This is a genomic window from Vibrio sp. 1457 (genome assembly GCF_033340195.1).
In the GTDB taxonomy this organism is placed as follows: Bacteria; Pseudomonadota; Gammaproteobacteria; order Enterobacterales; family Vibrionaceae; genus Vibrio; species Vibrio alginolyticus.
In genome coordinates, this window is sequence record NZ_JAWOWA010000005.1 from 1 (window position 1) to 115,343 (window position 115,343).

106 protein-coding genes, 2 pseudogenes and 2 riboswitches (1 of these 110 running past the window's edge) are annotated in these 115,343 nt (G+C 43.6%); of the genes and pseudogenes, 51 read left to right on the forward strand and 57 right to left on the reverse strand.

The window, feature by feature from the left end:
- Positions 1-121 precede the first annotated feature (121 nt).
- Positions 122-1,726, reverse strand: coding sequence for a S8 family peptidase (locus tag R7Z41_RS06770; protein WP_318136340.1), 1,605 nt, complete (start codon positions 1,724-1,726; stop codon positions 122-124).
- Between the two features lie 394 nt (positions 1,727-2,120).
- On the opposite strand from R7Z41_RS06770, the pseudogene R7Z41_RS06775 reads away from it, so the two are divergent.
- The 5 genes and pseudogenes from R7Z41_RS06775 to R7Z41_RS06795 form a co-directional block, all read left to right on the forward strand.
- Positions 2,121-2,444, forward strand: a pseudogene (locus R7Z41_RS06775) (IS1-like element transposase); the annotation flags it as partial.
- A gap of 196 nt (positions 2,445-2,640) precedes the next feature.
- Entirely contained in the window at positions 2,641-3,594 is a 954-nt protein-coding gene (locus tag R7Z41_RS06780; RefSeq protein ID WP_318136341.1) for a LysR family transcriptional regulator, read from the forward strand.
- 151 nt (positions 3,595-3,745) lie between these two features.
- Positions 3,746-5,689 carry a TonB-dependent receptor domain-containing protein gene (locus tag R7Z41_RS06785; protein WP_033906196.1) on the forward strand — a complete coding sequence of 648 codons (1,944 nt, stop codon included), beginning with the start codon at positions 3,746-3,748 and terminating at the stop codon, positions 5,687-5,689.
- A 32-nt stretch (positions 5,690-5,721) separates the two neighbouring features.
- Positions 5,722-6,600, forward strand: coding sequence for an alpha/beta hydrolase (locus tag R7Z41_RS06790; RefSeq protein WP_017819845.1), 879 nt, complete (start codon positions 5,722-5,724; stop codon positions 6,598-6,600).
- Between the two features lie 742 nt (positions 6,601-7,342).
- Positions 7,343-8,716 carry a carbohydrate porin gene (locus tag R7Z41_RS06795; RefSeq protein ID WP_054574597.1) on the forward strand — a complete coding sequence of 458 codons (1,374 nt, stop codon included), beginning with the start codon at positions 7,343-7,345 and terminating at the stop codon, positions 8,714-8,716.
- 63 nt (positions 8,717-8,779) lie between these two features.
- On the opposite strand, the gene R7Z41_RS06800 is transcribed toward R7Z41_RS06795, so the two are convergent.
- The gene (locus tag R7Z41_RS06800) at positions 8,780-9,766 is read right to left on the reverse strand and encodes a LacI family DNA-binding transcriptional regulator (RefSeq protein ID WP_053349295.1); all 987 of its coding nucleotides are present in this window, start codon (positions 9,764-9,766) and stop codon (positions 8,780-8,782) included.
- Positions 9,767-10,001: 235 nt separating this feature from the next.
- Here R7Z41_RS06800 and R7Z41_RS06805 point away from each other — a divergent pair, with 235 nt between their 5' ends.
- The 3 genes from R7Z41_RS06805 to R7Z41_RS06815 all read left to right on the forward strand — a co-directional run bounded on the left by R7Z41_RS06805 (position 10,002) and on the right by R7Z41_RS06815 (position 14,016).
- Positions 10,002-11,441 carry a sucrose-specific PTS transporter subunit IIBC gene (locus R7Z41_RS06805; protein ID WP_062731055.1) on the forward strand — a complete coding sequence of 480 codons (1,440 nt, stop codon included), beginning with the start codon at positions 10,002-10,004 and terminating at the stop codon, positions 11,439-11,441.
- Between the two features lie 165 nt (positions 11,442-11,606).
- Positions 11,607-12,530, forward strand: a complete 924-nt coding sequence (locus tag R7Z41_RS06810) for an aminoimidazole riboside kinase (RefSeq protein ID WP_053349293.1) — start codon at positions 11,607-11,609, stop codon at positions 12,528-12,530.
- Positions 12,531-12,561: 31 nt separating this feature from the next.
- The gene (locus R7Z41_RS06815; protein WP_225477483.1) at positions 12,562-14,016 is read left to right on the forward strand and encodes a sucrose-6-phosphate hydrolase; all 1,455 of its coding nucleotides are present in this window, start codon (positions 12,562-12,564) and stop codon (positions 14,014-14,016) included.
- Between the two features lie 64 nt (positions 14,017-14,080).
- On the opposite strand, the pseudogene R7Z41_RS06820 reads toward R7Z41_RS06815, so the two are convergent.
- A pseudogene (locus tag R7Z41_RS06820) lies at positions 14,081-14,200 on the reverse strand (dihydrofolate reductase); the annotation flags it as partial.
- 253 nt (positions 14,201-14,453) lie between these two features.
- Here R7Z41_RS06820 and yghU point away from each other — a divergent pair.
- The 3 genes from yghU (at position 14,454) to R7Z41_RS06835 (ending at position 18,284) form a co-directional block, all read left to right on the forward strand.
- The gene (gene yghU, locus R7Z41_RS06825) at positions 14,454-15,311 is read left to right on the forward strand and encodes a glutathione-dependent disulfide-bond oxidoreductase (protein WP_053349291.1); all 858 of its coding nucleotides are present in this window, start codon (positions 14,454-14,456) and stop codon (positions 15,309-15,311) included.
- Between the two features lie 1,183 nt (positions 15,312-16,494).
- A complete protein-coding gene (locus R7Z41_RS06830) occupies positions 16,495-17,664 on the forward strand; it encodes a D-alanyl-D-alanine carboxypeptidase family protein (RefSeq protein WP_017819852.1) in 1,170 nt (389 codons plus the stop codon).
- Between the two features lie 212 nt (positions 17,665-17,876).
- Positions 17,877-18,284, forward strand: a complete 408-nt coding sequence (locus tag R7Z41_RS06835) for an SPOR domain-containing protein (protein WP_005373701.1) — start codon at positions 17,877-17,879, stop codon at positions 18,282-18,284.
- A gap of 50 nt (positions 18,285-18,334) precedes the next feature.
- On the opposite strand, the gene R7Z41_RS06840 is transcribed toward R7Z41_RS06835, so the two are convergent.
- The 5 genes from R7Z41_RS06840 to R7Z41_RS06860 form a co-directional block, all read right to left on the reverse strand.
- A complete protein-coding gene (locus R7Z41_RS06840) occupies positions 18,335-18,808 on the reverse strand; it encodes a peroxiredoxin (RefSeq protein ID WP_005373699.1) in 474 nt (157 codons plus the stop codon).
- Positions 18,809-18,933: 125 nt separating this feature from the next.
- Positions 18,934-19,950, reverse strand: a complete 1,017-nt coding sequence (locus R7Z41_RS06845; RefSeq protein WP_005373696.1) for an adenosine deaminase — start codon at positions 19,948-19,950, stop codon at positions 18,934-18,936.
- A gap of 89 nt (positions 19,951-20,039) precedes the next feature.
- Positions 20,040-20,139: riboswitch (purine riboswitch) on the reverse strand.
- 237 nt (positions 20,140-20,376) lie between these two features.
- Positions 20,377-20,517 (reverse strand): PA3496 family putative envelope integrity protein, encoded by a 141-nt coding sequence (locus tag R7Z41_RS06850; protein ID WP_017633782.1) that lies wholly within the window; start codon positions 20,515-20,517, stop codon positions 20,377-20,379.
- Positions 20,518-20,567: 50 nt separating this feature from the next.
- Positions 20,568-20,777 carry a hypothetical protein gene (locus R7Z41_RS06855; protein ID WP_005373692.1) on the reverse strand — a complete coding sequence of 70 codons (210 nt, stop codon included), beginning with the start codon at positions 20,775-20,777 and terminating at the stop codon, positions 20,568-20,570.
- Positions 20,778-21,017: 240 nt separating this feature from the next.
- Positions 21,018-21,227 carry a cold-shock protein gene (locus R7Z41_RS06860; protein ID WP_005373691.1) on the reverse strand — a complete coding sequence of 70 codons (210 nt, stop codon included), beginning with the start codon at positions 21,225-21,227 and terminating at the stop codon, positions 21,018-21,020.
- A 401-nt stretch (positions 21,228-21,628) separates the two neighbouring features.
- Between R7Z41_RS06860 and R7Z41_RS06865 the strand changes: the two genes are divergently transcribed.
- Positions 21,629-22,477 carry a pirin family protein gene (locus R7Z41_RS06865; RefSeq protein ID WP_054574573.1) on the forward strand — a complete coding sequence of 283 codons (849 nt, stop codon included), beginning with the start codon at positions 21,629-21,631 and terminating at the stop codon, positions 22,475-22,477.
- A 142-nt stretch (positions 22,478-22,619) separates the two neighbouring features.
- Here R7Z41_RS06865 and R7Z41_RS06870 read toward each other — a convergent pair whose 3' ends face one another.
- The 10 genes from R7Z41_RS06870 to R7Z41_RS06915 all read right to left on the reverse strand — a co-directional run bounded on the left by R7Z41_RS06870 (position 22,620) and on the right by R7Z41_RS06915 (position 31,652).
- Positions 22,620-23,468 (reverse strand): patatin family protein, encoded by an 849-nt coding sequence (locus R7Z41_RS06870; RefSeq protein WP_025767954.1) that lies wholly within the window; start codon positions 23,466-23,468, stop codon positions 22,620-22,622.
- Positions 23,469-23,721: 253 nt separating this feature from the next.
- On the reverse strand, positions 23,722-24,060 hold the full coding sequence (locus tag R7Z41_RS06875) for a hypothetical protein (RefSeq protein WP_054577746.1): 339 nt from the start codon (positions 24,058-24,060) through the stop codon (positions 23,722-23,724).
- A 691-nt stretch (positions 24,061-24,751) separates the two neighbouring features.
- A complete protein-coding gene (locus R7Z41_RS06880; RefSeq protein WP_005373685.1) occupies positions 24,752-25,183 on the reverse strand; it encodes a YccF domain-containing protein in 432 nt (143 codons plus the stop codon).
- Positions 25,184-25,401: 218 nt separating this feature from the next.
- Complete coding sequence (locus R7Z41_RS06885) at positions 25,402-26,334, reverse strand: Gfo/Idh/MocA family protein (RefSeq protein WP_017819856.1); 933 nt, start codon at positions 26,332-26,334, stop codon at positions 25,402-25,404.
- A gap of 123 nt (positions 26,335-26,457) precedes the next feature.
- Positions 26,458-28,113 carry a phosphoethanolamine transferase gene (locus R7Z41_RS06890; RefSeq protein WP_054577747.1) on the reverse strand — a complete coding sequence of 552 codons (1,656 nt, stop codon included), beginning with the start codon at positions 28,111-28,113 and terminating at the stop codon, positions 26,458-26,460.
- 21 nt (positions 28,114-28,134) lie between these two features.
- On the reverse strand, positions 28,135-28,491 hold the full coding sequence (locus tag R7Z41_RS06895; RefSeq protein WP_017635149.1) for a diacylglycerol kinase: 357 nt from the start codon (positions 28,489-28,491) through the stop codon (positions 28,135-28,137).
- Between the two features lie 127 nt (positions 28,492-28,618).
- Positions 28,619-29,011, reverse strand: coding sequence for a hypothetical protein (locus R7Z41_RS06900; RefSeq protein ID WP_005385575.1), 393 nt, complete (start codon positions 29,009-29,011; stop codon positions 28,619-28,621).
- A gap of 119 nt (positions 29,012-29,130) precedes the next feature.
- Positions 29,131-30,429 carry an ATP-binding protein gene (locus R7Z41_RS06905; protein ID WP_005373675.1) on the reverse strand — a complete coding sequence of 433 codons (1,299 nt, stop codon included), beginning with the start codon at positions 30,427-30,429 and terminating at the stop codon, positions 29,131-29,133.
- Positions 30,429-31,142 (reverse strand): response regulator, encoded by a 714-nt coding sequence (locus tag R7Z41_RS06910; protein ID WP_005373673.1) that lies wholly within the window; start codon positions 31,140-31,142, stop codon positions 30,429-30,431. The genes R7Z41_RS06905 and R7Z41_RS06910 overlap by 1 nt, the downstream gene beginning before the upstream one ends.
- A 213-nt stretch (positions 31,143-31,355) precedes the next feature.
- Positions 31,356-31,652, reverse strand: coding sequence for an isoamylase early set domain-containing protein (locus R7Z41_RS06915; protein ID WP_005373671.1), 297 nt, complete (start codon positions 31,650-31,652; stop codon positions 31,356-31,358).
- Between the two features lie 278 nt (positions 31,653-31,930).
- On the opposite strand from R7Z41_RS06915, the gene R7Z41_RS06920 reads away from it, so the two are divergent.
- The gene (locus tag R7Z41_RS06920; protein ID WP_054577748.1) at positions 31,931-32,311 is read left to right on the forward strand and encodes a hypothetical protein; all 381 of its coding nucleotides are present in this window, start codon (positions 31,931-31,933) and stop codon (positions 32,309-32,311) included.
- Positions 32,312-32,394: 83 nt separating this feature from the next.
- A complete protein-coding gene (locus R7Z41_RS06925; protein WP_005373667.1) occupies positions 32,395-32,994 on the forward strand; it encodes a thiol:disulfide interchange protein DsbA/DsbL in 600 nt (199 codons plus the stop codon).
- 71 nt (positions 32,995-33,065) lie between these two features.
- On the opposite strand, the gene R7Z41_RS06930 is transcribed toward R7Z41_RS06925, so the two are convergent.
- From R7Z41_RS06930 to R7Z41_RS06995, 14 genes are all read right to left on the reverse strand, one after another.
- Complete coding sequence (locus R7Z41_RS06930; RefSeq protein ID WP_206970348.1) at positions 33,066-33,311, reverse strand: hypothetical protein; 246 nt, start codon at positions 33,309-33,311, stop codon at positions 33,066-33,068.
- A gap of 152 nt (positions 33,312-33,463) precedes the next feature.
- On the reverse strand, positions 33,464-33,907 hold the full coding sequence (locus tag R7Z41_RS06935) for a DUF3429 domain-containing protein (protein WP_042522685.1): 444 nt from the start codon (positions 33,905-33,907) through the stop codon (positions 33,464-33,466).
- A 10-nt stretch (positions 33,908-33,917) separates the two neighbouring features.
- Entirely contained in the window at positions 33,918-34,463 is a 546-nt protein-coding gene (locus R7Z41_RS06940; RefSeq protein ID WP_054577749.1) for a glutathione peroxidase, read from the reverse strand.
- A gap of 105 nt (positions 34,464-34,568) precedes the next feature.
- The gene (ribB, locus tag R7Z41_RS06945) at positions 34,569-35,225 is read right to left on the reverse strand and encodes a 3,4-dihydroxy-2-butanone-4-phosphate synthase (RefSeq protein WP_005373655.1); all 657 of its coding nucleotides are present in this window, start codon (positions 35,223-35,225) and stop codon (positions 34,569-34,571) included.
- 113 nt (positions 35,226-35,338) lie between these two features.
- A riboswitch (FMN riboswitch) is annotated at positions 35,339-35,479 on the reverse strand.
- A gap of 104 nt (positions 35,480-35,583) precedes the next feature.
- Positions 35,584-36,201 carry a hypothetical protein gene (locus R7Z41_RS06950; RefSeq protein WP_005373653.1) on the reverse strand — a complete coding sequence of 206 codons (618 nt, stop codon included), beginning with the start codon at positions 36,199-36,201 and terminating at the stop codon, positions 35,584-35,586.
- 117 nt (positions 36,202-36,318) lie between these two features.
- Positions 36,319-38,172, reverse strand: a complete 1,854-nt coding sequence (locus tag R7Z41_RS06955; RefSeq protein WP_104980487.1) for an MFS transporter — start codon at positions 38,170-38,172, stop codon at positions 36,319-36,321.
- Positions 38,173-38,318: 146 nt separating this feature from the next.
- On the reverse strand, positions 38,319-39,077 hold the full coding sequence (locus R7Z41_RS06960) for a helix-turn-helix domain-containing protein (protein ID WP_104980491.1): 759 nt from the start codon (positions 39,075-39,077) through the stop codon (positions 38,319-38,321).
- Positions 39,078-39,716, reverse strand: a complete 639-nt coding sequence (locus tag R7Z41_RS06965; protein ID WP_017819864.1) for an HD domain-containing protein — start codon at positions 39,714-39,716, stop codon at positions 39,078-39,080.
- A 248-nt stretch (positions 39,717-39,964) separates the two neighbouring features.
- Positions 39,965-41,242, reverse strand: a complete 1,278-nt coding sequence (locus R7Z41_RS06970) for a cytosine deaminase (RefSeq protein WP_206970347.1) — start codon at positions 41,240-41,242, stop codon at positions 39,965-39,967.
- Positions 41,243-41,251: 9 nt separating this feature from the next.
- The gene (codB, locus tag R7Z41_RS06975; RefSeq protein ID WP_158173402.1) at positions 41,252-42,490 is read right to left on the reverse strand and encodes a cytosine permease; all 1,239 of its coding nucleotides are present in this window, start codon (positions 42,488-42,490) and stop codon (positions 41,252-41,254) included.
- Positions 42,491-43,295: 805 nt separating this feature from the next.
- Positions 43,296-44,642 (reverse strand): magnesium transporter, encoded by a 1,347-nt coding sequence (locus R7Z41_RS06980; protein WP_132937197.1) that lies wholly within the window; start codon positions 44,640-44,642, stop codon positions 43,296-43,298.
- 112 nt (positions 44,643-44,754) lie between these two features.
- A complete protein-coding gene (locus R7Z41_RS06985) occupies positions 44,755-46,077 on the reverse strand; it encodes an ABC1 kinase family protein (protein WP_064369370.1) in 1,323 nt (440 codons plus the stop codon).
- 101 nt (positions 46,078-46,178) lie between these two features.
- Entirely contained in the window at positions 46,179-47,402 is a 1,224-nt protein-coding gene (locus tag R7Z41_RS06990) for an HlyD family secretion protein (protein ID WP_206970346.1), read from the reverse strand.
- Positions 47,402-47,728, reverse strand: coding sequence for an MFS transporter (locus R7Z41_RS06995; protein WP_017635162.1), 327 nt, complete (start codon positions 47,726-47,728; stop codon positions 47,402-47,404). Before R7Z41_RS06995 ends, R7Z41_RS06990 begins: the two co-directional genes overlap by 1 nt.
- A 107-nt stretch (positions 47,729-47,835) precedes the next feature.
- On the opposite strand from R7Z41_RS06995, the gene R7Z41_RS07000 reads away from it, so the two are divergent.
- Complete coding sequence (locus tag R7Z41_RS07000; RefSeq protein ID WP_054574582.1) at positions 47,836-48,837, forward strand: AraC family transcriptional regulator; 1,002 nt, start codon at positions 47,836-47,838, stop codon at positions 48,835-48,837.
- 86 nt (positions 48,838-48,923) lie between these two features.
- On the opposite strand, the gene R7Z41_RS07005 is transcribed toward R7Z41_RS07000, so the two are convergent.
- Together R7Z41_RS07005 and R7Z41_RS07010 are read right to left on the reverse strand one after the other, a co-directional pair.
- Positions 48,924-49,613: a hypothetical protein gene (locus R7Z41_RS07005; RefSeq protein WP_031778833.1), complete on the reverse strand. Its 690-nt coding sequence runs from the start codon at positions 49,611-49,613 to the stop codon at positions 48,924-48,926.
- A gap of 12 nt (positions 49,614-49,625) precedes the next feature.
- The gene (locus R7Z41_RS07010) at positions 49,626-51,167 is read right to left on the reverse strand and encodes a hypothetical protein (protein ID WP_206970345.1); all 1,542 of its coding nucleotides are present in this window, start codon (positions 51,165-51,167) and stop codon (positions 49,626-49,628) included.
- A 366-nt stretch (positions 51,168-51,533) separates the two neighbouring features.
- Between R7Z41_RS07010 and R7Z41_RS07015 the strand changes: the two genes are divergently transcribed.
- Both R7Z41_RS07015 and R7Z41_RS07020 read left to right on the forward strand, forming a co-directional pair.
- Complete coding sequence (locus R7Z41_RS07015) at positions 51,534-52,226, forward strand: response regulator transcription factor (RefSeq protein ID WP_005373624.1); 693 nt, start codon at positions 51,534-51,536, stop codon at positions 52,224-52,226.
- 3 nt (positions 52,227-52,229) lie between these two features.
- Entirely contained in the window at positions 52,230-53,552 is a 1,323-nt protein-coding gene (locus R7Z41_RS07020; protein ID WP_206970344.1) for an ATP-binding protein, read from the forward strand.
- Here the strand turns inward: R7Z41_RS07020 and R7Z41_RS07025 are convergent.
- Positions 53,533-54,189: a pyridoxamine 5'-phosphate oxidase family protein gene (locus R7Z41_RS07025; protein ID WP_206970339.1), complete on the reverse strand. Its 657-nt coding sequence runs from the start codon at positions 54,187-54,189 to the stop codon at positions 53,533-53,535. The two genes, R7Z41_RS07020 and R7Z41_RS07025, sit on opposite strands and share 20 nt — an antisense overlap.
- Before the next feature lie 100 nt (positions 54,190-54,289).
- Here R7Z41_RS07025 and R7Z41_RS07030 point away from each other — a divergent pair, with 100 nt between their 5' ends.
- Positions 54,290-55,735: a PLP-dependent aminotransferase family protein gene (locus R7Z41_RS07030; protein ID WP_206970338.1), complete on the forward strand. Its 1,446-nt coding sequence runs from the start codon at positions 54,290-54,292 to the stop codon at positions 55,733-55,735.
- On the opposite strand, the gene yjeH is transcribed toward R7Z41_RS07030, so the two are convergent.
- Positions 55,736-56,998, reverse strand: a complete 1,263-nt coding sequence (yjeH, locus tag R7Z41_RS07035; RefSeq protein WP_225477481.1) for an L-methionine/branched-chain amino acid transporter — start codon at positions 56,996-56,998, stop codon at positions 55,736-55,738. It lies immediately after the preceding gene.
- A 327-nt stretch (positions 56,999-57,325) separates the two neighbouring features.
- Here yjeH and R7Z41_RS07040 point away from each other — a divergent pair, with 327 nt between their 5' ends.
- From R7Z41_RS07040 to R7Z41_RS07055, 4 genes are all read left to right on the forward strand, one after another.
- Entirely contained in the window at positions 57,326-57,781 is a 456-nt protein-coding gene (locus R7Z41_RS07040; RefSeq protein WP_005373615.1) for an Lrp/AsnC family transcriptional regulator, read from the forward strand.
- A gap of 40 nt (positions 57,782-57,821) precedes the next feature.
- Positions 57,822-58,736, forward strand: coding sequence for a LysR family transcriptional regulator (locus R7Z41_RS07045; protein ID WP_005385616.1), 915 nt, complete (start codon positions 57,822-57,824; stop codon positions 58,734-58,736).
- A gap of 109 nt (positions 58,737-58,845) precedes the next feature.
- Positions 58,846-59,460 (forward strand): LysE family translocator, encoded by a 615-nt coding sequence (locus R7Z41_RS07050; protein ID WP_005373611.1) that lies wholly within the window; start codon positions 58,846-58,848, stop codon positions 59,458-59,460.
- A gap of 329 nt (positions 59,461-59,789) precedes the next feature.
- The gene (locus R7Z41_RS07055) at positions 59,790-60,119 is read left to right on the forward strand and encodes a hypothetical protein (protein ID WP_005373609.1); all 330 of its coding nucleotides are present in this window, start codon (positions 59,790-59,792) and stop codon (positions 60,117-60,119) included.
- A gap of 125 nt (positions 60,120-60,244) precedes the next feature.
- Here R7Z41_RS07055 and R7Z41_RS07060 read toward each other — a convergent pair whose 3' ends face one another.
- Both R7Z41_RS07060 and R7Z41_RS07065 read right to left on the reverse strand, forming a co-directional pair.
- The gene (locus R7Z41_RS07060; protein WP_005373607.1) at positions 60,245-60,466 is read right to left on the reverse strand and encodes a hypothetical protein; all 222 of its coding nucleotides are present in this window, start codon (positions 60,464-60,466) and stop codon (positions 60,245-60,247) included.
- A gap of 240 nt (positions 60,467-60,706) precedes the next feature.
- Positions 60,707-62,140, reverse strand: a complete 1,434-nt coding sequence (locus R7Z41_RS07065; RefSeq protein ID WP_025767937.1) for a glyceraldehyde-3-phosphate dehydrogenase — start codon at positions 62,138-62,140, stop codon at positions 60,707-60,709.
- A gap of 615 nt (positions 62,141-62,755) precedes the next feature.
- Here R7Z41_RS07065 and R7Z41_RS07070 point away from each other — a divergent pair.
- Positions 62,756-65,392, forward strand: a complete 2,637-nt coding sequence (locus R7Z41_RS07070) for an ATP-binding protein (RefSeq protein WP_318136342.1) — start codon at positions 62,756-62,758, stop codon at positions 65,390-65,392.
- A gap of 74 nt (positions 65,393-65,466) precedes the next feature.
- Here R7Z41_RS07070 and R7Z41_RS07075 read toward each other — a convergent pair whose 3' ends face one another.
- Positions 65,467-66,804 (reverse strand): MATE family efflux transporter, encoded by a 1,338-nt coding sequence (locus R7Z41_RS07075; protein ID WP_054574588.1) that lies wholly within the window; start codon positions 66,802-66,804, stop codon positions 65,467-65,469.
- A gap of 121 nt (positions 66,805-66,925) precedes the next feature.
- Entirely contained in the window at positions 66,926-67,240 is a 315-nt protein-coding gene (locus R7Z41_RS07080; RefSeq protein ID WP_005373603.1) for a DUF496 family protein, read from the reverse strand.
- 241 nt (positions 67,241-67,481) lie between these two features.
- On the opposite strand from R7Z41_RS07080, the gene R7Z41_RS07085 reads away from it, so the two are divergent.
- The 8 genes from R7Z41_RS07085 (at position 67,482) to R7Z41_RS07120 (ending at position 75,714) form a co-directional block, all read left to right on the forward strand.
- On the forward strand, positions 67,482-67,685 hold the full coding sequence (locus R7Z41_RS07085) for a hypothetical protein (RefSeq protein ID WP_031777159.1): 204 nt from the start codon (positions 67,482-67,484) through the stop codon (positions 67,683-67,685).
- A 165-nt stretch (positions 67,686-67,850) separates the two neighbouring features.
- Positions 67,851-68,501 (forward strand): YceH family protein, encoded by a 651-nt coding sequence (locus R7Z41_RS07090; RefSeq protein ID WP_005373594.1) that lies wholly within the window; start codon positions 67,851-67,853, stop codon positions 68,499-68,501.
- Positions 68,498-68,815 carry a GIY-YIG nuclease family protein gene (locus R7Z41_RS07095; RefSeq protein ID WP_053304534.1) on the forward strand — a complete coding sequence of 106 codons (318 nt, stop codon included), beginning with the start codon at positions 68,498-68,500 and terminating at the stop codon, positions 68,813-68,815. Before R7Z41_RS07090 ends, R7Z41_RS07095 begins: the two co-directional genes overlap by 4 nt.
- 330 nt (positions 68,816-69,145) lie before the next feature.
- A complete protein-coding gene (locus R7Z41_RS07100; protein ID WP_005385634.1) occupies positions 69,146-70,243 on the forward strand; it encodes an autoinducer 2-binding periplasmic protein LuxP in 1,098 nt (365 codons plus the stop codon).
- The gene (gene luxQ, locus R7Z41_RS07105) at positions 70,243-72,819 is read left to right on the forward strand and encodes a quorum-sensing autoinducer 2 sensor kinase/phosphatase LuxQ (RefSeq protein ID WP_158155831.1); all 2,577 of its coding nucleotides are present in this window, start codon (positions 70,243-70,245) and stop codon (positions 72,817-72,819) included. Before R7Z41_RS07100 ends, luxQ begins: the two co-directional genes overlap by 1 nt.
- A 295-nt stretch (positions 72,820-73,114) precedes the next feature.
- Entirely contained in the window at positions 73,115-73,570 is a 456-nt protein-coding gene (slyA, locus tag R7Z41_RS07110) for a transcriptional regulator SlyA (RefSeq protein WP_017635177.1), read from the forward strand.
- A gap of 35 nt (positions 73,571-73,605) precedes the next feature.
- Positions 73,606-74,664: an HlyD family secretion protein gene (locus R7Z41_RS07115; RefSeq protein ID WP_318136343.1), complete on the forward strand. Its 1,059-nt coding sequence runs from the start codon at positions 73,606-73,608 to the stop codon at positions 74,662-74,664.
- 12 nt (positions 74,665-74,676) lie between these two features.
- Entirely contained in the window at positions 74,677-75,714 is a 1,038-nt protein-coding gene (locus tag R7Z41_RS07120) for a DUF2955 domain-containing protein (RefSeq protein WP_017635179.1), read from the forward strand.
- Between the two features lie 2 nt (positions 75,715-75,716).
- Here the strand turns inward: R7Z41_RS07120 and R7Z41_RS07125 are convergent, their stop codons facing one another.
- The gene (locus R7Z41_RS07125; RefSeq protein ID WP_225477476.1) at positions 75,717-76,379 is read right to left on the reverse strand and encodes a flagellar brake protein; all 663 of its coding nucleotides are present in this window, start codon (positions 76,377-76,379) and stop codon (positions 75,717-75,719) included.
- Positions 76,380-76,474: 95 nt separating this feature from the next.
- Positions 76,475-77,401 carry a DMT family transporter gene (locus R7Z41_RS07130; protein WP_025767932.1) on the reverse strand — a complete coding sequence of 309 codons (927 nt, stop codon included), beginning with the start codon at positions 77,399-77,401 and terminating at the stop codon, positions 76,475-76,477.
- Between the two features lie 148 nt (positions 77,402-77,549).
- Between R7Z41_RS07130 and R7Z41_RS07135 the strand changes: the two genes are divergently transcribed.
- Entirely contained in the window at positions 77,550-78,005 is a 456-nt protein-coding gene (locus R7Z41_RS07135; protein WP_005373581.1) for an Lrp/AsnC family transcriptional regulator, read from the forward strand.
- A gap of 5 nt (positions 78,006-78,010) precedes the next feature.
- Positions 78,011-78,634 carry a class I SAM-dependent methyltransferase gene (locus tag R7Z41_RS07140; protein ID WP_170893131.1) on the forward strand — a complete coding sequence of 208 codons (624 nt, stop codon included), beginning with the start codon at positions 78,011-78,013 and terminating at the stop codon, positions 78,632-78,634.
- A 526-nt stretch (positions 78,635-79,160) separates the two neighbouring features.
- Here R7Z41_RS07140 and R7Z41_RS07150 read toward each other — a convergent pair.
- Entirely contained in the window at positions 79,161-79,709 is a 549-nt protein-coding gene (locus R7Z41_RS07150; RefSeq protein WP_169644408.1) for an ATPase, read from the reverse strand.
- 103 nt (positions 79,710-79,812) lie between these two features.
- Between R7Z41_RS07150 and R7Z41_RS07155 the strand changes: the two genes are divergently transcribed.
- The 4 genes from R7Z41_RS07155 to secF all read left to right on the forward strand — a co-directional run bounded on the left by R7Z41_RS07155 (position 79,813) and on the right by secF (position 84,037).
- Positions 79,813-80,481: an SH3 domain-containing protein gene (locus tag R7Z41_RS07155; RefSeq protein ID WP_005373574.1), complete on the forward strand. Its 669-nt coding sequence runs from the start codon at positions 79,813-79,815 to the stop codon at positions 80,479-80,481.
- 168 nt (positions 80,482-80,649) lie between these two features.
- Complete coding sequence (locus R7Z41_RS07160) at positions 80,650-81,129, forward strand: hypothetical protein (protein WP_005373572.1); 480 nt, start codon at positions 80,650-80,652, stop codon at positions 81,127-81,129.
- Between the two features lie 164 nt (positions 81,130-81,293).
- Positions 81,294-83,132, forward strand: coding sequence for a protein translocase subunit SecD (secD, locus tag R7Z41_RS07165; RefSeq protein WP_005373570.1), 1,839 nt, complete (start codon positions 81,294-81,296; stop codon positions 83,130-83,132).
- A 2-nt stretch (positions 83,133-83,134) separates the two neighbouring features.
- Positions 83,135-84,037, forward strand: a complete 903-nt coding sequence (gene secF / locus R7Z41_RS07170) for a protein translocase subunit SecF (protein WP_054577769.1) — start codon at positions 83,135-83,137, stop codon at positions 84,035-84,037.
- 58 nt (positions 84,038-84,095) lie between these two features.
- Here secF and R7Z41_RS07175 read toward each other — a convergent pair whose 3' ends face one another.
- Entirely contained in the window at positions 84,096-84,362 is a 267-nt protein-coding gene (locus R7Z41_RS07175) for a hypothetical protein (protein ID WP_005373566.1), read from the reverse strand.
- Positions 84,363-84,377: 15 nt separating this feature from the next.
- Entirely contained in the window at positions 84,378-84,998 is a 621-nt protein-coding gene (locus R7Z41_RS07180) for a LysE family translocator (RefSeq protein WP_021035942.1), read from the reverse strand.
- A gap of 739 nt (positions 84,999-85,737) precedes the next feature.
- On the opposite strand from R7Z41_RS07180, the gene R7Z41_RS07185 reads away from it, so the two are divergent.
- From R7Z41_RS07185 to phaC, 4 genes are all read left to right on the forward strand, one after another.
- Positions 85,738-86,478 (forward strand): SDR family oxidoreductase, encoded by a 741-nt coding sequence (locus R7Z41_RS07185; protein WP_005373555.1) that lies wholly within the window; start codon positions 85,738-85,740, stop codon positions 86,476-86,478.
- A 12-nt stretch (positions 86,479-86,490) separates the two neighbouring features.
- Entirely contained in the window at positions 86,491-87,699 is a 1,209-nt protein-coding gene (locus tag R7Z41_RS07190; RefSeq protein WP_053349411.1) for an acetyl-CoA C-acetyltransferase, read from the forward strand.
- Between the two features lie 44 nt (positions 87,700-87,743).
- Positions 87,744-88,091, forward strand: coding sequence for a phasin family protein (locus tag R7Z41_RS07195; protein ID WP_005373550.1), 348 nt, complete (start codon positions 87,744-87,746; stop codon positions 88,089-88,091).
- Positions 88,092-88,157: 66 nt separating this feature from the next.
- Complete coding sequence (gene phaC / locus R7Z41_RS07200; RefSeq protein WP_017819891.1) at positions 88,158-89,933, forward strand: class I poly(R)-hydroxyalkanoic acid synthase; 1,776 nt, start codon at positions 88,158-88,160, stop codon at positions 89,931-89,933.
- A gap of 169 nt (positions 89,934-90,102) precedes the next feature.
- Here the strand turns inward: phaC and R7Z41_RS07205 are convergent, their stop codons facing one another.
- The 6 genes from R7Z41_RS07205 to napF all read right to left on the reverse strand — a co-directional run bounded on the left by R7Z41_RS07205 (position 90,103) and on the right by napF (position 94,717).
- Entirely contained in the window at positions 90,103-90,237 is a 135-nt protein-coding gene (locus R7Z41_RS07205; RefSeq protein WP_005373546.1) for a TIGR02808 family protein, read from the reverse strand.
- 11 nt (positions 90,238-90,248) lie between these two features.
- Entirely contained in the window at positions 90,249-90,827 is a 579-nt protein-coding gene (locus tag R7Z41_RS07210) for a NapC/NirT family cytochrome c (protein WP_005373542.1), read from the reverse strand.
- A 28-nt stretch (positions 90,828-90,855) separates the two neighbouring features.
- Complete coding sequence (locus tag R7Z41_RS07215) at positions 90,856-91,311, reverse strand: nitrate reductase cytochrome c-type subunit (protein ID WP_005389061.1); 456 nt, start codon at positions 91,309-91,311, stop codon at positions 90,856-90,858.
- A gap of 78 nt (positions 91,312-91,389) precedes the next feature.
- A complete protein-coding gene (napA, locus tag R7Z41_RS07220) occupies positions 91,390-93,879 on the reverse strand; it encodes a periplasmic nitrate reductase subunit alpha (protein ID WP_158173411.1) in 2,490 nt (829 codons plus the stop codon).
- Complete coding sequence (locus R7Z41_RS07225; RefSeq protein WP_206970327.1) at positions 93,876-94,184, reverse strand: chaperone NapD; 309 nt, start codon at positions 94,182-94,184, stop codon at positions 93,876-93,878. The genes napA and R7Z41_RS07225 overlap by 4 nt, the downstream gene beginning before the upstream one ends.
- A gap of 47 nt (positions 94,185-94,231) precedes the next feature.
- Positions 94,232-94,717 (reverse strand): ferredoxin-type protein NapF, encoded by a 486-nt coding sequence (gene napF, locus R7Z41_RS07230; protein ID WP_005373529.1) that lies wholly within the window; start codon positions 94,715-94,717, stop codon positions 94,232-94,234.
- A 247-nt stretch (positions 94,718-94,964) separates the two neighbouring features.
- On the opposite strand from napF, the gene narQ reads away from it, so the two are divergent.
- The gene (gene narQ / locus R7Z41_RS07235) at positions 94,965-96,701 is read left to right on the forward strand and encodes a nitrate/nitrite two-component system sensor histidine kinase NarQ (protein ID WP_025767926.1); all 1,737 of its coding nucleotides are present in this window, start codon (positions 94,965-94,967) and stop codon (positions 96,699-96,701) included.
- 4 nt (positions 96,702-96,705) lie between these two features.
- Positions 96,706-97,320, forward strand: coding sequence for a response regulator (locus R7Z41_RS07240; protein ID WP_031777156.1), 615 nt, complete (start codon positions 96,706-96,708; stop codon positions 97,318-97,320).
- Positions 97,321-97,411: 91 nt separating this feature from the next.
- Here R7Z41_RS07240 and R7Z41_RS07245 read toward each other — a convergent pair whose 3' ends face one another.
- The gene (locus R7Z41_RS07245) at positions 97,412-97,585 is read right to left on the reverse strand and encodes a hypothetical protein (protein ID WP_005373524.1); all 174 of its coding nucleotides are present in this window, start codon (positions 97,583-97,585) and stop codon (positions 97,412-97,414) included.
- 261 nt (positions 97,586-97,846) lie between these two features.
- On the opposite strand from R7Z41_RS07245, the gene R7Z41_RS07250 reads away from it, so the two are divergent.
- Positions 97,847-98,710, forward strand: coding sequence for a DUF6279 family lipoprotein (locus R7Z41_RS07250; protein WP_054574706.1), 864 nt, complete (start codon positions 97,847-97,849; stop codon positions 98,708-98,710).
- A 170-nt stretch (positions 98,711-98,880) separates the two neighbouring features.
- A complete protein-coding gene (pepT, locus tag R7Z41_RS07255) occupies positions 98,881-100,110 on the forward strand; it encodes a peptidase T (RefSeq protein WP_206970325.1) in 1,230 nt (409 codons plus the stop codon).
- 82 nt (positions 100,111-100,192) lie between these two features.
- Here pepT and R7Z41_RS07260 read toward each other — a convergent pair whose 3' ends face one another.
- Complete coding sequence (locus R7Z41_RS07260; protein WP_005373515.1) at positions 100,193-100,657, reverse strand: dCMP deaminase family protein; 465 nt, start codon at positions 100,655-100,657, stop codon at positions 100,193-100,195.
- 419 nt (positions 100,658-101,076) lie between these two features.
- On the opposite strand from R7Z41_RS07260, the gene vmeY reads away from it, so the two are divergent.
- Both vmeY and vmeZ read left to right on the forward strand, forming a co-directional pair.
- Positions 101,077-102,204 (forward strand): efflux RND transporter periplasmic adaptor subunit, encoded by a 1,128-nt coding sequence (vmeY, locus tag R7Z41_RS07265; protein ID WP_206970315.1) that lies wholly within the window; start codon positions 101,077-101,079, stop codon positions 102,202-102,204.
- Between the two features lie 8 nt (positions 102,205-102,212).
- Complete coding sequence (vmeZ, locus tag R7Z41_RS07270) at positions 102,213-105,365, forward strand: multidrug efflux RND transporter permease subunit VmeZ (RefSeq protein ID WP_017819894.1); 3,153 nt, start codon at positions 102,213-102,215, stop codon at positions 105,363-105,365.
- 89 nt (positions 105,366-105,454) lie between these two features.
- Here the strand turns inward: vmeZ and R7Z41_RS07275 are convergent, their stop codons facing one another.
- Both R7Z41_RS07275 and arfB read right to left on the reverse strand, forming a co-directional pair.
- Positions 105,455-107,224: a methyl-accepting chemotaxis protein gene (locus R7Z41_RS07275; protein WP_017819895.1), complete on the reverse strand. Its 1,770-nt coding sequence runs from the start codon at positions 107,222-107,224 to the stop codon at positions 105,455-105,457.
- A gap of 100 nt (positions 107,225-107,324) precedes the next feature.
- Entirely contained in the window at positions 107,325-107,738 is a 414-nt protein-coding gene (gene arfB, locus R7Z41_RS07280) for an alternative ribosome rescue aminoacyl-tRNA hydrolase ArfB (protein WP_005389036.1), read from the reverse strand.
- Positions 107,739-107,814: 76 nt separating this feature from the next.
- On the opposite strand from arfB, the gene R7Z41_RS07285 reads away from it, so the two are divergent.
- The gene (locus R7Z41_RS07285) at positions 107,815-108,417 is read left to right on the forward strand and encodes a beta-phosphoglucomutase family hydrolase (protein WP_017819896.1); all 603 of its coding nucleotides are present in this window, start codon (positions 107,815-107,817) and stop codon (positions 108,415-108,417) included.
- 88 nt (positions 108,418-108,505) lie between these two features.
- On the opposite strand, the gene R7Z41_RS07290 is transcribed toward R7Z41_RS07285, so the two are convergent.
- Positions 108,506-109,498, reverse strand: coding sequence for an OmpA family protein (locus tag R7Z41_RS07290; protein ID WP_017819897.1), 993 nt, complete (start codon positions 109,496-109,498; stop codon positions 108,506-108,508).
- A gap of 458 nt (positions 109,499-109,956) precedes the next feature.
- On the opposite strand from R7Z41_RS07290, the gene aroG reads away from it, so the two are divergent.
- The 3 genes from aroG (at position 109,957) to R7Z41_RS07305 (ending at position 114,107) form a co-directional block, all read left to right on the forward strand.
- Entirely contained in the window at positions 109,957-111,009 is a 1,053-nt protein-coding gene (aroG, locus tag R7Z41_RS07295; RefSeq protein ID WP_017635200.1) for a 3-deoxy-7-phosphoheptulonate synthase AroG, read from the forward strand.
- 153 nt (positions 111,010-111,162) lie between these two features.
- On the forward strand, positions 111,163-112,335 hold the full coding sequence (locus R7Z41_RS07300) for an MFS transporter (protein ID WP_025767923.1): 1,173 nt from the start codon (positions 111,163-111,165) through the stop codon (positions 112,333-112,335).
- A gap of 209 nt (positions 112,336-112,544) precedes the next feature.
- Positions 112,545-114,107 carry a methyl-accepting chemotaxis protein gene (locus tag R7Z41_RS07305; protein ID WP_065275191.1) on the forward strand — a complete coding sequence of 521 codons (1,563 nt, stop codon included), beginning with the start codon at positions 112,545-112,547 and terminating at the stop codon, positions 114,105-114,107.
- 141 nt (positions 114,108-114,248) lie between these two features.
- Here the strand turns inward: R7Z41_RS07305 and tkt are convergent, their stop codons facing one another.
- Positions 114,249-115,343: the 3' portion of a transketolase gene (gene tkt / locus R7Z41_RS07310; protein WP_042522667.1), read on the reverse strand. The gene runs 897 nt beyond the window's last position; only the last 1,095 of its 1,992 coding nucleotides appear in the window; its start codon lies off the right edge, out of view; the stop codon is at positions 114,249-114,251.

Here is a 115,343-nt window from a genome sequence, read left to right on the forward strand (position 1 = left end):
GCCTAGGGCGGTAAAAATATCAAAGACCCGATACCCTGTTAATCGCTACGCGGCTCCTCTTAAGTGAACTACATTGCACCGAAAAGCGGGCTTTGTTCTCTTTTAGTAAAGAGAAGAATAACTAGTAGCTCGCTTGAATGCTGACACCGCTATAGTTTGAGTAACCTTGAATCATGACGTGATAACGTCCACTTTGCGTCGCACTGACCGTACATGTTTCATTGTTACCGTATTTGAAAGGTCGGCAGTCCCATGCATTCAGTGCTGGTTTTGCTCCAAAACGGAGATACAAATCCGCATCGCCACTGCCACCATACATTTGTACGGTTAAGCGCTGCCCAGTTTCTACATCAACATAGTAATACGCTACTTGACCAGTTGAACCACTTAAACCACTTACTGGCACGCCCGAGGTTAATTTGCCTTCTGGGTCCGGTGTTGGATCTGGGCCACCGCAGTCTTGGCCACAATCTGCATCCGTTAAGCTATAAAGTAGCTTGTTCACGCTGCCTCTTGTGTCCGTCACTTTTCCGCTAGTTGCGCGGCTAACGATCAAGGCCTCTACTTGGCTTGGAGACAGTGAACTGTTTTCTTGAAGATACAATGCTGCTACACCCGCCACATGTGGCGTCGCCATCGAAGTGCCACTAATGGTTTTGTAGTCACCGTCATACCATGCAGATTTGATTTGTGAACCTGGCGCAAATACATCCACACAACTGCCCCAGTTTGAAAAACTCGAACGTGCATCCGTGCTAGTGGTCGATCCGACAGTTACTCCGGAAGCAACGCGTGCTGGAGAATAGTTACACGCATCGGCGTTGGAGTTACCTGCTGCTAGCATAAAGCTGACACCTGACTGAACCGCACTTTGCACCGCACTATCCAGAGCGACGGATTGACCGCCGCCTAAACTCATGTTGGCGACTGAAGGTCCGGAAGCGTTCGCAGCCACCCAGTCCACACCGGCAATAACACCAGAAGTAGAACCCGATCCAGTACAGCTCAATACTCTCACGCCGACAAGGTTGACGTTTTTCGCAACACCATACAAGCTGCCGCCAATGGTGCCAGCTACGTGTGTGCCGTGTCCATTACAGTCACTTGCATCTGCATCGTTATCGACAAAGTCATACCCTGAAACTGAGCGACCACCGAACTCAACATGCGCGTTATTCACACCAGTATCGATAACATAAGCCGTTACCCCAGTCCCATCAAAGTTGGCACTGTAGTTGTTATCGAGTGGCAAGTTTCGTTGGTCGATTCGGTCTAGTCCCCAAATGGCATTGGTTTGATTTGCGTCTGCCGAGACTATTGGGTCAAGCGATAGGATTCTGTCTTGCTCAATGTAGTCCACACGAGGATCAGAACGCAGATCTTTTAGTTGCTCAGGACTCAAGTTAGCGACAAATCCACTTATCGAGTGGTCAAAAACCGACTCCACTTGTATCGAATACAAACCAGACATGCGGTCTACGGATTGTTGCGTGAATTGCTCGAATTCCGTTGAATTGCTCACCATCATTTGCGGCTGTTGAAATACCACAATATAGCGATCTGCAATGGCGATGTCGTCCGGTGCAAGCATCAAAGTGGCAGGCAATGTGTCGGGAGCTTGTTGTAACTCTGTACTGTCCGCAATCTCATTGGGTTGCGAAAAAGCGAGAGAAGAATGAAAACAGAGCGCGGAGGTGATACAACAACTTAGTAGTTTCTTTAACATAAAATGTTCCTTGAAATCATAGTCTTGTTGATTTTTACCTAGTACCAAACTGTCAACACGAAAACACAGACAATCAGCGTAGTGCGTGCTGAAGTGACGTTACACAAGTCAAACTAGACAATGAGCAATCATATGCATAACTGGTAATAATTCGCATACTCAGAAACATGATCAATAACCAAGCTTTATTGAAATTGAAATGCAAAGATTCATTTATACTTAGAGCAAAATCCCTAAAATAGAATAATTCTACACACCTGACATATTGCCTGTTATATGACTTCATCTTACCGATAATTTACGCAATAAAAACCTAACTATCCTTTTATTGGTCATAACTCAAATCGGTTGATAGATGTTAATATAGCCACCTGATTTCTGATGTTTTTAACTCATGGTTACTATCCAAGTTCAATATCGTTTCTGTAATAAAACAGAGCCCGTTCGTGAACATGGAAAAGGGCATTCTGGCTCTCCTCGCTCCAGATGTATCGAGTGTCGAAAGAGCTTTAACTCGATTACGTTTACGAAGCCCGCAAGCCAGATGTAAAAGAAAAAACTGTTGATATGTCAATGAATAGCTCTGGCGTTAGGGAAACAGTACAAGTGTTGAATGTCGTATACAACACAGTATTGAGTACTTTAAAAAATCTCGCCAAGGTAAGTAACCTCAATGCCTTTCGATAAAGCAAATATAAGACTAATTTGTAAACTTGAAAGGCTAGCTGTATTGGTTGAGGTATATGAGGAAAACACTTCCCCATTTAAGAACTGAAACACACTTTTGCCCCTTTTCGTGTTAGCACGGAAACTGTCCTGCTACCAGACTTGTGTTTCAATAGTGCCTTGTAGTATCGAAAACACTTACCACAAACTCTAGAGATTTATGTACTATACCACCTACTGGAAGCTTGATGGGTGGTATTGACGTGAACTTATCTCAAATTGATCTGAATTTGCTCTTTGTTTTAAAGCACTTGCTCGAAGAGAAGCATGTACCTAACACCGCTATGGCTTTAAATATGAGCCAGTCTGCGGTAAGTCGAGCACTGCAAAAAATGAGAGTTTTCTTTAATGACGAATTACTGGTGCGCAAGAAATACGGCTATGAACTGACTCCAAAAGCAGAGTCAGTAAGGCAAGACATCAATAATGTGATTACCAGTTTAGAAAAACTTGCCCATAGAGACTCGTTTGATCCGAGCACTGTATCAAGCACCGTTAAGGTTTACGGCCTTCTTCCTCAGATTAATACCTTAATGCCTAAGGTTATCGCTAAGATTCGGCAAGAGGCTCCAAACCTTAAGGTCAGTTTGGACTCAGCACCAAAACGTCATTTTGATGCGTTGGTGGCTGGAGATGTTCATTTCGCACTTTCCTCTCATCAACCGCCAAGCTCTGAGCAAAATATCTATCGAATGGTTGTTGCTAAGCGTACTTTCCGTTTGCTTATGAGCCGCTATCATCCACTGGCCGATTTAGAGCTAACTCCAGAGCGTTTGGCCGAATTTGACTTTGGACAAGTCTCTTTGCAGGGTGAGAAGCGATTGTCGTTTGAGCATAAATACCAAGAGCTAGGGTTAGCGAACAAAAAAAAGCGTTTATCAGCGCCAGTGCAACTGAATAACTTTAGTTCTGCTCCAAGTATCGCTGCGGAGACTGAGATTATATTTCATCTACCGACACCTTTTGCAGAGGCAGCTTGTCAAGACCCTCGCTTGATCGTTCGAGAAGTACCTGCCGAGCTACAGTTGGACTTTCAAGAAGTCTTCCTATATTGGCACAAACGCTTTAACGATGATCCTATGTGTGAATGGGTACGAGAGATCTTTAAACAGCTCTATGTTGGAACCGATACTTTAGCTTAAATGCTTATATCGGGTAATTCGTGGTTAACTATTCGTATATTGGATAGTGATATTCTCTTTTCTCGATAGTGATTAACTTGTCAGTGATTATGATAATCAGGTTTAATTGATAATAATTATTAAATGCAATTACATTTTAAGCCTATTCAATATGAAGCCTCTTTTCACATACTCTCTATTTTCTACATCAGTTGTTTCTGCTTGTATTACTGTACCTATGGTCGTTGTTGCAAATGACCAGTTACCTGAGACTGGTATCAATACAACAGCAATGGAAACCGTAGTGGTTACAGCCTCTGGTTACGAACAGAATGTCACAGAAGCGCCAGCAACAATAAGTGTTCTCACCCGAGAGCAACTTGAAAATCGCTCATATAAAGATTTGACTGATGCTTTAAGTGATATACCTGGGGTAACCGTTACAGGAGGTGGTGATGGCCAAGATATCTCAATTCGAGGTATGCCTGCTCAATATACGGCCATTCTTGTTGATGGCAGGAAGCAGTCTGGTCGAGAAACTCAAACTAATGGTAGTACGTTTACTGAACAAGACTGGCTTCCCCCGTTGAGTGCAATTGAACGTATTGAAGTTGTACGTGGCCCTATGTCAACCCTTTATGGGTCTGATGCTTTGGGGGGTGTGATTAATATTATTACGCGTAAAAATTATCAAGAGTGGCACGGAAGCTTGCGTGCAGAAACGACGCTTCAAGAAAATTCAAAATCTGGAAATAGCTATCAAGGGCAGCTTTACCTTGCTGGCCCTGTCATTGATGGTCTGTTGAGTACTTCTTTGACTGGACTGTATCAGGAAAGAAAAGAAGATGAAATTGAAGGTGGTTATGCAGGTAAGACACTCGACAACTATCGAGCTTCTTTGTACCTCACACCTACCTCGGATGACACTTTTACTCTGGAGTTCACCAATCATAACCAAGAGCGAGAGACCACTCTAGGTAAATCAGTGGAGCGAGAGTCTCAAGTTGCAGTACGAGAATATGAACGCCAATCTATTGGTTTTAGCCACGACGGAAACTACTCTTGGGGTACAAGTTCTTCATTTATCAGTAATGAAACAGTAAAAAATATCGGTGCAGATAAAGAAGTCGAGAATAGTCAAATTAATACGCAATGGGGTCTGCCTCTTAATGCTCACTACTTAACACTGGGCGCATCTTTCGAGCAAAAGGATCTGACTGATAATAAACTGTCATTGACCTCTAAAAACAAGCAATGGGCAGTATTTGCTGAGGACGAGTGGTATCTCACGGATACATTCGCTCTCACCCTTGGTTTACGTTACGACGACAATGAGATCTTTGACGGGCAATTTAGCCCAAGAGCTTACGGGGTCTGGTCTATTGACCCTAGTTGGACGCTAAAAGGTGGTGTGTCTACGGGTTATCGAGCACCTAGTTTGACACAAATGGACGAAGAGTGGGTTCAAGAGAGCTGTAGAGGGCGTTGTTCTATTTACGGTAATCCAGACTTAACAGCAGAAACCTCCATCAATACAGAGATGGGACTGTATTACGTTAATGAGCGAGACCTTTCTGCAAACATTACTTTGTTTTACAGCGACTTCAAAGACAAGATCGAAAGTGAGTTTGTCGATCCGACGTGTACTGATAGCAGAAGTTGCGACCGCACTTACGTCAACATTGATGATGCGAACAGCTATGGTGCAGAAAGTTCCGTATCTAAGGGTATTACAGAGTCAATTACACTAAGTGCAACCTACTCGTATACTCGTAGTGAAAAGAACACTAATGACGATGATGATGGCTTGCCTCTTGTACAAGCACCTGAACATATCTTCTCACTTAATGGTGATTGGGCAGTGCGTGATGATGTTGCTTCATGGGCCCGCATGAACTATCAAGGCAAAGAGAAAAACAACATCACTAGTGATAGCACAAGAACGTTGGCACCTTCTATTACTTACGTGGATCTCGGTGTGAACTGGCGTGTAACTAAGAATGTGAAGTTAATGGCAGCGGTTTATAACTTGTTCGATGAGCAAATCACAGAGGAAGAGTTTGGCTACATTGAAGATGGCCGACGCTACTGGTTAGCTGCTGAAGCGACTTTCTAATCTACTTACTTTTTTAAGCGAATAACAAAACAATGAATACGAAAATTAAGTCTGCGATGACCTCTCTGCTACTTATGCCCTTTGTCTGTTTGGCTGGGGAGTTCAATGTAGAGAAGGATATCTTGTTCAAAACTGTAGGTGAAAGAGAGATTAAACTCGATCTTTATACTCCTTCGGTTGAATCAAATACTCAGTACCCGTTATTAGTCTGGGTACATGGTGGTGCATGGAAACGTGGGAGCAAAGACGCCATCCCAGAAAAGAACCCATTATTACTTCAGTCTGTGTTGAATGAAGGTTATGCGCTAGCTTCAGTTGATTATCGTTTAAGTGGAGAAGCGATCTTTCCTCAACCAGTACAAGACATTAATGATGCACTGAACTATTTGTACGACAATGCTGAAAAGCTCGGTATTAAAGCGGACAATGTTGTGATAATGGGACGCTCTGCTGGCGGGCACCTCGCTGGCTTTATTGGTGCGACTAACTCGGCATACAACCAAGTAGATTTCTATGAGCCACCAAAGTACAAGGTCTCAGCCGTAGTAAGCTTTTTTGGCCCTACCGATTTACTTGAGTTAAGTAATAAAGGTGGCAAGAAAACCAGCAAAAAATCGTCTGTATCTCGTTTCTTAGGAGATATTCCAAACAATATTCCAAAGCTTGCCAAGAAAGCATCAACGACGAGTTATGTGAATGAAAATACTCCACCATATATACAGTTACACGGCACCTTGGATAAGCGAGTGCCTCTATCTCAAAGTGAGATACTTAAGGCTAAGCTTGATGAGCATGGAGTTACCAACCAACTTTTCATTGAAGAAGGTGTAGGACACAGTGCACCTGTCTTTGATACCGAGAAGTACGTTACTCATGTTTTGGACTTCTTAAATAAACACTTTCCGAACTAACGCTCTAGTCAATATAAGGCTTAAAAGTTCAAGGGGAAATACTGAGCCAACTGTGATTACAGTTGGCTTTTTCATGTATCTCTATTGGGCATTTTATCATTCTGATTAATGGGAGCGGCTGGCCCATTTTCAGGCAGTGGTTGAATAAATCTATGACTACTTTAGGGTATGTATTCTAACGTACTTCTGTCCAAAAAAGTGTTTCGTTAGCTTGAATTAGAACAACAAAGCGCTCTTCACAGAAAATGAAGGTCGTTTATCTCGTCTTAACAGCCTTTCAAGTTGTTTGAAATGAGGTATCGAGATCCGCTTCGCTCTTAGTTACGTTCAACCTTAGCTGCTACTTTTCATCAACAAATAGAGATGAGTTACCATCAAGTAGCATAGGGAAGCGAGTGAGCACTATTCTCTCAAATGAACACTAAACCCCTTCTTTGTAGCCTGTCACCTTCAAACTACTTCCTCTAGCGCTAACAATTAATTCAAATGTGCGCTGGTTAATGATTTTTCTGTAAGTAACACAATTGAACGTGATAGAAGTAACAAAATGGCCTCTTAACGGTAACGTTCCCGAAAAGTTTATATATTATCGCCCTCATTGATACAAGTGGTAGATACGCTCTGAGTACGAGCGCTCTGAAATTCAGACTTTAGATGGGTATTTAAAGTCACCATAAGTTTGCAATTTTACTTGGGAACGTTTGCAAATAACCTAAGTATAAATTTACGTGAGACTATGGAAATGAAACTACACACTTTGACGATGGCAGTAGCGCTTGGGCTGGTTACAGCACCTGCATTCGCAACAACAGATGTTGACGCTCTTGAAAAGCGAATTAATGAATTAGAACAGAGACTTGAACAGACAGAAAAAGTATCCACAGAAGCAAATGAGAAAGCCTCAAGCTTTGAGTTTCATGGCTACGCTCGTTCCGGGCTGCTCATTAATGACGATCTGAATGGTGCAGTGGGCACTGGTCCTTACATGACGGCAGCTGGTGCTATTGGCGCTCCAGTTGGGCGATTAGGGGTAGAGGATGATCATTATGTGGAAGCAAACCTTATTCACAAACGTTTTGCAGATGATGGTTCCAGCGCATTGTTCCGAATCATGTTGGCAGATAGTACGGAAACCAATAACGAATGGACGGCGAGCGAGAGTCAATTAAACGTTCGTCAGGTATATGCTGAGCTAAACAAGTTGAGCATGTTCTCTGAATCAAGTGCGTTTGCTGACGCGACGTTTTGGGCTGGTAAACGATTTGACCGTGATAACTTTGACATTCACTTCTTTGACTCGGATATTGTTTTCTTATCTGGCACTGGTGCTGGTGTGTATGACGTCCAAATGAGCGAATCATGGAAAGCAAACTTCTCGATCTATGGTCGTGATTTTGGTGAGATTGATAGCTCGTCAACGGATGTTGAAAACTATATCGCGACAATGAACAACCGCTTCGGTAATTGGCAATTGATGCTGAGCGGCATGACGTCAGCTGATAACAATGATCGCGTAGAAGGAGCAGCGGACAAAGGTTTACATGCGATGTTTGCCTACCATGGCGATAACTTCTTTGGCATGAGTGAAGGCTTCTCTAAAACCGGTATTTTGATGGGTGATGGATTGGGTGCGGAACTTAAAGGCATCGGTTCAAACGGAGATTTGTTAGAAGACGCAAAAGCCGTACGCTTGTTCAGCTATGGTGTAACACGCATCGGCGACAACTGGCGTGTAGCACCTGCGTTGCTAGCAGAACACAGCCAAGATCGCTTTGCTAAAAATGATGAATTTACGTGGGCATCGTTCAACATCCGCTTAGCGCAAGAGTTTACGCAGAACTTTGAGATGGTTTATGAAGGCTCATACCAATACATGGACCTAGACAATGCGATTGATAAAGCAAGTGGCAGTTTTTACAAAGCGACAATTGCACCAACGCTTAAGATGTCTACCGCTGCAGGTTTCTTTGACCGTCCGGAGCTACGTTTTGCAGTTAGCTACGTTGATTGGAGCGAAGACTTGAATGGCTACTCGATTAGCCAGGATGCGGGTGCTGCAACGATGGGTGATGGTGGTGAAGTTCTGTTTGCACTGCAAATGGAAACTTGGTTCTAAAGGGACCTAACCTACAAAGAGTAATAAGAAAAGCGCCAACTGATTTCAGTTGGCGCTTTTTCATTAACAGGACTGACGCTCAATAGTTTTGAAGGTTAGTACCATCTTACTCATTTCAAAACTTCTGTTGGCAATTCTATCTAGTAACAGTTTCGCACCATTTTCCCCTGCTTTATCAAATGCATAGTTAAATGTTGATAAGGTTGGGGTGCACACTGATGCGAGCTCATCATCACCAACGCCTAGCACTAAAACGTCTTTACCCGGTGTTAACCCGAGCTCTTGAATCGCTCTCATCGCACCGATAGCAATACGGTCTGTCGCACAGAACAAGCCATCTAGCTTAGGGTTCTTTGTTAAGTGTTGTTTTGCCAATGAATAGCCAGAATCGATGGTAAAGTCACCACGAGCATGGAAGGCGAGCTCAAAACCATGATGCTGTAGCGCTTGAACAAATCCTTCAGAGCGTTGCTTATCTACCGCGATATCGTCACCTTGCACACCAATAAAACCCATGGTTTGGCAACCTTTTTCAACCAGTCTATTTCCCGCTTCAAACCCTACTCGTGCGTCATCATGAATGATGCTTGGAATATTAAACATGGAACCATCTTGACCGACGAGCACAACTGGGACGGCTGAGTTTTGAATTGCTTTTACCAGCTTGGAATCGAGGTGGGTGGCGTAAAGAATGATCCCTTCAACCCGTTTTTGGTTAAAGATCTGAATGTATTCCAGTTCTTTTTCGTGGGCTTGGTGAGTGCTAGCAAGTAAGACATGTTTCCCGGCTTTTTCAAGGACATCGGTTAATCCATCGACACCTTGGGATGTGGCATGAGAGGAAACCCGAGGAACAATGACACCAACCAGATTGGTCTTTTGAGATTTTAGATCTTTAGCGACTTGGTTCGGCACATAGCCACATTCCGCTACTGCTTGGCGGACCTTCAGTTTTGTCGCTTCTTTTACGCCATATTCATCGTTTATAACCCGTGACACTGTTGATTTTGATACGCCAGCCAGACGGGCGACATCATGCAGACTCGCCATTGTTCCTATCCATTCTGTTTTTCGTTTTTGGGATTGTTTGCAAAGAGAAGATGAAAAGCTCTTTGATAAGTAGCGATTCTAACCTCCTATACTGCTCTTAGGGAGAGAATTTGACGATCATTCTCACATTCTCTCTGCTTTATCTTTGATCATTTGGTTTTATTGAGCAAAAATCTGTTTTGCAAACGTTCCCGAAAATTTCGCAAGCTCAGATAATAATCCAATGGGGTATGAAATGAATTATCCGGCAGTAGCAAAAGAGTTGTTAACTCTATTAGGTGGTAAAAGCAACATCACCGCACTTGCGCATTGTGCGACACGCTTACGCCTTGCCGTTGCAGATGAGCAAAAAATAGATGAACAAGCGATTGATAGCCTTGAAGGAGTAAAAGGGCAGTTCAAAGTTGCGGGTCAGTACCAAATCATTTTTGGATCTGGCATCGTAAACCAAGTTTATGCAGAAATGGCGAAGTTGACGGGGATGAGTGAAATGTCCACCAACGACGTTGCGTCTGCTGGCGCAGAGAAACAAAACATTGTTCAGCGCGCGGTGAAAGGGCTGTCTGATATTTTCGTTCCAATCATTCCAGCAATCGTCGCTGGTGGTTTGTTGATGGGTATCTATAACCTATTGACTGCTCAAGGCTTGTTCATTGATGGCAAATCTTTGATTGATGCCAACCCAGGACTGACAGACTTGGCGAACATGATCAACACGTTTGCGAACGCGCCGTTTGTTTACCTGCCTATTCTGCTGGCATTTTCAGCCAGTAAGAAGTTTGGCGGTAACCCATATTTAGGGGCGGCGCTAGGTATGTTGATGGTTCACCCTGACTTGCTGAATGGTTGGGGATTCGGCGGCGCATCTGTGTCTGGCAACATTCCGGTTTGGAATATTCTTGGCTTTGAAATCCAAAAAGTGGGTTACCAAGGTTCGGTGTTACCGGTTTTGGTATCGGCATTCATTCTTGCGAAGGTTGAGCTAGGCTTACGTAAAGTCATCCCTTCTGTTTTAGACAACCTTTTAACGCCATTACTGGCGATTTTCATAGCGGGTTTGCTGACGTTTACTGTCGTCGGTCCGTTCACGCGTGATATCGGTTTCCTATTGGGTGATGGTCTGAACTGGCTATACAACACAGCTGGCTTTGTTGGTGGTGCGGTATTTGGTCTTATTTATGCTCCGTTTGTTATTACTGGTATGCATCACAGCTTCATTGCGATTGAAACTCAACTTCTTGCGGATATTGCGACGACGGGCGGCACCTTTATCTTTCCTATTGCGGCGATGTCTAACGTTTCTCAAGGAGCGGCAGCGTTGGCGGTGGGCGTGATGAGCAAAGATAAGAAGATGAAAGGTATTGCGATTCCATCGGGTGTTACGGGTTTGCTGGGTATTACAGAACCGGCTATGTTTGGTGTTAACTTAAAACTACGTTACCCATTTATTGCGGCAGTTTGCGCTGCGGCGTTATCAAGTGCGTTCATCACAATGTTTAATGTGAAAGCTCAGGCATTGGGCGCAGCTGGTCTTCCAGGCATCATTTCCATTACGCCAGAGAAGATTGGGTACTACATCGCGGGTATGGTGATCGCGTTCTTGACCGCATTTGTTCTCACCATTGTTCTTGGTATGCGTGACCGCGCTAAAGTCGGTAAAAAAGCAGCGGCTTAATCTGAACTCCTTAAGGGTGGAGTCCCCCAAAATCCACTTCTTTTCCTAAATGTTTGGGGTGCTAGCCAAGCACTAATGGCTTGGCTAGCCTTTTTCAATTTTTACTTGGTAGTGAAGGTGTTCAACACGTTGGACTATCAGGGCTTTAATTTTAAGGTAAGCAAGATGAATCAAGTATGGGTAACTGGTGATGCAGTTGTCGATCTAATACCGGAATCTGAGACTTCTTTACTCAAATGTCCCGGTGGTGCACCAGCGAATGTCGCCGTAGCAATTGCTCGTCTATCTGGTAAGAGTGCGTTTTTTGGACGTGTAGGTGATGACCCATTTGGTCGCTTCATGCAATCAACGCTCGATCAAGAGGGCGTGAGCACGGAGTTTCTCGTTAAAGACCCTGAGCAAAGAACATCAACAGTGGTGGTAGATTTAGACGATCAAGGGGAACGCAGCTTTACATTTATGGTAAAACCGAGCGCTGATCAGTTTATGTCTGTTGAAGACATCCCAAACTTTAAGCAAGGTGACTGGCTACACGTTTGCTCAATTTCACTGGCAAATGAGCCAAGTAGAAGCAGCACATTTGAGGCGATCAAAAGAGCAAAAGCCGCTGGTGGTTTCATTAGCTTTGACCCTAACTTGCGTGATGAAGTGTGGCAAGATCAATCAGAAATCCAAGCTGTCGTGATGAAGGCTGTAGCGATGGCCGATGTGGTTAAGTTCTCTGAAGAAGAGCTTTTGTTCTTAACTGACTCAACGTCGATGGCGCAAGGTTTACAACAAATAGCCTCTTTGAATATTGCTTTGGTCTTGGTGACACAAGGTGCGAAAGGTGTTTGGCGCGTCTTTGAAAGTCAGAGTGAACTGATCACAGGTCAAGTCGTTAGTCCGATTGACACCACAGGTGCGGGTGATGCTTTTGTCGGAGGGCTACTGGCATGCCTGTCTCGGCATGACGATTGGAAAAATCATCCTGTTGTTAGCTCTGCGATTCAATGGGCAAATGGCTGTGGTGCATTAGCGACGACGCAAAAAGGCGCAATGACCGCGCTTCCGACCCAGACAGAGTTGCTGCAATTTATTGGGCAATGATCTTCAGATCCAATTTCAGTTGAGAAAAATTATGAGCTTAAACAACCGTTGGACTGTAGAGCAAAGATATCGCCGACTTGAGCAAATCCCTCAGTGTGATATCGAAGAAATGACACTTTCACGTCAGCAAGATAAAGGCTTTCCTAGTTTTCATATCGCCCCTAGATTTGGGCTGTTAAATGACCCAAATGGGTTGTGCTATTTCAATGGTGAGCACCACATCTTTTACCAGTGGACGCCTGTGGGACCAGTCCATGGAATGAAGTATTGGTATCACCTTTCTACTAAAGACTTCATCCATTTTACTGATCATGGCGTGGGTCTTCATCCCGACCAAGACTACGATTCACATGGTGTCTATTCGGGCGGCGCTTTGGTGGAAAACAACAAGGCTTTGCTGTTTTTTACTGGCAACAAGCGTGACCAAAACTGGAATCGAATCCCAACACAGTGTTTTGCCACCATGGATTCAGACGGCAGCATTGAAAAGCACGGTGTAGTCATTGAGAACGAACATTACACGGAGCACTTTCGTGACCCAAAAGTTTGGAAGAAAGGCGACGACTATTTGATGGTGGTGGGTGCTCAAACCAAAAACGAGCATGGTTCTATGGCGCTCTATCAAAGCAAAGATTTGAAAACGTGGCAGCATAAAGGTCCTATCAAGACCAAGTTCTCTGACCTTGGGTACATGTGGGAGTGTCCTGATTTATTTGAGATTAATGGTCAATCGGTGATGCTGTTTTCTCCACAGGGCGTGAGCAGTAGTAATCCTTATGATTTCAAAAACATCTATTCTGTCGCGTATATCGTGGGTGATCAGTTGAACCTAGAGTCGATGACTTTAGAAAACCACCAAGATATTTTACAGCCAGATTATGGGTTTGATTTCTACGCCCCACAAACCTATTTAGATGAGAATGGGCGTCGCATTCTTATTGCATGGATAGGGTTGCCAGAAATCGACACGCCATCGGTCACACACCAGTGGGCAGGAATGTTGTCTCTTCCTAGAGAACTAACGTTGAAAGATGGTTTTCTTGTTCAAACTCCACTCCCTGAATTGGAGAGTTTAAGAAAAGAAGAGGTAGTCTTTGCACAGTCCCATACACTGGAAAGCACAAGTTGTTTGATCCAATTAGACCTTGAGGGCGATGGCTTTGAACTTGAGCTGAGTAACCTCAAAGGTGACAACATCGTCTTTAGTGCGACAAAGCACGAGTTTATGCTGGACCGTCGTCACATGTCTCATTTGTACGCAGAAGAATTTGGTAGCATTCGAAAAGCACCAAGATTGGACGCTAAGCAGACGATTGATATATATATCGACAATTCTGTCATCGAGATTTTCATTAATGGTGGCAAACACACGATGACCAGTCGTTTCTTTATTGATGACCTGAATACGGTAACGTTGAGAGGGTTGGAGCAAGCAAGGCTTTTCCCTTTGAAAGGTATTTCTGGTTTGTTTGAATCAGCTAAGTAACGGTTTCGAATACATTAAAACGCCCTTCATTGATTTAGTGAAGGGCGTTTTTCTTTCTAACTATCTAACTTAACTGCCTATCACGCACGTAAGTTGTTTGAACTAAGGTATCCAGAACAACTTCATTCTTGGTGACTTTGAAGTTTAGCGGTTGTTCTAAATCCCCAAATAGAGGTGCGCCGCCGAGTGTAGCTTACTCATCGTTGGCATCTCGAACCTAGTTCACATTATCGCGACGTTTTTACTTATAGCGTGAAAGAAAATCCCATAACCAAAGGTTCTAACTAAAAGAGATTGCAGGACTTTTATTTAGCGAATTCGACCTAATATCTTGAGTATGCCTAATCGCAGTTGGCGAAGAGGTGATGTTAATAATGCTTGCTGGCGCGTAAGACCCGTCAGTTTGAAGATGCATTCAAACACAATAAGGGAAAACAATGGCTAACGAATACATTCCACCAAAAGTTTGGACAAACGATAATGAAAACGGCGGTCAGTGGGCGAGCATCAACCGTCCGGATTCTGGCGCACGTCATGAGCAAGAGCTTCCAATTGGTGAGCACCCATTCCAACTTTACTCAATGGGTACCCCAAATGGTCAGAAAGTGACGATCATGTTTGAAGAGCTTTTGGCGGCTGGCGTAACGGCAGCAGAATACGATGCATACCTGATTAAGATTGGCGATGGTGACCAGTTTGGCTCTGGCTTTGTAGCTGTTAACCCAAACTCAAAAATTCCGGCATTGGTTGACCGTTCGGGTTCTGAGCCAGTGAACGTGTTTGAATCTGGCAACATCTTGTTTTATCTAGCAGAGAAATTTGATCATTTCTTACCAAAAGAAGGCGCTAAGCGTGCTGAGGTAATGAACTGGTTATTCTGGCTGCAAGGTTCTGCGCCATACCTAGGCGGTGGTTTTGGTCACTTCTACGCGTACGCACCAGAGAAGTTCGAGTACCCAATCAACCGCTTTACAATGGAAGCAAAACGTCAGTTAGATGTATTAGACAAGCGTCTTGCGAACAATGAATTCCTAGGTGGCGATGAGTACAGCATCGCTGATATCGCAACATGGCCATGGTACGGCAACCTTGTGTTGGGTCGTGCTTACGATGCGGCTGAATTCTTAGACGTAGAAAGCTACAAAAACGTTGTGCGTTGGGCAAAAGTAATTGATGAGCGTGAAGCGGTAAAACGTGGTCGAATTGTGAACCGTTCATGGGGTGAAGAATGGGAGCAGTTACCTGAGCGCCACAGCGCAGAAGATATTGATAAAGTATTGAAACTTAAACCATAAGCAATCTTGGCCTAGCTACGTCAAATGAGTTTAGTTTTATCTATGCTTATACAGTGACCTTAATCAAATCTATAGCGCACCATATACGGTGCGCTATTTTTATTCTCATTTAGTCTCGAAATTCTAATTTATATCACCTATTGAAGAGCATTTAGTTCGTAGATGAATCTTTAATGTATTTATATGTTATGATGCAAAACAAAGCTCATATTTCCATGTTAAATATGGACTGGTTATACTTCTTTCTAATAATTAAATTATTTAAAAATTATAAACCGATTTTATATCCATTATAAATGAAATTAATGATAATTAATATTTGACATAACCACTAAATTTATGTGGAATATGCGGGTTGATTTGTTTTGAAGAAATAAAATTAATTTCTAGTACTTTTATTTAAGACAAGCTTAGCTTTTAGCGATGTTTAATTATTAATGCTTATATCATGAAAGAGGATATGTATGATGTCGTCGTTTGAGTCGTATTGGGTTGGGGTACGTCAAAGAATAGCTACACAAACCCAAGGTAACCGCAGTTTAAAGTCTCTAGTCATTAAAAAGCAGCGTGTGAACTTAAATAACAGTGGGTTATCCTTTCGCGCTAAGTCCGGATGCCTTATCCCTCACTGTTATACCAAGTTCTCTGATGAGATAAACCTAAAAACATCGAAAAAATCGTCTCTTAGTTTTAAGAAAGGAAAGCTGTATTTTTCTCCGATTTAATAATAAATGAAATTTACATAAATTATAATATTAGGTTTTTAAATTTATCGATAATTAATTACGATTTTATGATGCGTTTTCAATATGTTTTCTTGGTAAGTAATTAACTGGACTTATTGTTGGTTGTTTTTGTTGTTTCCTATTTAGATATGGATAAAAGCTCAACTACTTTTCCTATACCAACTTACTCCCTGAATTGACTTGCGCGCTTTTTCTCCCCTCTCAAAAAACATAGCGTTACGGAATTATTTTCGCTCCTGTTTCATTCTTCAAGACGAAAGCTCTACCTACCTCTCATTATTTTCGACAAACATTGAGTAAAAGTAACCAATCGTAACAAGGTGGCTGTAACTGAGCGCCGTTTCAATATACTCGTTTTTTAACTAGGTAATCCCGCGCTTTGAATTCATTCGGGTACCGTTTGTAAGCCTTAAATGCTACTAAGATAAGATGTCATGATGAGAAAAAGTACTATATTACACACAGTGTTAATTACAGGGTTCGCTGCTGTATCCTCGTTGGCTTATGCTGCGCCTTCAGTTGTGCCAAATGCGCCAGAACTCAGTTCTCGTGGTTATGTTTTGATGGACTTCCATACGGGGAAAGTACTGGTTGAACGTGATGCCCACAAACGTTTAAACCCCGCGAGTTTAACGAAGTTGATGACTGCTTATGTAGCTGGTCAAGAAATTAATACAGGCAATATTACGTTGAATGATGAGGTTGTCATCAGCCGAAATGCTTGGGCAAAAAATTTCCCAGATTCTTCAAAAATGTTTATTGAAGTCAATACTTCCGTTTCTTTGTCTGACTTATACCGTGGTCTGATTGTTCAATCTGGTAACGATGCCAGTGTCGCTATTGCTGAGCATGTTGCGGGAAGTGAATCAGGGTTTGTGAGTTTGATGAATAGTTGGGCCGCCAAGCTTGAATTGTCTAACACGGCATTCACCAACCCTCACGGCCTAGACAGTGACGGTTTATATTCGACACCTTATGATATTGCCAAGTTGGGCCAAGCGATTATTCGTGACTTACCTGATATCTATCCGCTGTATAGCGAAACCTCGTTTACTTACAATGGCATCACTCAATACAACCGTAATGGCTTGCTTCGTGATCGTAGTATGAATGTCGATGGCATGAAAACTGGTTATACAAGCGGCGCGGGTTATAGTCTAGCGACTTCTGCAACACAAGGTGATATGCGTTTGATTGCCGTAGTGATGGGAGCGAAGAGTGAGAATGTTCGTGAATCAGAAAGCAAGCAGCTGTTGAGTTATGGCTTCCGCTTTTACGATACGGTAATGCCGACTGAGGCGGGTGCGGAACTTGCGAAAGCTCGAGTTTGGATGGGCGAAAAAGACGAGCTTACTGTCGGCGTAGCTAACGATGTTTATCTCACTTTGCCAAAAGGAGATGTAAAAAATCTGCAAGCGGAAGTTGAATACAACGGTGATTTAGTTGCGCCAATTTCTGAGCAACAAGTGGTTGGTAAAGTGCTTTACAAAGTCGACGGTAAGGTCGTAAATGAAGCCGAGCTCGTTGCATTGGAGTCCGTGGAGGAAGGCAGTTTATTCAAGCGAATTTTAGACTGGTTTAAGCAATTGGTCGCTAGCTGGTTCTAAACAGTAGCGAACTTCTGTCTATATCACTCTATCTTGTTAATTTTCTATTAAATCAGTTTACTAAGGCGACCAACGTGGTCGCCTTACGTTTTTGGAATACTCGTTGCGTTAAAACACAGGCCCTCTTGTAAGGGTGTGTTTTTACCTGACCAAGAGCGTTTTGTGTTTTTGGGTGCGAGAGAAAAGAAACTAGAACAAGAATGGAGTGACACGTGCACAAGATTTTATCTTTGACATTGATTTTATCGCTCATGGGCTGCGCTATGCCTTACCAGCAGGAGGTCGATAGCGGCCAATGTGTTGGAGTCATGACCTCTCAGGATGCATATGGTTATTTAAACCCAAACCATTACACGATGCAGGTACTCGCGCTAAAGCAAGAAAAAGATGTGAAAGATTATATTCGCTATATCGATCCTAAGCATCCGGTTTGGGTTAACTGGAAAAACAGCCGAGGCACGCGTTGGTATACGGTAACTGTTGGTGATTTTAAAACGAAGCAGGATGCCTACAATGCGCTTTCTTCATTACCAAGCCGTGTAAAGCAGTCATCCCCGTTTGTGCTGACTTTTGCGGAAATGCAGCGTAAGCAACAAACGAGTGTTGTGAGAATGCGTTAACCAACAAAAAACGGAAGCGATGGCTTCCGTTTTTGTATTTAGGAGTAAGCTTAAAGCGCCGCTAAAATCGTTTCTGCTTTGCTTGCTTCAAACTCTTTTGGCTCTTCAACGTTTAGCTTAGTCACTGTGCCGTTTTCAATGATCATTGCGTAACGTTGTGAGCGAATACCACCAAAGCCGCCTGTATCCATTTCAAGACCTAATGCTTTAGTAAAGCTAGCGTCGCCATCACCCAACATCAAAATCTCAGAAGCGTTTTGAGCTTCGCCCCACGCTTGCATCACAAATGCATCGTTTACAGAAACGCACGCAATTAAATCAACACCTTTTGCCTTTAGCTCATCAGCTAATACCACATAGCCTGGTAGATGGGCTTCTGAACAGGTAGGGGTGAATGCGCCAGGTACAGCAAAGAGTACGACTTTCTTGTTCGCAAACAGTTCTGTAACGTCGTGGTTCACCATACCATCGGCAGTCAACTCACTTAGAGTTGCAACTGGTAGAGCTTGGCCTTGTTGAATCATGATTCTATTCCTTTTTGTGTGCTAGTTTAGCTTTCTCAGTCTAGCGTTTATAAATGCGGTTAACCACAGAGTTTTTGTAGGGTTTTAATACCTACGCGTTTGACCTAAGGCGTGGCACTATGCCTTTATTGCAACGCTTCGTGCTGGTTTACGTATTGGCTAACAAGGTGACGATATTTCGCCTTTAACTCGTTATCGATAAAGCTGGCATCAATCGCGTTCATTGTAAATTGGGCAAGTTCACTCTTACTCATTGGATGTGCGTTGTTGACGGCCAGAAAGTTATCCGTCATGTAGCCACCAAAGTACACAGGATCGTCTGAGTTAATCGTTACGGCGACACCTTTTCGTAGCAAATCCACAATATTGTGATCTTTCATATCGTCGAATACACATAGCTTAAGATTCGATAACGGACACACTGTCAGTGGCATTTGGCTTTCGATTAAGGATTCAACTAATGCTTCATCATCAACACAGCGAACACCGTGATCCACGCGGCTCACGTAAAGCATTTCAATTGCATCGCTAATATTTTGTGCGGGGCCTTCTTCACCTGCGTGAGCAACGGTAAGTAAGCCTTCTTCTACTGCTTGTTTAAATACGCGCTTGAATTTAGCTGGCGGATGACCTTGTTCTGAAGAATCTAGTCCAACACCAATGATCTTATCACGGTGTTTCAGAATAGCCTGTAGGGTCTCTATGGCGCTCTCTTCTGAAAGGTGACGGAGAAAACACGCAATAATTTGCGAGGTAATGCCAAGTTTTTCGTGACCATCTTTTAGCGCACGAGCGATTCCATTGATAACAGTGTCAAAGTCTATGCCGCGTTCTGTGTGTGTTTGAGGGTCAAAAAAGATTTCGGTATGAACAACGTTGTCTTCTTTACAGTGCAGTAAGTATTCCCAAGTGAGATCGTAAAAATCTTGCTCCGTACGCAGAACTCCCGCTCCTTGGTAATAGAGGTCGAGAAATGATTGTAAGTCTGTGAACTGATATGCGCTGCGTAGTTCACTCGGAGAAGAGTAAGGGATCTCGATGCCGTTTCGTTTTGCTAATTTGAATAAGAGTTCCGGCTCAAGTGAACCTTCGATATGTAAGTGCAGCTCTACTTTTGGAAGACCTTGAATAAATGCGTTCATATTCCACCTTATGTGTATTGTGGATGCAGTTACTCTAAGAATAGGTATAGATAGAAATAAATCGAACGCTATCACAAAGAGTAAGACCCACGATGATCTCAACTCTTCGTAATCAGCACTTTGCGGGAACTGGTAGAGACCCCCAAACCATATCATTGGGGTTATACGAAGCAAACGAGAGGGATTATACGCAAAAATATCGCTTTGGCTATACGCAAATAACCTAACTGTCATTAGTCACGGGTTTTCCTGTGAGCGAAACGACTATTTGCAAGTCACTTGAGTATAGAGGAGCCAGTTGTTTTTGCGTGTGTGAGAGGCACGTGTAATTAGAAGAGTAGTCTAAAAGAGTGGAGATTCGTTTGAGCAAAGGTAGGTGGCGGTACCTTGCACAACGATAAAGGCAGAGAAAGCACTAGAGAGCATTTATAGATCGAATAACTTATCAAATTCTCTTTGTTCCATAATGTCTTCTATGCGGCGTCGAGTTTTCTGCTTTACCGCCGCCGCGTTTTGTTCAGACTCTTTTTTGTCTTTTTCTGACTGCTTCTTACTTTTTCTAGCCATTGGATACCTTCCAAATTAGTTGCATTATCCATTAATGCATGAAAACTGAATCAGTTAACAGTAAAACTTCCTAACTTTGAACCTGAATCACAGAGAATAGTTCCAGATTGCGTTTTCTCACAATATTCAAAATCGATCATGAAGCTATGAGAAAGAAGTTTCGGTAATACGTGCCTTCGTAAAATATCACCATTTAATTGATGTATTTTAGCGTTCCAAGAGGTTTGAGGTTGTTCTAAATTAAATTCAATTTCTAACATTTATTCTCCTGTTTTTTAGTGATTTTCTCTTTGTTAAGTAATTGATACCAATGCCTTTGACGGCCAGTTCTTTTTGAGGACATGATTTTTCCTATAAATAATAAATTAAGCAGTACTATTCAGTTTATTTTAGATAGCACAAAGCAATGCCTAAAATTAGGCTGAGTGATTGATGAAAGAATATTTTTGAAGGAGAGAGGTTTGGTGCAGCATGGGCATGCTACACCAAGAAAAGCAGTCTTATAGAGGAGTTACTTCAGTCGCTTGAGGACCTTTTTTACCTTGCTCTACATTGAAGCTTACTTTCTGACCTTCAGTCAGTGTTTTGAAACCGTCAGAAACGATAGCGTTAAAGTGTACGAATACATCTTGGCCGCCGTTGTCTTGAGATAGAAAACCGAAGCCTTTAGTTTCGTTAAACCATTTTACTGAACCAGTTACTTTAGACATAAAAATACCTTTGAATTAAACATTAAAATTATGATTTGTTTTGTGGATCTTTTCTAAGCTATTGAATGTTCAATCAAGAGGAAGTTGTACGCAGGTGTCTGAATTGGGGATTCAAGATTTTACTGAGAGGAAACTTAAACTAAATGTTGCATTAACAGCTCTCTTCTAAGAGCCAAAGCACACTATACACCTTGTTTAGAAAATAGCTACATTTATTTTAGATAAATTAAATGTGCTCATTATTAACTCGATAAATTGTATTGTTCGAAAAAGTTGAATAAGTAGAACGAATAGTATGGCTCATAATTTTAGCTCATCAACCTAAAATAGAACCTTATAGATAGCCATAGATTAAACATGCGATTTGCAAGCGGTCACAAAGATAAACTAGGAGAACTAGTATGAGTACATTCAGAGAAATTCGTCAGCTTATTCCTGCGCAACCTACTGCTGATGGTGATGGAGTGAAAATTCGCCGAGTAGCGGGTTTCAATCATGCTAGTTTTTCTCCATTTTTGATGATGGATGAACTCAAATCAGAAGACCGCGCTGACTATATCGGCGGTTTCCCTCCGCATCCGCACCGAGGTATTGAGACGCTTACTTATATGTTGAAAGGTCATTTCCAGCATCGTGATCATATGGATAATGTTGGTGAGCTTCGTTCCGGTGGTGCACAGTGGATGGCGGCAGGAAGAGGCGTCATCCATAGCGAAATGCCTATTATGAAGGAAGGCGAATTGCATGGTTTCCAAATTTGGATTAACCAGCCTGCGAAAAATAAGATGCAGCCAGCTCAATATCATGACTTTCAACCTGAAACGATCACTGAGTTTGATACTCCGAATACGGGGGTTGTACGTTTGATTGCGGGTCATATGACTATAAACAACGAACGAATTCAGGGGCCGCTAACAGAGACAGGTGTTGCTGCCACGGTAGCCGATTGGAGAGCGATGGGGGGGCAAGCTTTGAATTTGAACACGGATCAAGACAACAACATGATGCTCTATGTCTATAAAGGTCGTATTCAATTAAAAGGTCGTGAGATCAATCAAGGCGAAATGGCCATTTTCTCGAAAGGTGAATGGGTTGAATTGCAGGCCGAAAAAGAGAGTGGTGCACTGATCTTTATTGGTGAGCCAATTAATGAACCCGTGGTGCATTATGGCCCTTTTGTCATGAATAGCATGGAAGAGATAGAACAAGCCATCCAAGATTACAACTCTGGGTTGTTTGAAACTTACTAGTTTGGACTGCCTACTCGCTTTTTCAGTTAGCGAGCAAATTAAAACAGTTTTGAGCCTGAATATTGGGCTCGACCAGAAGCAAATACGATAATCCACTGCCATCGAATTTGCGTTAGCCACGTTTAATCCACGTGGCTTTTTTCTACTTCTGACTCCATCGTATGATGGCTTCCTTTCCTGCTTCAATTCCTAACTCATAAGCATGACGCAGTGGTGCTGGCGATCGACTCAGCCGTTTCAACTTGAATGTTTCAGGAGGACACACTTGAATGATTTCGATACCAGGTGGTGGGTTGTTGATCAGCGCTAAGGTCTGATTGTAGCGAACTTCACGTGTCAACATAGGTTCAATTAATCCGGGCGTTTCTTTCAACATCCTCCTAGTTAGGGCGCTGAATTTTCCTCTTGGCTTTTGATAGCTTGCGGGCTGACTGCGTAAAACCATAATCTTTTTGGCTCCTCGCTTTATTGCTTCTGCAACAGGAAGTGCGTCTGAGACGCCACCATCAACGTATTGAATTCCGTTCAGTGATACGCCATTTCGGTAAAGTACAGGCAGTGCGCTGCTGGCTTTCATTGTTTCTGCCAAGTCGTCGATATCAGGAAGGTGGTACTCCGCTTGCCCATTGTCTTGACGCGTCACGCCTAAAAAGAAAGGTCGTGAATCAGCTTTGAGCGCAGATTTATCGATGCCAAGTTCTTCGAGGGTGACATTCCACATCCAGTCTAAGTTCATCATATCACCACCACGTAGAAGTTGAGATGGAGAGATAAATTCTTTTCTTAAGCTGTAATCGAGGTAGATTTTTAAGTTACGTCCGGGCATTTTAGCTAAGTAGGCAGCCAAGTTGCTAGCACCCGCAGACACTCCCCAAAAGCTATCAAATGGAGAGAACTCGCTAGCAAGAAAATGATCGAGTATGCCGCATGAAAATACGCCTCGCATGGCTCCACCTTCGACAATCAATGCTCGAGAGCCTACTTTTTCCATCACTTCGCTCCACTCTTTATCAATCGGATAATAGCGTGCAGCTTAACGCATAATGGTTTTATACCCAAGTGGGCCAAAGGTCTAGGTTGCGTTCCTTTGAATAAAAAGGGCATCGATGGATGCCCTTGTCACTTTTAGCCTATGGAATTGCGGGTAATTGAGTCGCTAATTTAGTTCAGGAGAGCCGACTAGCCCCCTTACATAGAGCCATACCTGTAGTCCCATACTGATCGTTGTTGGAATAGTTTGATGATCACTTGTTAAATAGGCATACAAACACTATCCAGAGCGTTGTAAGCAAAAGTAATGGGGTGAATACTTTCTGGATAGAAGCGCCATCCGTTAAATTGTAAATTTTGATGGATTCATTATAAAACGCTCGTTTGAATTCTTTGAAGCTAATGTCGCTCTTCGCATGCGACTGTTCATAGTGCTGGTGCGCTGCGTCCGATAGTCGGTATTCCAAGTCTTGGAGCTCGTACTCCTTGTTAAAAAACGCATCCCAAGCCGAAAGGCGGGCTATCGTTTTAGGAGATGGATCCCCATTTAGTTTCTCTAGACGCTTAGCATAAGCTGCTTGATATTTATCCACGGTATATTCCTGTCTGAATAGACGTTGAGTTAGAACATATGTAAAAAGAAAAATAAGTAATAAAAGGTTTTTTACGTTCTATACCTGTGATAAATGCTAAAAAGTTCAATGCTCTAGCACTCCGATGTCGCAAATGATATTGATGGAATTGCTCTGCGACAAATAAAATAATTACTCTAGATAACAACGAATTTTTGTTGTTTTTTAAAAAAACTGATCATGAGATTGAGTGGGGAGTTTTACCGAGAAGAATTTCGCTACTGTAACTGTCTATATTTACTCAAAAAGAGAAAATCTTAGAAGCTTTCTTTGATTGATGTGAGATATTTTAGGTCGAAAAGCATTAATTTTGGCTATGCTTATAGTTCGTCTTTTTTGTTGTTGAACTCTACTTCGAGGGGGAAAGAACCCATATTTCGAGCATAGGATAGCTCGCTTTTTCGTTACGTCGTTCTTGGAGTTTGAATCAGTGACGACGCTATGAGTCTAGCATCTTGAACTCACTTGGGTGTATTGATTAATTATAAAAGTAAAGCAGTGCTGAGCTAGGATAAACTTCAACGTAAAGGTGACGGTATGAATATACAATCAGCCATTATTGAATATGCGATAGCGATTATAGGCTTACTTTTGACGGGCGTTACCCTCTGAGCATGACTGCCCAGAGGATAGAAAGCGCATTAGCTTTTTGCTAACGATTGATGTTGTATCGAGCCATTGCAGCCTCTTCTGACGATACAACCGTTTTACCAATTGGTGCGAGTGAAATAACCGCTAGCTTGAGGTGTTGGAGCGCAAACGGAATGCCGATTATGGTGACAAAGCATGCTGCGGCAGAAAGTACGTGACCGATAGCTAACCAAAGGCCTGCAAATACAAACCAAAGGACGTTACCAATAACGCCGAGCGGACTCGTGCCAATGTCCATTTCATTGGTCAATTCATCGCGTGAGATGGCCTCTTTACCGAATGGGAAAAAGGAAAAATTACCCATAACGATACACGCACGCCCCCAAGGTATTCCGATGATGCTAATAAAGGCCAAAATACCAAAAAACCACCATAGCAACCCCATAAATACGCCACCAAATACAAACCAAATGATGTTACCAAGTGTTCTCATTCTATTTCCTTTATTCTTGAATGTGATGATTCAGATACCTGAGAGCACCGTAAAACAAATCTAAACCGTCTGTTTTGTCAATGTGTGCTTTTGTGCCCTCATTCACCTGATTGATAGAATAATCGCCGTAGTCTTAACAGAGAATGAATGCCTTCCTTAATGCAAGTCTTTTTAGTATAGAGCGTAATACTCAATCAAGCATATAGCCAAGAATCGCATTATCTAGAGACAACTTTCTCGAGATATTGACAAATTTGCTCTGCCAATCGATGGCTGGCAATGTTGCGTGTTACTACTTCATCAGCAATATTTCCAGACTCAACGACGCCAAACCAATCGAGCAACATCGAATGGAAACCTTTACTCGTCAGCATTGGCGTCCAGTCTTTCAAATTGATTTTTTGCTCTTGGTTAGCTTGCCATAGTTTGCCTTCAACGAAGGAGTCGAACTCAACTGCCTTGTTTGCATAACAAGCTTGAACGCGCTCTGTAGTGATACCGAAGTGGCGATTCATCGAGGCGTGGAGCAAAGTATTTCCATGTTGCCACTGAATATCTAAACGCGCCAACTGACCACCTTCAAGTTGATGAGTTACATAAGCATCTTTTAGATCGGCTTTGGCTGTGACGTTAACGCTGTCTAATGGGTGAATAAAATCATCAAATATAAAGGTACGAACATCCCCCGGTAGTTGGTGACGGTTCTTTTCCCAGCGTAGCGACTTTAAGTCAGATATGTTGCCTTGCTGCACTTGTGGCATATGTTGGTTGTAAAGTGGAATGTGACGACGGTTAAAGCCCACATAGAGTGGCTGTCTCTCTTTTTCGGCAATGTCGTACAGCTTTTCCACGTCATCAGCACTATTCGCTAATGGTTTGTCGACAAAGGTTGGAATTCCATGCTGCAGAAAAAATGCCGCTATTTGAGGGTGTACGCTTGTTGCCGCATGAATCATGACGGCATCGACGCCAAAGTGCAGAAGTTGCTGGTAGTCTTGGCAGATCTCTGAGATTCGATACTGCCTAGCTAGGCTCTCAAGTGTGTTTGGGTTGCGGGTACAAAATACAAGTTCGATATTTGGAAGCTGAGTGATAACAGGAAGATATGCTTTCTGAGCGATATCCCCTAGACCAATAATACCAATTTTCATCCTAGTCCTTATCTCGATGTATGGATCGCGGACTGTCAGTATAACGCTTGGCTCGGCGATGAGTTTAAATACCTTGTTAGAAAAAGCCTGATTCACACTTTGAGCCAGGCTTTATTGAATGATTTAGGAAACGGCTCGGCAGGCTTTGAATATATCTAACTTGCTATCGTAGGCTTGAGTTTGTACATCCATAATGCCTAATAAAGAGTGGAACACGTTATCATGTGAGTATTGGCCTGCATTCTGTGCTTGTTTATACAAACAGTCAGTATTGATCTGCTTCGCTTGTTTAAAGCCTGAAGACAGCCACATAATCAAAGGAACGCGTTTTTGGAAATCTGGTGCAAGGCCATAAGGCATACCATGTAAGAACAATCCGTTTTCGCCTAGTGACTCACCGTGATCCGATATGTAAATTAGCGCGGTATTATACTCAGACTCTAACGCTTTAAGTTTTTTGATGGTTTCTGCCAATACAAGATCGGTGTAGCGTATTGTATTGTCATATGTGTTCACTATTTGTTCGATGCTACAGTTTTCGATATCTGCACGTGGACAGTCTGGTTTAAAGAAGGCGTTGTCTCTTGGGTAACGCTGAAAATAGGTCGGACCGTGGCTTCCTATAAGGTGCATGGCGACCACTCGGTTACCGTGCATATCCGCGACTTCCTGATCAAAATGATCTAATAGCGCCATGTCGTAACAAGTTTGGCCATTACACATAGGGCTTACTTGCTTTCGATCCACTTCAATTTTCTTGATCTTGTGGGCTACTTCTTTATCCCCACCGTCATTTTCTTTCCAAATGAGGTCAACCCCAGCGCGCAGCATTATATCGAGAGCATTGTCCTGGTTATCCGCTTTGGTGCGTTCAAACTCGTTTCGCGTGAGCTGTGAAAACATACAAGGCACAGATACAGCAGTCGCGGTGCCACAAGATGCGACGTCTTGAAATGAGATAACATCCAATTTACTAGTATAAGGGTTTGTCTCTCGTGTATAGCCATTGAGTTGGTAGTTCTGCGTTCGAGCGGTTTCTCCTACGACAAAAACCAGTAGTGTTGGTTTGCTCTGTGCTTGCTGTACGGCGCTATCTGACTGCTTTGCATCTGTGCCGATTTCTCGATATGGCTTTGGCGTGGTGAAATATTTCTCCTTCACATACCCGGTCGCGCTATAAACGAACTGGGTGGGTATGATGATTTTTTTCAGGTGGCTATTGTTGCGCCCTACAGATGCGTAGTCTTGATAGTACACGCTGGCAATGACGGCGATGACAGCTAGCGACGACAGCATCGATACTAATTTGGTAACAGAGAAGTACAGTAATTGGTGACGTTGAGATTGCAGCTTGACCTTAAAGACAATTATCGCTGGGATAACTCCCATAATCAGCGTCCAAATTACAGAGTGAGCACTCAGGTAAGAACTCGCCTCGCTCGAATCGGTTTCAACAATATTGGCAATCATTCCAGAATCGAAAAGTGTGCCATAGTTATAGCTTGCGTAGCTCACCATACTTGAAACAATGATTAAAATTATAAAGAACGGCTTGCCGATCCAAGGCCAACTAAATAAATTAAAAAGGAAATTGAGCGCGGCAAGAAAGAAAATTGGTATTGTGATAATAAATCCAATCTTGACATTATCTAAGTGTGTAAAGATGCCGATCAGTTCTTTATAAATAGGGATATTTACGACGAGAGCGAAATACAGCGCCAACAGGAAAGTAAAGGTAACGTAAGAGATACCTCTCTGTTGTAAATCATGTGTCTTCATAATGAGTGTCTTGAATAAAAATTAGAGCAAGAACGAAGCCCAAATAAAAAGGGCAAGAGTTAACGCAACAAATACTGCTGCTGAGCCAATATCTTTGGCTCTACCACTGAGCTCGTGCCAGTCATCGCTAACACGGTCGACAACCGCTTCTACGGCGGAATTAATGAGTTCGACGATCAATACCAAGAACAGGCTACTGATCATCAGCACTCTTTCGTATGTGGTGACAGGAAGGAAAAAAGCACAGACGGAAAGCACCAAGGCGAGAATCAATTCTTGTCTAAAAGCGGCTTCGTGTGTCCATGCGGCTTTCAATCCTTGAAATGAATAGCCGGTCGCATCCATGACACGGCGTATACCTGTTTTACCTGGCTTCAAAATATGACCTTACTATTTAAGCATTGGGATGGAACACATATCCCAGAGAGGTAACGAGATTAATCGTTACAGCGTGAAACATTTGTGAATAGAATCCATCGCGTGATAATTTAAGAAAAGTGCTTATTTAATCAAGATCGTAGACGGTATATCCTTTGTGCTGGAGGCATTTACGCAATACGAGAGATTGAGTTTTGGTTGAATCATTTGTTCCACTCAAAGCACCAGCTCCAGCTCCTACAGCACCGCCGGCAGCAGCACCGACAGCCGCTCCACCTAATCCGTCTTCTAGCGCACCAGCAGCTGCGCCGATCAATGCGCCTGTAACTGCCCCATTAGTGGCTTCAGATTTCGCTGCCTCTGATTTGTCGACATTTTCTGCATAGCCTTGGCAGTAAAGAAAGTCTTGTTCATATGTACTAGGGTCGACATTGGTCATGTCGACGACAGGTTTTTGGTTGTAGGCGCAAGCTGTAAGCGTAGAAGTAAGCGCCATAATCAGGATAAAAGATTTATACATGAGTACTATCCATTTAGTGTGTGAATCTTATGGATTAAATGTACACTGTTTTATTGTTGGGCTCTGTCGCTTGAGTGTATTGAAGTGTCGTCTTCTGTAAACGGGGTAGGAAGGTTAAGTTAACTGTCTGATTTTTTGAGGCTAAGTGTGAAGCAAGCTCCTCCAAGTGGGCTATGGCAAATCGAAACTTCTCCACGTTGAAGCTCCATTATCTGTCTGACAATCGCCAACCCGAGCCCAAACCCGCTCGTCTTTTTGTTGCGAGATTCATCCGCGCTGTAAAATGGTTCGAATAGATGAGGCCAATGCTTTTCTTCAATACCTATGCCATCATCATGAACATTGATGAAGCAGCGGTGCTGATCGTGTTTTATCTCTACTAAAATCTGCTTATCTGCGTATCGCATTGCATTGCGCAGCAAGTTATCTAAGGCTCGCTTTAACAATTTTGGGTCAGCAAACGCAAGAACGTTTTCTGAGTTTACTTCTTGAAGCGAGATAGCGAGCGTAGTCTCTTTTTGCCATCTCTGTCGTAACTCTTTGACTAAGTTGAATAGGACGACTTCTTCTTGAGTTTGTAATGCTGTGTCAGGACGCTCCATCTTTGCGTAGTAAAGCAATTCTTCAACCATTTCTTCCATCTCGTCAATGTCTTCGACGATACTGTAAACATACTTTTTCTGTTGTTCAGTTAAGGTTGAATCCGATAACAAATCTGCTTGCCATTGTAAGCGGAAGATTGGGGTACGCAATTCATGTGCAACGGCGTTAGTTAGCATTTTATTGCTAGTGATCAAGCGAGATACTTTATCGGCCATCGTGTTAAAGCTTTTGTTCAACGTCCCAACAGACTTAGCGCTTGAGGTACTAGCTCGAGCCTTGAAGTTACCTGAGGCAAACTCAACGGTCACTCTCTCTAGCTCTCGAATCCGACGGCTTAAGAACCAGATCAACAATATGCAATACAGAGCAAATCCAGCTAAAAAGAACAACCAAACGATATTGTCATCAAAGTTGGCAGCTTTAACCACAGGACTATTCGGATTATCGCTCATTTTAAAGATAGGCGTGCTCGCATCTAGGCGGAACCAGATATCCCTTTCTTCATCGTAAGCGACGTTAACGGAGGTATCACTTTCAAACGCCTTTTTGATGTCTGTTGGAAGCTCTTCAAGCGTATGAGGCACCAACAAACGATGGCTTGATGTGGCAAATTGTTCCAACTGTTGTTGAGTATATTCTAATCCGTGTTCTTTATAGATAGGGTAGATCAGATCGTGAAAAGCTTGACCCTCATGCTCTTGTAACAGGTAGTCATAATCTGTGTTGATCTCATAAACTAAGAACTCGTATCCCCACAAGCTAGCCATAAACAGAATGATAAGGCCAACAAAGCTTTCCAGATAAATCCGTCTCATTATTCATTCCATGCATCAGGCATAAATAGGTAGCCTTTGCCGCGAACGGTAATGATTTTTTGTGGTGAGCAAGAAGCATCGCCTAGCTTCTTTCTCAGTGTCACTATGCGATTATCAATGGTGCGGTCTGTTCCATCGTATTCAATACCACGCAGTGTTTTGGTCAGCCACTCGCGTGATAGTGTTTTTTCAGCATGCGTTGCAAGAACCCACAACAAATCGAACTCGCCGTCTGTCAGCGCAATTTCTTCTTGGTTCATTACGCACGATTTACGCAATCGGTTTAAACACAGAACACCAATTTGTAGGCCGTTTTCGGACTCGGTAGGCGCCGCCTCTTTTCTTCTTAATAGCATGCGAATACGAGCCAGCAATACGCGAGGTTTGATGGGTTTAGTAACAAAGTCATCTGCGCCTATTTCTAATGCGGCGACATGATCGAAGTCATCATCACTTGCTGTCAGCATCAACACTTTGCCTTTGTAGCATTCTCGGATTTGACGACATACACTCAGACCATCTTGCCCGGGTAGCATCAAATCTAACAGCACCACGTCTGGTTGTGTGTCAATAATCGCATTGGGTGCGTCCGTCCCATTGTCGATACATTTGACCTGAAAACCTTGTTCAACAAAATACTCACCCAACATAGTTTGTAATTTGGGATCGTCTTCCACAATGATTAGAGATGGTTTGATTTGTTGTGCGTTCATTTAAGTGATGTATACAATATTTAATATCAATGGAACTTAAACAAATTTACGAATTATTTCAAATAAAGCTTTCTCAGAATAAGGTTATCGGATGAGTTAATTGGATAAAATTGCCAATTAATGATTTAAATCTAATCACCAATCACATTTCGAGAGATGTAAAAAGGCGCAACGTTTGCGCCTAGGTATGGAATCTTAAAGCGAAATTACCGCTTATTCGGTGGTACATACGACGCTGTTGTCGCTGCCAAATGCATTTGGAACGTAAGCATCAGCTTGTGGGTCATTTTCCCACTTCGCGTCATCGAGCAAGTAACGGAACTGAACATTCTGCGCTTTAGGTAAGCGGGTTTTAAATTTAAACTGACGACTTTTCTTCACTAATTTCATCGGTTCTGGCTGCCAGTTGTTGAAGTCTCCAGCAATTTGGACAGAGTCCCACTGATCTTTATCTAGCTCGAACGTGACTTCGACTTCATCTTTTGTCTTAAAGAATCTTTTTTTAAGCATTGATCTTTCCTTGTTCGTACAAAAACCGTTCTAACTATTACTCGTGTTTCATAATGATTTCAAGTTTTATCGAATTGTTGCTGGTATCTGATGAGGGGAGTATCCGAACGGTGAATAGCTCGTTGTGCTGGTTTCGTGTACTGAGGGAGCGTTAGAGAGAAAATTCACTAGCCTAAAATGGTCAAAGAACAGAGTTTGTTAGCGAGCCGAGAGTCCGTATCTTGAAGTCAAATCGTTATCATGTATTATCTTAAATCACCATTTTCCTTGATGTAGCTATGTTGAAGTTTAACCGTACATTGTTGACTGCGATAGTTTGCTTAGTTGCTATGCTTTTGAGTAGTGTCGCTCCTGTGGCGGAGGCTTCCGCTCCGATGAAAACAATTGAAGTACGCGATCTTATTGTTCAACAGGCTGCTCTGCACAAACAACTTGGCGTCAATGACGACTGCGTAGAATCACATCACGATGAGTCAGCCATCAATAAGGCACAACAATCTCACACGAGTTGTAGCTCTTCCTGCATGGTCAAAATTCCCGCCAACTTATCTCAAAACGACTTACTGCTTCTTCCTTATAGCCTTGCTTTGATTGATAGGCCTCTAGTCGAAAAAGTAGTGACAGTGATCACCAAGCTTTATCGTCCTCCGATTGTTTAATTCCTCATCTCAAATTACTTGGGGTTTACCCCTTTTTACCAAATGAAATGATTTGGCATTTGAATGCCACAAGGAAATAAACAATGAAAAAACTACTTGCCTTATGTAGTGCACTTTTACTGACTTTTACCGCTCATGCAGCGCAATTTGAAGAAGGGAAGCACTACAAAGTTCTGGATGTTAAGAAAGCATCGAAACCTGTTGTGACGGAATTCTTTTCTTTTTATTGCCCACATTGCTACAAGTTTGAGTCGCTTATTGAGCGTTTAAAACCTGCTCTGCCAAAAGAGGCAAAGTTTGAAAAGGTACATGTGGGGTTCATGGGCGGAGATATGGCGATTCCGATGGCCAAGTCCTACGCGACGATGGTGTCGCTAGGAGTTGAAGATACAATGATTCCTGCTATGTTTGCCCAAATTCATCAAAAGCGACAAGCGCCAAAAGACGAAGCTGAGCTGAAACAGCTGTTCGTTGATAATGGCGTCGAAGGTAAGAAGTTTGATGCGGCGTACAATAGTTTCGCCGTAAACTCAATGCAGAAAGGTTTTGATAAGCAATTCTCTGCCAGCACGTTGAGAGGGGTTCCGGGTGTGGTTGTGAACAATAAATACATTGTTTTGGCCAACGAAATTCGTACTTACGACGAGTACAATCAATTAGTTAATTACTTATTGACGCTGTAACTGTAAATAGCATTGAAGCTTAAAAATGGCGACGGTAGAGTCGCCATTTTTTTATGCTTATCACTTTCGTATTATCTAAGAACGCTTGTACATGCTTGATTCGGAACACTAGTCATAAATATGGCATGCGGATAAAACAAGCTAGCAGCAGTGATTGCAACATTACATGGCTGAGCAATCGTGGTTTTAATCACATTGGTAAGCACGGCTCCTGTATTATTTACTGTTTGAGCGGCGGCTTGTTGTGCTTGGTAAGACACGCAACCTGTCGTTGCATTGATCATCGCAGTGCTAAACAAAAGTTTGCGAAAAAACATATTCATATCCTTTGTGAATGCTTTGAATTACTTATATGTGGATTGGTTCATAAATGAAACAAAACAGTGTTCAAAATATGTGTGCATTCACGAAATGAACATTGTTTTATAAAAAGACGTTTTTTTGTGATCTTAGAACTGGACAGACCAGGTTATGAAACTAAAGCCAATCCGTGCATTACGATTACGCCGAAGGTCAGTTTGCTCCTCATTCCTTGATATCCCTTGGGCTCGGCGTCTTGTTCGACTTTCCTCACGAGCTTTTCTGCATACCAAACAGCAAGGTACCCAATTGCTAAGAGTAGGGTTGCGACTGCGTAATGTTTGTGGCCCTGCAGTAATGCGCCCCAAGCCAGTAAGACAAAAAGGTTGCTGAGAATTAATATATTTCGGCTAAGGCGATGGTAGTAATGCTCAATGCCATTACCCCAAAGGATGCCGGATAAAAAACTTAATATAACGGCGCTATATGCGATGAAAAATTGCTGACCACTTAAATTGAAGAATGAGATGTCAGTGAAAATCAGCCCTAAACTAAACACAAATGGAACCAGGCCTAAGTAACCGAGTTGTAGCATGGTTGAGCGTGTTGTCATGGTCGTCACCTTATAATTGTTGCTCTATCATATTGGTAAGCGTAGTACTTGTCGGTGATGTGGAGCTTGGAAAAGTAGCAATAACTTTACCTTCAGAGCTAATTAGAAACTTGTAGAAGTTCCATTTTGGTTTTATGCCTGCTTGGTTAGTAATCTGGTTGAAGACTGGGTTCGCATCTACACCTAATACTGAAGAGCGAGCCATCATTGGAAAGGTTACCCCGTAATCGAGATAACAGACTTTCGCAGTGTTCGTTTCGCTTCCTCTATCTTGTCGAAAGTCATTGCTCGGGAAACCGATAACGGTGAAGTTTTGGTCTTTGTAAGTTTGATAGAGGGTTTCTAACTGTTCGAACTGAGGAGTGAAGCCGCACTGGCTTGCTGTATTGACGATTAGTAGTGTCTTTCCCTTAAAGCTTTCGCATAGATCGACTTCTTCCGTTGAGTTTAACAACCTTTGCTTACCTTGAAGAATATCAGGGCACTCAGATGCAAGAGCAAGCGAATTCATGGAGAGAAAGCTAACGAGAGCGGCGAGTTTCAGTAATCCTTTCATGGTGTTGTTCCCCTTGTTTTCAATAAGTATAACTACTCAAGTGCAAAGAGGATCGATCAAAAAAGCCGCACAAATGCGCGGCTTTTTTCAAGAGCTGAGATCTGACTATGCCAGTTTCAACTCGAACTGGTTCAGGTACATTACCATGTCTTCAATCGTCAGTACCGGCATGTTGTGGAGGCGACCGAATGCTACGATCTCCGGTGCCTTTGCCATCGTGCCATCTGGATTGGTCACTTCACACAGTACGCCAGCGGGTTGAAGCCCTGCCATTTGCATCAGATCAATCGTACCTTCTGTGTGACCACGGCGAGTCATTACACCACCTGGACGTGCGCGCAGAGGGAATACGTGACCCGGGCGAGCAAGATCTTCCGGTTTTGCGTGCGGGTTTGCCGCCGTTTTAATGGTCGTTACGCGGTCTGCTGCTGAAACACCCGTTGTTACACCAACTTTCGCTTCAATAGAAACCGTAAATGCGGTTTGGTTTGCGCTGTTGTTGTTTACCACCATTGGAGGCAGTTCCAGTTTGTCTGCTTGAGCATCTGTTAAGCACAAACAAACGATGCCGCTACATTCGCGGATCATCAATGCCATTTGCTCGTTAGTGAGGTGCTCGACTGAATAAATGATATCGCCTTCGTTTTCGCGATCTTCATCATCAAGAAGCAGTACGCCACGGCCTTCTTTTAAAGCGATAAGTGCGTTTTCAACGCGAGTAATTGGGTCGCCGAATTCGGCAAGTAGTGATGACTGATTCATGGTTAACTCCTAAATTTCACCAGAATCAGGGCGGTATGAGAGATCGCCGTAAAATACGATCAAAAAGAAGTGCACCAGCATTCTTAGCGATCTGACTCGCTATGCTGGTGTATTCTTATTCTCTTTCATCCGGACTATAACCGTCGGCTCTGGCATCTCACCAGATCTGCTGACCTCGACGAATCGAGCGCTCGCGGGCTCACTTGAAAAAGTATACCGCCGGTGGGGAATTTCGCCCCGCCCTGAGAACAATTAAAAATGTACCACTTCATCCAAGTTGTGAAGAAGTGGAGCTAGGATAGTACTGCGAACTGAATAGCTTGGAAAGTCGATTCCATCTGTATGATGGAAAAGTGTGCTATCGACGGAAATAATCTGTGCGAATAAAGTGATCAATCTGCTGCGGCACGAAGGTGTTGTAAATCAGGCTCGTATGCGTTTGCTTCACTTCGATATGATCTTGCATACCGTCCAGTCTTGTCTCTTCTACGGTAACGGTACCGTCCGACATGGTGTTGTCATTACGGATCAACAATGGGCGAGCGCCAATCGGCATCGTTCCTGCGATACTGCCGAGTTTTTGAGGGAAATCCCAGGCGTCATCATGTTTGTTTAATCCGTGGTGTGGCGAATTGCCTAAAATTGCACCCAATCCGAGATCTTGAATTCGACCTACAATGGACGCGCCTTTAAGAGGCGAACCGATAGCGACAACATGAGAGATTAAGTTAGTGCTCGGTTTTCTGTTGGCGAGATAGCGCTTAATCATCAAGCCCCCCAAGCTGTGTCCCACGAGCACGTTTGTGGTCAGTGGATTAAGCGAATGATCAATAGAATCAAACAGTGAAGACTCATCGATAGCAACAGTGTTATAGCTGAGTACTTGCGTTTCGTATCCGAGTTTTCTCAGCTTTTGGCTAAGAGGCTGCATGACCAGCCCATGCATATAAAGACCATGTAAGATGATGATTTTCATAATACCTCCTAGATTTATGACGTCGTAGATATCCTACTCTAATTGACAAGAAACTACTTGTGCTTTGTGGTGCATATTTACGTTTTGCTGCAAAGTTTGACTGCTGTAGCAAGCGACTCAGCCCAGTAAATCCTGTACTTGTTGTTGCAATTGATGACGATTTAAAGACGCAGGACTTAACACTTCACCGATAACAACATCCACTTTTGACCAAAAACGAGTCGGTCGTTTTGTGAGAGCATGTCCGCCTTTGTGGCTGAAAAAAGAACCCCAAAGCCCTTTTAACGCCATAGGGATGACAGGAACAGGGTTACGTTCAAGGATTTTCTCTACACCAGGGCGAAACTCACCCAATTGACCGTTAGACGTTAAACGACCCTCAGGGAAGATACAGACAACCTCACCGTCGTTAAGTGCTTGTTCAATCTGTTCAAATGCTCGTCGGTAAGTGTCGGCACACTTACGTGGAGAACAGATCGGGATAACACCGGCATGACGGAATACATATTTAAGAACAGGTAGCTCGCTGATGGATTTGTCCATCACAAAACGAACCGGGCGAGTAGAGGTTCCCATCAAAATCAATGCATCGACATAGCTAACATGGTTAGCCACGATTAACGCAGCACCTTGTTCAGGAATATGTTGGCGCCCCTTTACGGACACACGATACATACAATGGCTGAGTAAATAACTGATAAAGCGTTGTGTGAATTCCGGTACTTGACGATAGACATAGATTGCCACGAAGAAGTTACCTATTGCCATCATGACAAACAGTTCCACAATAGAAAGCTCTAGTACGCTGAGTACAACGATCGAAACCAAAGCAGACACCACCATAAACAACGCATTCATGATGTTGTTAGCAGCAATGGCACGTGCACACTCCCCTTTGTTTGAACGCGATTGGATGAACGCATAAAGAGGAACAATAAAGACACCTCCGCTTACACCAACAAGGAACAGGTCAATCATGACGCGCAGATGTTTTGATTCAGCAACGAAGCTTTGCACATCATAAAAGTGCACCGGAAGTGATGGATAACTTGGGACTGCCCATAGCAAGTCGACGCCAAAGACTGTCAGACCAAGGATACCGAATGGCAAAATACCAAGCTCAACGCGGTTGAAAGAAAGTTTTTCACACAACCAAGAGCCTGTCGCGATACCAATCGAAAACAATGCCAACAGTAAAGAAACGACAGTGCTATCTGCGAACAAATGTTCGCGTGCGAAGTTAGGGAATTGAGTTAGGTAAGTCGCACCCATGAACCAGAACCAACTGATGGCAAGAATAGACATCCAGATGCCTCTCTGTTTTTTTGCCACTTTTAACGTGTTCTTTAAACCAGAAATCGGTTCAAATTTCGCTTTGTCATTCGATTGGCTAGGCATCGTTGGAATATTCACGCTGCTCATGAACCCAAGCAAAGACAAGGCAATCACGGTACAAGAAGCAATCAAGGTACCATTAGGAATGGCTAGCAGCAGGCCTGCGCTAAGCGTACCTATAAGAATCGAAAGAAACGTGCCCATTTCAACCCAAGCATTTCCTTTAACAAGCTCATTTGGTTTGAGCGCTTGTGGTAACAAGGCGTATTTCACGGGACCAAAATAGGCCGATTGAGTGCCTGTCATAAACAGCAATACCAGCATCAGCATGGCACTTTGGGTGGCAATAGCGGTTGCTGCGCAAGACATGATAGCTAGTTCGATGAGCTTTAGACGTCGGATTAATTTGGCTTTGTCCATGCTGTCAGCGACGGCACCAGCATGCGCTGAGAATAGAAAGAAAGGTAGGATGAATAAGCCTGCCGCCAAATTAACGAATAGATTGACGGATATTGGTAGGTTATCAATTTGGCTGTATGTCACCATCAATAACAGAACGTTTTTGTAGATGTTGTCATTGAGTGCGCCAAGGCATTGCGTCACAAAGTAAGGAAAAAAGCGTTTTGAGAAAAACATACGGGCCCCGATTAAACAAAGTCGAATGAGATGGGAGCACTTTATGCTCAATGAACTATTAAACCAGCTTTCTCTTTCAAGTGACGTTGTACGCCACCAAAAGTAACGAAATTCGTTACTTTTATTTCCATTTATTTATTGAGTTACTAATTGCGAGACTTATTGGGGAGTTTTCTTTCCCATGGTTCAAACAAAGGGAACGTCCAGCGACGCATCGCAATAATCAGAGAGGTGCCGTGTTTTTCGTCCATATCGAGAGAGCTATCACTTTGGCAAGCCTGATAAAACTCATCGATGACCTTTTGCAGTTTCTGTTGTAGCTTCTTGTTGGTTGGTACACTCATCAATCCTGTTGCCATGGAGAACTTTTCATCTTCACCAGAAAAGTAGCTTTGGAAAAAGGCGTCTTGAACTTGCTGTTGGAAGAACCGTTGAATAGGGCCGCCCATCTGCCACTTAAATGTCGGAGATATACGCAAACGAATTTTGTTATTTGGCTGCAAGTCGATGATGTTCAGCCGATCCAAATGAGCAAGCTTTTGCACCAGTTCCAACTCATTGAAGGTATATTGCTGAACGATTTGTTCAAACTGATAGCCATTTACAACACAGATCGCCACGAGCAGCAGGGCTTTATCGTCAACCAGCTGCTTTTCTTGCTCTAACGTTAGCGACTCTAGACCTTTATTGTGCGCAGCCGCGAGCTTAAATAGTTCCGCCATTTCTAAACCAATCAATTGGCAAATTCGTTCTAAGCGCTCAAGGCTAATGTGCTGACCTTCAGCGAGTAAACGTTTGACGCTTCCTTCACTTAAATTAAGGTGTTGTGCAACATCCGCATAATGCAGCCCAGCTAACTTTAGTTGGCGTTTAAGCTCTTTAATTAACGTATAGCTTTCTGACATTTACGCTGTTACCTCGTCGTGTAACTGCTCTAGGTACGTTTGCATAAAGGTTTTGCGTTTTTGCGCTTCGCGTCTCGCTGACTCCGTGTTCATGGTTTCAGCGATTTTGAATAACTTGGTTTGAAAGTGATCCAGAGTGAATTGTTTATCGTTAAGTTCACGCTCTTCGGCAAATATATCGCTGTCGTTGTATAGTTGCGCGTTAAATTGAGTGCTGACTTGAATGCATCGCGTCACGCCAATTGCGCCTAAAGCGTCCAGACGGTCGGCATCTTGGACGATTTTGGCTTCCAACGTATTTGGCCTGATGTTTGCGCTAAAGCTGTGTGCCTCTATCGCATGAGCAATGGCATCATGATATTGCTGCGGATAATCGATACTCTCTAAAAATGCGACCGCTTTTTTGGCTGCGATGATTGAGCTCTCTTTGCGATTTGGGTGATCTTTCGGGTAAGTAAAGCAATCATGCAAATAGGCAGCCGGTAATACAATCGCGATGTCTGCATTTTCTTCTTTGCAGAGCTGTTTCGCTGTTTTGACCACGCGTTTTACGTGTTTAAGATCATGAGCTGCATCTACTTGCATCTCTTGCTGCATAAATTCCAAAAATTGTGGTTCTATCTGGCTTAATGACGTCATGGTTCATATCTACAACTAAAATGAAGTCAGAAGTATGCCCAACGCTTAGAATAATTTCCAAGTGCGATGGTGTAATTGAGATTCAGCCACCAGAACCTTGTGCAACGTTTGGTACTGAGCCGTTTTATATGGCCTTTCAATGTGTTCAGTGGTTTATGAGACAAGAATAGACAGAGCGAGCAGTGATGTTTACCAGTAGAAAAAAGGCCTGACGATGTCGTCAGGCCTTTTTCGTCACGCCGATCTTTTTAGCGTTTGAACGTTACTTGCTCTGCTTGTTCAAGATGAATATGAGTCGTCGCAGGCTTTGTTTCTGCAATCACTTTACCGTGACGAACAGAGTAGCGAACCGGCACTTGGCGACGTACTGCGTCAAAACCATTTTCTGCGGGAAGAATCAGTAAACTACCTGGTTTGCCTTCTTCAATACCGTGCTTGTCTTGAATGTTCAGTGTACGTGCTGAATTGGTGCTGATCAGATCCAGTGAGTTGTTGATTTGGTCGTAACCCATCACCTGACACACGTGCAGACCCATATGCAGCACTTGCAGCATGTTTGCAGTGCCTAGTGGGTACCAAGGGTCAAATACATCATCGTGTCCAAAGCAGACGTTGATGTTGGCATTCAGCATCTCTTTCACTCGTGTTACGCCGCGACGTTTTGGGTAATCATCAAAACGGCCTTGTAGGTGAATGTTCACCAATGGATTTGCCACGAAGTTGATACCGGACATGCGTAATAAACGGAACAGGCGAGATGCGTATGCACCGTTGTAGGAACCCATCGCTGTGGTGTGACTGGCCGTGACTTTATTCCCCATATCAAACTTGTGCGCTAATGCTGCCAGTGTTTCAACGAAGCGAGATTGTTCGTCATCGATTTCATCACAATGCACGTCGATCAGGCGGTCGTATTTTTTCGCTAACTCGAATACGTAGTGCAGCGATTCAATGCCATATTCGCGTGTGAATTCAAAGTGTGGAATCGCGCCAATCACGTCCGCACCTAATTTGACGGCTTCTTCTAGCAGCTCTTTGCCATTTGGGTAAGAGAGAATTCCTTCCTGCGGGAAGGCGACGATTTGGATATCTACCCATTCTTTCATCTCTTCACGCACTTCTACCATCGCTTTTAGGGCAATTAGGGTAGGGTCTGAAACATCGACGTGGGTACGAACGTGTTGTACGCCGTTTGCTATCTGCCATTTTAAGGTTTGTTTTGCGCGCGCTTTCACGTCTTCAATCGACAGCATTTCTTTGCGCTCAGCCCAACGTTCAATACCCTCAAACAATGTGCCAGAGATGTTCCAGCTTGGCTCGCCTGCGGTTTGAGTTGTATCTAAGTGAATGTGTGGCTCGCAGAAAGGCGCAACCGCCATACCGCCTTCAGCATCGATGATGTCACCGTTATGACTAAGCTCCACATCGTTGCTTTCAATGTGCTTGAATTGACCATCTTCAATCAAAATTTGCTGCAGACCTTCTTGTCCTTTTAGCGTTACGTTTTTGATCAGTAGTGTTGTCATGATGGTTCCTTACGCTGGCTGTGTAGCCAGTGCTTTTTTGTTAAGAATAGGATTAAGAATCAGGAAGCTAATTGCGCCGCCAAGTACAGCGTTAATCGGCACTACGCCAGGCAGGAAGTGTCCCGCACCAACGCCAATCACGACAGCGATAATGCCAGCCCAGTTAACGTTTTGGAATTGGGCGGCTTCAAAGTTTGCGTAGCGTTTACGGTTCGTGAAGAAGTCAGCGATGATCACACCGCCAATCGGTGGAATTGCCAAAGATAAGAAGGTCAGCCAGCCAACAAAGTTATTGTAGAGCCAGAGAGCGCAAAGTGTGCCAACAAGACCGTTCGCCATTGAGATGTATTTACTTGGTAAGCCTGTGATGTTGGAAAATCCAAGACCCGATGCGTAGAGCGCGTTGTCGTTGGTGGTCCAGATGTTCAAGCCAAGAACGATGATAGCTGGAATAAGAAGACCTTGCGCGATCATCACTTCAGAAATGTCTGATTGACCCGTCACCGACGCACCTGCCGCGCCAAAGATAAACATTAACGAGTTACCGATGAAAAATGCCACCATGGTGATCATCACGGCGCTGCGCGGCTTTTTACCAAAGCGTACGAAATCCGCCGTTAATGTACCAGCACTGACAAAAGAGCCGACAACCATCGCGAGAGCTATTGAAAAATCGAGTGGCTCGGTTGGTTGAACTTGTTGTAGTTCGCCAATACCACCAACGCTATTTATTGCCTCGATGACAGAGTAGCCGCCAAGTAGCGCAATGGCAGGAACGGCAATTGCTGACAACACCATCAGTGCGGAGATGCCAAAGTAAACGGTCGCGGTCATGAGCAAACCGGATACAAGGATCAACGTGTTGGTATCGATGCCCGTTGCTTTATGCACCGGAATCGCAAACATCGCGACACCAACTCCAAACCACCCAACTTGAGTACCGCCAAGAAGAGCGGAAGGAAGCCAAGAGCCTTTAGAACCAAAAGAGAAACGAGCAAGAAGGTGAGTAGAGAGACCAGTAGAAGCGCCGATGTAACCGAGGAAAGAAGTGTAAATACCGAGGATTAGGTTACCGATGAGAACAGCGAGGAAAAAATCATTGAAGGAGAGCCCAGTACCGAGAGAACCCCCAGTCCACATACTTGCGGAGAAAAAAGTGAGTCCTAACATCACCATTGTAAGTGATGCCACGCCTTTTCTGGCCGTGTTGGGAACTGGTCCAAGACTGTAATTATTGTCTCCAGCCATTATTACCTCCGCACATTGAAATATTTAATTATAGCACCTGGTTTTCAGGCAAACGGCGCGTATTATCGTGATGTAAATTTAATAGTCAATGATAAAATTGAAATTTAAACGTTTGCTTGGTTTTTGGTTTGTATTTTTTCCTTTAATAACAATGGTTTAATTTTTAAATTCTAAAATTGAAAAATTTATTTTTACGTATTTTCTATGATTTATAGACAGGTTTTCTATGTGAAATTAGTGTTTTGAATTGCCATTTGTTTTTATGGATTAAATTTATCTATAACTCTGGATTGTTCAGTCGATTTCTATGAAAAGAAAACGATTTCATGATGAGATTTTTGGTTTGGACGTTATTTGTTCTTTTCTTGGGTGTGTTTTCTTGGTTTTATTTTATGTAGGTGATTTATTTTTGTTGAAGCTGGTATTTCTAATGGTTTAGTGGGCGAATATTTGAATTTTATAAACAGTAAACAATCTGTTGTGGGTAAGAAAAGTACAACCGAGCTCGGTCAGAGGATAAGAGGGCAATAGCCACATAAAAAAATAGCCAACCGCAAAGAGTGCGATTGGCTTATATACATGTGAACAAAATCAAGTTCACTAACAACGTCAGTTGGCTAGGTGACCCTCGGCTTAAGAAGGGTCGATTTATATAATGCAGTTACTGTGCCAACTTTAATATGCCCTAAAATACGTAGTTTCTGTGACATGCGTTGCTTAAAGTTTGAGTATGTTTGCAATTTGCAACTGCGTTATGCAATTTGACTCTATTATGCTAATGATTGATTAATAAACAATGAACCTTTTAAAGCATGACTAAACTCGCCGTTCCTAAAAAGGCGAAAAAACCAACTACATCTGTCACTGTTGTTAGAATCACCGAGCCAGCCAAAGCGGGGTCCAATTTAAACTTATCCAGAATGATGGGAATCAGCACACCAAATAAAGCTGCGGTAATAATATTGACGATAATGGCCAGCGCGATGGTCCCACCTAGAACCGGAGATTGAAACCACAATCCGGCGAGCCCGCCGATGATTAACGCCCAAGCAATGCCGTTCAGAGAGCCAATACCCAGCTCATTTTTCAATAGCTTGAAACGGTTACCTGGGGTGATCTGATTAAGCGCCATCGCACGAATCATTAGAGTGAGCGTTTGGCTGCCAGCAATGCCCCCCATGGATGCAACAATTGGCATGAGCACCGCCAAAGCCACCACCTGCGCAATTACATCTTCAAATAGTCCGATAGTGACAGACGCCAAAATCGCAGTAAGCAAATTGATGCCTAACCAAACACCGCGCTTTTGCGAGCTTTTTAATACTGGCGCAAACAAGTCATCGCCTTCATCCATACCTGTACCGGCCATCAAACGTGCTTCGTAGATTTCACGCTGTGTACTCAATGCAAACTGCCAATCGACTTCACCGATCAGTGTTTGGTCTGCATCAGTTACAGGGAGAGCGGGCAGTGTGCTGTGTTCTAATGCCTCTACCGCTTCAGGAAGCATCATTTTACTGTCTAGAACCGTCACAGCCTCAATAACGAGTGTTTTTAAGCGAGTATCGGGCTCACCACGTAAGATATCGAAGTAATTGACCGTTCCACGATACTGTTTATTACGATTAATCAGATACACCTGTTGAGGCGTGTCGTAGCTATAGCGCTCCATTAACTGCTTAGCTGTCCCAATCGTAATGTTGAAGGGCAGGGTGATGATCTTACGTTCAGCCCAGTGGCCGAGTTCTTCATCAGCATACTCGTTTGCTTGATCGTAAAGTTCCAACTCATCTTTTTCTATCAACGAGAGCGCTTCGTTGATGATCGACTCTGGCAACGAATCGGCCCATTCGATGAGCGACAAGTTGTCGAGTTTAGCGAGAGTGAGCTTTAGCTCGACTTCAGATAACGCATTGATGATAGAGAAACGTACGTCCGCACGCATTTCCGTTAACACGTCGATATGTAGCTCTAGTGGTAAAGCTCGCCATAAGCGAACACGATCGTCGATTGGAAATGCTTCTAGAATCAGGGCAACCGCGCCGGGCTCGAGGCCCGCTTCAATAGATTCATTGAGCGTTGCGACTTGATCCGCTTCTTCGGCTTGGCCAATTTGCTGGATTAGAGTGGAGAGATCTTGAAACTTGCTCACCGAGTACCCCGATAGTTAATTCGTTTTATGGAAGTATGGCATGTTATTGAGATGCACAACTATGCATCTTAACCTTGCTCAAGGTACTTGAAAGTAACAGAAAAACAATAGGCTATTCGCTGTTGATGGTGAGATATGGCTGTACCAATTGGCGAATGTTCACTTTTGCGCCAATACGGGCTGCCAGCAAGTACATTCCGCCGATTTTTCTGTGTAAAAATAGGGCATCTGCTGGTGGAGTATGCCAGTATTCTTGCTCCATGCTTAGAATGGTGCCAGCCTCGCGAAGCTTTTGTGCTAAGCCGCTGACTTTGAAATCATAGGGCTCATCGACCAACATAGGTTCACATGCCATTTTCACTAGATCGAGAATCGCTTGGCGTTGGTCTGGAAGGATGGTTTGGCTGAAGAAGCCTATTTGTTCAAGCGCATTATTCAAGCCTTGTTCGTCATTGTTAACGACAGATGCGAAAGCTTGGCGATAACCAGTGCTGAACCGCTCGCTGTACTCGCGAGTGGCCCCGAAATCTAGCAAGCCGATTTGACGAGTGTTTTCGATATATAAGTAGTTGGCGAAATTTGGGTCGGTTTGTACCATCTTAAATTCGAACAGCTCTCGAAACAGTAATTCGAGTAGGCTGTGCATGACAAAATCTCGCGTACTCTGATCATAATGTTCGATTTGCTCAATCGGACTGCCATCAATGAATTCCATCGCGAGAACGGAGTCTGAGCAACTTTCAGTATGAATCTTGGGCACCACAAAATGAGGGTGCTCCTTCAAAGCGTCATGATAACGAATGGCAAATTGTGCCTCTCGTGCGTAATCGGCCTCGTCATGTAGCTGCTTTTTCGCTTCTTCGAGCAATCCTTTGTAGTCGACAGACTCGGGAATCAACCCAACGACCTTGAGCAGTGTACCGACATTATCGACGTCGCTATCGATACTTTTCCGTATGCCCGGATATTGCACTTTGACGGCTAGGTTATCGCCCGCATCGCTGTAGGCTTGGTGCACTTGTCCTATTGATGCACTGGCGATTGGTTTGAAGTTAAATGACAGAAACTCAGCTTTCCAATTCGTTCCTAGCGAACTTTCCATTACTGCGTTGAGTTGTTTTGCAGGCATTGGGTCTGCGTTGGAACGAAGACGGGAAAGAATATCGGCGAGTTGAGGTTCTAAAACATCACCAGCATCCATTGATAGCATTTGTCCAAGCTTCATTGCAGCGCCACGTAGATGAGCAAGTTGGTCGGTTAAACGCGCGATGTTCTGTGGCGTCAGCAAGAGGTCTTTCGCTTTTGGTTTGTTGCCTTTGGCTATCTGCTTCGTGCCTTCTGCAATCACATTGCCTGCGACACGGGTAGCAAGTGAAGCGAACTTGCTGAATCTTGAGATGCGATGGGTAGGTAGGCTTCTTTCCTTTGCCGACATGAATCTTCTCCGCTATTTACTAACTAATTGTTATACGGGAAAAGGATATGTTTGGATACAAATGAAAAGAAAACCGCCAGCGTAACTGGCGGTTTGCGAGTTTAGATAGAGTAGAAGAAGTACAGTTGAGACTTCATTCGGATGATGATCCCGCGAATCACATCTAAGAAGGCCATAAAGCCTATCGGTTTTTCACCGCTGACCCATGCGAGGCCAACAGAGCCAACAGGGATGTCGTAGCCTTCTGGCTCATCAATCTTAAGACGAACAAAGTGGTGTTTGTTCTGTAAGTTCTTTCCAGTGGTGACACGTACGGAATCATCGAAACCCAGTAGATTAGCTTGTGACTCACCTGTTGCTTCAACAATGCCTTCGACGGTCGCTGAGAAGATCTTACCTGGGTAAACGGACGAAGAGAATTCCGCTGGCTGACCCGGTTTGATGTTACGAATCGCCTGGTGGTTGACTCGCATCAGCACGTACTTTTCGTTGGTGTACATGTTGATACGCGGCATCATTGATACACGCTGACCTTCACGCAGGATAAAGTTGGTGACAAAGCCATCTGTTGGGGCATGAACTTTTGTGCTATTCAAATCCCATTGCGCTTTTGCAATTTGCTCTTCAGCTTGGCGCAGTTCGGCTTGTTTAGTTTCAACTGCAAGTTCCGCTTTATGAATCGCCAGTTTTGCACGGGAAATATCGACTTGTTTCTTCTTGATTTGAGACTCAAGGGTCAACACGTTGTGACGTGCCATATCAACCGCACTCGATTGTTTGTCGATATCGCTTTCCGTGATGGTGTTGTGCACCACTCGGTTTTGCTCAACATAACGATCTAGCATTTTTTTCTGCAATTTGTAGTCAACTTTCGCCGCTTCCAACTGGCTCTTTGATGTTTCTAGATCTTGCACTAGCGCTTCGTGGTTAGCTTCTTCAATCTCGATGTCGCCTTTTGCTGTAGCTAATGCAACGCGAGCAGAATCAGCGGATACGTTCGCTTGATTTAATGCGATTTTGTATTGCGTTGGGTCAAGTTCATAAATGAGCTGACCTTCTTTAACTTGCTGATTCGGCTCAATGTAAATGTGGTCAACTTTACCTTTTACATTGGTTGAATCTGGACGCAATTGGATGTGTGGTGACTGCACGACAGAACCGCCGGATAAATCCATCGGGGTGAAGTTAATCAAACCTACCCAGACGAACATTAGCCAACCCAAGCCGCCAAGATAAGCGAACGATTTGGTTGCTTTGTTCCAAGGCATGCCAACCAAACGCAACAGATAGATGAAGAGTGCCCATACCGCTAAACCTTCTAACATTATGCTTCCTCTTTTGGCTGTGTTTCTGTTTGCGGTTTACTTTTCCATGTATCACGCAGATTGATGATGGCTTTTTCCATATCAACAAATGCAAAGATCACGGCTAGCACCCAAACCCAGTGCCAGACAAACCCTATCCAGGTCAGCGCAGTGATGAGCCCTATCTGATGATGGTCTTTGCTGTGTGCTTTATTGATAGGCAATTCATGGATTTTCCAAAAGCCGTAACAAGCGCCCGCGACACTCGCAATTAAAACGACAGCAGCGACAACATGTAACGCCGTATCTGCGCCTGTACCGACAAATGGGACACTCAGTAAACTCATTAAACACTCCTCTATCAAACTGTTGGCGTATTGTGATCTGAATTTGATTTGCGGCTTTCTTTGTGACAGATTCAATCACTACAGGATTAAATTTGATGTGATTGGTTATGAAAACGGTTCGGTTTATTCGCGCGATGGGCATTCTAAACATGCATAACCTCGCGTTATCTAAATACAATTTGGACTCGGATGAGTTAGGGATCCCAGCATCGGTGTTTCGTAACCCAATGACACTGATCCCGCTAAAAGCCGTTGCGGAATGGTACCGTTGTGTTGAACAAGCCAGTGGTGACCCGGATGTGGTGTTGAGTCTCAGCCGAGGTATTGAACTGCAAAAGCTAGGGCCAGTGGGACGCTGGTTATTCTCCGGCAATGATTTAGCCAGTACCATTCGGCGAGTGAATTATGGTGTGAGCAACCTACAATCAGGGGCGTTTTTTGCTGGCGAACAGTCGGGTAAAATCATCAAATGGACTTACCACAACCCGTTTATAGAAACGTCAGTAAAGGTGCACGATAGTATCCGCTGTGCGGTATTTATGATTAAGGTGTTACGCGAATTTCTTGGCAAAGATTACCAGCCTTTACGTGTCAAGGTTTCAGGCTCGAGAAAAAATACTGAGAGATACCGGGAATATTTCGGCTGCGAGGTGGAATGGAGTCAGCCAAAAACAGAGATATGGATCCCGGGAGATGACCGACTAGCTTCTCGCCAAGTGAGCCATCGAGAAGACAACCGTCTAGCGATGAGTTTTTCCGATTTGGATGATTTGCTTAATATGCCCGACCCAGAAGATGAGTTGAAAGTGATTTATGAAGTGGTGAATTACAGCAGCCATTATGGATTGCCAACGTTAGAGCGCGTTTCTTCTCTGCTTGATTTATCTGAACAGCAGTTTCAACGTCGTTTGCATAAATTAGGACTCAATTTTTCGACGGTTTCTGGCTATGTATTGAGTAATATTGCAGCTGGTTTGTTGAGTAAGCGCGTGAGTATTGATGACATTGCCACGCGCCTTGGTTACACCAATGTGGCGAGCTTCAATCGTATGTTTAAGAAACATCGTGGATTAACGCCCAAGCAGTATACGGGAAGATTAGAGAAGTAGTGCTCCACTTATCTCTATGAGTACAAGCAATAAAAGCCCTCAAAGTTGAGGGCTTTGTTATTTTTTTGTGTCGTTTTATGTGGTGGCTATTTCTTAGGACGCCAACTTAGTGCACTTGCAACAGCGCCGATGGCAATTACATCCTTTTTTTGTTCGCTAAGTTCAGGGAGCATCTGTACCGCAATGGTACCGTTCGTCTGCACTGCGGCAATTTCTTGTGTGCCTTCCTTAAAGCTATAACCCAATGGAATGTCTACCGCCATCATGGCGTCAGGACTAGTATGTACAGTTTCTACATTAAAGTGGGTGCTACCAATACGCACTACGCCTGTCTCTTTTTTCTCAAAGCTGATGTCGATGAGAGCGGATTTTGGCTCCATCGCAAACTCACCGACTTTTTTACCATCTTGAGTAATGTCACAGGTGTAAGGATCATTCCCACCAAAATCGACGCCCATGTAGTTAACCGACATACCGCCTCCAGTGCAGTTCAAAAGCCAAGTTTCCCCGCTGTCGATACGAGTCACTTCCGCGCCCATTGAACCTTCTTTGAAAGAGATACGGTTAAACCAACTTGAGTTAGAAGCACTGCGTGAATACTTGCCTTTGTACTTACCAGCAAAATCAAAATGGCCATCTGCACCGAATCCCCAAAAATCACCGTCGGTTTTGATCAGCATTTCTGGTTGTGCTTTTACGGCATCAGTACGATCCATGACGGCTAGGCCACCACAACCAGCAAGGAGCAAGGGAGCGAATAGAATAAGTTTCTTCATGTTTTTCATTTTTTATAGCTTGGTTACATCTAGGGTTTGGTCGGTGAATTGGATGTTCTGAATGTCGTACAACTCGTCAGTGCCTGTACTCGGGCACTCAACAGAAACGCTCTTTGCTTTGATAACAGTACATTCCGCCAGTTTGTGTGGCACGATATAGGTGTTGATACCGCCTTCACCATAAATGCTGTTGTCTTTGCTGTTGCCTTCAAAAGTATTGTTTTGATCATTACCGATCACATTCATCGCGTCGTCGCCAATGATCTTCACTTTTGTTAGCCACTGAGATTTGTAGGTGTACGCTTCTATCAAACCGTCTTTGTTGGGAGCCATACGGAAGGTAGGTACTGTGCCTGGATTTGTCTTTTCTGTGTAGAGCTTGACGCCCGCAGAGTCGATATTTGCGGTATATTGCAAGTATCCGTGGAATAAGCCACTGATCCAATCAACGGCTTGTGGATCTTGGGTTTGCATTTCTTCACGCGTTAACGCTTGGTAGCCATCTAAACCATGTCCGTTTGCTTTTGCTACACCCATGTAAGCTTCAAAAGCGGCAGCAAAATATTCGTGAGAATATGAAGGGCCCGTTTTTTTAACACTTTCAGGATCGAAGTCGTCCGATTTCCAATCGTCCCAGTCATACTGAGTAGGGCGCCACACCGTCGGTTTGCCCGATTGAATATCGTTATAGATGCTTAACGCATGAACTTGAATGTCATTTTGCAGTGCCGCAGTCGCCGTGTTAGGTGCAATACCTTGCGCTTGGACCAAGTGTAAAATTTCTTCAAAAGCGGCGTCTCGTTCGGCTTTTTTGCCAAGATTGGCGCAGTAATCGGCAAAATTACTCATGTAATGGCAATCGCCTTCAACTGTCAGTTCTCGATACATTAAAGATTGGCTATTCCTTAGCCAGTTTGGTGTTTCTTTACTAGTTACTAATGTTGACGCGATAGATGTGACAAGTGTATCCATATCATCTTCGTTAAGTACCATCATGCTTACAACAAACTTTTCTAGAGAACTCGTATCAAAAGAGTGTGCTAAGCCCGAGTTTGTAACTGCGTCGTTCAGTTTGTCTTGGCGAATCAGTTCGTTGATAAAGATTTTGGTTAACATCTCATCATTCTGTTCGTCGTTTTCGGTCAGCATTAGTGTGGCATCACGCTCGGCTAATGTCTTAGCGATACGAGACTTGTCAGCACCGTACTTAGAGTCTGGTTGGTTTGTGAGAAGGTGTTGGATGATTTTGGCTGCACGAAAGATTTTTTCATTATTCGCACCGTCATCAACAGCCACAATGTGAAATGTATCGTTGTTGTTTGCTTCGGAAAGGGAGATTTTCACATAGTGGGTGAAGCCCGAATCAGCAGCCACTTTTAACTTGGCTGGAAACTTTGTAGAAACGACAGTTGGGATTGTGACAGTGCTCAATGTTGGCATTGGTGGTGTTGGAGGTGTCGTTGTCGATGGTTTCGAATTAGATTCACTGCCGCCACAAGCAGTTAGACTTATCGCGCAAAATATGGCTAAAGGTGTTAATTTGGAATATCTCATTTCATGTTACTCGTAGACTTTATTAGAGCAGGAAACTTAGAAGCAACATAAAGTCCTGTCTATATAAGCAAACTAAGTCATATATTTTGATATTATTTTTTGGTAAGACCTATTATTCGATATATTTAAAAATATAGTGGATTTTTATTCCGAATTTTATTTTCTATGTGAAGCTATATTCTGATAATGAATAAAACCTCAGGTTATTGCATGGCTTTAGGGGTATAGAATGATTAGGATTATCGTATATGTATGGTTTGTAAGCGTATGTAAGCCTGCGTTTTATTAAAATTATCATTTAAGTAGGTTGCGCAGTATAGGACGAGCGATATACTCCCTCCATCATATTGGTGGAGTAAATGATTCATGGTGGGTAATACAATCTTACTGGTAGAAGACGACTCAGAGATTGCTCGATTAACCAAAATGTACCTCGAAGCCGAAGGATATACGGTAACTGTCATCGATAACGGTCAAAATGCATTAGAAACGATTAAGGGGCTCAAGCCGGACCTAGTGCTGTTAGATTTGATGTTACCAGGAAAAAATGGCGCAGAAATATGCCAAGAGGCGCGTAAGTTTTATCATGGTATTATCATTGTTTTGACTGCGACCGATGATGAAATGAGCGAGGTGAGCTTATTTAAGTTTGGTGCTGATGATTACCTTACCAAACCGATAAAAGGCAATATCCTTCTCGCCCGTATTGAAGCAGCGTTGCGTCGCTATTGTCGTCAAGTTGATATCGTTGAAGAAGAAAAGCTGAGCCGATATGGCATTAGTCTTTGTCTTCGTCGCTCCCAAGCATTTTATTTGCAAAAAGATATTGGTTTAACGAGTTCTGAGTTTGAAATTTTAGAGCTCCTGATGCTGAATGTCGATAAGCCAGTATCTCGTGAATCATGTTGCCGTCTTGCCCGAGGCATTGAATACTGTATTACTGATCGTTCGATTGATATGCGTATATCCTCACTAAGGAAGAAATTCTCTAAGGCTCATATCCATACGGCTACCATTAAAACCATACGTCACCACGGCTACATGCTGACAGGTAAATGACGCATGTTTTCCCTGTTTACTCGTCTATATGTGGGGTTAGTAACTGGCCTTGCGCTGACTGTTGCTTTGTTTCTCTTTATGGGGGAAGAGTACATGCGCAAAACAGAAGTCGGTGTTTTTTTGAGTGACGGTGCTTATTTTGTCGATCAATACATTGAGCAACGAGGCACTCCGGATTCTCTCTACAAGAAGTTAACCGAAAACGGCAAGCAAGATTTCTTTATCTTTGATTTAACATTGGTTGAAAACTGGGACGGATCACCGCCTTGTCGAGATTGTAATCTGCTGTACCGTATGCAAGGGATACCTGTTTATCTTATTGATGGCAGTACCTATGCTGCGGTATTCCCTTTGCCTAACACTTCGAAGAGTTTAGTTTTCAAAGAAAAAACGGATTTCTTTAGCCCACACGTTGATTGGAATGAAGATTCTGAGATTGTATTTATACTTACTCTACTTTTGGTTGTTGTATGCAGTTTAGGCATTATGGTTTACATACCTGTACGACGTCTTGACCGCCAAATTCGGCAACTAACGGCTGCGCAACAACAATTTGGTTCTGGTGAGTTGAATACGCGAGTCGAGCTAAAGCAATTTTCGCAACCCGTGAAAGAGCTCGCCCAAGGCTTCAACTGCATGTCTGAAGAGATTGAGAGACGAGTGCGCCAAACACACATCTTTACTCAAGCTATTCCTCATGAAGTGCGCACTCCGCTGAGTCGTATTCAGCTAGCGACGGATTTAGCTCGACGCACGAGTGGTGAAATGCAGGCAGAGTTACATGACGATATTGAACGATACGTTGATGTCGTGACGGATTTAACGTCCGACATTGTCATGCTGTCTCGCTTGAGTGTGAAAAACCACTCATGGATCGATTCTGTTGAAACCATGGAACTGCCACTTTGGTGTAAAAGCCGCATGAACTACCTAGGCTTAGAGTCCGCCATGTTGAGAGCAGAAAATAAACTCGCGAACCAATTGATTCACTTTCAGCCTACTTTGGGTAACCTTGTCCTCGATAATTTACTGCAAAACGCCAAGCGTTATGGTGAGTCCTGCGTTGAGGTGACGATTCGAACGGTAGCGGATTGCTGGAGCATCGATATTGAGGACGATGGTCCGGGCATCCCTGAGGCGATGCGAGAAGAAGTATTTATGCCATTTTCGCGCTTAGACAATAGCCGCAACGCCGACATGAAAGGCTTTGGTTTAGGGCTTGCCATCGCTACCAGTGCAGCGCGGCAACTGGGGTGGGAGCTTTCTGTCGGCGAGAGTCACTTAGGCGGCGCACGTTTTACGGTGCTTATTCCTGCCAACGGTTAGAGTAGGCACTGCGGTAGTCTGGCTCTTCGATACCTTCATACAAATCGTCACAAGCTTGCAGTGGACCTACGACGGTTCGGTAGGGTAGGACACCTGCCCAAACAGGGATGTCCATGTCTTCCGCATCGTCGTTGACGCCAAAATTGCTGATTTTCACTGATGCTTCTAGGAGTGGAATACGCAGCAGCATGGTGGCTTTGAGTTCTTTTTCATTACTCAAACGGACTTGTTCTGTTCTCCCCGGAGCGATCTGTTCAATAAAGTGATTCAGCAACCTGTCTTTCTCTTGGTTATCTTCCACCATCTCAAACTGGCCAAAGACCACAACACTGCGATAATGCGCACTGTGGTGAAACGCACTTCGAGCCAATACCCAACCATCAAACAAAGTAAAGGTTAAGCACGTTTGCACTCCTTGTTTGAGTGAGCGTAATAGTCGACTGTTGTTGGCACCATGGATATACACGTAATCATCGACACGCCATGCCAGCATAGGGATGACCACAGGGCCTGACTCGTTGGTTATCGCAATATGAGCGATTAGGCTTTCATCTATGATGGCGTGCAGTTTGCTAACATCAGAGACGGCTTTATGTGCGCCTTTCTTAATTTCCGTTCTATTGGTGTTGGATAGCATTTTCTCTCCTTGTTTGCTCACGATTACGAGCGATTGATCCTCATTCTTTGATTGCAATGTAGCGTTTAACTGGTAGCTTAAAGAGAGCCACTTTTAACTAATGGATGGATCCAGTTTGTCTTTGATTGATATCGGTGACCTGCATTTAAAAGACAGTGAAGGAACGCGTCAGCAAGCGTTGTTTTTTGCTATTCGCAAGAAAATTGTTCAAGGACTGTGGGTGAAGAATGGGAAGCTGCCTTCTACGCGGAAGCTTTCACAAGAGCTTAATCTAAGTAGGAATACCGTGATTTCTGCCTACGAACAGTTAGTGGCGGAAGGGTACTTGAACAGCCAAAAAGGTTCTGGTTTTTATGTTGCCGTAGAACTGCCAGAGCAGTACTTGCCTGAACCTAGTTCAGTTCAGAGAGACTCATCACCGAAAGCTCACTTTGATATCAACCGCGCATTTGCACCGGGTGTGCCGGATTTGGACGCATTTCCGATGGCGCAATGGCAAAAGTTACTCACTCGCCATATGTCTCGTACTTGCTTGTTGGGGAATCAAGATATTCAGGGTAGTTGGGCATTGCGCTGTGCTTTAGCTGACTACCTCGCATCAAGCCGTTCAGTGAATTGTTCTCCAGAGCGCATTATTATTACCTCTGGGGCGCAGCAAGCGTTGTCAATTGCGACGATGGTAGTGCTCAAACAAGGTGATAAGGTTCTGATGGAGCAACCAGGTTACGCGCAAATGCGGAAGTTGATTCAGTTCCAAAACTATCAATTTGAGCCTTTGTTCGTAAGAGAGAAATTAGGTTTTGATGTGGAAGCGGTGACCTCAAGCGATGCCGATGCGCTGTATATTACACCAAGTAATCAATATCCGATGGGCACCACACTCAATACCGAGCAAAGAGGAAAGATCATCAACTGGGCGGTCGAACAATCAAGTTGGATCATCGAGGACGATTATGACAGCGAATTTCAGTTTGCTCATCGTCCCTATACCAGTTTACAGGGGCTAGCAGCTCAAATGGGTCGAGATGATCGCGTGTTGTATGTGGGTTCCTTCAGTAAAGTGATGTTTAACGGATTGCGGCTTGGCTACCTTGTAGTTCCTGAACGTTTAGTAGAGCAATGCTTAGTGGTTAAGGATGCGTTAAGTGGTGATTCGCCGATGCATACACAAGAAGCATTGGCAGATTTTATTACTGAAGGTGGGTTATTACGTCATATTCGAAAAATGCGTCGACTGTACAAAACTAAGCATGAACAGATGCATTTATCCATTCAACTGCATTTTGGCGACCATGTTTGCGTCGTTAGCCAAGCGGCGGGGCTTCATATTACGTTGAAATGGCAAGACGGTATGGATGAGCTGCGTTTTACAAAACTAGCAGAGCATGAAGGGATCATCTTGCGACCTTTGAGCTATTATGAACACCCAGATTTTCAAGCACGTCACTGGCATGGTGCCGTGCTTGGTTACGGCAATATCGCGTTAGAGAACATAGACGCTGGTATCCAACGTTTAGCTCACATATTTCGAAATGGGAAGCGATGACTATTCAACTACACGTGTTTGTCGCTTATGTCGCCACTGTTTCCAAGGCAGTAAAAGTAGAGTAAAAATGCCAAGTGCATAAAACATTGACCAGCCTAAACATATAAAAACACCGGTACAAAGCAGTAGAGAAAGTCCCGCAAGCGCTTTACCAAATCCTCGAAGCAATTTAAAAGCGGCTAACATCGTCAACATGTAAACCAGAACGAATACACTGTTTGCGAGTTTTAGGAAAAACTCCAGATCGAGCTGTGATAGGGTTCCTATCACACAAGATATCAATAATATACCGCCAACTAATATGGTGGCTGAGAAAGGGACACCACGACGCGAAATCTTGGCTAGTGGACTAGAAGGACGATGTTCACGAGCTTGAGCCCAGACCATTCGCGCTAGGCTCTGTGTGTATAAGTTAACGCTCGCGAAACAAGCGGAGAAACCTATCAAGCTGATTATCCATTTGGCTCCATCGCCTAGTAGTTGGGCACTAAGCCAGGGGATGGATGCGTTATCAAATTGAGCGTTACCATACGCGCCAAATTTTAAAATAACGACAGAGCATGCCCAATAGGTAGCCCCTGCTACAAAACAACCGACCACAATGGCAATAGGGAAATCTCTTTGAGGGTTTTTGAACTCTTCCCCCATGTGGGCAAAAGCCTCTATGCCAACAAAACACCAGAACATCACGCCTAACGCTGCGGTAATAGGCCAAATTGACTCTTGTGTGATGGCGGGCATCACAAGATCGGCACTGTTAACGTCGCCTTTCCATAAAAATGCGCCAACAAGTGCGAAGACACTTAAAGCAATAAGAGTTTGTAAATGACCTGATGATTTTGTGCCCATCAAGTTGACGAACACAAGAAGTACTACCGTGAGAACTTGTGCAAACAGATTGTTGCTAATAGGCTCTGGCAATATTTGTTGTAGGAAGCCTGCGGCGAGTGCAATCGCGGCCGGAACCCCTACCGGAATGACACTAACAAATAGCCAAGCGACACTACTTTCCAGTTTGGCGTTAAAGGCTTTGCGTACAAAAAAGGCTGTTCCGCCCGCGTTGGGGTATCGTTTACCCAGTTGAGCAAAAGTCAGCGCAATAGGACAAATCGCGATGAACAATAAAATCCAAGCCCATAGTGAAAAATGGCCAGCTATACCTGCTGCGATAGCCGGGATCATAAACAGCCCAGTTCCCATTAATGTGGTGGATAACTGTGCGATACCTGATGTGAGTGAAATGTCTTTTTTGAGCTCTTCCATGCGAATTGATTCATCCAATGTTATGAGGCTTATTACGAAAAAGCTTGTGGCTTCTGGTTATTTCGTTTTATGTGTTTAAGCGATGCTATTTATGTGCTGAGTACTTAAGTTGGGAATTTGATTTCAATGTGTTATCTATTTTCTGTTGAAATGGATAACAGCACTCATCTCATGCCCGCCAAATAGCATATCCAAAATGTTAATCACAAAATGATTTACTAAACCGTCAATATGACGGTTGTTTTAAATAATTCCAACAAAATGTTGGTTTCTTATGCAGTTAGAATCGGTATAGAATGAGAAAAATAAGGAAAGCTTGGTAACGGTATGGACAAGTTTGATCATAAGATTGTGGATCTGCTCAGGCACAACGCTCGGCTGTCGGTGACTGAAATTGCGGATAAAGTAAACCTTTCTCGTTCTGCGGTAACGGCCCGTATTCGCAAGCTAGAGCATGACAAAGTGATTCTAGGGTATCACGCTGAAATTGCGCCTTCGGGTGGGGATTCGATTTGCGCCTATTTTGCCTTAAAGTTCGATAAATCAACCTCTACGTATTATTGCGAATCATACGCGGACGAATTATACAAAATTGATGGCGTAAAATGGTGTCATGCGATCAGCGGTGAGACGGACATGATGGTTTTTGTCGAAGTGCCTACGATGGCTCGCTTGAATGAAATCAGAGATCAAATTCAACGATATCCAGAGCTTCGAAACCTGATGACTCATACCGTCTTAGCTGAATTCTTTAACACGACTGGGAACCTGTTTGTGAAGTGACCATGAATGGATGCCATGTTGAAAACCCTTCTGAGCGAATATGTTAAACAACATTAATTTGAATCTACTTAGATCCTTGCATGTACTTTTAGAGGAGTGTCATGTCAGCCGGACCGCAGAACGTTTGCACATTACGCAGTCTGCCGTCAGTCGACAGCTTGCACAATTGCGCGATCTGTGTGGTGACCCACTGCTTATTCGTCAAGGTAATCAACTGATACCAACGCCACGAGCAATAGCGTTAAAATCAAAGCTTGATGCATTATTGGCTGAGTTTGACCATTTACTCGATGACCAACCTTTTGAGCCGCGGCAGTGGCAAGGTGAGCTTGTTATTGCTTCTAGTGACTACGTGGCGCAATACGTATTGCCCGATATTGCCTCTCACTTGGGTGAACAAGCGCCACAGCTAGATATGGCGTACCGACTGTGGCAACCCAACTTTCTTGATAAACTTCATGAGACGGGCATCCATATCGCGTCTTCTATGTATCCAGAAAAACCACAGAGTGTGTCGAGCGTTAAAATTGGTGAGGATTCATCAGTTTGTTTGATGAAATCTTCTCATCCGTTAGCAAAGCAGGACCAGATCAGTATTGAAGACTTGATTTCATATTCACACATCAAAGTGACTGGCGGCGGAGACAAAGATTCCTACACTGATTTAGCATTGAAAGAGCTAGGGCACACCCGCCACGTTACCTTTAAGGTTCCATTCTTCTCTGCTGCGATCAATCGCTTAGTTGCAAGTGAGCACCTGATGGTGGCTCCTGAACATATTGCCGTTAACCTCGCTAAGCATTGGGACTTAACCCATAAAGCATTACCACTCGAAACACCTATTCATCAATATTGGTTAATGTGGCACCCCAAATACGACACGGATCCTGCGCATAAATGGGTGCGAGAAGAGATTCGCTCAGTAATGCAAATCTCTGAATATTCCATTCGCTAATACGTACACCGTTTAGCCATGACTTGAAGTCATGATTAGTATGAATAACTTTGATTTCTAATTATACCTCTTCCGTTGATAGAGTGAGCGTCAAAGAGGGGAGATTCTTATGACACTAACAGTTTGGTTATCACTTTTTACCGTGTGTTTATTAGGGGCTATGTCACCAGGTCCCAGTTTAGCTATTGTCGCTAAGCACTCGTTGGCTGGTGGACGTATCAATGGATTAGCTACGGCTTGGGCTCATGCGTTTGGCATTGGTATATATGCGTTTATTACCTTGATTGGTCTCGCTGTTGTTTTGCAGCAAAGCCCGATGCTGTTCAAGACGATTAGCCTTGTGGGTGCGGCATATCTTGCGTATTTAGGGTTTAATGCTTTGCGTTCAAAAGGTGGTGTGGCTGCGAAGTTGGAGTCAGGTGAGGAGACAACGGTAATCCAGTCTGCGCGAGAAGGCTTTTTTATCTCGATTTTAAGTCCCAAAATTGCTTTGTTTTTTATCGCATTATTCAGTCAGTTTGTCGCGCTCGGTAATGATTTGAGTAATCAGATGATCATTGTTGCCACGCCGTTTGTTGTGGATGGGCTTTGGTACACCTTTATTACCCTAGTGCTATCGAGCTCTAAAGTCGTTGACAGAATTCGCTCTAAGGCAGTGTTGATTGATCGTTTGTCAGGGGTAGTACTCATGCTGCTGGCTCTTAGAGTGGTCGTAACGGTATAGACAAGCTCGCAAGACAGAAATACTAAAAGCAGCCCGTGTGGCTGCTTTTTTGTCTACTCTCAGTAAACCTTACACAATTTACGTAACTCTGACGCTAAACGTTGCTAAAATTAATATTATCAATAGTGTTACTTTGGTTCATATTCTCATTTGCTGTGAAAGCTACTTTCCAACGCATTGTTATAATGAGAACGATAGCCACTTAACGTTAATACTAACAGTGTCGCATATTAAGTCGAGAGTGCTTTATTGGATAAAAACGGACTTTCCTCTTACTTACCCTATGAAAGGGGTAGAGACTCCATGACCGTTTAGAAGGTGAGAGCAATATGCAAAGAATAGTAGATTTAGCTCCAGTAGTAATTTTGACCAGTGTTTGCAGCGTTGCTTGGATATTCTTTTCAACAAAGAGCATTTGGGTGTTTTTTGAACTGTTTGTATTTACGATGCTTGGCTTTGGCCTTTTGTACGGGTTACTACAAAAGGCTGATCCTAAACACTTTGACTTTGTTTTAAACCACATCGATGAAATTAAGAAGGAAGGCAAAGATGCTTGCCTAAGCGGCGCTCCGAAAGAATCCAACCCATACTCTGGTGTCGATGGTGATTTATGGGAGGCTGGTTACACAGCCTCCTACAACAAAAAGATAAAGCAATAAACCGCTAGGTGCTTATTCAATATTGTGCTTTTCAAAAAAGCACCCTGCCATTTTAAGGACAGGGTGAAAGCAAGAAGTTTCTCAGGAGCGGTTGGGGGAGAGAAACTCATCTAAATCTTATTTACTTACCGGCGAACCTCTTCAAATTCACCTTCAATCGCATCTGCTTTACCTGTATTAAACTCATACTCTTCGTGCATTTCTCTCTGCATTTTCTTGACGCGCTTTTCAATACGTTTACCGGTAATTAATGCTGCGATGGTCAACGGAATCGCAATGATCAAGCTAAATACTAACGTAAAAAAGCCGGTAATCAGTGCTAGTGCAGTTACAATAATCCGATTCATAATCATGACCTCTCTGTAATTTATGTGCTCAGATTAATGCTGTGAACATGAACAAAACATGAATGCTGACGTTCACTTTGTCCGGAGAGTGTCAAATGAATGAAACGAAAAAACGCCTGAGGGTGATCAGGCGTATAAACGGGGAAAAATATTAGTAATGCGCATGGCGCTTATTATTTAGAACAAATATGAGATATTGTCCGCTACGCTATGTGGTTAACGTTGTGGAGCAAAGTTCACCTATCGAGGGAATGTTTGGTAACGAACACCCATCATTTGTTCCATACAGTGCACAACTTGGCAGCTGTAACCGAATTCGTTGTCGTACCAGATGTAAAGTACACAACGCTTGTCTTGTGCGATAGTCGCTTGACCATCTACGACGCCTGCATGACGAGAACCAACTAAGTCAGTTGATACAATTTCTGTTGAATCGGTGTAGTCAATCTGTGCCGAAAGCTCAGAGTTCAACGCCATTTCACGCAAGTAATCGTTCAGTGAATCACGGTCTACGTCTTCACCTAAGTTTAGATTAGCGACTGCCATAGAAACGTTTGGTGTCGGTACGCGAATCGCGTTGCCTGTTAGCTTGCCTGCAAGCTCTGGCAATGCTTTAGCAACTGCTTTTGCCGCACCTGTTGAAGTCAGAACCATGTTTAGTGAAGCACTACGTCCGCGACGGTCACCAGAGTGGAAGTTGTCGATCAAATTTTGGTCGTTTGTGTATGAGTGCACGGTTTCAATATGGCCAGAAAGAACACCATATTTATCGTTCAGAGCCTTAAGGACTGGCGTGATTGCATTTGTTGTACAGCTTGCCGCAGAGATGATGGTGTCATCTTCTTTAATTACCGACTCATTTACACCGAATACAACGTTTTTGATGTCACCTTTACCTGGTGCTGTTAGCAGTACTTTCTCTGCGCCTTTACACGCTAAGTGTTGGCTCAGGCCTTCAGAATCACGCCAAACACCTGTGTTATCAACAACTAGCGCGTTATTGATACCGAAAGCTGAGTAATCCACTTCGCTTGGGTTATTTGCGTAGATGATTTGGATGTAGTTGCCGTTAACGATCAGTGCTTTACGCTCTTCATCGATAACAATGCTACCGTTGAACTGACCGTGAACTGAGTCACGACGCAGCAAGCTAGCACGCTTTTCCAAATCGCCTTTTTTACCGCCACGAACTACAATCGCACGTAGTCTTAGTGGGTAACCTGGACCACTTTTCTCAATGAGAAGGCGAGTAAGTAGTCGACCAATGCGACCGAACCCGTAAAGAACCACATCACGCGCTTTCAATGAAGAATCTGCGTCGCGAGCGCCATCAAGTGCAGTGATAAGGAAATCGTTTAGAGAGCTTGTATCGTCATGTTCATTCCAGTACATAGTTGCCAATTGGCCAACATCGACACGGCATGAAGAAATGCTCATTTCACAAAGCGCTTGAATAATAGGCATCGTGTGCTCAAGCGAAAGTGGGTTACCGGTATAACGTCTTGCAACGCGATGAGTTTTGAGAATGTCTATAGTAGTAGCATTAATAAGCGTTTTACCAAACAGAACCACTTCGATTCCTTTTTGACGATATAGCTTACCAATTAGAGGGGAAATAGATTCAGCAATCGTTTGGCTAGTTTGCCAGTCTTGGAGATATTTCTCTGGACTCATTGTTGTATTAGACCTTTCACGTTTTGGGGGCTAACCATACTCTCTGCTGTTGCCTCTTCGGCAGCGTGCAAGAGTGTGGTGGGTTATGTAATCGGGTTGTAATAGTTATGTGTGCGGATTCTAAGGTCGGAGTCCTTATTCTGCTAGGAAAATTAAATCCAGTGTAAAACACTACTTAAGGGGACGTTAGTGGTGGATTAATGTGACTAAAGCAGTGGTTTTCACGTATTGACATTTAGAAAGTAACTTACTTTTTTTGCGATGATAACGTTTGCTTTCAAATTAGTTTTGTTGACAAAAATGGATATTTTGCATTTTTGTGTGATTTGACTCGACAAGGCAACTCAATAGGTAAACATACAATAGATGATTTCCTGAAAAGTGATGCGACTCTTAGTTGTGAGTGAAACTTTATTGTTTGCATCCAACTTTAAGATCAAAAAATATGACTTAAATCACAATTTTTACTGCATTAGCCGATGATAAAACACTCACAATAACCATAGTCTAGGTAGGTGAATGTTGTTTGAAAGTAACAATGTCGTATATGCCTTTCAATGCAAGAAACTAGTCTAATATTAAATAAACGGATGAAATCAACCATTAGGCTGATGGATGTTGAGATTATCAATAAAAACACGCTTAGCACTCCTCGCACTATTACCCGCTGTGGTAATAGTGGTATTTGCAGTTCAGCAGTTTTCTGATAATGCGTTGCGCGTGAGCCGTCTCAATCAAACGGTTAGCAATATTCAAGGTTTCCAATTGATATCCAAGGCCTCCCACTTTATTTACTCCATAGAGAAAGTACGCCGACAGCCTGATCTTCAAGTCTCTGCAGCCATTAATATTGAAGAGCAAGGTGAAGTTATTTCTTCTTTGCATCAAAAGTTTGTGAGTAACCCTAATACTGCTGAGTATGCTGATGAACTGAAAGAAGCCATGCTGGGGGTATTGTCAGGTAGATTGAGTGAGATGGACGACCTGGGTGATTGGGCATTTCAACAGCTCCAAAATATGTCGCGCTCTTTGTTGCAAAATCATCAATGGTATGGCAGTGACGATGGCATTCGCATGCAAAATTTTATTGCCTACTTTGCTCAGCTCTCTTTTTGGACACAGAAAGAAGCTTGGCTGACGAACCGTTTAGTCCAAGACCCTAAGAGTTGGCTAAGTCAAAGTATGTTTTATCAGGCGGTTGACCGACAGCAGCAAAATTTGGATGCGTTTTTAAACTTAGGTGGGTCATACGAGCAAGTGGATAAATTGCTTGGCTTGTTTACTTCGCCGAGATATCAGAGAAACTTGGCGTCTCGTGGACAATTAATGTCAGGAGACATGTCACAAAGTGACTACGCCGTGTATTTAAAAGAACTCGATTTTCGTGTGCAGCGCTTACAAGTGCTCATTGATGGGTTCACCAAACAAACTGAGCAGTCGCTTCTCACGCAGGTTCATGAACAAAAGGCCAATATAGCGATGATCAGTTTTGGCGTCGCCTTAGTGGTTATCCTGCTTTGTTGGCTCGGATTTAGTACTTGGTTCCGAGTTAACAGCAAACTCGATGCGATCATTCATACTTTAAACGCGTTGATCAACTCCGAAGAGAAGCAAACAAAAGTCAAAGTTGATGGAAGTGATGAACTGACCATTTTTGCTCAGCAAGTGAATCGAGTGGTTGAAGAAATGCAGAGACAAACTGAAGAAATACTGCATGCAAAAGAGTCAGCAGTATCGGCTAATCGTGCAAAATCTGTGTTTCTTGCCAACATGTCACATGAAATACGCACGCCCCTTAACGGGATCATGGGCATGACAGAAATACTCTCTCAAAGTGAGTTGTCTTCGCATCAACAAGAAGTTGTTGATGACATTGACTCCTCATCTCAAACACTGCTCACTTTACTTAACGATATATTGGATCTCTCTAAAATCGAGTCTGGACGATTGGAGCTGTCACTAGTAGAAGCGGATATCCGAGAAGTCGTGTATCAGTCGATGATTTTATTCCAATCCAAAGCAACATCTAAACAGCTAAAGTTAGGTATTAATTTAGCTGAAAATATCCCCATTCGCGTGATGGTCGATGATCATCGTGTCAAACAGGTAGTTACGAATCTGGTATCGAATGCGGTTAAGTTTACCGAAAGTGGGCATGTATGCGTTGATGTTAGTTATGAGGAGTTACTTGAGAAAGAACGTGGAGTGCTGACGTTTAAAGTAGAAGATACCGGAATAGGCATTGATCAAGATAAGTTAACCACGATTTTTGAACCCTTTACTCAGGAAGATGAAGGAGTGTCGAGGCAATTTGGCGGCACAGGGTTGGGTTTGGCAATTTGTTGTCAGCTTGTGTCGATGATGGGGGGCAAGCTCGTAGCAACATCTACAAAAGGAGTGGGCACATGCTTTGAATTCTCGATTGAGGTTGAAGCAATTCCGGTGTTTGGCTGGCGTTCGGAGATGATTAATAAAGGGCTTTTGATCTGCTCAAATTACGACTACGCCGACCAAGTATTAAAAGAGTGTCGCTTAGCGAAAATCAATCTCTTTGGTGTTAATAATGTGAATGAAGTGCAAGCGATAAATGATGACTTTGATGTCATATTTCTGTGCCACAGTAACGACGCTAATACCGATGAAATCTTGGATAATCTATCATTTAATTACGATCTTCGCCGTGTGATTATTTGCCAGCATCATTTATCCACTCCCTACGAAAATGCAGAAAAAGTACATGCCGTACTCACATTACCTTTCCTTGGCAATCGATTTAAGCATGTCATTGATGATTTAGCTAAGGTTGAAAAGACTATATCAAGTGACAATGTCACCAATAATGTTGTCAGCTCTGAATATCGAGCGTCGCGCTCTCATCGGAGGATCTTAATTGCGGAGGATAATTTGATGAACCAGAAAATAGCGAGTTTTTTTCTGGATAAAGCAGGTTGTGACTATTTGATAACAAGCAACGGTCAAGAAGCGTTAGAAGCCATCACAAAGGGAGAAGAATTCGATGCAATTTTAATGGACTGCATGATGCCCGTGATGGATGGACTGACCGCGACGAAAGAAATTCGTCGTTGGGAAAAGAAAGCAGGACGTGAAAAAACGATGATTATCGCACTCACTGCGAGTGTTTTGGAAGAAGACATCCACAACTGTTTTGCGGCAGGCATGGATGCTTATTTACCTAAGCCGTATAAATCGAACCAGTTATTTGAGCTCTTTAGTGAATTAAAACTCGCCTAGCTAACATTTCAACTTAGACAAGGTGTCAAAACGATTAAGCCCCATTTCAGGGGCTTAGTTCTGATTATTCATCGTTACGCGTTGGCTTGAGCGCCTGCGAGTTTGCGTATGGTTTGGCGATAGGTTAGGTATGCGGAAACACCAGCTAACAGGTTGCCGATACAAGCGCCTAAGAGTAAACCTCGGATTCCATCCATTTGAGCGCCAACCCACAAGCACGGTAGGAAAAAGACAAACAAGCGCAGCGCTGAAATAGTGAGCGCGGTGTAAGATTTGCCTAATGCATTACAAAGAGAAACCATTAGCATACAAACCCCTAACGAACCCAAACTGATCGGCACTATCAGTAAATGCATTTCCAAGACTTGCTCCACTTGCACATCACTTGTCATCAATAATGCGAGTGGGTTTGCGACGGCAAATGTAATGGCAGCAATCAAAAGTTGGAAACCTAGAATGAATTTTACGGCAATACTGACGAGCCTTTGGATATCTTCATAGTTCTTTGCTCCAAGTAAGCGTCCAACCATTGGAGGCATAGACATTGTCAGCGCCAAGACCGAAACGATAGCAAAGAACTCATAGCGTGAACCAAGTGCCCAAGCGGCGACTGCTGCGGTTCCAAAGCTTGCCAATAATTTTGTTGCTAGCATGGAAGACAACGGTGGCAGCAGTTGGCTAATCATCGCGGGGCCCATAATGTTACCGATAGATGCAACACTTTTGGCTACGTTAAGATCTTGCCATTGTGTCGTTGCCCAGTGATTCTTTTTCACGCGAGGAGCGACGACTAAAATACCAAACCCAAAAGCGACGATGGTTGCTATTGCCGCTCCGTTAATACCCAAGTCAAACGTGAAAATAAATAGCGGGTCGAGCACAAGGTTCACGCCGCTGGTTATCATCATCATTGTGCCAGGTAACATTGTATTGCCATTAGCTCGGCAGATACTGTAATAAAAATACAAAACCGCACCAGTCCATGAGCTTAATAACCACCAAGGCCAGTAACTGTCGATTATCGGCATAACAGATTCTGGAGCGCTTAATAGAGCTAAAATGGGGTAGCGCAAAAGCCAAATTAGCCCGCCAAAAATAGCGACACCAATTGAGCCGATCATCAATACCAATCCGCCAAGTTGTTTGGCATACTGGCTTTCATTCGCCCCAAGAGCTTTAGAAATGACCGCTGTCGTTGCGATCCCTAGACCGACTTGAATGCCGATAATGACCATTTGCAAAGGCAGAGTGAAACCTTGAGCGGCTAACGGTAAAACGCCGAGCTGACCGATAAACGCGCTATCCACAAGCTGAAAGCTCATTAAAGACAGAACGCCAAAAAGCATTGGCCAGGTCATCGTAAATAATTGTTTTGCAAGCGTTGGTTGTGTACTTGTCGTAGTTGAAGACATAGAAAGCTGAATGCGTTAGGAATAAGAGTTAGATTGATTGTACACGGCGGTTAGTTTAGAGACAAAAATAAACCCCGAGGAAGATATTCTTGCTCGGGGTTCGAAAATCTAGCTCACGCGTTTATTTTTTGCCGCTAGTTTGCTTGTCTTCTTCAGTCAGCTCACGAATGCGACGGCTGATGTCACGACGTGCTTTAGAGATCTCAGCGCTTTTAATGATGTGGTCATCAACACGATCTTCATAGTCTGCTTTCATATTTTTGATGATTGCGACGATTTCATCGTGAGTCATTTCTGGTTTGATGTAGTCTAGAAGGTTTTCTAGAAGATCAACACGTTTGCGGTTATCACGAACTTTCTTCTCGTTATCAAGAAGCTCACGTTTTAGTTTGTTTTTACGACGAGCTTGGTTAACGATTTCAAATACGCTACTCATAGTTCTCTTTCCTAATTTTATGAATATCTTCCTCGATTAAAGCACAACATCCAGTGGCATAACAGTCTTTAGATCAATAGCAATGCAGAGTTGAACATTTCTCAACCAATTGCGCTGTGTCCATATAATCGTGCTGCTTTCTTCGAGTTTTGGCCAACAACGTAGAATCCATCGATTCATTGTCATAACGTGGCCTTCACTATATTATCAACACCATTGAATGCAAAATGATGAACTTGATATGGACTCTGGTAACACTGCGGAGCAAGTAAATAGTCAAGATAATGAGCAAGTCACTCGCTCTGTGGCTGAAAAGTTAAAAACGGCGTATATCAACGCTCGTGAGCAACTCGAAATCATCGAAGTTGAGCTTAATCGTTCAAAAATAATGATGGTCGACCAAGATGGCAATTTGACGAGAGTGCCGATTCTCTCGGAGCATTGATACCTGACCCTATTCGTAAGGGGTGTCAGGTCTTACGCTATGCTTTAGCCTGACACCAACACCTGAACCGCTAACGCTTCTTGCACTGCTGTGTGAATTTATGGCGTATGATTTCGAAGCGATTTAGGTACAAAGTCAAATGCAAAAATAATAAGGAAATGCATTATGAAAGTTGAGCTAACGGCAATTGAAGCACGAGTTATTGGTTGCTTGATCGAAAAAGAAGTCACTACCCCAGATCTTTACCCCCTCAGCCTGAACGCATTAACCAACGCGTGTAATCAAAAAAGCAACCGTGATCCCGTGATGTCACTCTCTGAGTCAGACGTTCTCGATGCCGTTGATGCTCTTATTGAGCGCAGGCTCGTCAGTGACGAAAGTGCGTTCAACAGCCGCGTCAGCAAGTATCAACACCGTTTCTGTAATACGGAATTTGGTGATTTAAAGCTGACAGAGCAGGAGAAGGGCATTGTATGCTGTATGCTTTTGCGCGGTGCTCAAACACCTGGGGAAATTCGTACTCGTACTAATCGTCTCGCGACATTTCATGATGTAAAAGAAGTGGAAACGGTCCTTGAGCATTTAGCAAGCGAAGAGAAAGGACCATTAGTGGTCAAATTACCACGTGAGGCTGGTAAGCGGGAGTCGCGTTATATGCATTTGTTCTGTGGTGATGTTGATGCGTCCGAACTTGCAGCGCCTGTGTCTGCTGCAAGCTCGAGCTCCGATCGAGTAAGTCAGCTAGAGCTCGAAGTCGCTCAGCTGAAAGAAGAGCTGGATGAATTAAAAGCTAAGGTTGAGTCACTGCTTTCATGATGGAAAATACAACGCAGCGTTGGAGTGTCTACCTGATACGAAATAACCGCAACGCGTTGTATTGTGGTGTTACCAATGATGTTGAACGAAGATTCAATCAGCACCAAACCGGAAAAGGAGCGAAAGCTTTGAAGGGAAAAGGCCCTTTGGTATTGGAATGGTCATCGGATTTTGAGTCAAAGACGCTTGCCATGCGAGCAGAGTACTATATTAAGCAACTAACTAAAGCGAAAAAAGAGCTGCTCGTTATGTCAAAAGCAAATATTGTCGTCGACGAACATCAACAAATGATGTTAGAGATAGTGGCACTCTGATAAGCCCTTGCTACGCAAAGATACACGGAAACCGCCTATGTCACATTGGCGGTTTCTTTTTGTTTTTGGAGTACCATGTAGGAATAAACTGACGCATAATGGGCTGGTGTTCTGTTTACAGGTCCTGAGTATGAAAAGCGCGAAATGTCTCTACGTCATCGAGACAAAGGAAGCGACTCAATGTACTTTATTTGCATCCACTCAGACCAAGAACCAATTTACTATTGAAACAGGCACTAAGAGGAAGGTAGATTACAAGAGTATAGGATGACTCGGCTAGGTAATGAATAGAGCTGAATTAGGCTCATAAAAAAGCTAAAAGAGCAGTAGATGAAAAAAGCGTTAGTATTCTCCCTGATTTCAATGGCCGCTTTTGCGCCGAATGTGCAGGCCACCCAAGTTCTTAATGGGTATTGGGCATATCAAGAGTTTTTAGACCAGTTTCCACAACAGAAGCAGCTAACTAGTGCGTTGGCTGAAGTGGTAAGAGAAACCCCTGTACCCGTAGCAAAAGACAAGAAGCGTCCACTGAAAATTTCTGTTGTTTATCCAGGGCAGCAGATCTCTGATTATTGGATTCGAAACATCGATGCGTTTGAAAAACGCCTAGATAAGCTTGATATCGACTATCAACTAAATCAGGTGTTTACTCGTCCTAATGCAGATATAAAGCAGCAAAGTTTGTCTTTAATGGAGGCGCTGAAAAGCAACTCCGATTACTTGATCTTTACTCTAGATACCACAAGACATCGTAAGTTTGTTGAGCATGTCTTAGATTCAAAGAAAACCAAGTTAATTTTACAAAATATCACCACACCTGTTAGGGATTGGGAACATCATCAGCCGTTTCTTTATGTTGGTTTCGACCACGCAGAAGGAAGTCGTGAATTGGCCGTTGAGTTTGGCAAGCGTTTCCCTAAACATAGCCACTATAGTGTTCTCTACTTCTCAGAGGGCTACATTAGTGACATCAGAGGCAACACTTTTATTAACCAAGTGAACCGCGATAATCAATTTGAACTACAATCTGCTTACTACACCAAAGCAACAAAGCAATCTGGGTATGAAGCTGCAAAAGCCAGTTTGGAGAAGTATCCGGACGTTGACTTCATTTACGCGTGTTCTACCGATGTAGCATTAGGTGCTGTTGACGCTCTTAAAGAGTTAGGTCGTGATGATGTCATGATCAATGGTTGGGGCGGCGGTTCAGCAGAGTTAGAGGCGCTTTCTAAAGGGGAGTTAGACGTTACCGTTATGCGTATGAACGATGATACAGGTATTGCAATGGCTGAGGCCATTAAGTGGGATTTAGAAGGAAAGCCAGTTCCCACTGTTTACTCTGGTGATTTTGAAGTCGTTACCAAATCGGACTCTCCAGAAAGAATTGAAGCATTAAGAAAACGTGCATTTAGATACTCAGATAATTGATGACAACTACATCAAAAACAAGAAAGCGTCGCTCACTGTCGACGCTTATTACCAAAATAATTATTCTCGTACTTGCTCCGATCATTCTAGGCATCTTTGTTCAGAGTTATTACTTCTCGAAGCAGATTATTTGGCAGGAAGTCGACCGAACCAAGCAGCAGACCTCTGCCCTGATCCTGAACATTTTTGATAGCCATTTTGCAGCGATTCAGATTCATCACAACAGCAATTCGAAAAGTGATGTTGTATTGGATTTTTATACAGAACGTGATGAAGAGGCACTCAATTACTTTTTCATGAGTATTGACCAGAGTGATCCTTCCCATACACCGGAGTTTCGTTTCCTAACCGATCATCAAGGTATTATTTGGGACGATGGCAACGCGCATTTCTATGGCATCAACAACCTGATACTTAGCCGACTTGCCAGTCAAGTGACCTTTAGCAACAACTGGTATTATCTACCCTCACAGACCCCGATGGGAACTCGCCATCTTTTACTTCGTCGTGTACCCGTTTTACAACCTAAAACCGGTGAAGTGATGGGGTACTCTTACAATGTTGTTGTTTTAGATAATAACTTTGGGTTGATGGAAAGGTTAAAAAATGAAGGCAACGTCGACAATGTTGTGTTGGTCGCTAACAACACACCATTGGCAAGCTCATTAGTAGGAGATGAGGCTTATCAAATATTTGACGTACTCAAACGACGAGAGTCCCAGCACAAGCTTGACCAATTATTGATCATCAAAACCCCTATTGAGGTAAATGCCGCCGAGACTGACTTGTGCTTGCTTACTGTGCAAGACAATCAGAGCGTGGTGACATTGCAAATCCAACACCTGCTAGCAATGCTAGCCTCAGTTATCGGTATGGTTATGATTGCGCTAATGACTAAAGAATGGATCGAGAATCGAGTAGTTGAAGAGTTAGGATCCCTGATGGCATATACCCGCTCGGCTCGTGAAGAAAAAGGATTTGAGCGTTTTGAGGGGTCAGATATTGAGGAATTCGATCATATTGGTTCGACACTAGAAAACACTTTTGAAGAGCTTGAAGCACAAAAGCGGTCTTTCCGAGACCTGTTTAACTTTGCGTTATCACCTATTATGGTGTGGTCTGAATCGGGTGTACTTATCCAAATCAATCCGGCAGCACGCAAAGAGTTAGTCATGGAAAACGATATTGAAACCATGCACCCAGTGTTCAAAGGTTTCAAAGAAAAGTTGATGCCACACCTTCGCATGGCGGCTCAGGGAGCTACGTTGACAGGCGTTAATGTGCCAATTGGAGACAAAGTATATCGCTGGAACTTATCGCCGATTCGAGTTGATGGAGATATTAGCGGTATTATTGTTCAAGGTCAGGATATAACCACGCTAATTGAGGCGGAAAAACAGAGTAACTTGGCGCGCAAAGAAGCAGAGAAATCTGCTCAAGCCCGTGCCGACTTTCTGGCTAAAATGAGCCATGAGATCCGAACGCCAATCAATGGAATTTTAGGGGTTGCTCAATTGCTAAAAGACTCTGTGGAAACAGAAGAGCAGAATAACCAAATTGACGTACTTCGACATAGTGGTGAGCACTTACTTGCTGTTTTGAATGATATTTTGGACTTTTCGAAGATTGAGCAGGGTAAGTTTAATATCCAAAAGCACCCGTTTTCTTTCACTGATACAATTCGAACGTTAGAAAACATTTATCGTCCTATTTGTGAAAGTAAAGGCGTCAACCTTGTCATTGAAAACAAAATAGATCCCAATGTTGAAATCTTTACTGACCAAGTTCGTCTGAACCAAATTTTATTCAACCTAGTCAGTAACTCAGTAAAGTTTACGCCCTCGGGTAGCGTGCGCTTGCATGCTGAACTTGAGCAGTTCTATGGCGCTGACAATAGCGTGCTGGTCGTGGAAATTACGGATACAGGTATCGGCATCGAGTCTGACAAACTCGACCAAATGTTCGAACCTTTTGTTCAAGAAGAAGCAACAACGACTCGAGAATACGGCGGCAGTGGCTTAGGGCTGACCATTGTGAAGAGCCTCGTCGACATGCTGGAAGGTGATGTTCAAGTCCGCAGTCAGAAAGGCTTAGGAACGACTTTTGTCATTACAATGCCAGTGAAAGATCGTGAGCGAGTACTCACCCCTCTTGATTCGAGTTTGCGAGTTAAGCCAGGTGAACTATTTGCAGAGAGTCTCAAAGTGTTGTTGGTAGAGGATAACCATACTAACGCATTCATTCTAAAAGCGTTTTGTAACAAGTACAAAATGCAGGTTGATTGGGCGAAAGATGGGTTAGAAGCAATGGAATTCTTAAAAGATCATACTTACGATTTGATACTGATGGACAACCAACTTCCGCATCTTGGTGGAATTGAAACGACCAAAGAGATCCGACAAAAGCTAAAACTAGGCACGCCAATTTATGCGTGTACTGCTGACACCGCGAAAGAAACCAGTGACGCCTTTATGGAATCGGGTGCGAATTACGTGCTTCTCAAGCCGATTAAAGAAAATGCGCTCCATGAAGCATTTGTGGATTTTAAGCAGCGGTTCTTAGTTGAGCGAACATAAGGAATTGGCTCACTACGAGATAACCCAATTATTCATTATCTGAAAAGCACAACACCATGACAGTGGGTTGTGCTTTTTTGTATCTGACCCTTTTACTCTTATACAAATCAGACTTTATTGGTCTCGACGTTTGTTGTGTACATCGCTGCATTTCAAGTTCAAGCATAGTGTTGTGTTACTTAGATTTCTGCCCCTTCACTGACACACCCAACGTGATTTCAATCACAAAAAGATATTTACTTAGCGTGCTAACTATTTTATATTACTTAGCACGCTAAGTAATTGAGTAGATCTTATGATTCAAGACATCAACAGTTTGCGAGACCTTTCTCTGGCTGAAAAATTATCTCGTGTTGCTCGTTTGTGGAAAATGGTTGCAGATCGCGAGTTAGAGCCTTTAAACCTAACGTATCCGCGTTGGACTGCGTTATGGAAGCTTTATCGAATGGGTGACAACATCAGTCAGAAGCATTTGGCTGAAGCGCTTGAGATCGAGTTAGCGTCGTTGATGCGAACATTAAAATTATTAGAAGAGCAATCTCTGATCGTTCGCCATTGCTGTGAACACGATAAGCGAGCACGTATTGTTAGCCTCACAGAAGAGGGGAAAACCCTACTAAAGCAAATGGAGGCTCGAATTCTTCAAGTTCGAAGCAAGCTCCTAACGGACATCAACGACCAGGAGCTTCAGCAGCTTTCATTGATTCTTGATCAGATTGCTCACAATGCGCTTGATTCACTTAGCGAATAAGTCAGAAAACCGAATAAAAAGAGAAGTAAACGCCTATGACTCCAGATCAAAAATTCGCACGTTGGATCAAATATTCTTGCGTCGCGTTTGTCCTTGTCTTTGCCTATTTTCTAGTTGCAGATCTCGCCATGCCGTTGACGCCTCAGGCAATGGCAACGCGTGTGGTAACTAAAGTGGCCCCCCGTGTGAGTGGGCAGATTACGCATCTTTATGTTGCCAACAACCAAGAAATAAGCCAAGGCGATCTACTATTTCAGATTGATCCCCAGCCTTATCAGCTCGCCGTAGAAAAGGCTCAACTTAACCTTGAGCGTGTGATTCAAAACAACGAACAACTTGATGCTTCTATTGCTGCGGCAAAAGCAGACGTTGAAGCGAGCAAAATCGTGGCGGAACAAAAAGTTCGCGAAGCAAAACGTCTTAATACTCTGTTTCACCGTAATGGTACTTCGCAACAGCAGCGCGATGACGCACAGAGCAGTGCAACGGCAGCTAAAGCGAACTTACTGGCCGCACGTGCTCGTTTAAAAGAGTTGGAAGTAAACCGCGGTGATTTAGGCGCAACGAATGTGAATATCCGCGTGGCGCAAAACCAGCTAAAACAAGCGGAACTTAATCTGTCTTACACTCAAGTCTCGGCGGAACATGATGGCGTTGTCGCTAACTTGCAGCTGGAGACGGGGGCCTATGCGGCAGCTGGTACACCTCTTGTCGCTTTAGTCTCCGATGACGTGGATATCATTGCCGACTTTCGTGAAAAGAGTTTAGGACACTTTAATCAGAACAGCCGTGCGTTAGTGGCTTTTGATAGCTTACCTGGTGATGTATTTGAAGCTCGTATTACGAGTGTGGATGCCGGGGTCAGCTCGGGTCAATTCGATGCGGATGGTCGCTTAGCAACACCAACTGACTCAAACCGTTGGGTGAGAGACGCGCAGCGCTTACGTTTACATTTAGCTATCGATGAACCTCAGCAGCGCGCATTTCCAGCAGGGGCACGAGCAACCGTGCAGTTGTTGCCAGAAAACTCATTATCTGGTTGGTTAGCGAGGTGCCAGATCCAATTCTTGAGTCTTCTTCATTATATTTATTAACGAGGAGGCGATATGAAGTTATGGGACCACCCCATGTCGGAAAACGACTTCCGTCAGTGTTTGCGCATTGCAACTGGTGCGACCATTGGTTTCACTTTATGTAAAGTATTTGGTTGGAACTATGGCGTATTCTTTACTGTAACCCCGATGCTGTTACTTGGAATGGTGCCAGTCATGAGTCTACATGCCGCACGACAACTGATTTTTTCAGCGGTTGTGTGTGGATTAGAAGTTGGTGTGCTTGGTGGGTTATTTGGTGGGCACCCAGGCATGATGACAATCATTGCATTCGGGTTGTTCCTGTATAAATTCGCCTGTATGTCAAAAGGGAGCTTATTCTTATTTGGAGCGAACAGCGTACTGAGCTTAAGCATCATGCTGCACTTTGCGAGTTATCCAACCACTGACTTAAATGACCTAATCTTTAGCAATCTGCAAGCGAATGTTATTTCAGTGATCGTTGCTTATGTGGTGACATTTTTGATTCCCGATGCGGAACCTCGTCAGCCACCAGCGAAACCGTCGCAGCCTAAACAGAGTCATCGCATGCGTCATGAAGCCCTTATGGGGGCGAGTATCGCTACAATGTCTTTCCTTGTATTCCAGCTATTTGACCTCAGTGACTCTATGTCTGCTCAGGCGACAACCTTACTTTTATTGTTTCCTATGCATTGGAACGGTGCTTTAGGGTATGCGCGAAAAAGAGCAATGGGGACCTTGATGGGGGTGACCTTTGGTATTGTAGGACAACTTGTATTATACGATTGGTCGGATACCTTATTGTTTATCGTTCCATTGCTTTGGATTGGGGCTATGATGTTCAGTTATATGCACGTGAAAGAGTCTAGCGGTTCGGGAGCCGGATTTGGCGGCTTAACCACGTTAGGTATTCTTTTCGGCCAATACCTTACTCCGGATGGTGACTTAATGTTCAGTGCGCTGTATCGCGTGAGCAGTATTTTGTTTGCTATTGTTGCGACGCTGCTTGTGACCTATACGGTTCACAGAATACTCAACAGCTTTGAGGCGACGCGCTTTAGCGAGCAGTAAGTTCAGACGTTACTGGTTAGAAAGGATTGCTCCAGTAACTCTGTTTTTAGTTCGTGAGTCATCTCAATGGAACTAGCAAACTTAATTCCAACTACCCATCCCTTCACCAATTTCTTAATGTTGGCAATGACACATCGATTTTCTTCTCCGATATAGTGGCTTAACGGGCATTCGATGGTAACACTCTCACCCACGTTGAATTCGGGCTCAATCAAGGTTGATATACCAACACCTGCTAGAGAGAAATCGATAAGGCTACCGTCGTAGACATTCCCTGCATGAATAACGTTACAGTCCATTTGCAACTTGTAACGCTCATGTTCCCGAACTGGTTTGGTTGCAAATGTTCCTGGAATGCGGATAAACAAAAGGGGGGATGGTCGAACGGTCGTCGTCAGCACGCTGGACTTAAACGCAATGACATGGCCTAACTCCGTATCTGATACACCACGCACGATGACATCGGCGTTGGGGAGTTTTCTCATCACTTGCTCTTCAAGCAAACGCATTGGTATATCAAGAATCAAATAAGCATTTTCTTTCATCCCCAGATAGGTGGTGGAATACGTATATTGATCCTTAGGCCCAAATTCGAAATTAGTAGAAAGCTTCATTCCCGGTTTGAGAAACCTATGCAGTTCATCTTTACTATGAGTGGCTGGCATCACATTGGCGTTTTAATTTTTTAGTTAAGCTGAGGCTATCAAAACGCCATTTTGTTATTCAAGATAGTAAGGCATAAGTTTTTGTAAAATCATCGCTATCTGTGAAGTGGTGGGCGATAAGTTTGGTTCATTCCATCTTTCATAAAGATTTGGCTTGCCACAATACTGCCGCATGTGACCAACATCAGCGCTAACCAAGTGAGAGAATCTGGTTGTTCACCAAAAATTGGAACGGCAAGAAGTGTCGCGACGACTGGAGTTAATGAACCAAAAGCAGCGCTGGCTTCGGCACCGATGATCCTAATTGCATAAATGAAAGTGAAAGAAGCGATTAAACCTGCGCCAACACCTTGTAGCATCGCGTGGCCAAATAACTCCTCCCATGGCCACTGGCTGAACGGTGTTACCACCAAATAACTGTCTACCCACCCGAAACCAACGGCGATGATGAGCAGAGCCAAAGACGCGATTGCAACGAATCCTGCACAGACGTGTGCATTAAGATTGGCGACACGAGCGCTGATGGTGAAAGCAGCCCACATGATGCTGCCAGTTAGAAACAGGATATGCCCTTGTAATTGAGACCAGTTGTACTCTGCGCCGCTATTAGAAAGAAGGAATACGAAAATCCCTAACAGCACCGTAGAAAGCCCGATTAAGCGGTGAGCACTCAGCGACTGTTGATAACAAAGTACCGCGATAGCAGAAACAAACAATGGCAAAGTGCCAGGTACTAATGCACTGCCGTGCGCCACGGGAGCGAAATGCATAGCCGTTCCGACGACCAGAAGATAGGGAAGGCCGCTTCCAACCACAACACCAACCAGGTAGCGTTTAGGCACTACGCGCAGCGACTGTTTATGCTTAATCACAAATGGTAATAAAATTATACTTGGGATTAGAAAGCGAACTAACGCGATATCGGCTGGCTGCAAGGCAGAAATTGCGCCCCCTTTTAAAGAAATAAAGAAACCAGACCAAAGCAGTAAGGTCGTTAATATAGCTGCGTATCCCAAGATCATTATCGACATGTCCATTTGTAAATGATGTGTTAATTGTTGAATAAAACTCTTGCCAAAGGGAGGCAAAGTTTGACGTAATTAGGCTTGATGTTGGTGATAAATTGCGTATAAGTGTTAATTGTTGGTGATTAAAGGCACGGAAGAATAAATGGATAAAATTGACAGGCAACTTATCAACCTAATGCAGAAGGATGCCACTCTGACAACGGCAGAACTTGCTGACCAAGTAGGGCTATCGGCATCACCTTGTGCAAGACGCATTAAGCGTTTGGAGCAGGAAGGTGTAATAAGTGGTTATCGAGCTATTGTGTCCAGAGACACTGTAGGCATCGCGATGACTGTATTTGTTGAAGTGAGTTTAAATAACCACCAAGCTTCTTCGATTGATGAGTTTGAACATGCCGTTGTTGAGATGGATGAAGTGATCTCATGCCATGTCGTATCAGGGGCCTATGATTACCTGTTAGAGGTGGTCAGTAAAGATCTCGCTGGTTATGAAACATTTACTAGAAAGTTACAGCGATTAGAAAATGTGAAAGATATTCATACCCACCTGGCGATTAGACAAGTGAAAGGAAATGGCAGTTTACCGATTTATGCATAAGAAAGATGAAATTTTTCGATAGACTTAAGATTGCCCACTATCATCGAAAGCGATATAGACAGTTTGGTAAAGACAGAGCCCGAACTCTGGGATGGGCAGATAAGTATAGTCAGATCAGCCGTTTTGAGGCGTTGTGCCGAGGGTTAACGTTAGACGGTTCAAGTATTTTAGATATTGGGTGCGGCTACGGAGACTTGTTAGCGTTTATCGAACTTACGGGGGGGCTTCCTCAAAGCTATATTGGCATTGATCAGCAAAAACAGTTTATCTCTGAAGCCAGAAAACGAGATTTTCGTACGCAAAGTAAGTTTATATGTGGCGACTTTTCAACGTTGGTATTGCCTCGTTGCGACTTTGTTTTTGCTTCCGGATCATTGAACTATCAATCCACCAACCCAAATCATACCATTGAAATGATTGATAAAATGTACCGAGCGACAGAGAAAGGTTGTGTGTTTAACTTGTTGGATGAATCCAAACTACCCAGCATGAAAATGTTAGCGTCGCACAATAAAGAAGGTGTCTTTCGCTATTGTCGGTTGCTGTGTCCGAATACACGATTGATTGAGGGGTACTCCGAGCACGACTTTACGATTGCCATGATCAAAAAAGAGGAGTCCGTTTCCTGACTCCGCCTTATAAATTCTTAAGCCTTATTGGTTTTTGTATTGTGAGATTTCACAGTTACCTGTGTATCTATCAACCTTGAATGAGAAAGCGGCTGAATGGTATTCCCTCCCATCACTCCATATTGTTTCTCCGAAGATTTTACAAAGATCCAAATCACTGATTGAACCGAACTCTTTTACGTGCCTAACTACTGACAAAAACTTGGCTTTGGTAGCATTAGGACATTCCCTGTTACTTAATCGATTGATAACCATGTTTGTAGCATCATCTCCAGCCAAATGTGACTTTTTATTAAATTTTATTAATGGCTAAACTAACCAAAAAATGTCCATAAGTAAAGCATTAACGTGACGTATGTCTCTATAAATTGATTGTCTTGGTCATGGTTTAGTCAAGTTTGTCAAAGGGAACAATCCCATTATTTACATTTGATATTATTCACGACTAAGGAAAGATAAAAAGCACGAATAACGTCCAATATTGGAGTGAAAAACCAACATCGTCTATTCAAAACTGGCTCTGTTTTTACTTCGAAACATCTTGAGCGTATTGGAGTGCTCGAGCTTCTTTATCATAGACTTGTGACAGAGTTTGATATTGTGAAGAGAGGCTCTTGTAATCTTCAGCAAGTTCCAAAGCGTTGGTGTTATACCATTCCGCGGTTATTTGATTGGCTATTTTGTTTGACTCGCGGCACTTTTGGGCCAGTATCTCCCACCCATTTGCTGACCATTGGGATTGTGTGCTCAATTTAAGCAGCTGATTCGCTTTAGTTGTGAGCTCTTCTTTGTATTGAATCGATGCTTTTAATTGCGCTTTGAACACATTTTGGTTCGACTTGGCACGCCAAAGTAGCACGAGCTCATGCAGTGAAAAGGTTTCGGACAATAACTGACGCTGTTTATGTTCGGTTAAAAGTGTATTGAATACCTCAACATGCTGATTGTAATTGGACTCTAAACGATTGAATTGGGTAAGATTGTCATTCCACGACGATGGGTTACATTGAATATTGGCGTGCCCCGTTATCGGGAACAGAAGAAATAGTAGTATCCAATTGAGTCTGTTGATCATTATTGCTCGCGTTAGTTGACCTGCTCTTTTGAGTATATACCCAAATTTCTACGACATGCGTGCTGCTAGTGGGATAAGAATAAAGAATGAAAAGGAAAAGGGCATGAAGAAAATTCTCGTCGCATTGATTGTCATGCTGTTGCTCGGCGGAGCGGGGGCTGGATACTATTTCTTCTTTATGCAGAAAGATGAACCTGAAGCACCAAAGGCTACACAAGTCGAGCAATCGTCACTGCAAAAAGAAACATCCAAACCGATTCTGGATTTAGAAGCCGCTCCCCCGGAAGTTACCGAGTACTACGTTATTGAGCGTCGTGTCAATGTTTACAACAAGCCTAACCTTAATGCTTTAGTTGTCGATACGCTCTATAAGGGAGAAAAAGTATCGGTGTTAGAAAAAGTAGATGGGTGGTACCGAATCTCCGGCTATCTTGTCTATGAAGAGGGTGGAGAAGAAAAAGCCGAATGGTTGAATGCTGAAGGGTTATCGGATGCAGAGCCAGTTATTAAAGAGCAAGAGCGCTTAGAGATATTGGATGAATACCTACAGAAGTCGGATGATTTAAAAGTTCACTTGGATATTTTCCGTAAGAAAACACAGCAATTGTTAGACGATGAAACCTGTGATCCGAGTGATTTTGAGGAGCTCGGGGGTTGGGTGCGTTCTGTGACGTTCAAAAAGCGCAACGTTTACTTCATCTATTGTGGCGGTTTGGAGCAAGAGAATAAGATCTACTTAGATGTTGATAAGGGCGATATTTTTTATCGATAACTCACCACCAATTACACTCGTTCTCTAAAGACGTTTTGATAAATGCAATAACGATGCAAACCTGAAATCAGAGATTTATAACTTTTTAGTTGTGAACCATAATCAATAGGAATACTATCAACGAGTCAAGTGACCTAACTTGGCTCTTTGTGTTTTTAGTGAGTTCCTATGCCTTGGATTTACCTTAGAAAGTTGATTTTGCTGCTATTTGCAATGGTATTGCTACCAGTGCATGTATCTGCTGCGCAAATCGACCACAAGGCTCACGTACCGCACTTTTCTAAGCTACAACCTTTTGTAGCCGTAAGTGTATCGCCAAACTCTTCCGTCGATTTTTCTGAAGTTTCAGAAGAAAGCTCTCAATCTCCAGTATCTGAAGGCCATGCAAGTCTCGATTCCGTTGCTTTGTTTAACTCTCAGCGCTGGACGTCTTACTTACGGGAAGGGCTTGATGACGAGCACGTAGATTTTGTCGGCGATCTCACTACTCCGTTTTACGCTGATGCGGGTTACGCATACAGCTTGATGGACATTAACTGGCGTCACAACCAGTCCACATTTTATCATTTCACAAGCGATCATCGCATTTCTGGTTGGAAAGAGACCAATGCCATGTACGTCGCACTCAATAGTCAGTTTTCTGCCTAAACACCATCTATTTGCACCATTGTGCACTCTTAGCACGACGATTGTATTCGACAGGACGTGAGCGTTCTGAGCATTTCATACCCTGAATTTATTCTGGGAGCATCTGTCGTGTGTTAAGCCTTGTTATTAAAAGCTTCACTTCATTGTGAAGGGATGATGTTTACATGAAAAAAACACCAAAGCAGCAAAAGAACAGAAAGCTGATGAATCACTACTCAGCTTGGAAATATGTCGTATTAATCACGACAGTCATTATTTTAACCCTAAGTGCTATACCAACTTGGTTTGGTGAACAGCCTTCTATCCAGTTGACGTTTGCGGATCAAAACAACAGCGAAATGTCGGTTGTTCATCTGAATCAACTGCTAAAAACCAACCATATTTCAGCCGACAAAATCATCGAAAAAGACGGCAAAACAACCATTGTATTCGATGGTGAAGATGCGCAAAGTAAAGCTCGTGCGTTGTTAAACAAAGAGCTAAATAAAGACGACAGCATCACTTTCTCATACGTATCGGTTGCGCCAGAATGGTTGAATGAGATGGGCTTTAGCCCAATTAAGCTCGGTCTTGACCTTCGTGGTGGCGTTCAGTTCTTGTTGAATGTTGATGTGAATAAAGCGTTTGAAGAACAACGTGATGCATTGATTGATGAAATCAAAGCGAACCTACGTGATCAACGTGTTCGTGGTGTGCAAGTTCGAGCAGAAAGCGGCAACCGAATTACGGTAAACAGTGACAGCGAGCAAGCATTGTCGGAAGTGAACAAGTTCTTGCGTCAAAATTACCCGGGCTGGATTTCAAAAAGTTCATCTCGTGGCTTTGTGCTTGAACCGAGTGAACAAAATATCCAAGAATTTCAATCGTCGACTCTTCAACAAAACCTGAAGATCATGCGTGGTCGTATTGAAGAACTTGGTATCACAGAAGCACTAGTGCAACGCCAAGGTAAAGAGAGCATTCGAATTGAACTCCCTGGTGTACAAGATCCTGCTCAAGCGAAAAACGTTATTGGTGCAACAGCAAGCTTGGCGTTTTATGAAGTGAAAGATGCGAGCCAAGCACACAGCAGCCAAGATCTTGTTCTTCAAGACAATGACGGTCGTACGGTGATTTTGGCAAAACGACCAGTTCTAACGGGCGAGCACATCGTGAACGCTCGTGCTGGTGTCGACAAAATGGGCATGTCAGAGGTAAATATTTCTCTTGACCACGCTGGTGGTAAGAAAATGAGTGACTTCTCAGCAACTCACATCGGCAAGCCAATGGCGACCGTTTACCGAGAGTACAAAACAAACGATCGCGGTGTAACTGAGCGTAGTGAGCGCGTTATCAGCGTCGCAACTATTCAATCTCAGCTTGGTAGCCAGTTCCGTATTACTGGTGCAGGTAGCATGGACGATGCACAGCAGTTAGCGCTATTACTTCGAGCGGGTTCACTAACTGCGCCGGTTACTATTGTGGAAGAGCGAACAATCGGTGCTTCTCTGGGTGCAGAAAACATTGAAAACGGTTTTGCAGCACTGGCTTTAGGTATGGGTTTAACACTGACCTTTATGGCACTTTGGTACCGCCGCTTAGGTTGGGTAGCAAACGTGGCGCTTTGTGCCAACATGCTTTGTTTGCTTGGCTTAATCGCCTTGTTACCAGGAGCGGTTCTAACGCTTCCGGGTATTGCCGGTTTAGTGTTAACCGTCGGTATGGCAGTGGACACCAACGTTATTATTTTCGAACGTATTAAGGACAAAATGCGTGAAGGTCGCAGCTTCGCTCAAGCGATTGACCTTGGCTTTGACAGCGCATTCTCGACCATCCTTGATGCCAACATTACTACCATGATCACCGCCGTGATTTTGTACGCCATCGGTAATGGCCCAATCCAAGGCTTTGCCTTAACACTCGGATTAGGTTTGTTAACCAGTATGTTTACAGGCGTATTTGCCTCTCGAGCAATGATCAATTTAATTTGGGGCCGCGATGCCCGTCGTGATGTGAGGGTTTAATCATGGTCGAAATGCTAAAACAAAATATTCGTAAAATTCGCTACTTTACTACGCTAGTTTCCATCATTTTAACGGTGATCGCGATCGTCGCTCTAGGCTTTAAAGGGTTGAACCTAGGTTTGGACTTCACTGGCGGTATGGTGACAGAAGTAAAGGTAGATAAGCAGCTAACTAACCATGATCTGCTTGACGTTCTGCAACCAAAGCTTGGTGAATCTGCGTCAGTGACACGCTCTGGTGAAGATGGCCGTTGGGTGATTCGTTACTCTGCGCCGGAAGATGGACAAACGTTGCCAAGTGTAGAAGAGGTGTTGAAGCCAATCTCTCACCAAGTTGATGTTGTCAGCAACAGTATAGTTGGCGCTCAAGTTGGCCAAGACTTGTTTGAACAAGGTGGCTTAGCATTGTTGATTTGTGTGTTGAGTATTCTCGGTTACTTGTGTTTCCGTTTTGAGTGGCGTTTGGCCAGTGGTTCACTGTTTGCTTTGGCCCATGATGTGATCTTAGTGCTTGGTTTTTTTGCAGTTACTCAAATGGAGTTCAACTTAACCGTTTTTGCAGCGGTGTTAGCAATTTTAGGTTACTCATTGAATGACTCTATCATCATTGCAGACCGAATCCGTGAGCTGTTGATTGCGAAACAGAGTTGGAAAACAGAAGACATCAATGACCAAGCTGTTATCGCGACGTTTTCACGCACTATGGTGACATCTGGTACGACATTGATCACTGTTGGTGCATTATGGATTATGGGAGGAGCGCCTTTGGCTGGTTTCTCAACCGCCATGTTTATTGGCGTTCTGTCGGGGACATGGTCTTCGATTTCGATTGGTACTGTGCTGCCTGAGTGGTTGAAACTGGAGCCGAAACATTATCTTCCAGTTGAGATCGACGCTGCGCCGTAGTATTATTTTTAAGGTAAAAGTGCTTGCGCCACTCATCTTGAGTGGCGCTTTTTTGTGCTTATTTCACGCGCATCAAGCGATGTTTCACAAGTCCCAAATCGAACTCTAAGACTTGTGAGCGCTTCATTGCTTCGACTTTATTCAACATTGGCTCTTGGTAGCCTTTCTTCTTCATCCACTGAAGAGGTACAGAGAAAGCATCTTCATTAACGACATAAGACTCGCCTTTATGCTCACCGCTATAGACGTTCACAACCCAAACTCGGGCTTGAAAGTCCAATACTTCACCCATGACTTTAGCGATTTTATTCAGAATATTTTTCATTGTTTCCAGTTTGCCTTAGCTTAGTAGCAACCAGACACCAACTCCCATCATTAAAGTGCCTGCGATACGGTTCATTAGACGTACATTCTTAGACTGACCTAATACGTGTTTCAACCCTTTACCACCAGTAGCGTACAGAGACATGCAAATGAACTCAAACAGTAAAATAATGGAGACAAGTATGATCAGTTGCGGTGCAAGCGCTGCGTTTTGGTCTATAAAAGGCGGTAAAAGAGAAATCATAAATGCCCAGCCTTTTGGGTTTGCGATTGCGGTAACGAAGCCTTGCATGATCAGTGCGATATTGTCACTCTTTGGTGTTTCTAAGTTGTCGACATTAATCGCAAGTTTCCCTCGCGATCGCCACATTTCAACACCAAGATAGAGTAAATAACCGCCACCAATGAACTTTAACGCGATAAACATCCAAGGATAATTGAGCATAATCGCAGCGATACCTAACACCGCAGAGACTGACACCAGCGCAACACCGAGAAGTTCTCCTATCATCATCCATAACGTGCGACGATAACCGATACTCATACCTAACGTTAGGGCGAGAGTCATGCACATACCAGGCGTGATTGAGACAAAAAAGAAAGTAGGGATGAACATACTGAGCAATGCAAGATTCATATCTGTTGATGATTTAGTGATTAAAGAGAAGCCACAAAGATAGTGCAAAGTGGAAAAGGATGCTACTACAAAGCGAACGATTACTTTCACTAGTAGCTAGTTGATGTTCTTCGAATATATAAATTTAAAATGAAATTATATTTTAATCTATGCGTCATAATAGTGCGTATTGCACCAGTATGAGACAAGCTCTTATATCATTTTTAGATTAAATATATTTAATTTATTATATTTTATCGGTATTAATCATCACTGTATTAAAATAATCGAATTGATAACTAAATTATCATTAAATACAGTAATTAAATGATATGTTTGATAATTATTTTTACTGATAATTGAATTATTATTCTAATCTCAAGTTTGTTGTAATCATATAGGCTTAAAATTCAGATCTTAAATCATGACATAATGTAACGTCTACCATTCTGTATGTAAGTACATGATATTTAATAATTATGTTTCTATTTCTGTTGGTGTGGCTTTTGTGGAAGTGTGATTTAAAACAATGACTTATGTAAAATTAACCATTTTATAACATTTCACGGGTAATGAGATCTAAATCAATCTTATGCAATTGGGTGAGTTTTTTATTTGAAATGTAATATTTCTAGGTTAACTTAAAATAAAGGCAGCACGGGATTGGTTGTCAAAAGAATAAATAAACACGTCAGTTGGTGAACTATTTCATCAGTGTATTAAGTTTGCTTTTTAAATGCCGTTAAGAATGGAGTCTTCAATGAAGAAAGTCGCTTTGATCACTGGATCAAAAGGCGGAATTGGTTCTGCTATTTCCTCTCAATTAGTCAATGACGGTTACCGTGTAATCGCTACTTATTTCACAGGTAACTACGAATGTGCGCTGGAGTGGTTCAACAGCAAAGGGTTTACCAAAGATCAGGTTCGCCTTTTTGAGTTGGATGTAACAAACACGACAGAGTGTGCAGAGAAATTGGCGCAATTGCTTGGGGAGGAGGGAACCATTGATGTTGTTGTCAACAACGCAGGAATCACACGTGATGGCGTGTTTAAAAAGATGACTGCGCAAGCTTGGAATGATGTCATCAATACCAACCTCAATAGTTTATTCAACGTTACGCAACCCCTCTTCGCTGCAATGTGCGAAAAAGGCGGTGGTCGTGTCATCAATATCTCTTCAGTCAATGGTCTTAAAGGGCAGTTTGGTCAAGCAAACTACTCGGCGGCGAAAGCTGGGATGATCGGTTTCTCTAAAGCCTTAGCATACGAAGGTGCTCGCTCGGGTGTGACAGTTAATGTTATCGCTCCGGGTTACACGGGTACGCCAATGGTTGAGCAAATGAAGCCAGAAGTGCTGGAATCCATTACGAACCAAATTCCAATGAAACGTCTTGCGACACCAGAGGAAATTGCAGCATCAGTGAGCTTCTTGGTCAGCGATGCGGGCGCCTACATCACCGGAGAGACTTTGTCGGTGAACGGCGGCTTATACATGCACTAAGGAGAGAAGATGATGGAAAAAGTATTTATCGTAGCGGCGAAGCGTACTCCAATTGGTGCTTTTGGTGGTAGCCTGAAAAATACTTCTGCTGGCGATCTGGCAGCAGTAGCGATTAAGGGCGCGTTGGAAGCGGCAAAGTTGCCTGGCGACAAGGTTGACGAAGTGATTGTTGGCAACGTTGTTGGTGCAGGTCAAGGAATGGGTGTTGGCCGCCAAGCGGCACTGTTTGCGGGGATTCCTGAATCTGTTCCTGCATATGGCGTAAACATGGTTTGCGGTAGTGGCATGAAAACGGTCATGGATGCCGTGTCCCATATCCGTAGTGGCGATGCTGAGATCGTTGTTGCAGCGGGTGTTGAAGTCATGTCTCAGATTCCGTTTGCTGCACCAAGCAGCATTCGTGATGGCAACAAAATGGGCAATCTGGAGCTAAAAGATCTGCTCATAGCGGACGGTTTAACCGATGTTTACAACCAATATCACATGGGTGTGACGGCAGAAAACGTAGCAAAACAAATCGGCTTAACTCGCCAGCAGCAAGACGAATACGCGCTGTCTAGCCAACAGAAAGCGGTAGCCGCTATCGAAGCTGGCAAATTTCAAGACGAAATTGTGCCAGTGGAAGTAAAGCAACGCCGTGAAACCGTGATGTTTGATACGGATGAATACCCAAAAGCGAACGCGACAATGGAAGCCTTAAGCAAGCTACGTCCTGCTTTTGACCGCGAAGGCACTGTGACTGCGGGTAATGCATCAGGCATTAACGATGGCGCGAGTGCGATTATCGTGGCGTCTGAAAGCGCAGTTAAAGCGCATGGATTAACGCCGCTTGCTGAGATCGTAAGCTATGCGCAATCGGGTCTTGATCCGAAGATCATGGGCCTAGGTCCTGTAGAGTCGGTCAATAAAGCACTCGAAAAAGCGGAACTCACAGTAAATGACATTGACGTTTACGAGTTAAACGAAGCATTTGCAGCGCAAGCACTTGGCGTGATTCATCAGTTGGCGGAAACAAACCAAGTTCCAGTTAACGCGATTCAAGATAAAGCGAACTTTAACGGTGGTGCTATCGCGCTAGGACACCCGCTTGGTGCATCTGGCAACCGAATCTTAGTCACGCTGGTTCACGAGCTTCATAAGCAAAATGGTCAATATGGCGTTGCTTCACTTTGTGTGGGCGGCGGCATGGGCACGGCTGTGGTTGTAAAGACAGTTAAGTAATTATTTAAACGGACATTTTTAATTCTTTCTCTAGGAGACAAACCATGTACACAGATTTCTTCAAAACATTTAGCGATCAAACTGAAAAAAATCTAGAACCTTACTTGAAGTTCAACAAGCTAGTGACAAAAAACGTAGAAGTGTTGACCGAGCTTCAATTGAACGCCATTCGCACATACAGTGAAGTGGGTCTAAACCAGATGAAAGCAGCGACAGAAATCAAAGACGTAACGTCATTGACTGCTTTCAACAGCCAGCAACTAAGCGTACTTACTAAACTTTCTCAACAAATGATGGATGACAGCAACAAGCTTCAAGCGATTGCAAAAGAGTTCAAAGAAGACGTTGAGAAAATGACTTCGGAAAATCTAAAGACTGTTACTCCAGCGTAATTTGTCCGATTCTCGCCGCCCCTAGATTTGGGCGGCGTTGTTTTTTCCGAATATAGGAGTAAGACTATGTTTCAACACTTCTTTTCGGACTATCTTGTGAAGCTTCAGGAAACCAATCATCAGTGGTGGCATGATTTCGAAGTGAACAAGGCAGTCGTGAACTCTCCTTTAAACAAGGCCATGCAAGAAGTGAACTTTGAGGATACTGCCAAACTGTTCGAACAAGCTGCGAATCAGCCTGCTGCGATTTTAAAGCTGCAAGCACAGTGGTGGGAACAGCAGCTGCAAATTTGGCAGAATGTTGCATTGGCAGGGAACCAAGCACAAATCGTCGAAGCTGAAAAAGGGGATAAGCGTTTCTCAAACGAAGCGTGGCAAAATGAAGCCATGTATAGCTTCATCAAACAATCCTACCTTTTATTTAGTAAGACCTATCTGGACACCATCGAGTCTTTGGAAGGCTTAGATGAAAAGACGAAAGAACGTATTATTTTTTTCTCTCGCCAAGCCATTAACGCCCTTTCTCCTTCCAACTTCATCGCCACTAACCCAGAGCTTTTGAAGCTGACACTTGAGCAAAACGGTCAAAACTTACTGGCAGGCTTAGAGCAGTTGAAAGAAGACGTTGAGTCGAGCGCAGACATTTTAAAAATTCGTATGACGAATAACAATGCATTCCGTGTGGGCGATGACGTTGCGACGACACAGGGCAATGTGGTTTTTCAAAACGAATTGTTTGAGTTGATTCAATATCGACCTCTAACAGAGAAAGTGAATGCGACGCCGCTGCTCATCGTCCCACCTTTCATCAATAAATACTACATCCTTGATTTAACGGCAAAGAACTCAATGGTTCGATGGTTGTTAGAGCAGGGGCACAGTGTATTTATGATGTCTTGGCGCAATCCAGGCAAGGCACAAGCGCACATAGAGTTTGGTGACTACGTGACAGAAGGCGTAGTGAAAGCCGTCGCTGCAATTGAAGATATAACAGGACAAGAGCAAATCAATGCGGCTGGTTATTGCATTGGTGGTACTGTTTTAGCAAGCACGGTTGCGTACTACGCTGCAAAACGTATGAAGAAGCGCATTAAGTCTGCCACTTTCTTCACCACATTGCTCGACTTCTCTCAACCAGGTGAAGTCGGCGCGTATATCAATGACACCATTGTTAGTGCAATTGAAGCGCAAAATAACGCAAAAGGGTATATGGACGGCCGTTCCTTAAGCGTGACGTTTAGTTTACTGCGTGAAAACAGCTTGTACTGGAACTACTACGTCGACAATTACTTGAAGGGTAACAGTCCGGTTGATTTCGACTTGTTGTACTGGAATAGCGATAGCACCAACGTCAGCGCTGCATCTCACAATTTCTTGCTTCGCGAGCTCTATTTAGAGAACAAGCTGGTGCAAGATAAAGGCGTCAAAATTGGTGGAGTATGGATTGATCTAAATAAGATCAAAATTCCTAGCTATTTTGTGTCAACGAAAGAAGACCATATTGCGTTATGGCAGGGAACTTACCGTGGTGCGCTGAACACAGGTGGCAACAAAACATTTGTCCTCGGTGAGTCTGGTCATATTGCGGGCATCGTGAACCCGCCAGCTAAAAATAAGTATGGTTATTGGTTGAACGATAATTTGGATGACTCTGCTGATGAGTGGTTGAATAACGCGGAACACAAAGAGGGATCGTGGTGGACACACTGGAACGAGTGGTTACTCCAATTCAACCCTAAAGAGCAAGTTGAGCCTTTCCCTATTGGCTCAGAAAACCATCCGGTTATTGATGAAGCGCCAGGACAATACGTCAAACAGGTTCTGCCAGTAAAAGAATCTTAAACAACTCCCTATAGCAGTAAATCTTAGCGGCCTTTATGGTCGCTTTTTTATGTATGATTGCTTGTTTATGGTTGGTAAGCACCATTGAGCAATAAATAAAAAGCGCCGAGCATTTGCTCGGCGCTCAGTGTCAACAAATAGGCTAGTTGACGAGTAGAGATGCGTTACGTTACACCTCTTTATCCTTACCAAATGACAGCAGCCAGAGAGAGATTGCTGCTACCGCCACAAAGCCGGAAAGAATAATCACTGGCATAGCACTGTAGCCAAGGATATGCCAAATTACAGATTCTAATGTACTCATGGTAAGTCTCCTTAGTGCCAGCCTTCAACGCCGCTCATGTCTGGTAGTTTGTGCGCAATACCTTTGTGACAGTCTACACATGTTTTCTCGCCTGAAGCGAGAGCGGTGGAGTGCTGTTCTGCCGCACGTGATCCTTGCTGAGAGTAATCCATGAAATCAAACTCATGACAGTTACGACATTCAAGAGAGTCATTCTTTTTCATACGTGCCCACTCTCGCTCTGCGAGGTGTCCACGACGCTCTTGGAACTTCTCTGGCGTATCGATCGTCTTCGTTACGAAGTGTGCAAATAGCTCTTTAGATGCCTGTACTTTACGAACGATCTTATCCGTCCATTCATGAGGAACGTGACAGTCTGAACAAATCGCACGAACACCAGATCGGTTGGAGTAGTGAATTGTTTCTTGAATTTCAGCAACGATCGGCGCGTGACAGCCAGAACAGAATTCTTCTGTGTTGGTTGCTTCCATACCTGTGTTGAATGCGCCCCAAAATAGAAGGCCACCAGCGAAGCCTAGAAATAAAACCACACCAGCGGCAGCTTTACTCGGGCTCGACAGTCTCTTCCAAAACGCTTTAAGTATTTTCATAAGTAACCTCTTAGTACTCGCGTTTCAATTACTGAAGCGAATCGACTGCCTTAAACTCGTTTTCCACTAGTGGTTTTGCATCCGTTTGTGGAACGTGACATTGCAAACAGAAGTAACGACGAGGAGACATATCTGCCAGTACCGCATCTTCTCTGTTTACATAGTGCGTTACGCTAATTTTAGTCGCACCTGACTCTTTTGCATTTTTCCAGCTATGACATGCAAGACACTTGTTAGCATTTAACGAAATTTCGTAGTGACGAATGCTGTGTGGGATCAACGGTGGTTGATAAACATAGCTGTCTTCAACAATTTGATCTTTAGGGAAGTCTTTGAACTCGTCTGCTGGACGCGTATCTTCCAATTGAGACATTCCACGTAAAGATTCTAGACCACCAATACCACCTGGATTATCCAACTCAGCTTGCGCAATGCCTGTCACTAACGCACCTACAGATAAAACTGCGACAAGTAATTTTTTCATCATTTCATCTCCGCCTTTATGGCTTAAATTCTTTATTAGGCCGCCATAATGACGGCCGTAGCATTCAGTATCTGAAGGTTAAGCAATCTTAGTGATTTTGACTGGGCACTTCTTAAAGTCTGTCTGTTTAGACAGTGGATCAGTCGCATCTAGGATAAGCTTGTTAATCAAAATACGTGCATCAAAGAACGGTACGAATACCAAGCCTTTTGGCGGACGGTTACGACCGCGAGTTTCAACACGAACGCGTACTTCACCGCGTTTGTTTGCCATGAGTACTTCTTCACCACGACGAACATTGCGTGCTTTTGCGTCTTCTGGGTGCATGTAACACACTGCGTCTGGTACTGCTTTGTATAATTCAGGTACACGACGAGTCATGGTGCCTGTGTGCCAATGCTCAAGAACACGACCAGTACATAACCACATATCAAATTCATCGTTCGGTACTTCTGGTGGCGCTTCGTATGGCGCGGAAATGATCTTCGCTTTGCCATCAGCATTGCCGTAGAAGTCCCAACCAGAACCTTCTTTCGCGTATGGGTCTGAACCTTCTTTAAAGCGCCACTGTGTTTCCTTACCATCAACAACAGGCCAACGTAGACCACGTACTTGGTGGTAGCGGTCGTATGGAGCCAAATCATGACCGTGACCACGGCCAAATGTTGCGTATTCCTCAAATAGACCTTTTTGAACATAGAAACCGAAGTGGTGAGCATCGTCATTCAGTTCACGAGCTTCTTCGATAGGGAATTTGTCGACGTTACCATTGCGGTAAAGTACGTCGTACATTGTTTTACCACGGTATTGAGGCGCTTTCGCTAGAAGCTCTTCAGGCCACACTTCTTCCATTTTGAAGCGTTTCGAGAACTCCATTAGCTGCCAAAGGTCCGATTTTGCTTGACCGACTGTGCCCACTTGTTGGTACCAAGCTTGGGTACGACGCTCTGCGTTACCGTAAGCACCTTCTTTTTCAATCCACATTGCGGTAGGAAGAATAAGGTCTGCTGCTTGTGCTGTTGCTGTCGGGTATGGGTCAGACACAACGATGAAGTTTTCTGGGTTGCGGTAACCTGGAAGACGTTCTGTGTTGATGTTTGGACCGGCTTGCATGTTGTTGTTACATTGAACCCAGTAACAGTTCAGAACGCCGTCATTCAGCATACGGTCTTGCAATACGGCGTGGAAGCCAGGTTTTGGTGGAATCGTACCTTCTGGCAGTTTCCAGATGTCTTCTGCAATCTTACGGTGTTTAGGGTTAGCAACCACCATGTCCGCTGGTAGGCGGTGAGCAAACGTACCAACCTCACGAGCGGTACCACATGCTGATGGTTGGCCCGTTAGTGAGAATGGGCTGTTCCCCGGAGTCGAGATCTTACCGGTTAGTAGGTGGATGTTGTAAACCAAGTTATTCATCCATACACCACGAGTATGCTGGTTCATGCCCATTGTCCATAGAGACATCACTTTCGTGTTTGGATCCGCGTATTGCTTCGCAAGCTCGATAAGCTTCTCTTTCTCAACACCAGAGATTTCAGATGCTTTCTCTACTGTGTATGGCGCTACTGATTTCTTGTACTCTTCGAATGAGATAGAAGTGAGTTTGCCAGAGTTCGGGTTCTTCGCTGCTTTTTGTAGCGGATCATCGTCACGTAGACCGTAGCCGATGTCAGTGTCTGCTTGAGTGAAGTTCGTGTGTTTGTTCACGAAGTCCCAGTTTACTGCATCGTTTTCGATGATGTAGTTTGCGATGAAGTTAGCAATTGCAAGGTCAGACTGAGGATTGAAAATGTAGCCGTGGTCTGCCAACTCAAATGAACGATGGTAGTAAGTAGAAAGCACGTTCACTTTAACGTGAGGGTGGCTTAGGCGGCGGTCAGTAATGCGAGTCCATAGAACCGGGTGCATCTCTGCCATGTTTGAGCCCCAAAGAACGAAAGCGTCTGCGTTCTCAAAGTCATCGTAACAACCCATTGGCTCATCGATACCGAATGCGCGCATGAAACCTACAACGGCAGAAGCCATACAGTGACGAGCGTTTGGATCAATGTTGTTTGATCGGAAGCCTGCTTTCATTAACTTTGATGCAGCGTAGCCTTCCATTACTGTCCATTGGCCTGAGCCAAACATACCTACGCTTGTTGGGCCTTTTTTCTCTAGAGACGTTTTCCATTTCTCAGCCATGATGTCGAAAGCGTCATCCCAAGAGATAGGTGTAAATTCACCATCTTTGTGGAATTTGCCATCTTTCATTCGTAGCATCGGTTGAGTTAGACGGTCTTGACCGTACATGATCTTAGAAAGGAAGTAACCTTTGATGCAGTTCAGACCTTTGTTTACTGGTGCTTCTGGGTCACCCTGTGTTGCTACCACTTTGCCGTTTTGAGTGCCAACAAGAACAGAACAGCCTGTACCACAGAAACGACAAGGTGCTTTGTCCCATGTGATTTTGGTTTGATCAGAGCTTGCAATCAGGTTGGCTGCAGATGCTGGTAGTGTCACACCTGCGACAGCAGCAGCTGATGCAGCCGCGTTTGCTTTCACAAACGCACGTCTTGTCATTTTCATACTTCACCCTCGATTTGGGAATGTTGTGTTCCAGTGTCTTCTTCATCCGTTTCTTCAAGCCCAGTTTCGATTTGGTGATAAACCAATACCGTGCTTAAGACGTTCGGTAAATTGTTAATGGCATCGATAGTGTCTGTGATGAAACCTTGGTTCTCAGTTTCAAGTACGACGATAATCTTGCCTTCAGGACTGCCACCATAAATTTCCGCATTTTCGTGTGCTTCTATCTTTTGTTTGATTTCGTCCAAATGTTCCGGCAGCACATGTACTACCAAACTTGAAATATGCACTTCATTTAGTGACATATAGCTCTCTCATTTATTTTTATTGCCTTTGGCCGACGACATTCGGCTTAGGCTGTTGTATTGCTCACATTGATGGATGAAGTCGGGCAAACTGAAACACAGGCGCCGCAGCCGTTACACTCATCAAGGTCTAAATTGGGTTGTGCTACTTTCCCCAGTTCTAATTTGAACTGAATTGCCATCGGGTCGCACATATCCCCACAGCTTCGGCATTCGACATTTTGTTTTGCTAAGCAGTTATCGTTGATACTTGCTTTTGCTTGCCAAGGTTGTTCTGTTTCTGGCAAGAAAAGGGGCTCAGGACAGGCGTTTGCACATTGATAGCAAAATGTGCATTCATCGATGGAAAAATCGACCGAGGGGAATCCGCCATCACTTTTGGTTATAATCTTTGTTTCACAGGCCTCAATGCATTTACCGCAGCGAGTGCAATCGTCCGTAAACTGTTGCGGTTTAGTTAACCAAGGCAAACGTACGGCGTTGTCGGGGTGCGCTTTTCTTGCAAAGAGTCTTCTTCTGGAAAGGTCTACCACTTAGTCACCTCGAAACTTGGAACCCAAACTAAGCATAGTCCACAATTTTCATTAATAAACTGTCATTTAAACTAACGAAATTGTAGTTTTTGACATATTTGTATAAATACCTCTTAGGGGGTAAATGGTATGCAATATTGTTTTGGATCAATAAATTCCGTCGCAGGTGATCACATATTGATAAAGTTGAAAGGTAATGGGTTCATTGCACGTACAAATAGGATTGTTAATGGGCGAGGAACTCAGATTGTTTAAAAATGTGAAAAAGTCAGTGACGCGCACGATTGCATCCGCGATGCTTCTTATTTTGCTGCTCTCAGTCGCTACGACTGGTTTTGCGATTTTTACGTTAGCGTCCAGTTTGAACGATGCTGAAGCCGTCAATGTTGCTGGCTCGATGCGAATGCAAAGCTACCGTCTGGCGAATGATATTCAGGTTAAATCTGTTGACTATTCTTCACATATTGACGCATTTGAACATTCGATATATTCACCTTCAATGAAAGCGCTTCAGCATTGGTCTGTGCCAGAAGACATCACTCACGATTACTACCGTCTTATTATCAGATGGCATGAACTCAAGGCGGTGCTGAGAGGAGACAACCCGGCAGAATATCAACTCCTAGTGGCCGGTTTTGTTGAACAAATCGATGAGTTTGTATTTAAGCTGCAAAGCTTTTCGGAGCAAAAACTGATTAACTTAGCCTGGATCGGCGGGTTAGGGTTGGGTGGCATCCTTTGTGTCAGTATGTTTGTCGTTCATTTTGTGCGCCTCGAAGTTGTTCGGCCTCTGCGTGCCTTAGTTTTTGCTAGCGAGCAAATTAAAAATCGCTCATTCAATATATCGCTCAATGTATCTAGCGACAATGAAATGGGAATACTGACTCGAACCTTTAACCGGATGGCGACAGACCTTGGTAAGTTGTACCGAGGATTAGAACAAGCGGTTGATGAGAAAACACGTAAATTGCAGCATGCCAACCAGTCTTTAGAAGTGCTGTATGACTCGTCAAAAGAACTCACGGCGTCGCGTATTAATCAAGACAATTTCCAGGCGATTTTGCAGCATATCGTCAGTCTTGAGGGCATTAAAGCGGTCAAACTTGAAATCGAGCAGCTGGGAGAACCGAGCTGGATATTGATGGAAGGAGAAGAATGCTGCCAAGATTGTGATGAAGATTGCCACGGTAAAGCCCTGATGCTAGATGGTGAGCACTTGGGCTATTTATATTGGAAAGCAGGGTTACCTTGTCCGAACGAGGCTCTTATTGACAACTTCGTGCAGATTTTATCACGCGCCGTGTATTACAATCGGGCGCAGCGCCAAGCAGAACAAATTCTGCTGATGGAAGAGCGAGCCACTATTGCTCGGGAGTTGCATGATTCATTGGCTCAAGCACTCTCTTACTTAAAAATTCAGGTCGCTTTGTTGAAGAGAAGCGTAAAGAACTTGCCTGACGAAAAGGCGATCGCGCAGGCTAATCAAGTTATTGCCGAGCTAGATACGGGCTTATCTGCCGCTTATACGCAGTTACGCGAGTTACTGACGACGTTTCGTCTTACGATTAAAGAGGGCAGTTTTGGCCAAGCATTGCAAGACATGGTTGAAACGCTCAGTGAACAAACTGCTGCGGACATTACGCTAAAAAATAGACTTTCATCAACTGAACTGGATGCACATCAGCAGGTTCATTTACTACAGTTGATAAGAGAAGCGGCAATTAATGCTATCAAACATGCGCAAGCAGATAATATTCACATTCAATGTCTCGATAATGATGGAAAAGTCACAGTAACCGTTAGCGACGATGGAATAGGCTTTGAACATCAAGACGAAAAATTAAATCATTACGGTATGAGTATCATGCAAGAGCGGGCCGCTAGACTGCATGCCGATCTTCACATCGAAGCATCGATAAACAAAGGTTGTACCGTAAAATTAGAATTCCAACATAGTAAGGAAGTAAACAGTGACAGTGTGTAAAGTAATGCTGGTGGATGATCATCCACTCATGCGAAGAGGTATCCACCAGCTTTTAAGCTTTGAGCCTGAGTTTGAGGTCATTGCAGAAGCAAGTAATGGCGCGGATGCAGTAGCGAAAGCGCATGAGCTGGAACTGGATCTTGTACTTCTTGATCTTAATATGAAAGGCATGTCTGGCCTTGATACTTTGCAAGCACTGCGTGCAGATGGCTGTGAAGCCAGAATTGTCATTCTAACCGTTTCGGATAGCCCAGCAGATATAGAAGCAATAGTTCGAAGTGGTGCCGATGGCTATTTATTGAAAGACACTGAGCCTGATGAGTTGGTTGAGTTGCTAAAACAAGCGCATCAAGGGGACAAGGCATACAGCCAAGAAGTTTCTAAGTATTTGAGTGAACGTTCAGAGCAAGAGGACGTGTTTGATACACTGACCGATCGTGAATCGCAGATCTTAAGAGAGGTGGCAAGAGGTTTCCGCAACAAGCAAATTGCCGATCGTCTTTTTATCTCTGAGTCTACGGTTAAAGTACATATGAAGAGTTTACTTAAAAAGCTTCAAGTTCCTTCTCGTACTGCAGCAACCGTCCTTTATCTTGAGCGCTTTGGCGACATCAAATAACATTGTTGGATTTGAATCTGTAATAATAAATAAAATCAAACAGTTATATTGATTCTGACGAATAAAAAAAACCGCCTGTTAGGCGGTTTTTTTACTTGTCTGGGCGAATAGAGTACAAGTCACTGTTGTGCTTACCACACTCCAAATAGTACTGATAAGCCACTTTTTTGCTTTCAGCAATGACTCTCATGCAGTGCATTTTCCCCTGTTCAAAATATCGAATCTCATATTCTACACTGGTATCAAGTTGCTCAGCGGCTGCCATACTTCGCCTCCATAAACCATCCAAAAAACATCCATGCAAATTATATGCCGTTATAGGGAGCGTCGTTCGGTACGTTTTTTAGCCGATAATTGCGCTCTAACTCACTTTTTTGCGGATAGCTGTGATCAAAAAGTTAATTTCAAACTCTATATATTATTAAGGTGGCAATCAATATTTGTCACACTGGTGTAAGTTTGCCGCAATACTAAGTGATACAGGTTGAGTATAGAACTTAATCAACAGAAAAGGGAATACGAATAAGTGACTAAATTAAAGGATGTATCTAATAAGGCGCTTCGTTATGGCCTTCTATTTTGTTTCGTATTTCTGCTTGCCGGTTGTGCGAAAAAGTTTTTATACAGCAATATCGATTGGTTCGTGCTCGATTACTTAGAGGACTATGTCTCGTTGCAAGGGGAACAAGAAGTCCTAGTGGAAGAGCGCTTATTATTGTTGGCAGACTGGCACAAGAAAGAGGAGTTACCATTATATATCGAACATTTAAAAGACCTTGAGAGATTAAAAGCGAGCGATATCACCTTAAATTACTTACAAAAAAATCGAGATAGAATGCGAGCGCATTACGATAGAGTGGTCAGCAAAGCAGCACCAGATCTTTTTGCGTTAAGTTTGCAATTAACGAAAGAGCAAGAACGCGAGTTTTTGAGTAATGTACAAGAACATTATCAAGAGCGAAACGCAAAATATGCCGATAAGACAGAAGACGAAGTGCGTGAAATTATTCTGGATAACACTGAAGAGTGGATGGAAGAATGGCTGGGGAATCTATCAGGAAATCAGCGTCAATTAGCTCAAAGATTTTCTCAGCAAGTTATTTTAAACAGCCCTTTATGGAGAGATTATCGAGCCACGGTATATCAAGAGCTCGAATACTTGTTCGACAACAAATCTAATGTTGTGACTTATCAAGATATATTTATGCGACTCTTGTTCGAGCCAGAGAGTTATTATAGTGAGCAGCTTTCTCTGAATATTGACTCTAACTTTGCATTGGTTGATCAACTGACATTAGATGTTTCTCGTTCGATGACCGATAAGCAATGGCGTCATTTTCGTGAAAAGGTTAAAGAGTGGCGAGTATTGGCTGAGGAACTTTTAGATTAAATTCATGCTTCAATGAGCGAAAGCAAAGCGCAAAAGCCTTTCTTATCAAAAAATGATTCAAAGCAAATTCTTATTGAGCTAAGAGCGTAACATAGCGTGAGGTTTGATGAGGCAACGTCAGCTTATCAATGCGTGATAAGGCCTCATCGTACAAAACAATGAGAATAAATATGAAACATTTAGTTGAAAGATTTCTTCGATACGTCACGTTTGATACCCAATCCAATCCACATGTGACGCTTTGCCCAAGTTCACCTGGTCAGCTTGTGTTTGCTGAGTTACTTAAAAAAGAGATGATCGAGCTTGGTTTAAGTGACGTGACTTTGGATAAAAATGGCTACTTGATGGCTAAACTGCCAGCCAATGTTGATTATGAGGTTCCTCCTATCGGCTTCATTGCCCATATGGATACCGCGCCGGATGCATCTGGCAAAAACGTAAAGCCGCAATTCATCGAAGATTACCAGGGTGGCGATATTGCATTAGGGTTGGGGGATGAAGTGTTATCTCCCGTGCAATACCCAGATTTACATCACCTACATGGCCACAATCTTATTACTACCGATGGCACTACATTACTTGGCGCGGATAACAAAGCCGGTATCGCAGAGATTCTTTCCGCGGTAGCTCTGCTACTGGAAAACCCAGACATTCCACACGGCGACATTTGTATCGGCTTTACTCCGGATGAAGAAATCGGTCGTGGTGCAGATTTGTTTGATGTTAAAAAATTTGGCGCGAAATGGGCATACACTATAGATGGTGGCCCGCAAGGTGAATTGGAATACGAAAACTTTAATGCAGCAAACGCTGATGTAATTTTTCATGGTGTTAGCGTTCATCCAGGTACTGCAAAAGGCAAAATGGTCAATGCGATGAACTTGGCTGCGAAATTTCAAGTTCAAATGCCCCAAGATCAAACTCCGGAAACAACCGAAGGTTACGAAGGGTTCTTCCATCTAAAATCGGCAGAAATGGGCGTTGCACGAAGCGAGCTAGGTTACATTATTAGAGACTTTGACCGTCAAAGACTTGAGGATCGAAAAGCCTTTATGCAGAAACTCGTCGATGAAATGAACACGGGTTTACGCCATGGTTCTGTAGAGCTAAAAATAAAAGACAGCTATTACAATATGAGAGAAATGGTTGAGCTTTACCCTCATATCATTGAGCTGGCAAAGCAAGCGATGGAAGCGTGTGATGTGGAACCGATTATAAAACCTATTCGTGGTGGTACAGATGGTGCTCGTTTATCTTTTATGGGTTTGCCGTGCCCGAATATCTTCACCGGTGGTTTTAACTTCCACGGAATTCATGAGTTTATTTCTGTTGAAATGATGGAAAAATCAGTACTCGTTATTGTCAAAATTGCTGAGCTCACAGCGAAAAAACACAGTTAAAAGACTACGTCGAGACCTCTTGCAGATTTAATAACAAAATAGCCCAGATCTTCCTGGGCTATTTAAATATTAAGATGGAATACTAGCGCACGTCTTTGTCTTCAATTTCAATGTCTTCTAGTGGTAACCAGTCGACTTTCACACCCGCTTGATCGAACATATCTTGACTGACTTGGATTTTATCTCCCCAGCGAGATAAAAAGTCTTCAGACTGCTCAGGGCAGTGTACGTGTGAGATCCCTGTTTGAATGATCTTTGCCGCGCAGTTAGGGCAAGGAAAATGCGTTACCCAAATATCACATCCGTCTAAGTCACGTTTTGAGAACAAAATAGCGTTCTCTTCCGCGTGCAGTGTTTTAAGGTATTTCAACTCGCGCTCATCGGTGTCGACACTGTCAGAAACACCATGCGGATAGCCATTAAATCCAACAGATACAATGCGATTCTGTTTAGTAATAACGGCACCGACTTGTGTTGATGGGTCCTTACTCCAAGACGCCACTAGTTCTGCCATCTGGTAAAAGCGTTTCGCCCATTTAGAAATCATAATCATCCTCTCTGTCGAAGGCGTTGAATTAATTGAATGATAACCCATTTATATTAAAAAAATAGTCAAAATCGGGGTCTTGAGTATGAAGGCGTCACTTTTTACCTTTTTAGCCACAAAACGTTCTTATCTTGAGCACTGAATCTCACTTTACGCCCGAATACAATACTCCCGTTAGTGTTTCCACGCACACGCTAAAATTCGCGATCTCCTAAGGCGTATATTAAATAGTTATGATTGAGTTGTATGTATATTGCTCATTGAATACCACTGTTAACTAAATTACTTTATTTTCCTTTTGTTTCTCATGTTTACATTTAGAAACACCTTGGGCGCTTTTCAGTGAAGTTTTCAGTGGCAGCAAGGAGTAAGGTTGATAGGAATTCAACAATATCCTGTTCTATAAAGACGGTAAATACATGCAAAAGAAACCACTTGTCGCACTAATGGCGGCTACAGCAATCCTCGCTGGATGCGGGGAAGCTAATAATGCCCAAACGAAAGGTCAAGCGCCTCTCGTAGTGACTCAGGATGTCACGGTTATCGACTACCAACCGAGCAAGTCTTATATCGGTCGCATTGAAGCAGTAGAAGATACCAATATTACCGCGCAGATTTCTGGCTACTTAAAAGCTCGTCACTTTGAAGAGGGGCAAATGGTAGAAAAAGGGCAGCTCCTTTACTCTATCGAGCCATCTTCTTTTGAAGCCCAAGTCGCGAGTGCTAAAGCCGCACTTGCACAAGCTAAAGCGGCGCTAAAAAAAGCCGAATTAGATCATACTCGAGGTAAAAACTTGTTGCCTCGCGGTAGTATCTCTCAATCTGAGTTTGATGCTTTAACAGCTGCACTTCTTGGTGCGAGAGCAGAGCTAGAAGCGGCAAATGCTCAACTTAAACTTGCTGAAGTTAACCTTTCCTATACTCAAATCCGAGCACCTTTTAGCGGACGTATTAGTGATACCAAAGTGAGTACGGGTGATCTGGTTTCTCCGTCATCTGGCGTGCTGACAACTCTGGTGAGTTTAGATCCAGTTCATACCTCATTTAGTGTGAGTGAGCGTGAGCGTTTAGCTATGGGTATGGATCAAGTAAAAGGTGATGGCTCGGCTGAATCAAACCGCGTTGAAGTTCAGCTTGAACTGGAAAATGGACAGTTTTTTGGGCATCTCGGTAAGCTTGATTTCTTAGGTAATCGTATTGACACCAAAACGGGTACGATTGCTATGCGCGCGCTCGTTCCAAACCCAGATCAGAAGTTACTTCCGGGTCAGCACATCAAAGTGAACTTGAGAGATAAGAATACGAAGGACGTTATTGTTATTCCACGACGTGCCGTTCAAACTGACTTAGAAGGTGACTTTGTGATGGTGATGGCTGAGGGAAATGTCGCAGAGCGTCGTAACGTAGAGCTTGGCCCTCAGGTTGAACAAGGTATTATCATTCGAGAAGGGCTCGATCAGGAAGATACAGTTATTACACAAGGCCTACAACGTGTGCGTAATGGTGTAGAAGTGCGCCTTCAAGCACCTGCTGAAGATAAGCAGTAGGGGGCACTATGTTAAGTCGTTTCTTTATTCAGAGACCTAAATTCGCGCTGGTTATTTCGATCATATTAACGCTAGCCGGCGCGATCTCACTGGCGATTTTGCCAGTGGCGGAGTACCCACAGATAAGTCCGCCATCAGTCAGCGTTTCGGCATACTACACCGGTGCGAGTGCGGAAGTTGTCGAGCAGGCCATTGCTGACCCCATAGAGACCTCAGTCAACGGCGTTGAGGATATGATATACATGTCTTCAAAGAGCGCGAACGATGGCTCTTACAGCCTAAACGTCACGTTTGATGTCGGCACCGATCCAGATATGGCGCAAGTTAACGTGCAAAACCGCGTGTCACAGATTGAGTCAAAACTGCCTCAAGAAGTTCGCATGGTTGGTGTGACGGTGAAAAAGCGTTCACCTGACTTGCTGATGGTACTTAACTTCTATTCACCTGATGGCAAATACGATGATCAGTTCTTGATTAACTACATTAACTTGAATGTAAAAGATCAGTTGGCTCGTGCGAAAGGTATCAGTGAAGTTAACGTGATTGGTGGTGGCGAATACGCAATGCGTGTTTGGTTAGATCCTGAAAAAATGGCCAACCTTAAGCTAACCACGTCAGACGTATACGCCGCTTTGGCTGAACAGAACGTTCAAGTTGCGGCAGGGCGTGTAGGTGCAGCACCATACAACAATCCGCAAGAAGTTCAGTTTAACCTTGTGACCAAAGGTCGCTTGGAAAGCGTGAGTGAGTTTGAGAACGTAGTCCTTCGAGCTAATCCCAATGGCTCTACGGTTTATCTGAAAGATGTTGCTCGCGTTGAACTAGGCAAAAAGTTCTACGATGGTAACGGTAAGTTCCGTGGCCAGGACGCGTCAATCGTTGCGTTGTCTCTTCAATCGGATGCGAATGCGTTAGAAAGTGGTCAGGCCGTCATGGAGCTCCTTGAAGGCTTGAGCAAAAACTTCCCAGAGGGAATGGAATACGAGACCAGCTACGATACAACCGTGTTCGTATCTGAATCGATCAAAGGGGTAGTAAAAACACTGATTGAAGCGATTCTATTGGTGATTGCTGTAACTTACTTGTTCTTAGGTAGTGCGCGTGCAACGTTGATTCCTGTTGTCGCGATCCCCGTTTCTCTGATTGGTACGTTTGCCATCATGCAGGCAACGGGCTTCACCATTAATACGGTTACTTTGTTTGGCTTGATCCTTGCGATTGGTATCGTGGTGGATGATGCGATTCTGGTTATCGAAAACGTCGATACTACCATGGCGAAAGACCCAACCATCTCACCGCGTAAAGCGACGTTGCTAGCGATGAAAGAAGTAACGGGCCCAATCATCACGTCGACCTTGGTTCTACTTGCGGTATTCATACCCGTAGCCATGCTGCCAGGTATCACCGGTATCATGTATCGCCAGTTCGCTTTGACCATCTGTATTTCGGTTGTGATTTCATCCATCAATGCATTGACGCTGTCTCCAGCACTTTGTTCTCTGGTATTGAAGCAGGGTGGGGGCAATACCGCTAACTGGTTCCAGGCTTTCAACCGAGGCTTAGAGCGCATCACTACGCGTTATGGCCAGATCGCTGGTTTCTTGGTGAAGAAGTCTTTACTGCTCGTGACGTTCTTTATAGTTGCTATCGCAGCGGTCACTTTCTTTGCGAAAACCACCTCTACAGCGTTTGTTCCTCAAGAAGATAAAGGCATTTTGCTGGTTAACGTACAGCTACCAGATTCAGCCTCTTTATCACGTACTGAAGAAGTCACCAATGATTTAATGAAAATGATCGGTGAAGAACCTGGTGTGGATGGTGTGACGGTTGCGAACGGTTACTCGTTTATGACAGGCGCAGCAGCATCAAACGGTGCTTCTGTATTTATCAAATTGCATGACTGGGATACTCGTAACTCGCTGCAAGGAGAGCACTCTGCTAATGCTATCGCGGCACGTATTAACGGTCGAGCGGCGACAGAGCTACCTCAAGCGGTTGTTTTTGCGATGGGACCACCGGCGGTTCCTGGTATGGGCGCTGCGTCTGGTTTTGAGTTTGTGCTTGAAGACACGCTAGGGCGAAGTCGTACCGATTTGTCGATGGTCATGGGAGAAATGATCCAAGCGGCTAACCAAGCGCCTGAAATTGCCTACACGTTTAGCACGTTCCGCGCGAATGTTCCGCACTACTACGTTGATATCGATCGTGAGAAAGCGCAGCAATTAGGTATTTCGCTGTCGTCTATTTTCCAAACCTTGCAAGGCAACTTAGGTTCGCTTTATGTGAATGACTTCACCATGTTTGGTAAGAACTTCCGCGTAACCATGCAAGCTGATAGCCAGCACCGTAGCAGCATGGAAGATCTAGATCGTTTCCATGTTCGTTCTTCGAACGGTGATATGGTTCCGTTAAGTACGCTAGTGAGCTACGAGCAAGTGTTTGAGCCTGATGTGGCGTGGCGTTACAACATGTACCGCAGTGCTATCATTCAAGGCCAACCAGCACCGGGTTACTCTAGTGGTGATGCGATTGCCGCAATGGAACGCGTTGCTGCTGAAGTTCTTCCACAAGGGTATACGTATGAATGGACAGGTATGGCTTATCAGGAAGTGCTTGCGGGCAACCAAGCCATTTATGCGTTTGCGCTGGCTTTGATATTCATTTACTTGTTTATGGTGGCTCAGTATGAGAGTTGGAGTATTCCACTAGCTATTATTTTGGTGGTCCCAGTAGCAACGTTAGGTTCCTTCCTTGCGTTGAATCTAACTGGCACGCCGCTTAACTTGTATGCCCAAATTGGTCTTGTCTTGCTCATAGCCTTGGCGGCGAAAAACGCAATTTTGATTGTGGAGTTCGCCAAGCAAGAGCGAGAAGAAAAAGATGCTGATATCGATAGTGCAGCGGTTAAAGGAGGCACGTTACGTTTCCGCGCTGTGAATATGACATCTTGGTCATTTATTCTGGGTATCTTCCCGCTTATCTTTGCCGCTGGCGCGGGGCACGTGAGTCAAAACTCACTCGGCGTGTCGCTGATTGGTGGTCTATTGTGTGTGCTTCTAGCAGGTACATTCTTGATCCCAGGCTTCTACGCTCTGGTGCAAAGACAGCGTGAGAAAGTTCATGGTGGCAACACCAAGCTGGTTCCTCTTGATGATGAATAATCACATCCGAAGTGCGCAGTAAGCACGAAGTGACAATTGAAAAAAGCCCGAAGCAATGATTGCCTCGGGCTTTCTATTTTGAAAAAGGGTTATTTTAGCGCAGTTTTGAATTGTGCAACGGCTTCATCCATATCATGAGCTTGAGCAGAGACAGAGTTCACTTCATGCAAGCATTCCTGAGCGGATTGCATGTTATTCTCAGATATTGCGTTTAGCTCGGTGATTGAACCGCTAACTTGGTTCATAACGATACCTTGTTCTTCAATTGCTGAAGCTATGCGCTCCGAATTACCTTGAATTGAATGCATGTCAGTGATGATCTGCTGTAGGCTAGAATCCAGTTTTTCAGAAGCATTAAGTGTTTGTTGCCCTTGAGCGTTACATTGATCAATATCAGCAACAACTGTAGACATTTGAGTTTGAATATCTGCAACGACCCGCGTGATTTCCTCAGTGGATTGATGAGTTCGGCTAGCTAGGGCGCGTACTTCATCGGCGACAACTGCAAACCCGCGGCCTTGTTCGCCTGCTCGCGCGGCTTCAATTGCTGCGTTGAGAGCTAGTAGGTTGGTTTGCTCTGCAATTTCTTGGATGATGTTCACGGCACCACCAATTTTATCTACATGCTGATTCAGCGAGCCAATCGACTGCTGGCTGTTTGATAAAATCGTGGTTAGTTGACCGATGTTGGTTACCGTCGCCTCAACAACTCCTCGACCTTGTTCGGCATTATTCGCTGCCTGATGTACGCCTTCTACCGCAACTGATGTGCTTTCAGAGATTTCACCTATTGTGGCAACCATTTGCTGAACTGCCGTCGCCATTGATGCAGTGTGGTCAGTTTGAGTGTGGAATTGCTCCATAACGCCTTCTAACTCACGATGCATATTATCGGTACTTGCAGTGAGTTGCGCCGATTTTTCTTGGGTACTACTAATTAGATGCTCAAGCTTATCCAATAGGTCATTGAGGTGATGACTGATATCAAATAGCTCGTCTTGACCTTTCAAATCAGATCGAAGTCCCATATTGTTCGTTTCGCTGATACTTCGAATGGTGCCAAGTAAGCTATTCACTCGCGTATTGATTGAACGTGAAATTTGCCAAATCAATGCGAAAATAACGACTAAGATCAGAGCTGTAATGACCTGCTTGATGGTCGACATTTGTTCATCACGTTGTGCGGCAGCAGAGCTAAGGGCTGTGGAAAAGGTTTCAAATTGCTCTTCTACGGCATGAGATAATGCGCGAGTTTCACCGAGTAGGCCTTTGTCATAAGCAACCCCAACAACTTGCTTTTGGGCCGCCAATTGCTTACCTGTTTTGATAAGCTCAGGAGCATATTGCCCCTCAAGCAAGTCACTATTGAATAGTCCTGCTTTTACCGCAGAGTCAAAACGGACTAATGCCAATAACTGCTGGTGGTCTGAACGTTGTTTTGCTTCTAATAGTGCTTGTTCGTAACCAGCGAGAAGCCCACTCTTTGAATCAAGCCCGTATCGTTGGTAAGCGCTGACCAGATTCTGAAAGCCCCTTTGGTATGCGAGCAAGTCTTGCTTAAATTGTTGACTGGAAGGTAATTCATTACTCTTGAGTATATTCGCAAGCTCTTTTTCTGTGTCTGTAAACTTGTCAACATTGGCGTCAAACTTATTTAGATATTTGTCATTACTACGTAGTAGGAAATCTTTTTCATTTCTGCGTAAGTTGAGTAAGCGTATTTCTAGATCACCAACGAGTTTGATGGCGTGATTAAGGTCATTGCTCTTATTTTCAAAATGGGATGACGTACCCAAAAGGGCCACGATGCCTAAAATGGCGATAACTCCGAGGAAGTAGAGTTTTTGCCTAATAGTCATATTGTTGTTTCCTGAATAAGTAACTAAAAAGAGAAATCCAATGAGATTTCCAAGGGCTAGCAAACGTTGTTCAACTAACATGTCGAGAAAACGACATGCACTAATACAGCACTTTTTTACGTTGCTGTTTTTTCGCTCCGTGCTTGTTTTTTGTATCAAGTCGTCGGCGTTGAGAAGCGCGGGTTGGTTTCGTTTTAATACGCTTCTTCTCCTGTAAAGCGGCAGCTTTTATCAATGCTTGAAGCCGATTTAGGGCGTCTTCCTTATTTTGTTCTTGTGTCCGAAATTGTTGCGCTTTGATGATGATCACGCCATCTTTACTTATACGACTATCAGAAAGTGCAAGTAATCGCTCTTTGTAAAAGTCAGGTAAGCTGGAATTCCGGATATCAAAGCGCAGGTGTATAGCGGACGCTACCTTGTTAACGTTCTGGCCACCATTTCCTTGAGCTCTAATTGGGGATAATTGAATTTCCCACTCTTGAATTGTGACGGAGTTCGAAATTTTGAGCATGATAAGTAAATGCCGGTAAGGACGATTGAAAGAGCTGATAAATTAACATTACAGATGCACAAATAGAAGAAAAGACATGAGCACGATTGATTTTAGACCCTATGAGGGATTCATATTTGATATGGATGGTACTCTAATCGATACCATGCCAGCCCACTTGGCAGCTTGGCAAGCAACTGCTGAGCGTTTTGATTTTCCGTTTTGCCAGGAATGGTTTCACAGTTTGGGAGGGATGCCGAGCTTTAAAATTGTTGAGGAACTAAATCGTGTGCATGAGCTTTCGTTAGATCCTAAAACTGTCGCGACATTTAAAATGGAAACATTCGCTGCTATGGAGCTTCATGGTGACGTTATTCCTTGCACGAACATCGTGTTAGAGGAATATTTAGGCCATAAGAAAATTGCAGTCGGGACTGGCAGCCAACGAGAAAGTGCCATGCGCTTATTAAGTCATGCAGGTTTATTAGACAAGTTGGATGTTGTAGTAACCGCGAGTGATGTAGAGAACCATAAACCCTTTCCAGATACCTTTTTGGTGGCCGCGGAACAACTCGACTTGGAGGCGTCACAGTGTCTTGTGTTCGAGGATACTGAGTTGGGGAAGCGAGCGGCGCATGCAGCTGGTATGGATTGCGTTATGGTGCAAGATAATGAGTTGATCTTTTTCCCAAAACCATAGTGGCAATATCCCTTAATATGAGATCAAAATGGGGTGCAAATGCACCCCATTAATTTTTACCACATCATCGATCATGAATCATAGATGCTTATTCTGGTTGAACTAGCTCTTGGTATTCAAATGAAGGTACCACAACTTCTACGCGACGGTTTTTCTCACGACCTTCGCGAGTGCTGTTGTCAGCAACTGGGTTTTCTTCACCCATACCTTTAACTGTCAAACGATCTGAACCAATGCCAGCTGCGGTTAGGTAATCAGCAACAGATTGAGCACGACGCTCAGACAGTTTTTGGTTGTATGCCGCAGGGCCTGAGCTATCCGTGTAACCAGTAATCTCTACTTGAGCTTGAGGATATTCGTTCAAGAATGAAACAAAGTTGTCCAGACGTTCAGAAACGGACTCTGTTAACTTAGCACTATCGAATTCAAACGTACCTGTACCGTACTCTTCTTTGTGCACCTTGCTCATCATCACTGGTTCTGGATCTGGCTCGATCACTTCTTCCGTTACAACTGCTGCAACAACTGGAGCTGCTGCAAATTTGTAGTTAACACCGATACCAAAGAAGTTAGCATCCATGTCGTCCCACACGTCGTCAGACATGTCTTGGTAGCGTTGGTATTCAGCGCGAACACTCCAGTTTCTATCGATCGAGTATTCAGCCCCCAAAGAACCTGTTGGGACAAAGTCTGTTTCGTCATCAGACATCATGTAAGCACCACCGATCTTAGCAAACAGATTCCAAGAGTCGTTTAAGTGCCAGTTGAATTTAGGTGCAAGTGTTAAAGCCGTTAGATTGCCGTCAATCGTATTAACCGTGTTAGCCCCTGACATCGAGTTAGCTTTGTAGTCGCCTAAGAAGTCTACGCCGTACTCTAGCCCAATGATATCGGTAAAGTCATAACCGATATGTAGTCCTGCACCGAACGCTTCATCATCACAAGGGCTATTTAGATAGCAAGCGTCGTCAAGTGTAGTCATGCCCACTTTGCCCCCGATGTACATTTCAGCTTGAGCAGAGTTTAAAAGCGCGCTACTACCAGCTACCACTGCTGCTACTGCAATTGCTACTTTGTTCATAATGTTTCCTTGTATTGATTGCATATTAACTTCTACTTCGTTTTATCAAAAAATTAGAAAAAACCAGCGTTTATAAGAAATTAGTTTAATATTCTAATCGTTTCATATCAAGCAACAATATATTTGAACTTGATCAACATTTACTACCCAAAAATACCTCACAAACTTCTGATATTTCTTACATTGTAGTAAAGATTTTTTGGTGCATAAGAAAATTGATGATTATTTTGAACTTTTTTCGTAAACTTTACTTTACATTGTGCGTGGTGGTTAACAGGTGGTTTTTATTTGCATTTATTTGCAAAAACTGATTGCAAGTCTACGCCTAAGCCGATAAGTTACTTAAACGCTAGACAGAAAATGACCACAGCCCTTGATGCTGCTCGCTTTGTGAACAATGTTGCAATGAGTTCAGTTGGTAAAAATGGGGTCGGAAATAAAACCAGGAAGTAGAAGTAATGTTTCAAACTGATGATGTAAGAATAAATAGAGTAAAAGAGTTATTGCCACCTGTTGCAGTATTAGAGAAGTTCCCAGCGACTGAAACCGCTTCTTCGACCACTTTTGATTGCCGTAACGCCATTCACAATATTCTTGAAGGAAAAGACGATCGATTACTCGTGATCGTTGGCCCGTGTTCTATTCACGATCCGGCTGCCGCGGTTGAGTACGGTAAAAAGCTAAAAGTACTACGTGATGAACTGGGCGAGCAGCTTGAGGTTGTTATGCGAGTTTATTTTGAAAAGCCGCGTACAACCGTTGGTTGGAAAGGCCTTATCAATGACCCTTACTTAAATGACACCTATAAGCTAAATGATGGTCTACGTATCGGACGTAAACTTCTTCTTGATCTAACCGATATGGGCTTGCCAACGGCAAGTGAATTCTTAGATATGATCACACCTCAGTACGTGGCGGATTTGATCAGTTGGGGCGCTATCGGTGCTCGTACGACAGAATCTCAGGTTCACCGCGAGCTAGCTTCTGGTCTTTCTTGTCCTGTAGGTTTCAAAAACGGTACTGACGGGAATATTAAAATAGCGAGCGACGCGATTCGTTCTGCAAGCGCTTCCCATCACTTCCTTTCAGTGACAAAATACGGTCATTCCGCGATCGTAGAAACCGCTGGTAATCCAGACTGCCATATTATTCTACGTGGCGGTAAAGAACCAAACTACAGTGCAGCACATGTAGCTCAAATTAAAGATGAGCTGGACACTGCAGGTCTGCCGAAAAAAGTGATGATTGATTTTAGCCATGCTAACAGCTCGAAGCAGTTCAAGCGTCAAATGCTGGTGTCTGATGATGTATCCGAGCAAATCTCTGCTGGCGAAGAAGCCATTTTTGGAGTGATGATCGAGTCTCATTTAGTTGAAGGTCGCCAAGACTTAGTGGATGGTAAAGCAGCCACTTATGGTCAGTCGATTACTGATGCATGTATTGGTTGGGAAGATACGGAAACGGTACTTCGTCAGCTTTCTGATGCAGTAAAAGCGCGCCGCAACAAGTAAGCTCAACAGAAAAACTTTTTTAAAAGTGAATAGTGAAGAGCCAGAGGTACTATGCCTCTGGCTCTTTTTGTTGAGAATTACTCTCATATCTTTCTATTGCTTCTGCTTTCCTATATGTTATCTGTATACGTTGTAACCAAAAGGAATTTGGAATTGAATCGTAATGTATGGCTTCTATCCCTCTGCCAAGCCTTATTAATGACAGGGAATATTTTACTCATATCTGTTATTGCCCTTATTGGCAAAACACTTGCGCCGTCATCAAGTTTTATCACATTACCAGTTGCACTGCAGTTTTTGGGACTGATGGCCGCGACAATTCCCGCGTCGCTAATTATGGGCAAGTTAGGGCGTCGCCTTGGTTTTAGCCTTGGTAATGTCATTGGCATTTTGGGTGCTAGCCTAGCGACGTATGCATTAAGTCAACAAAACTTCTATCTGTTCTGCATGTCTACGTTTTTGCTTGGTGTTGGTATAGGTTTCGGTACTCTATACAGGTTTGCTGCCATTGAAGTGTGTGAAGAGTCGGCAAGGCATAGGGCGATTTCGATATCTATGGCGGGTGGGGTGTTAGCGGCGATCCTTGGACCTAATTTGGCGGTGTACTCACAGCAGTGGTCAGGTGATGGCTTATACATTAGTGCATTTGCTGTGCTTGTCGTGCTTTATATAACTGCGTTGGTTGTGCTACAAACCATTCGTTTTCCACCTGCACACACGCAGGCGCTACACGCTAAGGCGGATAAGCTGAGACTGATTATTCGTCGACCTAATTTCATGCTAGCAGTTATCGCGGCAATGGTTGCGTACGCGGTGATGAACATTTTAATGACAGCAACTCCTTTAGCGATGATTGGTTGTGGCTTTGATTTTGATAAAGCGGCGGGAGTGATCGAATGGCACGTGTTGGGTATGTTTGCTCCTGCGTTTGTCACGGGCCGTCTGATAGAGCGGTTTGGCGCTAAGAATATGATTTTGGCGGGTGGATTGCTATTTGTTGCTTGTATTGGAATTAATATACATGGAGTGTCTATCTGGCATTTTAGTCTTGCTTTAATCCTGTTAGGAATAGGGTGGAACTTTATGTTTATCGCAGCAACTGGGCTGTTTAGTCAAAGCTATGAAGCGAAAAACAGAAGCAAGGCTCAAGCGTTTAATGAATTCTTCGTGTTCAGTTGTGTCACCATCACCGCATTACTATCTGGTTGGCTTGAGTCTACCGTAGGTTGGCAGAATCTTAATTTGTATGTTCTTCCATTTGTGTTACTCGTTATCGCGATGTTTGCGTTAAAAACGAATAAAAAGCCAGAATCACAAACCGCTTAATTAAGTCTTAATATATAACCCGGCCTATCGTGTCGGGTTTGTTTATTAGCTCAAATCAACAATCTCTTCTTTATGTTTTTATCGATAATGTGAATTCCCACAATAAAAATGTCGATTTGATAAGACTTTTTATCTAACTTTTTGTAATAAAAATAAAAATCCTGTATATATCTTGCCGAAAATCAATAAAAACTAAAGAAGTTTCGTCTATGTCAGCCAATATTTCTCATAAAGCTCAAGAAACTCTCGTGAGGGAGTCTGAGGAACTCGTCTCAACAACGAACTTACAAGGTGTTATTACATATTGTAATGAAGCCTTTTGCCGCGTTGCTGAATACACTCACGAAGAACTTGTCGGTCAGAACCATAATATAGTTCGTCATAATGATATGCCTAAAGCCGCTTTCGGTGATATGTGGGCACGCCTTAAACAAGGTAAAGCCTGGCGTGGAATGGTTAAGAATGCCACTAAGTCTGGCGGTTACTATTGGGTTGATGCTTATGTCACCCCTATCTACGAAGACAACCATGTTGTTGGGTATCAATCAGTGCGCGTGAAACCAAAGCGAGAGTGGGTTGATATTGCGACAAAAGCCTACAAAAGCATGCGTGCTGCAGAGAAGTCTGGTCGAACTTGGTCGTTGAAAATCAATGAAACCATTCGCTATGCGATTCTACTTGGTGCACTAACCGCACCTGCAACCGCATATGCGTTGTCTGTTGAAGGGCCGTTGGCTTGGCTTGCAAGTGCGTTACCTGCAAGTGTTCTGGCTCTGTTATTCCGCCAAGAGTTAATTGATACACCTCAGCAACTTAAAAAGTTACAAAAGCAATATGACAGCGTAAGTCGCTTGATCTATTCCGGTAACACGGCATTTTCGATTGCCGATTTCCATATCAAAATGCTATCCGCAAGAATTCGAACCGTGTTAGGAAGAATGACTGACTCCGCATTGCCTTTGCAGCATTGCGCCGAAGAGCTCAGTCAAACAACGGCAGAAGTCTCGGCTGCATTAAATCAGCAAAATACCGATATTCATCGTGTGCGAGATGCTACCCAAGAGGTGGAGTTGTCGGCAAATTCGGTTTCTTCGAGTACCAATGATGCCCATATGTTGATTGATGATACATTGAAGTCATGCTTGATGGCGAAGGAGACCATCGATCAAACGCACACCAATCTAGCGCAATTAAGTCTTCAAGCTGAAAAAGCGACGGAAACGACGTATCAACTGAGTGATCAGGCGCAGAAGGTGAACCATTTGATGGAAGAGATTGGTGGAATCGCAGAGCAAACCAATTTACTGGCACTTAACGCGGCGATTGAAGCAGCAAGGGCAGGGGAGCAAGGTCGTGGTTTTGCTGTTGTAGCTGATGAGGTCCGCGCGCTTTCTGGGCGTACATCCAATGCAACTGAACAAATCCAAGCTTCTATCTCCACTATGTTGGCAACGATTCAAAGTTGGCAGAAAGATATTCTGGCAAACAAAGAGCAAACCGATGCCTGTTCTCAAGTAGCAGAACAAAGTGCGTTGCGTTTGTCTGAAGTTGAACAGATGATGCAAACCATGAGTGGGCTGATGGTTGATGTAGCAGAAGCGGCGAATAACCAGTTAAAGCTATCTAGTGATGTAAACCAGCACATTCATTCTATCGCTTCGACCGCAGAACAAAACTTGGCAGCAACACATTCAGTTGAACAAAACAGCCGACAGTTGAAAGACCAAGTACAAGATTTCTATCAGCTCGCACTTCGATTTGAAGACAAATAGTCCTAACGAAAGTTGTGATGTTTATGTCCTGGCTGCGTTTATGCGAATAGGAGCCAGATAAAAGAAAGCCCCGCCATTGCTGGTGGGGCTTTTCAGTTTTCACATTCGCAATAGAGAAAACTGATTATCTTTTTACTGCAATTACGCGAGTAGCTCTTTTGCTGTGTTCACTACGTTTTCAGTCGTGAAACCAAACATTTTGAATAGTTCGCCGGCTGGTGCAGATTCACCGAATGAAGTCATACCAATGATGCGACCGTCGAAGCCTACGTACTTGTACCAGAAGTCAGCAATACCTGCTTCAATTGCGATACGCGCTGTTACGTCTGATGGCAGTACAGCTTCACGGTAAGCGGCATCTTGTTTGTCGAATGCGTCTGTTGATGGCATTGAAACAACGCGTACTTTCTTACCTTCAGCAGTTAGCTGTGCTGCTGCTTCTACTGCTAGTTCAACTTCAGAACCTGTTGCGATAAGGATTAGCTCTGGCTTGCCTTCGCAATCTTTCAGAATGTAAGCACCTTTCGCGATGTCTGCTACTTGTTCTGCTGTGCGCTCTTGTTGCGCAAGGTTTTGACGAGAGAAGATAAGTGCTGTCGGTGCATCTTTACGTTCAATCGCTAGTTTCCAAGCTACAGCGGACTCAACTTGGTCACATGGACGCCATGTGCTCATGTTTGGTGTTAGGCGTAGCGATGCCATTTGCTCAACTGGTTGGTGAGTTGGACCATCTTCGCCAAGACCGATAGAGTCATGCGTGTACACTTGGATGTTCTGAATTTTCATCAGCGCAGCCATACGCATTGCGTTACGTGCGTACTCCATGAACATTAGGAATGTTGCGCCGTAAGGAACGAAACCACCGTGTAGCGCGATACCGTTCATGATCGCTGTCATACCGAATTCACGTACGCCGTAGTGGATGTAGTTACCAGAGAAGTCGCTTGCTTCTAGAGACTTAGAACCAGACCACATTGTTAGGTTAGAAGGTGCTAGGTCAGCAGAGCCACCCATGAACTCTGGTAGTAGAGCACCAAATGCTTCTAGAGCATTTTGAGACGCTTTACGTGATGCAATGTTTGCTGGGTTAGCTTGAAGATCAGCAATGATTTGGCTTGCTTTCTCTTCCCACTGTGCAGGAAGCTCACCGTTTACGCGGCGTTTAAATTCAGCTGCCAGCTCAGGGTACGCTGCTTCATAAGCTGCAAATTTCTCGTTCCACGCTGCTTCCTTAGC

Bases quoted from the DNA above. Each gene is read 5' to 3' on its own strand.
- R7Z41_RS06855 (WP_005373692.1), bottom strand. From the start codon at position 20,777: ATGTTAGAAATTGAATTTAATTTAGAACAACCTCAAACCTCTTGGAAC.
- R7Z41_RS07075 (WP_054574588.1), bottom strand. From the start codon at position 66,804: ATGTCTTCAACTACGACAAGTACACAACCAACGCTTGCAAAACAATTA.
- R7Z41_RS07080 (WP_005373603.1), bottom strand. From the start codon at position 67,240: ATGAGTAGCGTATTTGAAATCGTTAACCAAGCTCGTCGTAAAAACAAA.
- R7Z41_RS06770 (WP_318136340.1), bottom strand. From the start codon at position 1,726: ATGTTAAAGAAACTACTAAGTTGTTGTATCACCTCCGCGCTCTGTTTT.
- R7Z41_RS07090 (WP_005373594.1), top strand. From the start codon at position 67,851: ATGAAAGTTGAGCTAACGGCAATTGAAGCACGAGTTATTGGTTGCTTG.
- R7Z41_RS06915 (WP_005373671.1), bottom strand. From the start codon at position 31,652: ATGCTTAAAAAAAGATTCTTTAAGACAAAAGATGAAGTCGAAGTCACG.
- R7Z41_RS06815 (WP_225477483.1), top strand. From the start codon at position 12,562: ATGAGCTTAAACAACCGTTGGACTGTAGAGCAAAGATATCGCCGACTT.
- R7Z41_RS07215 (WP_005389061.1), bottom strand. From the start codon at position 91,311: ATGAAAAAATTACTTGTCGCAGTTTTATCTGTAGGTGCGTTAGTGACA.
- R7Z41_RS07050 (WP_005373611.1), top strand. From the start codon at position 58,846: ATGACACTAACAGTTTGGTTATCACTTTTTACCGTGTGTTTATTAGGG.
- R7Z41_RS06865 (WP_054574573.1), top strand. From the start codon at position 21,629: ATGAGTACATTCAGAGAAATTCGTCAGCTTATTCCTGCGCAACCTACT.
- secD (WP_005373570.1), top strand. From the start codon at position 81,294: ATGAAAAAAACACCAAAGCAGCAAAAGAACAGAAAGCTGATGAATCAC.
- R7Z41_RS06925 (WP_005373667.1), top strand. From the start codon at position 32,395: ATGAAAAAACTACTTGCCTTATGTAGTGCACTTTTACTGACTTTTACC.
- R7Z41_RS07240 (WP_031777156.1), top strand. From the start codon at position 96,706: ATGCTGGTGGATGATCATCCACTCATGCGAAGAGGTATCCACCAGCTT.
- aroG (WP_017635200.1), top strand. From the start codon at position 109,957: ATGTTTCAAACTGATGATGTAAGAATAAATAGAGTAAAAGAGTTATTG.
- R7Z41_RS07085 (WP_031777159.1), top strand. From the start codon at position 67,482: ATGGACTCTGGTAACACTGCGGAGCAAGTAAATAGTCAAGATAATGAG.
- yghU (WP_053349291.1), top strand. From the start codon at position 14,454: ATGGCTAACGAATACATTCCACCAAAAGTTTGGACAAACGATAATGAA.
- pepT (WP_206970325.1), top strand. From the start codon at position 98,881: ATGAAACATTTAGTTGAAAGATTTCTTCGATACGTCACGTTTGATACC.
- R7Z41_RS07305 (WP_065275191.1), top strand. From the start codon at position 112,545: ATGTCAGCCAATATTTCTCATAAAGCTCAAGAAACTCTCGTGAGGGAG.
- R7Z41_RS06940 (WP_054577749.1), bottom strand. From the start codon at position 34,463: ATGAAAGGATTACTGAAACTCGCCGCTCTCGTTAGCTTTCTCTCCATG.
- R7Z41_RS07135 (WP_005373581.1), top strand. From the start codon at position 77,550: ATGGATAAAATTGACAGGCAACTTATCAACCTAATGCAGAAGGATGCC.
- R7Z41_RS06850 (WP_017633782.1), bottom strand. From the start codon at position 20,517: ATGGCTAGAAAAAGTAAGAAGCAGTCAGAAAAAGACAAAAAAGAGTCT.
- R7Z41_RS07065 (WP_025767937.1), bottom strand. From the start codon at position 62,140: ATGAGTCCAGAGAAATATCTCCAAGACTGGCAAACTAGCCAAACGATT.
- R7Z41_RS06935 (WP_042522685.1), bottom strand. From the start codon at position 33,907: ATGACAACACGCTCAACCATGCTACAACTCGGTTACTTAGGCCTGGTT.
- vmeZ (WP_017819894.1), top strand. From the start codon at position 102,213: ATGTTAAGTCGTTTCTTTATTCAGAGACCTAAATTCGCGCTGGTTATT.
- R7Z41_RS07070 (WP_318136342.1), top strand. From the start codon at position 62,756: ATGTTGAGATTATCAATAAAAACACGCTTAGCACTCCTCGCACTATTA.
- R7Z41_RS07260 (WP_005373515.1), bottom strand. From the start codon at position 100,657: ATGATTTCTAAATGGGCGAAACGCTTTTACCAGATGGCAGAACTAGTG.
- R7Z41_RS06805 (WP_062731055.1), top strand. From the start codon at position 10,002: ATGAATTATCCGGCAGTAGCAAAAGAGTTGTTAACTCTATTAGGTGGT.
- R7Z41_RS06790 (WP_017819845.1), top strand. From the start codon at position 5,722: ATGAATACGAAAATTAAGTCTGCGATGACCTCTCTGCTACTTATGCCC.
- R7Z41_RS07015 (WP_005373624.1), top strand. From the start codon at position 51,534: ATGGTGGGTAATACAATCTTACTGGTAGAAGACGACTCAGAGATTGCT.
- R7Z41_RS07055 (WP_005373609.1), top strand. From the start codon at position 59,790: ATGCAAAGAATAGTAGATTTAGCTCCAGTAGTAATTTTGACCAGTGTT.
- R7Z41_RS06905 (WP_005373675.1), bottom strand. From the start codon at position 30,429: ATGAGACGGATTTATCTGGAAAGCTTTGTTGGCCTTATCATTCTGTTT.
- R7Z41_RS07120 (WP_017635179.1), top strand. From the start codon at position 74,677: ATGAAGTTATGGGACCACCCCATGTCGGAAAACGACTTCCGTCAGTGT.
- R7Z41_RS07210 (WP_005373542.1), bottom strand. From the start codon at position 90,827: ATGAAAATACTTAAAGCGTTTTGGAAGAGACTGTCGAGCCCGAGTAAA.
- arfB (WP_005389036.1), bottom strand. From the start codon at position 107,738: ATGCTCAAAATTTCGAACTCCGTCACAATTCAAGAGTGGGAAATTCAA.
- R7Z41_RS07045 (WP_005385616.1), top strand. From the start codon at position 57,822: ATGTTAAACAACATTAATTTGAATCTACTTAGATCCTTGCATGTACTT.
- R7Z41_RS06885 (WP_017819856.1), bottom strand. From the start codon at position 26,334: ATGAAAATTGGTATTATTGGTCTAGGGGATATCGCTCAGAAAGCATAT.
- R7Z41_RS06985 (WP_064369370.1), bottom strand. From the start codon at position 46,077: ATGTCGGCAAAGGAAAGAAGCCTACCTACCCATCGCATCTCAAGATTC.
- R7Z41_RS07160 (WP_005373572.1), top strand. From the start codon at position 80,650: ATGCCTTGGATTTACCTTAGAAAGTTGATTTTGCTGCTATTTGCAATG.
- R7Z41_RS07175 (WP_005373566.1), bottom strand. From the start codon at position 84,362: ATGAAAAATATTCTGAATAAAATCGCTAAAGTCATGGGTGAAGTATTG.
- R7Z41_RS06870 (WP_025767954.1), bottom strand. From the start codon at position 23,468: ATGGAAAAAGTAGGCTCTCGAGCATTGATTGTCGAAGGTGGAGCCATG.
- R7Z41_RS07005 (WP_031778833.1), bottom strand. From the start codon at position 49,613: ATGAAGAAACTTATTCTATTCGCTCCCTTGCTCCTTGCTGGTTGTGGT.
- R7Z41_RS07060 (WP_005373607.1), bottom strand. From the start codon at position 60,466: ATGAATCGGATTATTGTAACTGCACTAGCACTGATTACCGGCTTTTTT.
- R7Z41_RS06830 (WP_017819852.1), top strand. From the start codon at position 16,495: ATGAGAAAAAGTACTATATTACACACAGTGTTAATTACAGGGTTCGCT.
- phaC (WP_017819891.1), top strand. From the start codon at position 88,158: ATGTTTCAACACTTCTTTTCGGACTATCTTGTGAAGCTTCAGGAAACC.
- R7Z41_RS07130 (WP_025767932.1), bottom strand. From the start codon at position 77,401: ATGATCTTGGGATACGCAGCTATATTAACGACCTTACTGCTTTGGTCT.
- R7Z41_RS07205 (WP_005373546.1), bottom strand. From the start codon at position 90,237: ATGAGTACATTAGAATCTGTAATTTGGCATATCCTTGGCTACAGTGCT.
- R7Z41_RS06955 (WP_104980487.1), bottom strand. From the start codon at position 38,172: ATGTTTTTCTCAAAACGCTTTTTTCCTTACTTTGTGACGCAATGCCTT.
- R7Z41_RS06960 (WP_104980491.1), bottom strand. From the start codon at position 39,077: ATGTCAGAAAGCTATACGTTAATTAAAGAGCTTAAACGCCAACTAAAG.
- R7Z41_RS06995 (WP_017635162.1), bottom strand. From the start codon at position 47,728: ATGAGTTTACTGAGTGTCCCATTTGTCGGTACAGGCGCAGATACGGCG.
- R7Z41_RS06990 (WP_206970346.1), bottom strand. From the start codon at position 47,402: ATGTTAGAAGGTTTAGCGGTATGGGCACTCTTCATCTATCTGTTGCGT.
- R7Z41_RS06910 (WP_005373673.1), bottom strand. From the start codon at position 31,142: ATGAACGCACAACAAATCAAACCATCTCTAATCATTGTGGAAGACGAT.
- R7Z41_RS07180 (WP_021035942.1), bottom strand. From the start codon at position 84,998: ATGAATCTTGCATTGCTCAGTATGTTCATCCCTACTTTCTTTTTTGTC.
- R7Z41_RS06785 (WP_033906196.1), top strand. From the start codon at position 3,746: ATGAAGCCTCTTTTCACATACTCTCTATTTTCTACATCAGTTGTTTCT.
- secF (WP_054577769.1), top strand. From the start codon at position 83,135: ATGGTCGAAATGCTAAAACAAAATATTCGTAAAATTCGCTACTTTACT.
- R7Z41_RS07115 (WP_318136343.1), top strand. From the start codon at position 73,606: ATGACTCCAGATCAAAAATTCGCACGTTGGATCAAATATTCTTGCGTC.
- R7Z41_RS07275 (WP_017819895.1), bottom strand. From the start codon at position 107,224: ATGACTATTAGGCAAAAACTCTACTTCCTCGGAGTTATCGCCATTTTA.
- R7Z41_RS07245 (WP_005373524.1), bottom strand. From the start codon at position 97,585: ATGGCAGCCGCTGAGCAACTTGATACCAGTGTAGAATATGAGATTCGA.
- R7Z41_RS06810 (WP_053349293.1), top strand. From the start codon at position 11,607: ATGAATCAAGTATGGGTAACTGGTGATGCAGTTGTCGATCTAATACCG.
- R7Z41_RS07185 (WP_005373555.1), top strand. From the start codon at position 85,738: ATGAAGAAAGTCGCTTTGATCACTGGATCAAAAGGCGGAATTGGTTCT.
- R7Z41_RS06800 (WP_053349295.1), bottom strand. From the start codon at position 9,766: ATGGCGAGTCTGCATGATGTCGCCCGTCTGGCTGGCGTATCAAAATCA.
- R7Z41_RS07190 (WP_053349411.1), top strand. From the start codon at position 86,491: ATGGAAAAAGTATTTATCGTAGCGGCGAAGCGTACTCCAATTGGTGCT.
- R7Z41_RS06950 (WP_005373653.1), bottom strand. From the start codon at position 36,201: ATGAAAATCATCATCTTACATGGTCTTTATATGCATGGGCTGGTCATG.
- R7Z41_RS06965 (WP_017819864.1), bottom strand. From the start codon at position 39,716: ATGACGTCATTAAGCCAGATAGAACCACAATTTTTGGAATTTATGCAG.
- R7Z41_RS07225 (WP_206970327.1), bottom strand. From the start codon at position 94,184: ATGTCACTAAATGAAGTGCATATTTCAAGTTTGGTAGTACATGTGCTG.
- R7Z41_RS07150 (WP_169644408.1), bottom strand. From the start codon at position 79,709: ATGATCAACAGACTCAATTGGATACTACTATTTCTTCTGTTCCCGATA.
- slyA (WP_017635177.1), top strand. From the start codon at position 73,115: ATGATTCAAGACATCAACAGTTTGCGAGACCTTTCTCTGGCTGAAAAA.
- R7Z41_RS07000 (WP_054574582.1), top strand. From the start codon at position 47,836: ATGAAAACGGTTCGGTTTATTCGCGCGATGGGCATTCTAAACATGCAT.
- codB (WP_158173402.1), bottom strand. From the start codon at position 42,490: ATGGCTGGAGACAATAATTACAGTCTTGGACCAGTTCCCAACACGGCC.
- R7Z41_RS07100 (WP_005385634.1), top strand. From the start codon at position 69,146: ATGAAAAAAGCGTTAGTATTCTCCCTGATTTCAATGGCCGCTTTTGCG.
- R7Z41_RS06880 (WP_005373685.1), bottom strand. From the start codon at position 25,183: ATGAGAACACTTGGTAACATCATTTGGTTTGTATTTGGTGGCGTATTT.
- yjeH (WP_225477481.1), bottom strand. From the start codon at position 56,998: ATGGAAGAGCTCAAAAAAGACATTTCACTCACATCAGGTATCGCACAG.
- R7Z41_RS06970 (WP_206970347.1), bottom strand. From the start codon at position 41,242: ATGACAACACTACTGATCAAAAACGTAACGCTAAAAGGACAAGAAGGT.
- R7Z41_RS06890 (WP_054577747.1), bottom strand. From the start codon at position 28,113: ATGAAGACACATGATTTACAACAGAGAGGTATCTCTTACGTTACCTTT.
- R7Z41_RS07020 (WP_206970344.1), top strand. From the start codon at position 52,230: ATGTTTTCCCTGTTTACTCGTCTATATGTGGGGTTAGTAACTGGCCTT.
- R7Z41_RS06795 (WP_054574597.1), top strand. From the start codon at position 7,343: ATGAAACTACACACTTTGACGATGGCAGTAGCGCTTGGGCTGGTTACA.
- R7Z41_RS07290 (WP_017819897.1), bottom strand. From the start codon at position 109,498: ATGAACAAAGTAGCAATTGCAGTAGCAGCAGTGGTAGCTGGTAGTAGC.
- R7Z41_RS07025 (WP_206970339.1), bottom strand. From the start codon at position 54,189: ATGCTATCCAACACCAATAGAACGGAAATTAAGAAAGGCGCACATAAA.
- R7Z41_RS07155 (WP_005373574.1), top strand. From the start codon at position 79,813: ATGAAGAAAATTCTCGTCGCATTGATTGTCATGCTGTTGCTCGGCGGA.
- R7Z41_RS07125 (WP_225477476.1), bottom strand. From the start codon at position 76,379: ATGCCAGCCACTCATAGTAAAGATGAACTGCATAGGTTTCTCAAACCG.
- R7Z41_RS07095 (WP_053304534.1), top strand. From the start codon at position 68,498: ATGATGGAAAATACAACGCAGCGTTGGAGTGTCTACCTGATACGAAAT.
- vmeY (WP_206970315.1), top strand. From the start codon at position 101,077: ATGCAAAAGAAACCACTTGTCGCACTAATGGCGGCTACAGCAATCCTC.
- R7Z41_RS07195 (WP_005373550.1), top strand. From the start codon at position 87,744: ATGTACACAGATTTCTTCAAAACATTTAGCGATCAAACTGAAAAAAAT.
- R7Z41_RS06920 (WP_054577748.1), top strand. From the start codon at position 31,931: ATGTTGAAGTTTAACCGTACATTGTTGACTGCGATAGTTTGCTTAGTT.
- R7Z41_RS07010 (WP_206970345.1), bottom strand. From the start codon at position 51,167: ATGAGATATTCCAAATTAACACCTTTAGCCATATTTTGCGCGATAAGT.
- R7Z41_RS06840 (WP_005373699.1), bottom strand. From the start codon at position 18,808: ATGATTCAACAAGGCCAAGCTCTACCAGTTGCAACTCTAAGTGAGTTG.
- R7Z41_RS06900 (WP_005385575.1), bottom strand. From the start codon at position 29,011: ATGTATAAATCTTTTATCCTGATTATGGCGCTTACTTCTACGCTTACA.
- ribB (WP_005373655.1), bottom strand. From the start codon at position 35,225: ATGAATCAGTCATCACTACTTGCCGAATTCGGCGACCCAATTACTCGC.
- R7Z41_RS07030 (WP_206970338.1), top strand. From the start codon at position 54,290: ATGGATGGATCCAGTTTGTCTTTGATTGATATCGGTGACCTGCATTTA.
- R7Z41_RS07040 (WP_005373615.1), top strand. From the start codon at position 57,326: ATGGACAAGTTTGATCATAAGATTGTGGATCTGCTCAGGCACAACGCT.
- R7Z41_RS07140 (WP_170893131.1), top strand. From the start codon at position 78,011: ATGAAATTTTTCGATAGACTTAAGATTGCCCACTATCATCGAAAGCGA.
- luxQ (WP_158155831.1), top strand. From the start codon at position 70,243: ATGACAACTACATCAAAAACAAGAAAGCGTCGCTCACTGTCGACGCTT.
- R7Z41_RS06780 (WP_318136341.1), top strand. From the start codon at position 2,641: ATGGGTGGTATTGACGTGAACTTATCTCAAATTGATCTGAATTTGCTC.
- R7Z41_RS07285 (WP_017819896.1), top strand. From the start codon at position 107,815: ATGAGCACGATTGATTTTAGACCCTATGAGGGATTCATATTTGATATG.
- napA (WP_158173411.1), bottom strand. From the start codon at position 93,879: ATGAAAATGACAAGACGTGCGTTTGTGAAAGCAAACGCGGCTGCATCA.
- R7Z41_RS06930 (WP_206970348.1), bottom strand. From the start codon at position 33,311: ATGTTTTTTCGCAAACTTTTGTTTAGCACTGCGATGATCAATGCAACG.
- R7Z41_RS06860 (WP_005373691.1), bottom strand. From the start codon at position 21,227: ATGTCTAAAGTAACTGGTTCAGTAAAATGGTTTAACGAAACTAAAGGC.
- R7Z41_RS06845 (WP_005373696.1), bottom strand. From the start codon at position 19,950: ATGAACGCATTTATTCAAGGTCTTCCAAAAGTAGAGCTGCACTTACAT.